Annotated in this window: 110 protein-coding genes, 2 pseudogenes and 1 riboswitch (2 of these 113 only partly in view); of the genes and pseudogenes, 50 read left to right on the plus strand and 62 right to left on the minus strand. The window is 73.1% G+C overall.

What is annotated here, in order from left to right; genetic code table 11:
- The 3 genes in view from IE258_RS13795 to IE258_RS13805 are tightly spaced (each overlapping or abutting the next) and all read right to left on the minus strand, a layout consistent with a single transcriptional unit that may run on beyond the window.
- Positions 1-957, minus strand: partial view of an ACP S-malonyltransferase gene (locus IE258_RS13795; protein ID WP_189743244.1) — the 5' portion only. Its footprint begins 45 nt before the window's first position; 957 of the gene's 1,002 nt are visible here — the first part of the coding sequence; the start codon lies at positions 955-957; the stop codon falls past the left edge of the window.
- The gene (locus IE258_RS13800) at positions 954-2,243 is read right to left on the minus strand and encodes a beta-ketoacyl-[acyl-carrier-protein] synthase family protein (RefSeq protein WP_189743247.1); all 1,290 of its coding nucleotides are present in this window, start codon (positions 2,241-2,243) and stop codon (positions 954-956) included. Before IE258_RS13800 ends, IE258_RS13795 begins: the two co-directional genes overlap by 4 nt.
- Positions 2,240-2,518 carry an acyl carrier protein gene (locus tag IE258_RS13805; RefSeq protein ID WP_159323730.1) on the minus strand — a complete coding sequence of 93 codons (279 nt, stop codon included), beginning with the start codon at positions 2,516-2,518 and terminating at the stop codon, positions 2,240-2,242. The genes IE258_RS13800 and IE258_RS13805 overlap by 4 nt, the downstream gene beginning before the upstream one ends.
- A 487-nt stretch (positions 2,519-3,005) precedes the next feature.
- Between IE258_RS13805 and IE258_RS13810 the strand changes: the two genes are divergently transcribed.
- The gene (locus IE258_RS13810) at positions 3,006-3,866 is read left to right on the plus strand and encodes a CAP domain-containing protein (protein WP_189743249.1); all 861 of its coding nucleotides are present in this window, start codon (positions 3,006-3,008) and stop codon (positions 3,864-3,866) included.
- Between the two features lie 88 nt (positions 3,867-3,954).
- Here IE258_RS13810 and IE258_RS13815 read toward each other — a convergent pair whose 3' ends face one another.
- Both IE258_RS13815 and IE258_RS13820 read right to left on the minus strand, forming a co-directional pair.
- The gene (locus IE258_RS13815) at positions 3,955-5,283 is read right to left on the minus strand and encodes a sensor histidine kinase (RefSeq protein ID WP_189743251.1); all 1,329 of its coding nucleotides are present in this window, start codon (positions 5,281-5,283) and stop codon (positions 3,955-3,957) included.
- Positions 5,280-5,969 carry a response regulator transcription factor gene (locus IE258_RS13820; protein ID WP_189743253.1) on the minus strand — a complete coding sequence of 230 codons (690 nt, stop codon included), beginning with the start codon at positions 5,967-5,969 and terminating at the stop codon, positions 5,280-5,282. The genes IE258_RS13815 and IE258_RS13820 overlap by 4 nt, the downstream gene beginning before the upstream one ends.
- A 36-nt stretch (positions 5,970-6,005) precedes the next feature.
- Here IE258_RS13820 and IE258_RS41205 point away from each other — a divergent pair, with 36 nt between their 5' ends.
- Positions 6,006-6,581: a hypothetical protein gene (locus tag IE258_RS41205; protein ID WP_229892100.1), complete on the plus strand. Its 576-nt coding sequence runs from the start codon at positions 6,006-6,008 to the stop codon at positions 6,579-6,581.
- Between the two features lie 15 nt (positions 6,582-6,596).
- Here IE258_RS41205 and IE258_RS13830 read toward each other — a convergent pair whose 3' ends face one another.
- The 3 genes from IE258_RS13830 to IE258_RS13840 form a co-directional block, all read right to left on the minus strand.
- Positions 6,597-8,303, minus strand: a complete 1,707-nt coding sequence (locus IE258_RS13830; protein WP_189743255.1) for a cellulase family glycosylhydrolase — start codon at positions 8,301-8,303, stop codon at positions 6,597-6,599.
- A 221-nt stretch (positions 8,304-8,524) separates the two neighbouring features.
- Positions 8,525-10,123, minus strand: coding sequence for a molybdopterin-dependent oxidoreductase (locus IE258_RS13835; RefSeq protein WP_189743257.1), 1,599 nt, complete (start codon positions 10,121-10,123; stop codon positions 8,525-8,527).
- A gap of 52 nt (positions 10,124-10,175) precedes the next feature.
- Positions 10,176-11,726: an alpha/beta hydrolase gene (locus IE258_RS13840; RefSeq protein ID WP_189743259.1), complete on the minus strand. Its 1,551-nt coding sequence runs from the start codon at positions 11,724-11,726 to the stop codon at positions 10,176-10,178.
- Between the two features lie 93 nt (positions 11,727-11,819).
- On the opposite strand from IE258_RS13840, the gene IE258_RS13845 reads away from it, so the two are divergent.
- On the plus strand, positions 11,820-12,851 hold the full coding sequence (locus IE258_RS13845) for a MerR family transcriptional regulator (RefSeq protein WP_189743260.1): 1,032 nt from the start codon (positions 11,820-11,822) through the stop codon (positions 12,849-12,851).
- Here IE258_RS13845 and IE258_RS13850 read toward each other — a convergent pair.
- The 4 genes from IE258_RS13850 to IE258_RS13865 form a co-directional block, all read right to left on the minus strand.
- Positions 12,794-13,060: a hypothetical protein gene (locus tag IE258_RS13850; RefSeq protein WP_189743262.1), complete on the minus strand. Its 267-nt coding sequence runs from the start codon at positions 13,058-13,060 to the stop codon at positions 12,794-12,796. The genes IE258_RS13845 and IE258_RS13850 overlap by 58 nt on opposite strands.
- Positions 13,061-13,143: 83 nt before the next feature.
- The gene (locus IE258_RS13855) at positions 13,144-14,145 is read right to left on the minus strand and encodes an aminoglycoside phosphotransferase family protein (RefSeq protein WP_189743264.1); all 1,002 of its coding nucleotides are present in this window, start codon (positions 14,143-14,145) and stop codon (positions 13,144-13,146) included.
- Positions 14,146-14,235: 90 nt separating this feature from the next.
- Positions 14,236-16,458, minus strand: coding sequence for a catalase/peroxidase HPI (gene katG / locus IE258_RS13860; RefSeq protein ID WP_189743266.1), 2,223 nt, complete (start codon positions 16,456-16,458; stop codon positions 14,236-14,238).
- 24 nt (positions 16,459-16,482) lie between these two features.
- A complete protein-coding gene (locus IE258_RS13865; RefSeq protein ID WP_159323742.1) occupies positions 16,483-16,938 on the minus strand; it encodes a Fur family transcriptional regulator in 456 nt (151 codons plus the stop codon).
- A 132-nt stretch (positions 16,939-17,070) separates the two neighbouring features.
- On the opposite strand from IE258_RS13865, the gene IE258_RS13870 reads away from it, so the two are divergent.
- Positions 17,071-18,174: a DUF475 domain-containing protein gene (locus IE258_RS13870; protein ID WP_159323743.1), complete on the plus strand. Its 1,104-nt coding sequence runs from the start codon at positions 17,071-17,073 to the stop codon at positions 18,172-18,174.
- A 36-nt stretch (positions 18,175-18,210) separates the two neighbouring features.
- On the opposite strand, the gene IE258_RS13875 is transcribed toward IE258_RS13870, so the two are convergent.
- From IE258_RS13875 to IE258_RS13895, 5 genes are all read right to left on the minus strand, one after another.
- Positions 18,211-19,644 carry a WGR domain-containing protein gene (locus tag IE258_RS13875; RefSeq protein ID WP_127895003.1) on the minus strand — a complete coding sequence of 478 codons (1,434 nt, stop codon included), beginning with the start codon at positions 19,642-19,644 and terminating at the stop codon, positions 18,211-18,213.
- A gap of 110 nt (positions 19,645-19,754) precedes the next feature.
- On the minus strand, positions 19,755-20,915 hold the full coding sequence (locus IE258_RS13880) for an oxygenase MpaB family protein (RefSeq protein WP_189743268.1): 1,161 nt from the start codon (positions 20,913-20,915) through the stop codon (positions 19,755-19,757).
- Between the two features lie 13 nt (positions 20,916-20,928).
- Positions 20,929-21,987, minus strand: a complete 1,059-nt coding sequence (locus tag IE258_RS13885) for a polyprenyl synthetase family protein (RefSeq protein ID WP_189743270.1) — start codon at positions 21,985-21,987, stop codon at positions 20,929-20,931.
- Complete coding sequence (locus tag IE258_RS13890; protein WP_189743272.1) at positions 21,980-22,264, minus strand: polyprenyl synthetase; 285 nt, start codon at positions 22,262-22,264, stop codon at positions 21,980-21,982. The genes IE258_RS13885 and IE258_RS13890 overlap by 8 nt, the downstream gene beginning before the upstream one ends.
- 126 nt (positions 22,265-22,390) lie before the next feature.
- Positions 22,391-23,464, minus strand: coding sequence for a polyprenyl synthetase family protein (locus IE258_RS13895; RefSeq protein WP_189743274.1), 1,074 nt, complete (start codon positions 23,462-23,464; stop codon positions 22,391-22,393).
- Positions 23,465-23,627: 163 nt separating this feature from the next.
- Here IE258_RS13895 and IE258_RS13900 point away from each other — a divergent pair, with 163 nt between their 5' ends.
- Entirely contained in the window at positions 23,628-25,514 is a 1,887-nt protein-coding gene (locus tag IE258_RS13900) for a TerD family protein (protein ID WP_189743276.1), read from the plus strand.
- A gap of 79 nt (positions 25,515-25,593) precedes the next feature.
- On the opposite strand, the gene ykgO is transcribed toward IE258_RS13900, so the two are convergent.
- The 5 genes from ykgO to IE258_RS13925 form a co-directional block, all read right to left on the minus strand.
- Positions 25,594-25,716 carry a type B 50S ribosomal protein L36 gene (gene ykgO, locus IE258_RS13905; protein ID WP_003978293.1) on the minus strand — a complete coding sequence of 41 codons (123 nt, stop codon included), beginning with the start codon at positions 25,714-25,716 and terminating at the stop codon, positions 25,594-25,596.
- Between the two features lie 37 nt (positions 25,717-25,753).
- Complete coding sequence (gene rpmG / locus IE258_RS13910; RefSeq protein WP_007389579.1) at positions 25,754-25,918, minus strand: 50S ribosomal protein L33; 165 nt, start codon at positions 25,916-25,918, stop codon at positions 25,754-25,756.
- A 105-nt stretch (positions 25,919-26,023) separates the two neighbouring features.
- The gene (locus IE258_RS13915) at positions 26,024-27,352 is read right to left on the minus strand and encodes a M20/M25/M40 family metallo-hydrolase (RefSeq protein WP_189743278.1); all 1,329 of its coding nucleotides are present in this window, start codon (positions 27,350-27,352) and stop codon (positions 26,024-26,026) included.
- Complete coding sequence (locus IE258_RS13920; protein ID WP_229892101.1) at positions 27,349-28,743, minus strand: cytosine permease; 1,395 nt, start codon at positions 28,741-28,743, stop codon at positions 27,349-27,351. The genes IE258_RS13915 and IE258_RS13920 overlap by 4 nt, the downstream gene beginning before the upstream one ends.
- A 2-nt stretch (positions 28,744-28,745) precedes the next feature.
- Positions 28,746-29,699 (minus strand): DUF1177 domain-containing protein, encoded by a 954-nt coding sequence (locus tag IE258_RS13925; protein WP_189743280.1) that lies wholly within the window; start codon positions 29,697-29,699, stop codon positions 28,746-28,748.
- A gap of 144 nt (positions 29,700-29,843) precedes the next feature.
- On the opposite strand from IE258_RS13925, the gene IE258_RS13930 reads away from it, so the two are divergent.
- Together IE258_RS13930 and pepE are read left to right on the plus strand one after the other, a co-directional pair.
- Positions 29,844-30,680, plus strand: coding sequence for an IclR family transcriptional regulator (locus IE258_RS13930; RefSeq protein ID WP_189743283.1), 837 nt, complete (start codon positions 29,844-29,846; stop codon positions 30,678-30,680).
- A gap of 37 nt (positions 30,681-30,717) precedes the next feature.
- On the plus strand, positions 30,718-31,449 hold the full coding sequence (gene pepE / locus IE258_RS13935; RefSeq protein WP_189743285.1) for a dipeptidase PepE: 732 nt from the start codon (positions 30,718-30,720) through the stop codon (positions 31,447-31,449).
- Between the two features lie 58 nt (positions 31,450-31,507).
- Here the strand turns inward: pepE and IE258_RS13940 are convergent, their stop codons facing one another.
- The 6 genes from IE258_RS13940 to IE258_RS13965 are packed head-to-tail and all read right to left on the minus strand — an operon-like array spanning position 31,508 to position 37,616.
- Positions 31,508-32,383, minus strand: a complete 876-nt coding sequence (locus IE258_RS13940) for a phosphogluconate dehydrogenase C-terminal domain-containing protein (protein ID WP_189743287.1) — start codon at positions 32,381-32,383, stop codon at positions 31,508-31,510.
- Positions 32,383-33,183 carry a sugar phosphate isomerase/epimerase family protein gene (locus IE258_RS13945; RefSeq protein WP_189743290.1) on the minus strand — a complete coding sequence of 267 codons (801 nt, stop codon included), beginning with the start codon at positions 33,181-33,183 and terminating at the stop codon, positions 32,383-32,385. The genes IE258_RS13940 and IE258_RS13945 overlap by 1 nt, the downstream gene beginning before the upstream one ends.
- A complete protein-coding gene (locus tag IE258_RS13950) occupies positions 33,183-33,962 on the minus strand; it encodes a triose-phosphate isomerase (RefSeq protein WP_189743292.1) in 780 nt (259 codons plus the stop codon). The genes IE258_RS13945 and IE258_RS13950 overlap by 1 nt, the downstream gene beginning before the upstream one ends.
- The gene (locus tag IE258_RS13955; protein ID WP_189743294.1) at positions 33,962-34,489 is read right to left on the minus strand and encodes a ribose-5-phosphate isomerase; all 528 of its coding nucleotides are present in this window, start codon (positions 34,487-34,489) and stop codon (positions 33,962-33,964) included. Before IE258_RS13955 ends, IE258_RS13950 begins: the two co-directional genes overlap by 1 nt.
- Before the next feature lie 11 nt (positions 34,490-34,500).
- The gene (locus tag IE258_RS13960; protein ID WP_189743296.1) at positions 34,501-36,252 is read right to left on the minus strand and encodes a dihydroxyacetone kinase family protein; all 1,752 of its coding nucleotides are present in this window, start codon (positions 36,250-36,252) and stop codon (positions 34,501-34,503) included.
- Positions 36,249-37,616 (minus strand): MFS transporter, encoded by a 1,368-nt coding sequence (locus IE258_RS13965; protein WP_189743298.1) that lies wholly within the window; start codon positions 37,614-37,616, stop codon positions 36,249-36,251. The genes IE258_RS13960 and IE258_RS13965 overlap by 4 nt, the downstream gene beginning before the upstream one ends.
- Before the next feature lie 236 nt (positions 37,617-37,852).
- Between IE258_RS13965 and IE258_RS13970 the strand changes: the two genes are divergently transcribed.
- Together IE258_RS13970 and IE258_RS13975 are read left to right on the plus strand one after the other, a co-directional pair.
- Positions 37,853-38,626 (plus strand): FadR/GntR family transcriptional regulator, encoded by a 774-nt coding sequence (locus IE258_RS13970; RefSeq protein ID WP_127895386.1) that lies wholly within the window; start codon positions 37,853-37,855, stop codon positions 38,624-38,626.
- Between the two features lie 89 nt (positions 38,627-38,715).
- The gene (locus IE258_RS13975; RefSeq protein ID WP_189743300.1) at positions 38,716-39,939 is read left to right on the plus strand and encodes a cytochrome P450; all 1,224 of its coding nucleotides are present in this window, start codon (positions 38,716-38,718) and stop codon (positions 39,937-39,939) included.
- A 20-nt stretch (positions 39,940-39,959) separates the two neighbouring features.
- Here IE258_RS13975 and IE258_RS13980 read toward each other — a convergent pair whose 3' ends face one another.
- From IE258_RS13980 to IE258_RS14000, 5 genes are all read right to left on the minus strand, one after another.
- The gene (locus IE258_RS13980; protein ID WP_189743302.1) at positions 39,960-41,222 is read right to left on the minus strand and encodes a cytochrome P450; all 1,263 of its coding nucleotides are present in this window, start codon (positions 41,220-41,222) and stop codon (positions 39,960-39,962) included.
- Entirely contained in the window at positions 41,219-41,875 is a 657-nt protein-coding gene (locus IE258_RS13985) for a GTP-binding protein (RefSeq protein WP_189743304.1), read from the minus strand. Before IE258_RS13985 ends, IE258_RS13980 begins: the two co-directional genes overlap by 4 nt.
- Positions 41,856-42,212: a DUF742 domain-containing protein gene (locus IE258_RS13990; protein WP_179235306.1), complete on the minus strand. Its 357-nt coding sequence runs from the start codon at positions 42,210-42,212 to the stop codon at positions 41,856-41,858. The genes IE258_RS13985 and IE258_RS13990 overlap by 20 nt, the downstream gene beginning before the upstream one ends.
- Complete coding sequence (locus IE258_RS13995; protein WP_161376658.1) at positions 42,209-42,628, minus strand: roadblock/LC7 domain-containing protein; 420 nt, start codon at positions 42,626-42,628, stop codon at positions 42,209-42,211. The genes IE258_RS13990 and IE258_RS13995 overlap by 4 nt, the downstream gene beginning before the upstream one ends.
- A 149-nt stretch (positions 42,629-42,777) precedes the next feature.
- Positions 42,778-44,529 (minus strand): sensor histidine kinase, encoded by a 1,752-nt coding sequence (locus IE258_RS14000; RefSeq protein WP_189743306.1) that lies wholly within the window; start codon positions 44,527-44,529, stop codon positions 42,778-42,780.
- Between the two features lie 361 nt (positions 44,530-44,890).
- On the opposite strand from IE258_RS14000, the gene IE258_RS14005 reads away from it, so the two are divergent.
- A complete protein-coding gene (locus tag IE258_RS14005; protein WP_159323765.1) occupies positions 44,891-45,736 on the plus strand; it encodes a lysozyme in 846 nt (281 codons plus the stop codon).
- Between the two features lie 27 nt (positions 45,737-45,763).
- Here IE258_RS14005 and IE258_RS14010 read toward each other — a convergent pair whose 3' ends face one another.
- The 3 genes from IE258_RS14010 to IE258_RS14020 form a co-directional block, all read right to left on the minus strand.
- The gene (locus IE258_RS14010; protein ID WP_189743308.1) at positions 45,764-46,486 is read right to left on the minus strand and encodes an FAD binding domain-containing protein; all 723 of its coding nucleotides are present in this window, start codon (positions 46,484-46,486) and stop codon (positions 45,764-45,766) included.
- 170 nt (positions 46,487-46,656) lie between these two features.
- The gene (locus IE258_RS14015) at positions 46,657-47,448 is read right to left on the minus strand and encodes a hypothetical protein (RefSeq protein ID WP_189743310.1); all 792 of its coding nucleotides are present in this window, start codon (positions 47,446-47,448) and stop codon (positions 46,657-46,659) included.
- 96 nt (positions 47,449-47,544) lie between these two features.
- The gene (locus tag IE258_RS14020; protein ID WP_189743313.1) at positions 47,545-48,285 is read right to left on the minus strand and encodes a class I SAM-dependent methyltransferase; all 741 of its coding nucleotides are present in this window, start codon (positions 48,283-48,285) and stop codon (positions 47,545-47,547) included.
- Between the two features lie 44 nt (positions 48,286-48,329).
- Here IE258_RS14020 and IE258_RS14025 point away from each other — a divergent pair, with 44 nt between their 5' ends.
- Together IE258_RS14025 and IE258_RS14030 are read left to right on the plus strand one after the other, a co-directional pair.
- Positions 48,330-48,935 carry a flavodoxin family protein gene (locus IE258_RS14025; protein ID WP_189743315.1) on the plus strand — a complete coding sequence of 202 codons (606 nt, stop codon included), beginning with the start codon at positions 48,330-48,332 and terminating at the stop codon, positions 48,933-48,935.
- A 94-nt stretch (positions 48,936-49,029) separates the two neighbouring features.
- Complete coding sequence (locus tag IE258_RS14030; protein WP_159323769.1) at positions 49,030-49,593, plus strand: Dps family protein; 564 nt, start codon at positions 49,030-49,032, stop codon at positions 49,591-49,593.
- Between the two features lie 64 nt (positions 49,594-49,657).
- Here the strand turns inward: IE258_RS14030 and IE258_RS14035 are convergent, their stop codons facing one another.
- On the minus strand, positions 49,658-50,014 hold the full coding sequence (locus tag IE258_RS14035) for a PRC-barrel domain-containing protein (protein WP_189743317.1): 357 nt from the start codon (positions 50,012-50,014) through the stop codon (positions 49,658-49,660).
- 172 nt (positions 50,015-50,186) lie between these two features.
- Here IE258_RS14035 and IE258_RS14040 point away from each other — a divergent pair, with 172 nt between their 5' ends.
- The 3 genes from IE258_RS14040 (at position 50,187) to IE258_RS14050 (ending at position 52,446) form a co-directional block, all read left to right on the plus strand.
- Complete coding sequence (locus tag IE258_RS14040; RefSeq protein WP_159323771.1) at positions 50,187-50,540, plus strand: STAS domain-containing protein; 354 nt, start codon at positions 50,187-50,189, stop codon at positions 50,538-50,540.
- The gene (locus IE258_RS14045) at positions 50,537-51,472 is read left to right on the plus strand and encodes an anti-sigma factor RsbA family regulatory protein (protein ID WP_189743319.1); all 936 of its coding nucleotides are present in this window, start codon (positions 50,537-50,539) and stop codon (positions 51,470-51,472) included. Before IE258_RS14040 ends, IE258_RS14045 begins: the two co-directional genes overlap by 4 nt.
- 128 nt (positions 51,473-51,600) lie before the next feature.
- A complete protein-coding gene (locus IE258_RS14050) occupies positions 51,601-52,446 on the plus strand; it encodes an RNA polymerase sigma factor SigF (protein WP_189743321.1) in 846 nt (281 codons plus the stop codon).
- 11 nt (positions 52,447-52,457) lie between these two features.
- Here the strand turns inward: IE258_RS14050 and ku are convergent, their stop codons facing one another.
- Entirely contained in the window at positions 52,458-53,519 is a 1,062-nt protein-coding gene (gene ku / locus IE258_RS14055) for a non-homologous end joining protein Ku (RefSeq protein WP_189743323.1), read from the minus strand.
- A 232-nt stretch (positions 53,520-53,751) separates the two neighbouring features.
- Between ku and IE258_RS14060 the strand changes: the two genes are divergently transcribed.
- Positions 53,752-54,873: a lipid II:glycine glycyltransferase FemX gene (locus IE258_RS14060; protein WP_189743325.1), complete on the plus strand. Its 1,122-nt coding sequence runs from the start codon at positions 53,752-53,754 to the stop codon at positions 54,871-54,873.
- A gap of 25 nt (positions 54,874-54,898) precedes the next feature.
- The gene (locus tag IE258_RS14065; RefSeq protein WP_189743328.1) at positions 54,899-55,600 is read left to right on the plus strand and encodes a type 1 glutamine amidotransferase; all 702 of its coding nucleotides are present in this window, start codon (positions 54,899-54,901) and stop codon (positions 55,598-55,600) included.
- Positions 55,601-55,618: 18 nt separating this feature from the next.
- On the opposite strand, the gene IE258_RS14070 is transcribed toward IE258_RS14065, so the two are convergent.
- Positions 55,619-56,785, minus strand: a complete 1,167-nt coding sequence (locus tag IE258_RS14070) for a GDSL-type esterase/lipase family protein (protein ID WP_189743330.1) — start codon at positions 56,783-56,785, stop codon at positions 55,619-55,621.
- Positions 56,786-56,978: 193 nt separating this feature from the next.
- Here IE258_RS14070 and IE258_RS14075 point away from each other — a divergent pair, with 193 nt between their 5' ends.
- The 10 genes from IE258_RS14075 (at position 56,979) to IE258_RS14120 (ending at position 66,531) form a co-directional block, all read left to right on the plus strand.
- Entirely contained in the window at positions 56,979-57,917 is a 939-nt protein-coding gene (locus tag IE258_RS14075; RefSeq protein ID WP_189743331.1) for a GlxA family transcriptional regulator, read from the plus strand.
- Between the two features lie 78 nt (positions 57,918-57,995).
- Positions 57,996-58,571, plus strand: a complete 576-nt coding sequence (locus IE258_RS14080; protein ID WP_373309751.1) for a DUF488 domain-containing protein — start codon at positions 57,996-57,998, stop codon at positions 58,569-58,571.
- Between the two features lie 95 nt (positions 58,572-58,666).
- Positions 58,667-59,620, plus strand: a complete 954-nt coding sequence (locus IE258_RS14085; RefSeq protein ID WP_189743333.1) for a hypothetical protein — start codon at positions 58,667-58,669, stop codon at positions 59,618-59,620.
- A 95-nt stretch (positions 59,621-59,715) separates the two neighbouring features.
- Positions 59,716-60,054: an SCO0607 family lipoprotein gene (locus tag IE258_RS14090; RefSeq protein WP_189743335.1), complete on the plus strand. Its 339-nt coding sequence runs from the start codon at positions 59,716-59,718 to the stop codon at positions 60,052-60,054.
- Between the two features lie 154 nt (positions 60,055-60,208).
- Positions 60,209-61,063: a hypothetical protein gene (locus tag IE258_RS14095; RefSeq protein ID WP_189743337.1), complete on the plus strand. Its 855-nt coding sequence runs from the start codon at positions 60,209-60,211 to the stop codon at positions 61,061-61,063.
- Between the two features lie 66 nt (positions 61,064-61,129).
- Complete coding sequence (locus IE258_RS14100; protein WP_189743339.1) at positions 61,130-61,993, plus strand: DMT family transporter; 864 nt, start codon at positions 61,130-61,132, stop codon at positions 61,991-61,993.
- A gap of 101 nt (positions 61,994-62,094) precedes the next feature.
- Positions 62,095-62,865: a GntR family transcriptional regulator gene (locus IE258_RS14105; RefSeq protein WP_189743341.1), complete on the plus strand. Its 771-nt coding sequence runs from the start codon at positions 62,095-62,097 to the stop codon at positions 62,863-62,865.
- A gap of 13 nt (positions 62,866-62,878) precedes the next feature.
- Positions 62,879-63,643: a sulfite exporter TauE/SafE family protein gene (locus IE258_RS14110; RefSeq protein WP_189743343.1), complete on the plus strand. Its 765-nt coding sequence runs from the start codon at positions 62,879-62,881 to the stop codon at positions 63,641-63,643.
- Positions 63,644-63,755: 112 nt separating this feature from the next.
- On the plus strand, positions 63,756-65,210 hold the full coding sequence (locus tag IE258_RS14115) for a basic amino acid/polyamine antiporter (protein ID WP_189743345.1): 1,455 nt from the start codon (positions 63,756-63,758) through the stop codon (positions 65,208-65,210).
- 58 nt (positions 65,211-65,268) lie between these two features.
- Entirely contained in the window at positions 65,269-66,531 is a 1,263-nt protein-coding gene (locus tag IE258_RS14120) for an arginine deiminase (protein WP_189743347.1), read from the plus strand.
- Between the two features lie 11 nt (positions 66,532-66,542).
- Here the strand turns inward: IE258_RS14120 and IE258_RS14125 are convergent, their stop codons facing one another.
- Entirely contained in the window at positions 66,543-66,827 is a 285-nt protein-coding gene (locus IE258_RS14125) for a hypothetical protein (protein ID WP_127894124.1), read from the minus strand.
- 285 nt (positions 66,828-67,112) lie between these two features.
- On the opposite strand from IE258_RS14125, the gene IE258_RS14130 reads away from it, so the two are divergent.
- A complete protein-coding gene (locus IE258_RS14130) occupies positions 67,113-67,571 on the plus strand; it encodes a hypothetical protein (RefSeq protein WP_189743349.1) in 459 nt (152 codons plus the stop codon).
- Positions 67,572-67,592: 21 nt separating this feature from the next.
- Here the strand turns inward: IE258_RS14130 and IE258_RS14135 are convergent, their stop codons facing one another.
- Together IE258_RS14135 and IE258_RS14140 are read right to left on the minus strand one after the other, a co-directional pair.
- The gene (locus tag IE258_RS14135) at positions 67,593-69,968 is read right to left on the minus strand and encodes a glycoside hydrolase family 65 protein (protein ID WP_189743351.1); all 2,376 of its coding nucleotides are present in this window, start codon (positions 69,966-69,968) and stop codon (positions 67,593-67,595) included.
- Positions 69,965-72,355, minus strand: coding sequence for a phosphoketolase family protein (locus IE258_RS14140; protein ID WP_189743353.1), 2,391 nt, complete (start codon positions 72,353-72,355; stop codon positions 69,965-69,967). The genes IE258_RS14135 and IE258_RS14140 overlap by 4 nt, the downstream gene beginning before the upstream one ends.
- A 430-nt stretch (positions 72,356-72,785) precedes the next feature.
- On the opposite strand from IE258_RS14140, the gene IE258_RS14145 reads away from it, so the two are divergent.
- Positions 72,786-74,168 (plus strand): MBL fold metallo-hydrolase, encoded by a 1,383-nt coding sequence (locus tag IE258_RS14145; RefSeq protein WP_189743355.1) that lies wholly within the window; start codon positions 72,786-72,788, stop codon positions 74,166-74,168.
- Entirely contained in the window at positions 74,165-74,908 is a 744-nt protein-coding gene (locus IE258_RS14150) for a sulfite exporter TauE/SafE family protein (protein WP_189743357.1), read from the plus strand. Before IE258_RS14145 ends, IE258_RS14150 begins: the two co-directional genes overlap by 4 nt.
- 56 nt (positions 74,909-74,964) lie before the next feature.
- Here IE258_RS14150 and IE258_RS14155 read toward each other — a convergent pair whose 3' ends face one another.
- Positions 74,965-75,243, minus strand: coding sequence for a metal-sensitive transcriptional regulator (locus tag IE258_RS14155; protein ID WP_003978241.1), 279 nt, complete (start codon positions 75,241-75,243; stop codon positions 74,965-74,967).
- Positions 75,244-75,340: 97 nt separating this feature from the next.
- On the opposite strand from IE258_RS14155, the gene IE258_RS14160 reads away from it, so the two are divergent.
- From IE258_RS14160 to IE258_RS14170, 3 genes are all read left to right on the plus strand, one after another.
- On the plus strand, positions 75,341-75,925 hold the full coding sequence (locus IE258_RS14160) for a rhodanese-like domain-containing protein (RefSeq protein ID WP_189743358.1): 585 nt from the start codon (positions 75,341-75,343) through the stop codon (positions 75,923-75,925).
- An 81-nt stretch (positions 75,926-76,006) separates the two neighbouring features.
- The gene (locus IE258_RS14165) at positions 76,007-76,648 is read left to right on the plus strand and encodes a TetR/AcrR family transcriptional regulator (protein ID WP_189743360.1); all 642 of its coding nucleotides are present in this window, start codon (positions 76,007-76,009) and stop codon (positions 76,646-76,648) included.
- Between the two features lie 94 nt (positions 76,649-76,742).
- Positions 76,743-78,314, plus strand: coding sequence for an MDR family MFS transporter (locus IE258_RS14170; RefSeq protein WP_229892107.1), 1,572 nt, complete (start codon positions 76,743-76,745; stop codon positions 78,312-78,314).
- Between the two features lie 86 nt (positions 78,315-78,400).
- Here IE258_RS14170 and IE258_RS14175 read toward each other — a convergent pair whose 3' ends face one another.
- From IE258_RS14175 to IE258_RS14205, 7 genes are all read right to left on the minus strand, one after another.
- On the minus strand, positions 78,401-79,405 hold the full coding sequence (locus tag IE258_RS14175) for a twin-arginine translocation signal domain-containing protein (protein WP_189743364.1): 1,005 nt from the start codon (positions 79,403-79,405) through the stop codon (positions 78,401-78,403).
- Positions 79,406-79,447: 42 nt separating this feature from the next.
- Entirely contained in the window at positions 79,448-80,728 is a 1,281-nt protein-coding gene (locus IE258_RS14180) for a TRAP transporter large permease subunit (protein ID WP_189743366.1), read from the minus strand.
- A 3-nt stretch (positions 80,729-80,731) separates the two neighbouring features.
- Positions 80,732-81,364: a hypothetical protein gene (locus tag IE258_RS14185; protein WP_189743368.1), complete on the minus strand. Its 633-nt coding sequence runs from the start codon at positions 81,362-81,364 to the stop codon at positions 80,732-80,734.
- Entirely contained in the window at positions 81,361-83,490 is a 2,130-nt protein-coding gene (locus IE258_RS14190; RefSeq protein ID WP_189743370.1) for a hydantoinase/oxoprolinase family protein, read from the minus strand. The genes IE258_RS14185 and IE258_RS14190 overlap by 4 nt, the downstream gene beginning before the upstream one ends.
- Before the next feature lie 100 nt (positions 83,491-83,590).
- Positions 83,591-85,189: an FAD-dependent oxidoreductase gene (locus tag IE258_RS14195; RefSeq protein ID WP_189743372.1), complete on the minus strand. Its 1,599-nt coding sequence runs from the start codon at positions 85,187-85,189 to the stop codon at positions 83,591-83,593.
- A gap of 59 nt (positions 85,190-85,248) precedes the next feature.
- Positions 85,249-86,358: a LacI family DNA-binding transcriptional regulator gene (locus tag IE258_RS14200; protein ID WP_189743374.1), complete on the minus strand. Its 1,110-nt coding sequence runs from the start codon at positions 86,356-86,358 to the stop codon at positions 85,249-85,251.
- A gap of 166 nt (positions 86,359-86,524) precedes the next feature.
- Entirely contained in the window at positions 86,525-87,058 is a 534-nt protein-coding gene (locus IE258_RS14205) for a GNAT family N-acetyltransferase (protein WP_189743376.1), read from the minus strand.
- Positions 87,059-87,385: 327 nt separating this feature from the next.
- On the opposite strand from IE258_RS14205, the gene IE258_RS14210 reads away from it, so the two are divergent.
- Together IE258_RS14210 and IE258_RS14215 are read left to right on the plus strand one after the other, a co-directional pair.
- Positions 87,386-87,970: a sigma-70 family RNA polymerase sigma factor gene (locus IE258_RS14210; protein ID WP_159323802.1), complete on the plus strand. Its 585-nt coding sequence runs from the start codon at positions 87,386-87,388 to the stop codon at positions 87,968-87,970.
- On the plus strand, positions 87,970-88,722 hold the full coding sequence (locus IE258_RS14215; protein WP_189743378.1) for an anti-sigma factor: 753 nt from the start codon (positions 87,970-87,972) through the stop codon (positions 88,720-88,722). The genes IE258_RS14210 and IE258_RS14215 overlap by 1 nt, the downstream gene beginning before the upstream one ends.
- Before the next feature lie 50 nt (positions 88,723-88,772).
- Here the strand turns inward: IE258_RS14215 and IE258_RS14220 are convergent, their stop codons facing one another.
- Both IE258_RS14220 and IE258_RS14225 read right to left on the minus strand, forming a co-directional pair.
- Complete coding sequence (locus IE258_RS14220) at positions 88,773-89,588, minus strand: DUF1295 domain-containing protein (protein WP_189743380.1); 816 nt, start codon at positions 89,586-89,588, stop codon at positions 88,773-88,775.
- Positions 89,585-89,806 (minus strand): annotated as a pseudogene (locus IE258_RS14225) (class I SAM-dependent methyltransferase); the annotation flags it as partial. The gene IE258_RS14220 and the pseudogene IE258_RS14225, both read right to left, overlap by 4 nt.
- A 23-nt stretch (positions 89,807-89,829) precedes the next feature.
- On the opposite strand from IE258_RS14225, the gene IE258_RS14230 reads away from it, so the two are divergent.
- The 3 genes from IE258_RS14230 to IE258_RS14240 all read left to right on the plus strand — a co-directional run bounded on the left by IE258_RS14230 (position 89,830) and on the right by IE258_RS14240 (position 92,708).
- Complete coding sequence (locus IE258_RS14230; RefSeq protein WP_373309754.1) at positions 89,830-90,336, plus strand: alpha/beta family hydrolase; 507 nt, start codon at positions 89,830-89,832, stop codon at positions 90,334-90,336.
- Positions 90,337-90,540: 204 nt separating this feature from the next.
- On the plus strand, positions 90,541-92,175 hold the full coding sequence (gene abc-f / locus IE258_RS14235; RefSeq protein WP_189743382.1) for a ribosomal protection-like ABC-F family protein: 1,635 nt from the start codon (positions 90,541-90,543) through the stop codon (positions 92,173-92,175).
- A 77-nt stretch (positions 92,176-92,252) separates the two neighbouring features.
- Positions 92,253-92,708, plus strand: a complete 456-nt coding sequence (locus IE258_RS14240) for a flavodoxin family protein (RefSeq protein ID WP_189743385.1) — start codon at positions 92,253-92,255, stop codon at positions 92,706-92,708.
- A gap of 34 nt (positions 92,709-92,742) precedes the next feature.
- Here IE258_RS14240 and IE258_RS14245 read toward each other — a convergent pair whose 3' ends face one another.
- From IE258_RS14245 to IE258_RS14270, 6 genes are all read right to left on the minus strand, one after another.
- Positions 92,743-93,516, minus strand: coding sequence for an ABC transporter ATP-binding protein (locus IE258_RS14245; protein ID WP_189743387.1), 774 nt, complete (start codon positions 93,514-93,516; stop codon positions 92,743-92,745).
- A complete protein-coding gene (locus IE258_RS14250) occupies positions 93,513-94,541 on the minus strand; it encodes a FecCD family ABC transporter permease (RefSeq protein WP_189743616.1) in 1,029 nt (342 codons plus the stop codon). Before IE258_RS14250 ends, IE258_RS14245 begins: the two co-directional genes overlap by 4 nt.
- Before the next feature lie 44 nt (positions 94,542-94,585).
- Complete coding sequence (locus IE258_RS14255; RefSeq protein WP_229892103.1) at positions 94,586-95,662, minus strand: ABC transporter substrate-binding protein; 1,077 nt, start codon at positions 95,660-95,662, stop codon at positions 94,586-94,588.
- Between the two features lie 62 nt (positions 95,663-95,724).
- Positions 95,725-95,909: riboswitch (cobalamin riboswitch) on the minus strand.
- Between the two features lie 79 nt (positions 95,910-95,988).
- Positions 95,989-96,648 carry a fasciclin domain-containing protein gene (locus IE258_RS14260; protein WP_189743389.1) on the minus strand — a complete coding sequence of 220 codons (660 nt, stop codon included), beginning with the start codon at positions 96,646-96,648 and terminating at the stop codon, positions 95,989-95,991.
- Between the two features lie 263 nt (positions 96,649-96,911).
- On the minus strand, positions 96,912-97,844 hold the full coding sequence (locus IE258_RS14265) for a M56 family metallopeptidase (RefSeq protein WP_189743391.1): 933 nt from the start codon (positions 97,842-97,844) through the stop codon (positions 96,912-96,914).
- A 6-nt stretch (positions 97,845-97,850) separates the two neighbouring features.
- Positions 97,851-98,279, minus strand: a complete 429-nt coding sequence (locus tag IE258_RS14270; RefSeq protein WP_159323815.1) for a BlaI/MecI/CopY family transcriptional regulator — start codon at positions 98,277-98,279, stop codon at positions 97,851-97,853.
- Positions 98,280-98,360: 81 nt separating this feature from the next.
- Between IE258_RS14270 and IE258_RS14275 the strand changes: the two genes are divergently transcribed.
- Positions 98,361-98,936 (plus strand): TerD family protein, encoded by a 576-nt coding sequence (locus IE258_RS14275; RefSeq protein WP_189743393.1) that lies wholly within the window; start codon positions 98,361-98,363, stop codon positions 98,934-98,936.
- A gap of 45 nt (positions 98,937-98,981) precedes the next feature.
- Here the strand turns inward: IE258_RS14275 and IE258_RS14280 are convergent, their stop codons facing one another.
- From IE258_RS14280 to IE258_RS14295, 4 genes are all read right to left on the minus strand, one after another.
- Positions 98,982-100,670 carry a tetratricopeptide repeat protein gene (locus IE258_RS14280; protein ID WP_189743395.1) on the minus strand — a complete coding sequence of 563 codons (1,689 nt, stop codon included), beginning with the start codon at positions 100,668-100,670 and terminating at the stop codon, positions 98,982-98,984.
- A gap of 120 nt (positions 100,671-100,790) precedes the next feature.
- Entirely contained in the window at positions 100,791-101,492 is a 702-nt protein-coding gene (locus IE258_RS14285; RefSeq protein WP_189743397.1) for a lytic polysaccharide monooxygenase auxiliary activity family 9 protein, read from the minus strand.
- Between the two features lie 222 nt (positions 101,493-101,714).
- Positions 101,715-103,850 (minus strand): DUF1996 domain-containing protein, encoded by a 2,136-nt coding sequence (locus IE258_RS14290; RefSeq protein WP_189743398.1) that lies wholly within the window; start codon positions 103,848-103,850, stop codon positions 101,715-101,717.
- Positions 103,851-103,926: 76 nt separating this feature from the next.
- Entirely contained in the window at positions 103,927-104,913 is a 987-nt protein-coding gene (locus IE258_RS14295) for a zinc-binding dehydrogenase (RefSeq protein WP_189743620.1), read from the minus strand.
- Between IE258_RS14295 and IE258_RS14300 the strand changes: the two are divergent.
- The 11 genes and pseudogenes from IE258_RS14300 to IE258_RS14350 all read left to right on the plus strand — a co-directional run.
- A pseudogene (locus IE258_RS14300) lies at positions 104,897-105,088 on the plus strand (TetR-like C-terminal domain-containing protein); the annotation flags it as partial. The gene IE258_RS14295 and the pseudogene IE258_RS14300 overlap by 17 nt on opposite strands.
- Positions 105,089-105,182: 94 nt before the next feature.
- Positions 105,183-105,986, plus strand: a complete 804-nt coding sequence (locus IE258_RS14305; protein ID WP_189743401.1) for an SDR family NAD(P)-dependent oxidoreductase — start codon at positions 105,183-105,185, stop codon at positions 105,984-105,986.
- A 74-nt stretch (positions 105,987-106,060) separates the two neighbouring features.
- Positions 106,061-106,753, plus strand: a complete 693-nt coding sequence (locus IE258_RS14310; RefSeq protein WP_189743403.1) for a class I SAM-dependent methyltransferase — start codon at positions 106,061-106,063, stop codon at positions 106,751-106,753.
- A gap of 42 nt (positions 106,754-106,795) precedes the next feature.
- A complete protein-coding gene (locus IE258_RS14315; protein WP_159323824.1) occupies positions 106,796-107,113 on the plus strand; it encodes a gas vesicle protein GvpO in 318 nt (105 codons plus the stop codon).
- A gap of 36 nt (positions 107,114-107,149) precedes the next feature.
- A complete protein-coding gene (locus IE258_RS14320) occupies positions 107,150-107,665 on the plus strand; it encodes a gas vesicle structural protein GvpA (RefSeq protein ID WP_189743405.1) in 516 nt (171 codons plus the stop codon).
- Positions 107,662-108,447, plus strand: coding sequence for a GvpL/GvpF family gas vesicle protein (locus IE258_RS14325; protein WP_189743407.1), 786 nt, complete (start codon positions 107,662-107,664; stop codon positions 108,445-108,447). Before IE258_RS14320 ends, IE258_RS14325 begins: the two co-directional genes overlap by 4 nt.
- A gap of 4 nt (positions 108,448-108,451) precedes the next feature.
- Positions 108,452-108,730 carry a gas vesicle protein GvpG gene (locus IE258_RS14330; protein WP_189743409.1) on the plus strand — a complete coding sequence of 93 codons (279 nt, stop codon included), beginning with the start codon at positions 108,452-108,454 and terminating at the stop codon, positions 108,728-108,730.
- On the plus strand, positions 108,727-109,311 hold the full coding sequence (locus tag IE258_RS14335) for a hypothetical protein (protein ID WP_189743411.1): 585 nt from the start codon (positions 108,727-108,729) through the stop codon (positions 109,309-109,311). The genes IE258_RS14330 and IE258_RS14335 overlap by 4 nt, the downstream gene beginning before the upstream one ends.
- The gene (locus IE258_RS14340) at positions 109,308-110,258 is read left to right on the plus strand and encodes an SRPBCC family protein (RefSeq protein WP_189743412.1); all 951 of its coding nucleotides are present in this window, start codon (positions 109,308-109,310) and stop codon (positions 110,256-110,258) included. The genes IE258_RS14335 and IE258_RS14340 overlap by 4 nt, the downstream gene beginning before the upstream one ends.
- Before the next feature lie 21 nt (positions 110,259-110,279).
- Complete coding sequence (locus IE258_RS14345) at positions 110,280-110,624, plus strand: gas vesicle protein (RefSeq protein ID WP_189743414.1); 345 nt, start codon at positions 110,280-110,282, stop codon at positions 110,622-110,624.
- A protein-coding gene (locus tag IE258_RS14350) for a GvpL/GvpF family gas vesicle protein (protein ID WP_189743416.1) crosses the window boundary here: on the plus strand, positions 110,621-110,888 show its start. Its footprint extends 617 nt past the window's final position; the window shows 268 of its 885 coding nt (coding positions 1-268); the start codon lies at positions 110,621-110,623; the stop codon falls past the right edge of the window. The genes IE258_RS14345 and IE258_RS14350 overlap by 4 nt, the downstream gene beginning before the upstream one ends.

The following is a 110,888-nucleotide window of genomic DNA, read 5'->3' on the forward strand; positions in this document are numbered from 1 at the left end:
GACCGGGGTGCGGGAGGGGGCGGCGGTGGTGCAGCCGGGCAGCCCGGCCCTGGCCAGGGTGCTCAGCAGCGCCCGGGGGCCGCTGTCGAGGTAGGTGGTGAAGCCCGCCAGGCGCAGGGCGCTCAGGCTCCGGTGGAAGGCGAGCGGCTCGCAGAGGTGGGCGGCCGCGATCGTGCGCAGCTGGGCCGGGGTGCGGGCGGGCCCCGGCACGGTGGCCGTGTACACGGGCAGCGTGGGCGGGGCGACGGGCTGCGCGCGCAGGAGGCGGCGGAAGGCCCGGTGGACCTCGGTGAGCAGGGGGTGGTGGTAGGCGGTGCGGCTGGTCAGCGGGGTGGCGCGACGGCCGAGCGCCCGAGTGGTGCGCCCGAGGGCGGCCAACTGGTCCTCGGGCCCGGCCAGGACCGTCTGGCCGGGGGCGTTGCGGGCGGCGATCCGCACCTGCGGCAGGTCCTCGGCGCGCAGCAGGTCGGCCGCCAGCTCGGCGGTCAGGTCGGTGGCCAGCAGGCCCGCCGCCGGGAGCGCCGCGTCACGCAGCAGCCGGTCGCGGACGTGCAGCAGCCGGACGCCCTGTTCGAGGGTGACGACTCCGGCGACGGTGAGCGCGGCGAGGTCGCCCACGCTGTGACCGAGCACCGCGTGGACCGGGGTCGCCGCGAGGTCGAGCAGGACGGTGGCGGAGGCGACCACGGCGGCGTAGGTGGCCAGGTCGAAGGCGAGGGGGTCGGTGCGCACGAGGCGGTCGGGGTCGGGCGCCCCGGCGTCGGTGAGGAGGCGGCCGACGGAGGTTCGGGGGCCGCCGAGCGCGGTGCCGTGGGCGTCCACCGTCCGCAGCACCCGCTGGACGGCGGGGACCTGGCCGAGGTGGCGCAGGGCGCCGGGGAGGTAGGCCCCCTGGCCGGGGCACATCAGCACGGTGCGTGGTGTGCCGCCGGTGGGGGCCGGGTGATCGTTCCTCATGAGGCGTCGGCGAAGGCGAGCGCGACGTTGTGCCCGCCGAAGCCCATGCTCGTGGTGACGGCGGCGAGCGGCCCGGAGGGCAGTGCCGCAGGGTCGCGGCCGACGACGTTCAGGCCGATCTCGGGGTCGACCCGTTCCAGGCTGCACGCGGGCGGTGCCGTCCTGTCCCGCAGGGCGAGGACGGTGAGGACGGCCTCGATCGCTCCGGCGGCGCCGAGGGTGTGCCCGAAGGCGCCCTTGGTGGCGCTGACCGCCACGTCGTCCACGCCCTTGGCGAAGACGCTGTGCAGCGCCTGCGCCTCACCGAGGTCGCCGAGCGGTGTCGAGGTCGCGTGGGCGTTGATGTGCTGGATCTGCTCCGGCACGAGCCCCGCGTCGCGCAGCGCGGCGTCGACGGCCGCCGCACAGCCCGTACCACCGGGTGCGGGCTGTGCCACGTGGTGGCTGTCGTTGGTGATGCCCGCCCCGGTCAGCCGTCCGTGGACGCGGGCGCCGCGGGCGGCGGCGTGCGCGGCACTCTCGACGACGAGCATGCCCGCGCCCTCCCCCATCACGAAGCCGTCCCGGTCCGCGTCGAAGGGCCGGGAGGCGCCCTTGGGGTCGTCGTGGCGCAGGGAGAGGGCCTTCAGTCGCGCGAACCCGGCCAGGGCCAGCGGATGCAGCGCGGCCTCGGCGCCGCCCGCGACCACGACGTCCGCGCGGCCGTCCCGGATCAGGGCGAGGGCCTGGGCGAGTGCCTCGGCGCCGGCGGCGCAGGCACTGACGGGGGCGTGCACACCGGCCTTCGCGCCCACCATCAGCCCGACCTCGGCGGCCGCGTGGTTGGGCAGCATGACCGGGATGGCCCGCGGGCTCACCCGTGCCGCGCCCTGTGTCTGGAGGCGGTGGTTCTGCTCCAGGACGCTGGTGACACCGCCCAGCCCCACCCCGACGACCACGGCCACCCTCGAGCCGCCCGCGGCGAGCGCCGACACGTCGGGGAACCCGGCGTGGTGAACGGCCTCGCGGGCGGCGACGAGGGCGAACTGCGCCGTCCGGTCGCAGTGCGCCGCCTTGGCGGACGACAGGACCGTCCTGGGGTCGACCGCCGCCGGTGCCGCGAGATAGACCTGCGCGGGACCTTCCGGCTCTGCGAAGTCGACGCGTTCGACGCCGCACACGCCGTCCAGCAGGGACCGCCAGGTGGTGGGGACGTCGCCGCCCAGCGCGGTGGTCAGGCCCAGCCCCGTGACGACGGCGGACCGTTCCTCCGCGCGGCCCCGGGCGGCCGCGTGTCGTGGGCTCACGCGGTGCCGCCCGCGGGGGCGGCGACGGCCTCGGCGAGGTGGGCGGCGATCTCCCGCACCGTCGTGAGCCGGTCCGCCTGCTCCTGCGGCACCTCGATCTGCCAGCGGTCCTCGATCGCGGCGACCAGTTCCAGCCGGGCCAGCGAGTCGACCCCCAGGTCGTCCTGGAGCGAGGAGTCGGGCTGGATCTCCTCCACGGTGAGGTCCTCGACCGTGGCGGCCAGCAGGTCGCGCAGTTCGTCGAGCAGCTGTCGTTCGTCGGCGGCGGACGGCATGTCCGGTACCTCCTTGGTCCGTGCACGGCGCGCCCGGAGGCGGTGGGCGGGAGGACCCGGTCCCCTCGGGCGCGCCGGCGGTGTCCGGCGACCTGCCGGTTCACGCCGACAGACTGTCCGTCCGTCCGGCACGCCAAGCGCCGGGTACGGGGGGACGGCGGAGCATCGGGGGCACGGCACGGGCTCCTGCGAGCACCCGTGTCCGCCCTTCACCCTGAAGCGCCCCGGGGCGGACCGAGGGTGGTGGGCCGCGCGTGCGTAAGAGGGGCGGACGGGGACCGGTGCGGTGGCGCCGACGGTGGTGCCGCACTTCCTCAACGGACTTTGGCGGCTCTTTTAAGGCTTTCTGAAGATGACCTTCGAACGGGCGTTTCCACCCCGGTCGGGTCCTAGGCTCTCGAACACCCCCCACAGTCCCGGTGGGCGCGGTCGCGTCCACCGGGTACGGGGCTCCGTCAGCCGACCGACAAGCCGAGGTGTCCTGCGTATGGGTTCCCGCCGAGCCGCTCGCCCGTCCCGCTCCCACGCCCGCCCCCGCGGCGGGCTCAGGACCCGGGGTACCGCGCTGGCACTCGGCGCCGTCACCCTGACGGCGGGCGTCGGGATCACCCTGGCCGTCACCGACGGCGACGACGGCGGGTCCTCGGACCAGGTCACCGCGAACGCCGCCGACCGGGCGCCGAACGCCGAGGACGCGGCGGGCGGTGCCGCACCGCTCGCCTCCACCTCGGCGAGCCCGAGCGCCACGGCGAGCGCCTCGCCGAGTCCGAGCGCCGAGCCGAAGAAGAAGCCGAAGAAGACGGCCGACCCGACGACCAGCACCGCCAAGGCCCCCGCGCCGACCTCGAAGGCTCCCGTCAGGGCCACCGCGAAGAGCGGCGCCGACGGGTCCGGGAGCGACGGGTCCGGCGGCGGCAGCGACTCGGGGTCGGGCAGTGGATCAGGCTCGGGCTCCGGTGCGGCGGGCGGCACGGAGGCCCAGGTCCTCGCGCTGGTGAACGAGGAGCGCGCCGCGGCGGGCTGCTCGCCGGTCACCGCGAACGACAAGCTGACCCGGGCCGCGGACGACTACAGCGACGTCATGGCGAACAGCGGCGTGATGTCCCACACGGGTCCCGACGGCTCCACCATGGCGAGCCGGGTCGAGGCCGCCGGTTACCAGTGGTCGACCCTCGGGGAGAACATAGCCCGCGGCCAGGCGGACGCCGCCTCGGTGATGGACTCCTGGATGAACAGCCCCGGCCACCGGGCGAACATACTCAACTGCTCCTTCAAGGAGCTGGGCGTCGGCGTCCACTTCGGCGACGGCGGCCCCTGGTGGACCCAGGACTTCGGCACCGGCCGCTGACACCCTTCGCCGCCTGCCCGCACGTCGCCGCTCGCCGCCCGCACGTCCCTCGCTCGCCCTCCGCACGTCACCGTTCCGCGAGCGCGCGTCACCGTCCGGCGCCGCCGACCGCGCGTGCGTCCACCAGCGCGAACGACACCGTCACCCGTGCGCCCCCGAGCGGCGCGCGGGTGATCGTCAGTTCGCCGTCGGCCGTGCGGGCCGCCCGCGCCACGATGTCCAGGCCGAGCCCGGTGGAACCGCCGACGCTGACGCCCCGGGTGAGCGCCGCCTCGGGGTCCGCGACGCCCGGTCCGGCGTCGTCGACCGTGAGGTGCACGTGCCGGTCCCGGCGTTCCACGCGCACGACGAAGCGGGTGCCCTGCGGAGTGTGCCGGAAGACGTTGCCGATCAGGGCGTCGACGACGGCGGCGAGGTCGTCCTCGGGGAAGGCCACGGGGGTCGGACGCGGGGTGAGGGAGCGCTCGAACGGCCGCTCCTGCTGGGCGGCGAGGACCGACCAGAAGTCCAGGCGCATGGTGACCACCTCGGCGACGTCGCACGGTTTCGCGGTGCCCGGGCCGGACCCGGCGAGCTGTGCCGCCGCGAGCGGGGTGCGCGCCGCCGCGATGATCGAGTCCAGTTCGCGCTCCAGCTGGCCGGCCGCTTCCGTGACCCGCCGGGCGCTCGGTGTCGCGCCCATCCGGTCTGCCTCCAGGTAGAGGGCGGTCAGCGGGGTGCGCAGCCGGTGCGAGAGGTCGGCGACCAGTTCGCGTTCGACGGCGAGCAGGTCGACGACCCGGTCGGCCATGGTGTTGAACGCCACTCCGGCCTCCTGCAGCTCGGGCGGTCCGTCCGGCTCCACCCGTACGCCGAGGTCGCCGGAGCCGAGGGCGAGGGAGGCGCGCTTGAGGCCCCGGGAGGAGCGGACCACGCGGGCGCCGAGCCGGTCGGCGACCAGCACCGAGCCGCCCACCAGTCCGACGGCGAGCAGGGCCATCACGCCCCAGGAGGCCACGACGCCCCGGGTGAGGTCCGCGGCGGGCACGTACGCCTCGACGACCGCGACCCGCTCGCCCCGCAGCACGACGGGCTGGAGGTAGGCCCAGCCGTCCGAGGTGTCCACGGCGAGCGTCTCGCGTCCCCGTACGGCCCGGTCGAGCGCGGCCTCGGGAGCGTGCGGGGTGCCGACGAAACCGCCGTCGGGCAGCCGCACAACCAGCTGGTCGGCGGAGCCGAGTTCCGCGACGGCCTGCTGGACGTCGGCGCGCCGGGTGGTGAGGGCGAGCACCGGCGAGAGGGCCGCGGCGCGCTGCTCGGCGGCGGTGGTGACCCGGTCTCGGGCCTGTTCGCGCACGAGGAGGGCGAGCGGGATGAGGAACGACAGCGCCACCATGGAGGTGACGGCCAGGGCGATCCCGGCGAGGGCACGTCTCATGGCGCGCTGACCAGCTTGATGCCGATGCCGCGCACGGTGTGGAGATAGCGGGGCTTTCGCGCCTTCTCCCCCATCTTGCGGCGCAGTGCGGACAGGTGGACGTCCACCGTCTGGTCCTCCACGTACGGCTGCTGCCACACCTCGGCGAGTATCCGCTGTCGCGAGATGACCTGGTCGGCGTTGGCGGCCAGATAGGCGAGCAGGTCGAACTCGCGGCGGGTGAGGGGCAGTTCGCGGCCGGCGAGATGGGCGGTGCGCGCCGTGGGGTCGATGCGCAGGTCGGCGACCTGGAGGACGGGCAGCCGCGCGGCCCGGAGGTCGGCGGGAGCGGAGCGGCGCAGCACGGCGGCGAGCCGGGCGGCGAGCTGACCGCCGGAGAAGGGCTTGACCATGTAGTCGTCGGCCCCGGCGTTGAGCAGCCGGATGATCTCGGTCTCCTCGTCCCGGGCGGTGGCGACCAGCACCGGGACGCGGGATATGCCCCGGATCATCCGCAGGACGTCGAGTCCGTCGAGGTCGGGCAGGCCGAGGTCGAGCACGACGATGTCCGGCGGGCTCTGGGTGATGTCGCGCAGCGCCTCGAAACCCTGGTGTGCGGTCTTCACCGCGTAGCCGTGTCCGGTGAGGACCTCGATCAGCGCGGCCCGGATCACAGGGTCGTCCTCGACGACAAGTACGGAGGCCATGGGCAGGCACGTTAGCCGGTCCGTCACTATGGTGTCGTGTCCCGCCTCCTGCGCTACCTGATCATCTGGCTGTCCTGCACGGCGGCCAGTGTGACGGCTGTCATCATCACCATCCACTTCGTGGTGGGGTCGACCCGGCCGACCGCGCCGGTCGCGCAGACGGCGCCCAAGGAGCTCCCGGCCCCGCCCCGGCCGACCGTCTCCAAGACCGTGACGGCCACTCCCAGCCCGTCGCCCACCAGCCGCGCGCCCAGCGCGACGCCGTCGCGCACCAGCGCGCAGCCGCCCCAGCCGACACCGACCCCCACGCCGACGCCGAGCCCGCACACCACGGCCCCGCGACCTCCCGCGGGCGGGGGCGACCCGGGCTGCGAGGGGGGCGGGGCGGGCGTGTACACGGTGCCGTCCGAGGGCGGCAAGGCGACCGTTCGGTTCGGCGGCGGCGGGGTGTGCCTGGTCTCGGCGGTGCCGAACCAGGGCTTCACGGTGAGTACGCAGCAGAGTGCGCCGCAGACGCTGGAGGTGACGTTCTCGGCGAGCCGCCACCGCTCGGAGATCACCGCGACGACGCAGCCGCAGAGCCGGGCCGACGTCCGCGAGGTGTCGTGGTGACCGGCCCCTGCCCCGTCACGTCGTGGCGCAGGCGGCCCCGTTCAGGCTGAACGCGGCCGGGGCGGTGTTGGTGCCGCCCTTCTGGGCGGTGAAGCCCAGGGTGACCGTGCCGCCGGCCGGAATGGTGGCGGTGTAGGAGGCCGGGGCGACGCTCACCGCGCCCGCGTTCTGGGTGGCGGTGCCTCCCCACATGTTCGTGATCGTCTGGCCGTCCGGGAAGGCGAAGGCGAGCGTCCACGGACCCACGGCGGTGCCGCCGGTGTTGCGCACCGCGATCTCGCCCTGGAAGCCGCCCGGCCACTCGCCGACGACGCGGTAGCCGACCGAGCAGGCACCGCCCGGGGTGCCGCCGCCCTCGTCGGTGGTGACCTCCACGGCGGGCGAGGCGGCGGAGCGGTTGCCCGCCGCGTCGCGGGCGCGGACGGCGAAGGTGTACGCGGTGGCGGGGGTGAGGCCGGTCACGGTGGCGGTCGTGGTGATCGAGGAGGCGACCGTGGTCTCGGTGCCGTCGCCGAGGCGGACGACGTCGTAGCCGGTGACCGCGGTGTCGTCGGTGGCGGCGGTCCAGCCGAGGGTGACGGAACTGTCCGTGACGGCGGTGGCGGTCGGGCTTCCGGGTGCCGTCGGGGCCTGGGTGTCCGGGGCGCCGCCGCCGTAGACGGTGGCCTCCTTCGAGGTCTGGGCGATGCCGTCGACGCCGTGGAAGATCCGCTCGCCCCAGTCGCTGAGCCTGCTCGGGTCGAAGTCGAGCGCCAGGTCGAGGATCGGGTCGGTGTTGCCGCTCCACGACCAGGCGAGGTAGCCGAGGCGGAGCTGCTCGGCGGTGGCCATCATGGTGTCCTCGTCCGGGTCGCCGTACTGGTCGGCAGGCCCGCCGAACTCGCCGATGAGGATGGGCAGTTCCGCGTCGACGAACGCGTTCAGGTAGTCGGTGATCTCCTGCGCGGTGTCGTAGACGCTGTACATGTGGATGGAGAAGATCAGGTTGCCGGTGGGGTCGGCGTCGTAGACGGACTGCGCTTCGGCGCGCATGACACCCTGCCAGTCCTGGCCCCAGTTGGGGGCGTCCACCATGATCGTGTGCTGGAGTCCGGCGGCGCGGAGCTTCTTGACGGCCGCGACGGTGGGCTCGGTCCATCCGGCGGGATCGGTGTTGCCCCAGGGCTCGTTGCCGATGTTGACGACGACGTAGTCCTCCTGTCCGGCCAGGACGTCCTTGAGGCCGATCCAGTAGTCGGCGGCGTGGTCGAGGGTGCCGGCCGCGGCGTCCTCGCCGTATCCGGTGGTGTCGTGCACCTCGAGGACGCAGATGAGCCGGTTGACCTTGCATTGCTCGATGACGGCGGCGACGTCCTCGGGACTGTTCTCGCTCCAGCGGTACCCGTCCGAGAGGACGACACGGACGCTGTTGGCGCCCAGCGCCTTGACGTCCGCCAGCGACTGCGTCTCGCCGGGGTACCAGGTGTGGGCGTGGTTGACCCCGCGCATGACGAAGTCGTTGCCGTTGCCCTCGAGGAGCCGGCCCTCGGCGATGTGCAGGCCGGCCGCCCGCGCACCGGCCGAACGGCTCTGCGCCGGGGCCCGGTCCGCGGGCGACTGGGCCACGGCGGCGCCCGGGCAGAGGGCGCCGACGACGACCAGCCCGATCAGCGCGGCGAGGCCGGCCACCAGGCGGGCTGCGAGGGTCTTCGGTGCGGGGGTTCCACGTCTTGCTGTGCGCACGGCGACTCCAGGAGTGAGTAGTGCGGACACGGGGCGAGGGACGGTGAGGGTGGCGGAAGTCTTGTGGGAGCGCTCCCACAAGGCGCCTCCATGAAACTCATTACGCCGCGTACACGTCAAGCCTGTGGACAGAAAACGCTTGCCCCGCCCGGTGCGGGGGCGGGGCGGGTGCAAGTCCGGTCCGGGCGGGCGGGCGGGCGGGTGCAAGTCCGGTCCGGGCGTCATTCCACCGTCACCACGACCGAGTGCCGGCCGCTCGCCCCGTCCGGCACGGTGCCGGTGCGCTTGCCCGTCTGCACCTCGCCGGTCCGGTCGGTGGCCCGCACGGTGAGCGTGTGGCCGCCCTTGCCGGCTTGCCAGGCGTACGACCACTGCCGCCAGGTGTCGCGCGAGTCCTCGGCGGCCAGGGTGGCCTCCTGCCAGGGGCCGTCGTCGACGCGGATCTCGACCTTGTCGATGCCGCGGTGCTGGGCCCAGGCCACTCCGGCGACCATCACCGTGCCCGCCCGAGGCCGGGCGAACGGCTTCGGCGTGTCGATCCGGGACTGGGTCTTGATCGATGCCTCGCGGGCCCAGTCGCGCTTGACCCAGTACGCGTCGTAGGCGTCGAACGTGGTCAGCTCGATCTCCTCGATCCACTTGCAGGCCGAGACGTAGCCGTAGAGGCCGGGCACCAGCATGCGGACGGGGAATCCGTGGTCGAAGGGCAGGGGCTCGCCGTTCATGCCGAGGGCCAGCATCGCGTCCCGGCCGTCCATGACGTCCTCGACGGGGCTGCCGATGGTCATGCCGTCCACGGAGCGGGCCACGAGCTGGTCCGCCGGGCCGCCCTCCGAGGGGCGCCGGACGCCGCACTCCTCCAGCAGGTCGGCGAGCCGGACGCCGATCCAGCGGGCGTTGCCGACGTACGGGCCGCCGACCTCGTTGGACACGCAGGTGAGGGTGATGTCCCGCTCGATCAGTTCGCGGCGCAGGAGGTCGTCGAAGGTCAGCGTCCTCTCCCGGGCCACCCCCTCGCCGTGGAGGCGCAGCCGCCAGGTCGTGGCGTCCACCCTGGGGACCACCAGGGCGGTGTCGACCCGGTAGAAGTCACTGTTGGGGGTGACGAAGGGGCTGACCCCCGCCACCCGGACCTGTGCCCGCCGGGGCACCGCCGGGGCCGGTGAGCCGGGCGACGGAAGGGTGATCTTCCGCCGTGAGGCGGCCGCTTCCCGGCCGCCCGCGCCGCTCAGGGCCCGGCCCAGGACACCGGCCCCGGCGGAGGCCGCGGCGGCGGCCGTCGCCGCGAGCACGAAGCGACGCCGGTCCCAGCTCTCGCCCCGCTCCCCCGGCACCTCCCGGCGCAGCGCCGGGAGGAGGCCGACGAGGACGTACAGGAGTGCCGCGCCGGCGATCGCCCCCGCGACGGAGGGGAGGGCGTCCGTGACGCCGGTGGAGTCGGGCCTGCCGAGGGCCGCCGCGGCGCCGACGACTCCGAAGACGAGGACCCCCGCGGCACCGGTGCGCCGGTGGCGGACGGCGAACGCGCCGAGGGCCAGGGCGAACAGGGTCAGCACGGCGAGGATGCCCAGCTGGAGCACCAGCTTGTCGTTGGCGCCGAAGGAATGGATCGCCCAGTCCTTCACGGCGGTCGGTGTACGGTCGATGGCTGCTGCGCCGACCGCGACGACCGGCCCGGCCTGCGGGCGTACGGCCGCCGCCACCAGCTCGGCGACGGCCAGCGCGGCGCCGCCGGCCAGAAGACCGCTCAGTGCGCCCAGCCCGAGGCGTGCCCAAGTCCTGGCCGACGGATTCCGTGGTGTCTTGTCGTGGTCGCTCACGCGGGTAATCCGACACCGGGCGGAGGCCGGATTGGTAGGGCGCCGCCCACCGTCATCGTTCGCGCCCGTCGAAGGCGTGGTCCAGCACCGTGCGCAGTGCGTGCCGCACCGCCGCGCGCGACTCGTCGGTCACGTCGATGGTCTCGAAGCCGTGGTGGCCGTTCGGCACGTCGATCACCTCAACGTCGGCCCCGCAGTCCTTGGCCGCGGCCAGGAACTCCTCCACGGTGGCGGCGATCTCGGGCATCTCCCGTCCCACCCGGGTGAGGACGACGGGCAGGTCGCCCGCGTTCGCCACGGCGCGTGCCGGTCGCAGGCGGGTCTCGGACAGCCCCCAGTTCGGCAGGGGCGCGAGGACGGGGTAGGTGGCCGCCAGGCAGCGCAGCCACGCCGGGGGCGCGTCCAGCCAGTCGGCGGTGATCAGGCCACCGCCGGAGAAGAACCACAGCGCGATCCGGTCCTGGTCCACCCGCGGATCGGCCCGCGCCAGCTCCACGGCGGCGGCCACGTCCGCGGCGGCCCGCTCGTAGTCGCCGAGGTCGTGCAGGCGGTGGTCGAGGAGGACGCCCACGGCTCCGTCCCCGGCCACGCACCGTGCGTACCCCGTCAGACCGGGCCAGTCCCGGGGGGTCGGCCGGGCGTCGGCGGGGACCGGGCCGCCGTGCACGAACACCACCGCGGGGCGCGGCTCCTCGGCGTCCGGCAGGTAGAAGTCGACGTTCCCGTGCCGCTCCCTCGGGACGTCGGGCACGTCCATCAGGAACGGCTGCAGGTGGCCGGGCCCCGCGGTGTCGTCGACCGGCTCCAGCCGGTGCCCCTCGCCCGCCGCGGCCCGCAGCAGCACGTCCGTCAGCTCGGCGGGGCAGGACAGCATCGGCCAGTGGCCGGTGGGGAGTTCGAAGAAGCTCACCCGGGGGTCGGTCAGGGGGCGCAGCGCGGGATCTCCGAGGCGCACCAGCATCTGCACCAGCTCGATGCTGGTGCCGTTGCCCGTGCACAGCACGCCGGTGGTGGGCACCGGTTCGACCGCGCCGGTCAGCCGCAGCGGCTGGAGCAGGGTGCCCAGGGGCTGGGGCGCGGCGAGGGCGGTGAGCCGGTCCAGGGCCGCATCCGGTATGCCCGCGGTGCTGCCCCAGCGCGACCACTCGTCGAGCGCCGGGGGCGGCAGCACCCCGTCGGCCCCGTCGGCCCCGTCGGCCCCGTCGGCCCCGTCGGCCCCGGCGAGGCGCTCGCGCAGGGACTGGTCGGGCACGGCGGCCAGGGCCGGGACGCCGTCCCTCGGCAGACCCGAGTCCAGATAGACGATCCGCTCGATGCGCTCGGCACGCCGGTCGGCGGCACCGACCGCCGGGTGGATGCCGTAATCGTGGCCGACCAGGACGATCCGCCGGTCCCCGGCCGCGCCCACCGAGTCGATCACCGCGAGCACGTCCGCGATGTGGGTCTCCAGGTCCACGCGGGGCGCGGCGGCCGCGCGTGGTCCGTCGAGGCCGGTGAGGGCGACCGTGTGCACCTCGGCGCCCGCCGCGGTCAGGTGCGCGACGGTGTCCTGCCAGATGTGTGTGCCGGTGAACATGCCCGACACCAGGATGAACGCGGTCATGGTCTGCTCTCTCCTCCGTCCGTGGCGCGGCCCGGCCCGATCACCGGCCCGCTGTCGCCGGTACGGTAGGAACTCCCCCTGAGGGAGGTTCAAGTGTTCACGTCGAACGACGGTCTGTGCGGCATCGGCGAGCTGGCCGAGGGCGCGGGTGTCACCGTCAAGACGGTCCGCTTCTACTCGGACCGGGGTCTGCTGCCGGAGGCGTCCCGCAGCGCCGGAGGGCACCGGCGGTACGGTCCTGAGGCGCTCGACCGACTGCGGCTGATCCGTTCCCTGCGCGCCCTGGGTCTGGGCGTTCCCGAGGTGCGGGGGATTCTCGACGAGCGGCATGCGGAAGGCACGGCGGACGCCGGGAGCAGCGCGGGCGGAGCCCTGGAGGCCGCGGTGGCGGGCCGGCTGCGTGAGGTCGGCTCGGAGTTGAGGGCGTTGCGCTGGCGCGAGGCCGCGCTGCGGCTGGTGCAGGAGGCCCCGCCCGACGAGCAGGCCGACCGGCTGCGGTTGATCGGTGCCGTGTCCGTCCCGCCGAGCACGGCCCCGCTGGTGCGGTTCTGGCGGGGATGGCTTCCGGCGAGGATGCCGGCCCGGTCGGCCGGGGCGTTCCTGGACGTGGCGGTCCCGCAACCCCCGGACGAGCCCGCCCCTGCCCAGGTCCTGGCCTTCGCCCGCCTCAACGCCCTCACCCTCGCCCCGTGCCGCCCGGGCACCGTCCAGCCCCAGCCCGAGGCGCACCGGGCCGCCGGGGCACGGGGGGCCGCCCTGCTGTACACAGGGCTCGCGGAGGCGTACGAGCTGGCCGGGGTGCACATTCGCCGCGCCCGGGAACCGCACCCGGGTGAGGCCCTGGACGCGTTCGTCGCCTCGTACACGAGCACGTACGGGGTGCGGGACACCCCGGACTTCCGGCGCCGGCTGGCCGGGCAGCTCGCCGCCGATCCCCGGCTGGACGGCTACTGGGAGCTGGTGGCCGAGGTGAACACCGCTCCGGGCGGGCGGCCGGAACCGACCCCGGGGACGGCGCACGACTGGCTGCTGGCGGCGCTGACCGCGCAGACGGGGGCGGTGCCGGATCAGGGCACGTCGCCCCGCCAGTCGAAGCGGCGGGCGTCCCCCGGCCTCGGGGCATAGGCGGAGCGGCCGCCCGGGCCGTAGCGGCCTATCTCCGTCGCCAGTGCCACCGCGCGGCCGCGCTCCTGTTCCGTGAGGTCCGTGATGTCCAGCAGGAGGCCGTCCAGGGGGCCGCCCACCAGGTGGGCGTAGACGCGACCGGTGCGCGGCCCGGGGTTGTCGTGGTCGGCGCCGTAGACCCTGCCGCGCATGAACTCCACCTCATCCATGAGGTGAAGCCTCGCATCCACCACTGACAACGGCCCGGGCTCCGGCCCGGCGCCCGGGGAGCAGCCGCTGGAACCGGCCGCTGCTACAAGGGGGGTTCGTCCAGCAGTTCGAGGAGGCAGCGTGCGCCCGCCGCGGCCGTCGCGGCACCGGCGCCGCCGGACGCGGTGGGAAAGAGCCTGCCGTAGGCGGCGGCCCGGTTCAGGGCGCTGAGCCGCCAGGCGAGGCTCACCGCGCGCCGCAGTTGCGTGGGCGTACGGCCCTGGCCGGTCCAGGGTTCGAGGTAGGCGTCGCGCAGGCGCGGCAGTATGCCCGTCCCGTGGTGCTCGACCGCCCGGCGGGCGGGGACGGCGAGGCAGGCGAAGGGGTGGGCGACGACGGCGTCGCCCCAGTCGAAGAAGGTGAACCGCCCCGGCGCGGGGCGGAAGACCTGGCCGTCGTGCAGGTCCGCGTGGTCGAGGGAGTCGGGGACGCCCAGGGCCGCGAGTTCCGCGCACCAGTCCGAGAGGCGGGGACGCAGTCCCCGGAGCGCGGCCCGGTCCCGGGACGGCAGCGGCGTTTCGTCCAGCCGGTCGAGGATGCCGGGCAGCGCGTCGGCGGGTACGGCGGGCACACCCAGGCGTTCGATCTCACCGGCGCGAGGGGTCAGGGCGTGCTGCACGGCCCCGTACTGGCCGAGGAGATCCTCCCAGGCGCCGGCAGTGACCGTCTCCCGTGCCAGGACGTCCCGGAAGAGCGGTCCCCCGTCGGGCAGCAGCGACCAGCCGCGCCCGGTGTCCACCGCCAGCGGCTCCAGTACGTGCCCGGGGACCCAGCGGGCCAGCGCCGCGGTCAGCGCGCCCTCGAAGGCACTGGCCGGCGGGTTCGCCTTGAACCAGACGGCGTCGTCTCCCTCGACGCTCAGCCGCAGCAGGACGGACCAGGGCCGCAGCCGCACCCGCCGGCGTCCGGTCGGCCGCAGGCCGCGGGCGGCCAGCCGGGCCTCGATCCAGCCGATGGCCTCGGTGCGCCAGGCCGGTTCCTCCCAGGGGGTGACGGTGTCCTGGTACCTCCCCCGGTCCACGGTCACCTGCGCGTCACTGGGCATGACGCCATCCCAGCACCGTGCGCCGCGCCCGGCCACCGGATTTCGCCCCTCCCGGGGCCCTGGAACGGGCCCCGGCAGGGGTGAGGTGGATCAGGCCAGGTCGAAGCGGTCGAGGTTCATGACCTTGACCCAGGCGGCCACGAAGTCGTGCACGAACTTCTCCTTGGCGTCGTCGCTCGCGTAGACCTCGGCGAGCGCCCGCAGCTCGGAGTTGGAGCCGAACACCAGGTCGGCGCGGCTGCCGGCCCACTTGACCTCGCCCGTGGCGGCGTCGCGGCCCTCGAAGGTGGTCTGGTCCTCGGACGTCGACTTCCACTCCGTGCCCAGGTCGAGCAGGTTGACGAAGAAGTCGTTGGTCAGCGAGCCGGGCGTCCGGGTGAACACGCCGAGCTGGGACTGCTGGTGGCCCGCGCCCAGCACGCGCAGACCGCCGACCAGGACGGTCATCTCGGGTGCGCTCAGGGTGAGCAGGTTCGCCCGGTCGAGGAGCAGGAACTCGGCCGGCAGCCGGTTGCCCTTGCCGAGGTAGTTGCGGAAGCCGTCGGCGGTCGGCTCGAGGGCCTCGAACGACTCGGCGTCGGTGTGTTCCTCCGTCGCGTCCACGCGGCCCGCGGCGAAGGGGACCTGCACCTGGAAGCCGGCTTCCTTGGCGGCCTTCTCGACCGCGGCGGAGCCACCGAGGACGATCAGGTCGGCCAGGGAGACCTTCTTCGCGCCGGACCCGGAGTTGAACTCCCGCTGGACGCCCTCCAGGACGCGCAGCACCTGCGCCAGCTCGTCGGGCTCGTTGACCTCCCAGCCGCGCTGCGGCTGCAGGCGGATGCGGGCGCCGTTGGCGCCGCCGCGCTTGTCGCTGCCGCGGAAGGTGGACGCCGAGGCCCAGGCGGTGGTGACCAGCTGCGACACCGACAGGCCGGACTCGAGGAGCTTGGTCTTGAGGGTCGCGATGTCCTCGGCGTCGATGGCCTCGCCCTCGGGCTCGGGCAGCGGGTCCTGCCAGACCAGGGTCTCCGCGGGGACCTCCGGGCCGAGGTACAGGGACTTCGGGCCCATGTCGCGGTGGGTCAGCTTGAACCAGGCGCGGGCGAAGGCGTCGGCGAATTCCTCCGGGTTCTCGTAGAACCGGCGGGAGATCGGCCCGTAGATCGGGTCGAGGCGCAGCGACAGGTCGGTGGTGAGCATCCTCGGGCGGTGCTTCTTCGCCGGGTCGTGCGCGTCGGGGATGATCTCGGGGGCGTCCTTGGCCACCCACTGGTTGGCGCCGGCCGGGCTCTGCTCCAGCTCGTACTCGAACTCGAAGAGGTTCTTGAAGAAGCCGTTGCCCCACTGGGTCGGCGTGCTGGTCCAGGTGACCTCCAGGCCGGAGGTGATGGCGTCGCCGCCCTTGCCCGTGCCGTGGGTGCTCTTCCAGCCGAGGCCCTGCTGCTCCATGCCGGCGGCCTCGGGGTCGTCGCCGACCGCGTTGGCCGGACCGGCGCCGTGGGTCTTGCCGAAGGTGTGTCCGCCGGCGATGAGCGCGACGGTCTCCTCGTCGTTCATCGCCATGCGGCGGAACGTCTCGCGGATGTCGCGGGCGGCGGCGATCGGGTCCGGGTTGCCGTTCGGGCCTTCCGGGTTGACGTAGATCAGGCCCATCTGGACGGCGCCGAGCGGGTTCTCCAGCTCGCGGTCGCCGGTGTAGCGCCGGTCGTCGAGCCAGGTGGTCTCGGGGCCCCAGTAGACGTCCTCCTCGGCCTCCCAGACGTCGGCGCGGCCGCCGGCGAAGCCGAAGGTCTCGAAGCCCATCGTCTCCAGGGCGACGTTGCCGGTGAGGACGAGCAGGTCGGCCCAGGAGAGGTTCTGGCCGTACTTCTTCTTGACCGGCCACAGCAGGCGGCGGGCCTTGTCGAGGTTGCCGTTGTCGGGCCAGCTGTTGAGCGGGGCGAAGCGCTGCTGGCCGGCGCCCGCGCCGCCGCGGCCGTCGCTGATCCGGTAGGTGCCCGCGCTGTGCCAGGCCATCCGGATCATCAGCGGGCCGTAGTTGCCGAAGTCGGCGGGCCACCAGTCCTGCGAGGTGGTCAGCACCTCGGCGATGTCCCGTTTGACGGCCGCCAGGTCGAGGGCTTCGAAGGCCTGGGCGTAGTCGAACTCCTCACCCAGCGGGTTGGCGACGGCGGGGTTCTTGGCGAGGATCTTCAGGTTGAGCCGCTCCGGCCACCACTGACGGTTTCCGCCGCCCTGCGTGGGGTGCGGGGCGCGTCCGTGGGCGACCGGGCAACCACCCGTCTCCTCGGCCTTCGCGTCGGTCACGATGGCATCGTGGTTCTCGGACATGGGAATCCTTCCGGACGGGGCGGATCAAGGTGCTGGGGAACTGCTGGGAGTGGAGCAGTCGGGGCACAGGCCCCGGTAGATGACCTCGGCCTCGTCTATCACGAAGCCGCGGTCGTCTGAGGCGGTCAGGCACGGCGCGTCGCCGACGGCGCAGTCGACGTCGGCGAGGGCGCCGCAGGACCGGCACAGGACGTGGTGGTGGTTGTCACCGACCCGTCCCTCGAACCGCGCCGCGCCGCCGGGCGGTTCGATACGGCGCACGAGCCCCGCGGCGGTCAGGGCGTGCAGGGCGTCGTACACGGCTTGGAGGGAGACGTGCCCCACGCGCCGACGCACCCCGGAGGTGAGTGCCTCGGCGTCGAGGTGGTCCCCCGCCCTTACGGTCTCGAGCAGCGCGACACGGGCGGCGGTCACCCGCAGTCCCGCCAGGCGCAGTTCGTCGGCGGTGGCCGGATTCCGGGAGTGCCGGGATGCCGTCATGACGGCGAACCTACTCCCTGGGACACGAACGACTCAAGGAAACGAACGACTCCAGCGTGGTAAACAACGTGCGTGGCGGGCACTGGCAGGTGATGCCGCCCCGTACGGCACGACGACAGGAGTGAGTGGCCGGTGCTGGTGAAGACGTTCCGCTGGGCTTTCGCCGTGACGGCCGTCGGCCTGGCCGCGGGCGTGCTGTACGACGGCTGGACCGCCCTCGGCATCGTGGCGATCCTGTCCGTCCTGGAGATCTCGCTCTCCTTCGACAACGCGGTGATCAACGCCGGGATCCTGAAGAAGATGAACGCCTTCTGGCAGCGCATCTTCCTCACCGTGGGCATCGTGATCGCGGTGTTCGGGATGCGGCTGGTCTTCCCGGTGGTGATCGTGGCGATCAGTGCCCGGCTGAGTCCCTGGAGCGCGGTGCACCTGGCGCTCACCGACAAGGACCGCTACCAGGAGCTGGTGACGGACGCCCATCCGTCGATCGCGGCGTTCGGTGGCATGTTCCTGATGATGATCTTCCTCGACTTCATCTTCGAGGACCGCGACATCAAGTGGCTGGGGTGGCTGGAGCGCCCGCTGGCCAAGCTCGGCAGGGTGGACCTGCTGTCGGTCTGCATCGCCCTGGTCATGCTGCTCGTCTCCGCGACCACCTTCGGCGCCCACGCCCACCAGCACGGCGGCACCCACGCCGACAAGGCGGAGACGGTGCTGCTGGCGGGCGTCGCCGGTCTGATCACCTACATGGTGGTGGGCGGCCTCTCCGGTTTCTTCGAGCAACGCCTCGAGAACGAGGAGGAGCGCGAGCGGGAGGCGGAGCAGGACGCGGACCGGGCGGGGAGGTCCGCCGGATCGCCCGTGAAGCTGGCGGGCAAGGCGGCGTTCTTCATGTTCCTCTACCTGGAGGTCCTGGACGCGTCCTTCTCCTTCGACGGCGTCATCGGCGCCTTCGCCATCACCAACGACATCGTCCTGATGGCCCTCGGCCTCGGCATCGGCGCCATGTACGTGCGGTCCCTGACGGTCTACCTGGTCCGCCAGGGCACCCTCGACGACTACGTCTATTTGGAGCACGGCGCCCACTACGCCATCGGCGCCCTGTCACTGATCCTGCTGGTCACCATCCAGTACGAGATCAACGAGATCATCACCGGCCTTGTCGGCGTCGTCCTGATCGGCGCCTCGTTCTGGTCCTCGGTGCGCCGCAACCGGGCGCTGCGTAACGCCTCCTGAGGGGCGGCCCCGATCGCCCGACGCGGTCCCGCGCCGTCACTGCAGGCGCCTGATGTCACCGCGCACCCGGTAGAAACCGCCCGACGCGGCGTGCAGCGCATCGACCACGTAGCGCGCGCCCGGCTCCCTGATCGCCCTCGGGAACTGGACGTTCCACGAGTGGTCGTACCCCTCCGACACCACGTGGATCCGGGTACGGCCGTTCTCCCGGACGCACTCGACCACGACGGAGCCGGCGGGCGCCGCGGTCACGGTCGTCACGGCGGTGGCGGCGGTGGCGGGTGCGTACGTCGGCAGGGTGGCGGCGAGCTTCACGTCGCGCGCGACCGGCACCGAGCCCTGCTGCGCGGCCGTGACCGCCGCCTCGCTCGCGTCCACGCACACCAGGGAGCCGTCCGTGGTGACGAGGAACAGCCGCTCGTCGCGGTACTGCATGGACAGGGCCGAGCCGCCGCCCGTGCCCAGCTTCCACAGCCGGGTGCCGTCCCGGTCGAAGCAGTACACCGAGGAGGCGGAGTCGCCGGCGAAGACGAACCGGCCGCCGGGCGAGGTGGCGCACGAATAGACGGGGCTGTCGCAGTGGTACGTCGCCTCGATGGCGCCGGTGGCCTTGGACAGCCGCTGGACCGTGTGCCGTGCGGTGCCCGCGTAGACCGCGTCGTCCTCCTGCCAGCCGAAGAGCACGGCCCCCTGGGTGGGGGTGTGCCACAACTCGGCACCGCCGTCCGGGGAGTGGGCGGTCACGCCGCGGGTGTGCCCGTGGTAGACGGCGTGGTCGTCGGCGCGCACCATCCAGGCGTGCTCGCCGCGTCCGCCGCGCGACCACTGGTGCTCGTCCTCGTGGTCGATCACGGTGAGCCGTCCGGCGCGGTCCGCGACGTTCAGCACGCCCTCGTGGATGTCGAGCCAGAAGATGTCCACGTCGGCGGCGATGTCGTAGGCGGCGAAGGGCAGTTTGGACGACAGGTCGTAGACCCGGCCGTCGTCGCAGCCTGCGTAGATCCAGAAGTCGTCGGCGACCAGGCACTTGACGCCGTCGGGCAGTTGGTAGCGGGCGAGGACCTCGCCGCCGTGGGCGAGGGTGAAGACGTCACCCGCCTGGTTGCCCACCCAGCACCTGTCCTCGTCGATGTGGATGCCGAACGCCGCGGAGCCGGTGCGGAACCGCCACAGGACCGGTGCGACCGCGCGGGCCGTGGACGGCGCGGAGGCCACCTGCCGGCGGGTGACGGCGCGGGGCGCGCGCTGTCCCTGCACGGCGGGCTCGTAGCCCTTGCGCACCTTCTCGCCTATCTTCTTGGCGGCCGCGGCCTCGGCCTTCTGCACGGTGGGGAAGGTGGACGTCTGGGTCTGTCCGGCGGCGCCGATCCGGCCGTAGCGCACCGTCACGGACTGTCCCTGGACGGTGACTTCGTAGAACTTGTGCGCGCTCCCGTCGTCCTGCGACAGCTCCAGGTACGTCCTCGACATGGCAGACCTCTCCCCGGTCGGTCCCGCGGCGTGTTCCGCGGACTCCACTGACCACACCGTATGAGGTCCCACTGACAATCCGGTCCGGCGGCGGACGGGAGCGGGGTGGCTCAGGACACGGTCGCGGGCGGCGGGGTCCAGCGGCCGGCGCGGGCGGCGGTACCGAAGACGCCGTACTCCTTCCTCAGTTGCTCGGGGATGGCGTAGTGCATGACGCGCCCGCGGGTGAGGGAGGAGAGTTCGAGGGCCGTGGTGAGGTGGCCGAGCCGGTCCAGGGCCCAGGCGCCCAGGGGTGAGCGGTCCTCGATCGTCTCCAGGACGCCGAGCAGGTGCGGGGCGGCCTTGACCACGGTGTCCCAGGCGGAGCGGGGCACCTCCAGCCAGTCGGCGCAGGTGTCGCCGACGAGGTGGCGGATCAGCGCGGAGACGACCGGGTCGAAGAGGGTGCCCGGGACCACCTCCTCGTAGAGGTCGATCAGTTGCCGGGTGAGGTGGGCGCCCTCCTCGGAGGGGCCCATGTGGCGGAGCATGTACAGGTCGAGGAAACCGCGTGCCTCGTCGAGCGTCCTGGGGACGGCCGCCTGGTCGACGCCCAGGATGGCGCCGACGACGCGCCAGGCGTAGTAGTAGGCTTCCGCGCCCTCGGCGGACATGTGGATGCCGAGTCGGTGCAGGCTGTCCAGGACGAGCAGGGAGAAGAACATCTGCCCGCCGATCATGTCCTCCTGGCAGATCGGTACGCCGAGGGTGTCGGTGTCCCAGCGGTCCTCCCGCTTCAGGTGGTGCCGGATGGCGGCGTGCAGCAGGCGTACCTTCTGGGCGGCCGGCAGGAAGCGACCGCCGGCCTCGAACGCGTCGGGCCGCATGAGGTAGACGGTGAACTGGCCGGTCTCCGCCATCCGTTTGGACGGGTAGTTCAGGCCGTGGGTCGCCGACAGCAGCCGGGCCACGTGCGGCACGACGTAGCAGGCGGGCATGGAGGCGAACGACAGCGCGGTCGAGATGTGCACGTTGTTGTCGATGAAGAACAGGCGGGCCCGCTCCATCTCGTCCCAGTCCACCCAGTCCGGCGGGGTGCCGGTCACCCGGAGGTATTCCCGTGCGACGCCGGGGAGGCCGTCCGGGAGTTCCTGGCCGGTGGTGGAGACGTGCCGCATCAGGGCGTTGAACTTGCCGACCTCGCCGCGCTCGAACAGGGTGGCGACGACCGCGTCGGCCAGTTCGTCACCGCTGCGGCGCAGGGCGTCCATCGACGTCTCGGTGGGGGTCATCCCGGTCTCCTCGTCAGTGCGTGCGGTCGGTGGCCCGTAGGGCGAGTTCGCGCAGCGCCCGGCGCGCGTGCGGTGGCGTCCCGGCGGTGTCCAGGGCCCGGGTGGCCCTCTCCACACGGGTCGCGATCATCTGCTCCACCCGCTGGGGCGCCTTCAGCCGCAGCATGAGCCGGCGTACGTCGTGCAGGTGGGTCGCGTCCAGGTCGTCGCGGCCCAGCAGGTGCCGCAGCCGTTCCCGTTGGGACGTGTCGGCGGCCTTCCAGGTCTCGGCCAGCAGTGCGGTGGGCCGGCCGGCGCGCAGATCGTCCAGGGCCGCCTTGCCGGTGCGTTCCTCGTCGCCGAAGAGTCCGAGCAGGTCGTCGCGGAGTTGGAATGCCTCGCCGAGCGGCAGCCCGTAGGCCCGGTAGGTGTCCCGCAGGGCGGGGGCGGCGCCGGCGAGCAGGCCGCCGATGAGCAGGGGGTGCTCGACGGTGTACTTGGCGGTCTTGTAGCGGACGACCTTCAGGGAGGTCTCGGTGTCGGGCGGTCCGCCGGTGTGCAGGATCTCCAGGCACTCACCGGCGACGAGTTCACGGGCGAGCGCGGCCCACAGGTCCCGGGCGCGGGCGAGGTAGGCGGCCGGCAGGCCGCAGTCGGTGAACATGCGGCCCGCGAGGACCATCAGGTGGTCGCCCACCAGCATGGCCAGGGAGCGCGCCGCCCGCCGTGCCCCGGTACGGCCGTGCCGGGCGAGGACGGCTTCCAGGGCCACGTGGGCGGTGGGCAGGCCGTGGCGCAGGGCGCTGTCGTCGATGAGGTCGTCGTGGACGACCGCGGCGGCGTGCACCAGTTCCATGGAGGCCGCCGCCCGTACGAGTGCGTCGCTCTCGGGCTGCCCGGCGGCCCGCCAGCCCCAGTAGCAGAAGGCCGCCCGCAGTCGTTTGCCGTGCCCGGCCGAGCTGCGCACCTGCTCGGCCACGGGTGCGAGGGCTTCGTCGACGGCGACGAGCAGGCCGGCCTGCTCGGCCAGGAAGTCCCGCAGGACACCGTCGACGCGGTCCCTGAAGCCGGCCGGGTCCCAGAGGTCAGACATCACCGTCGGCCGCGGCCCGGCGCGTCTTCACGTGCTGGGCGAGCACCTCCAGGTGGGCGGGCGGTACGTGCGCGCAGCGGTCCAGGGCCAGCCTGCCGCGCGCCTGGAGGTCCGCTTCCGCCTCCCGCACCAGGTCGGCGGTGTCCGAACGGCCGAGGAGCCCGCGCAGTCCGCCCACCGCCGAGCCGATCGTGCTCACCGCCAGCTCGGCCAGCCCGGCGACCAGCAGCACGGCCCGGTCGCCCCCGTCCGGCTGCCGTCGTGTCGAACCAGTCATGCTTCTCCCCCAGGGGGTCACGTGGTCACGGACGTGCCTGGTCGACGGCGCGTCCGATCAGAGCATGACCGGGCGCGGCGGGCGGAAGATCCCGAATACCCCTTTGAGCGATGTGGGGAACAGGTGTCAGGCGGTCCGCTCGACGCTCCACCGCGGCAGCAGCTCGAAGAAGGCGACGGCGTCCTCGCGCCACCGGGGACGCCAGCCCGCCGCCACCAGCCGAGCCTGCTCGGCGTACTGCCGCATGTCGGCGCGCATCCGGTCGGCGACACCGGCGCGCTCGCCGATCGCGCGGATCTCGGCGACGGTCTCCGACGTGCAGCCGGGGTCGCCCAGGGCCCCGTTCACGAAGTCCCGCTCGGCGCCGCTCACGGCGGACAGCAGGCGGGCCACGGTGTACGTGTGCCGGCCCTCCCGGATGTCGGTACCGGTCGGCTTTCCCATCGCCTCAGCGTCGCCGAACAGGTCCAGGTAGTCGTCGCGCATCTGTCCGCAGATGCCGAGCAGACGGGCGTAGGCGCTCAACTCGGCCTCGTGGGCGCCGGGTTGTTCACCGGCGGCCAGGAGGCCGAGGCGCAGGGGGGCCAGGACGGAGTACCGGGCGGACTTGTGGTCGGCGACGGCGTGCAGGACGTCGTCGTCGAGGGCGGTGGTGGGGAAGTCCCGTTCCAGGTCGATGATCTGGCCCACGAACGTGTCGGCAGCGGCCCGGGTCTGCACCTCGACCATGGCCTGGCGCGCCTCGGCGGGAAGCGGGGCCTCCAGGAGCACGCGCAGCGAGAGGGCCAGCGCGAGGTCGCCCGCGAGCACGGTGAGGCCGAGCGCCGCCCGCGGGTGCTCGGGGAAGCGTTCCCGGTAGGCGTAGTACGTGGTGGGGCCGCCCCGGCGCGTGGCGCTGTCGTCGATCAGGTCGTCGTGCACCAGGCCGTGGGTCTGCAGGAGTTCGACGCTCAGCGCCGCGGCGTCCAGCCCGTCGACCGGCCCGGCGGTCACCAGCCGCGCGGCCTCGTGCAGCAGCACGACCCGCATCCGCTTGCCGCCGCGCAGCGACAGGTCGCGCAGCAGCCCGACGCAGTCCGGGGTGAAGCGGCTGAAGGACGGGGCGTCCAGGGTCGTGCCCAGCGTGTCGAAGTACTCCGCGAAGAGCGCGTTGAACCGGCGCTCGGTCCGGGCGACGCGGTCCAGCGGCTGCTCGGTCATGACGAAGTCCTCCTGGGGCATGGGCGGGTGGCGCGCCAGCAGTGTGTCAAAGGGCCCGGTGCGTCCGGCGACCTGCCCGGCAACGCGGTTCGAGGGAGCCGCAAAACGGGATCAATGGGCGTTCGAGTTGAAGGAGATGTGGAGATACCTCCATCATTCCTCCATGTCTCTCGCGTCTGCCGCCTCCGATCTGTCCGAACTGCGCGACTACGTCTTCGAATGGGCGCTGGTCGACGTGGAGACCTCGGGTCTCGTACCGCGCCGTGACCGGGTGCTGTCCGTGGCCGTGGTGACCCTGGGCGCCGACGGCGAGCAGACCGGCGAGTTCTCGACCCTGCTGAACCCCGGCTGTGATCCGGGCCCGGTGCACGTGCACGGGCTGACGGCCGAGCGGCTCCGCGGGGCGCCTGCCTTCGAGCAGGTGGCCGGGCGGATCGGCGCCCTGCTGGAGGGCCGGGTGCTGGTCGCCCACAACGCCCAGTTCGACTACGACTTCCTCGCCCACGAGTTCACCCGGGCGCGGCTTCGGCTGCCCGTGGCCAGGCGGCTGTGCACCCTGGCGCTGAACCGCCGCGTCGATCCGCCGACCGACGACCTGAAGCTCGGCACGCTCGCCGCGCACTACGGCGTGCCCCAGCTCAAGGCGCACGACGCGCTGGACGACACGCGGGTGCTGGCGGGGGTGCTGCGCGCCTCGCTGCGGGAGGCGGCCCAACTCGACCTGCCGCTGCCCCTGGTGGCGTGCCCGCCGCGGCAGGACGCGCAGTTCGCGCCCAAGCCGCCGAAGACGCCGTGCGCCTTCCGCAACCCGGGGCGGCTCACCGCGGGCGGGCCGCTGGTGCAGGGCATGAAGGTCGCCGTCACGGGGGAGACCCGGACCGCCCGGGCGGACCTGGTGCTGCGGGGCGTCGCGGCGGGACTCAACATGATGGGCTCGGTCAGCGGGCACACCAGTGCCCTGGTCACCAACGACCCGGCCGCGAACTCGGCCAAGGCCCGCCGGGCACGCACCGAGGGCGTCCCGGTGATCGACGAGTCGGCCTTCCTGCGGCTGCTCGGCGACGTCCGCCCCGGCACGGCCCACGAGGGGACGGCGGCCCCGGTACCGGCTCCGGGAGCGGCACCGGCCCCGGAGCCCGCCACCGCGCTGCCGGCCGTGCCGACGCCACGCGCGCCGGAGCCGGAACCGGAGCAGGACGAGGCCGCCGGTGCGCAGTCCGGCAGGAAGCGCACCGCGAAGCCGCGCGGGCCGCTGACCGGGCGGCGGGTCCTCGTGCTCGGCGGCACCCATCCCGAGGCGGTCGCCGCCCGCACCCGCGTCGTCGAACTCGGCGGCGCCGCTGCCATCAACCTCTCCGCCGGCGTCACCGACGTGGTCGTCCTCGACGGCGGCCGCACGGACCGCCGGCTGCCCCGGATCACCGCGCTGCTCCTGCCCACCCACGACGCCGCGTGGCTGGTGGCACCGGTGGTCACGGAGGCGCCCGGCGCCGCGGGCGGGCGGGCGGCCGCCCATGTGCTGCCGCGCGGTGGCGTCGTCGACCTGCCCCTGCCGAAGGGGCGGGGAGCGGAGCACCGCTGGACGGTCACCGCGTCCTGGGCACAGCAGACGGCGTGCGAGATCGACGTGGTCGCGTTCGTGCTGGACGAGGACGGACAGGTCTCCTTCGACGAGGACTTCGTCTTCTACGGCGCCCCGGAGAACCCGGGCGGCACGGTGCGGCTGCTGAGCGACGGCCCGACCGAACAGACCGTGAGCGTGGACCTCGCCACGCTGCCGCCCTCGGCCCGCAAGGTCGTCGTCGCCGCGGCGATCGACGGCTCCCCGGCCTTCGGGGAGGTGGGCGCCCTGCACATCGTCTCCGGCCCGGGCACGAGTGCGGCGGCCCTGGCGCAGGCCACGCTGGACGCCGCCACCACGGAACGCACGATGCTGCTCGCGGAGATCTACCGGCGTGGGCAGAGCTGGCGGCTGCGGGCCGTCGGCCAGGGATACGACCACGGCCTGGGCGCCCTCGCCCGGGGCTACGGCGTCGACGTGGACGACTGATCCCGGCCGCGTGCACGCGCGTACACGCCGCGGCCCGGCCCCGTGGATCGCGGGGCCGGGCCGTCAAGCGCGCGGGTGCTCAGCCCTGACGGGCCTTGAAGCGCGGGTCCTTCTTGTTGATCACGTACGTCACGCCCCGGCGGCGCACCACCTGGGCGCCGGGCCTGGCCTTGAGGGCGCGCAGGGAGTTGCGGACCTTCACGACTGCCTCCTCACTTCTCGGCACTTCTCGGTGCCGCTCAGCGCTCCTCGCGGAACGGCACGTGCTCCCCCGCCACCGGGTCGTACTTGCGCAGGACGAGCCGGTCGGGGTCGTTGAGGCGGTTCTTGCGGGTGACGTAGGTGACGCCGGTCCCGGCGGACGACTTCAGTCTGACGACCGGGCGTGCGGTGCTGCGTGCCATGGTGCTCCTTCCGACCGCGGCGCGGGCTGCCGTTCTGTCCCGCGCATGTCAGTCACGCCCCACAACGCCGGCGGCCGCCGGGGCATTCCCGTCGGCCGTGGCGCGTCAGCAGTCCTGCCAGAGCCGGGTCATCACCCGCACCCCGAACCGCAGTCCCTCCAGCGGCACCCGCTCGTCGACGCCGTGGAAGAGCCGCCCGTAGTCGAGGTCGTGGGGCAGCTTCAGGCCCTTGAAGCCGAAGCAGCGGATGTCCAGCTTGGTGAATGCCTTGGCGTCGGTGCCGCCCGGGTTGCAGTACGGCACGGGATGGCCGTCCGGGTCCTCGGCTCGTACGGCGGCGCACATGGCGTCGACGAGGGGGCCGTCGAAGGCGGTCTCCATCGCGATGTCGTGGTTGACCCACTCCCGGGACACCGAGGGCAGGAGCAGGGCGTCGATGGTGTCGATCAGCTCCTGCTCGTGCCCCGGCAGGAAGCGGCCGTCGACGCGGGCGGTGGCCCGGCCCGGGATGACGTTGGTCTGGTAGCCCGCGGTGAACATGGTCGGGTTGGCCGAGTTGCGCAGCACGACCTGCATGAAGTCGGCCACGTGTCCGAGCTTGGCCAGTTCGGCGTCCAGGTCCTCGGCGTCGAGGTCGAGGTCGACCCCCTGGAGGCGGGCCGCCTCGGCGAGCAGGGCGCGCACCGGCTCGATCAGCCGGACGGGGAAGGTGTGGCGCCCGATGCGGGTGAGCGACTCGGCCAGGTCGGTGACCGCGTTCTCGTCGTTCGGGGAGGACCCGTGCCCGGCGCGCCCTGCGGCCGTCAGCTCCATCCAGGCCATGCCGCGCTGGGCGTTCTCGATCGGGTAGAGGCGCCGGGTGTCGTCCAGCGCGTAGCTGAAGCCGCCGCCCTCGCCGATCGCCTCGGTGACGCCCGCGAACAGCTCGGGCCGGTGCTCCACCAGCCAGTGGGCACCGAACTTGCCGCCCGCCTCCTCGTCGGCGAGGAAGGCGAGGACGATCTCGCGGGCGGGCCGGGTGCCGGTGCGGGCGAAGTGCCTGGCGGTGGCCAGCATGACGGCCACCGTGTCCTTCATGTCGATCGCGCCGCGGCCCCACAGGTACCCGTCCCGGATCTCCCCGGAGAACGGCGGCACCCGCCACTCGGCCGCGTCGGCCGGTACGACGTCCAGGTGGCCGTGGACCAGCAGGGCGCCGCGGGAGGTGTCGGCGCCGGGGATGCGGGCGACGACGTTGGCGCGGCCCGGGGCGCTCTCCACCAGCTCGGAGGGGATTCCGGCCTCGGCGAGGCGGGCCACGACCCAGTCGGCGCAGGCCCGCTCGTCGCTGGTGGGGTTGGAGGTGTCGAAGCGGATCAGCTCCGCGCACAGGTCGACGACCTCCCGCTGCGCCTCCTCGGAGGCCGGGACGGTTGCGGGTGCGGTGGTGCTCACGGTGCTCCTACGGTGGCCGTGCCGGAGGCGGCCGGGGTGGGTTCGGTGGTGTCGTCCAGGGCCGTGGTGCCGTACGTCCTGATCCAGCCGGCGAGGCCGAGGACGCAGTAGAGGACGAAGGCGGTCAGCAGCGAGTTCAGGGCGGGGATGCCGCCGTCGTAGAACTTGCCGACGCAGAAGGCGGCCGCCCAGATGACCAGGGACATGGGCACCCAGGTCGGTGACGTGGCGGGCAGGGTCTCCGCGTCGCGGGTGGCGTCCAGGGGTGCCCGCATGCGGCGCACCACCCAGTACTCGGCGACGATGATGCCGCCCACCGGCGGGATGGCGACGCCCAGCACGGACAGGAAGTCGGTGAAGTGGGTCATGATGCCGACGGCGGAGAGCAGGGTGCCCGCGATGCCGAGGACGATGGTGACCGCGCCGCGGTGCACGCGCTTGCCGAAGACGACCTGGAAGAAGTTGACGACGCCGAGCGAGGAGCCGTACAGGTTCCAGTCGTTGATCTTCGCGGTGGACATCAGGACCACGAGCACGCCGAAGACGCCTGAGGTGGAGAGCACGATCTGGGAGACCTGCCCGCTGCCGACCATGTGGCCGAGCAGGACGCCGGTCAGGCCGACGATGTACTCGGAGAGGATCATCGACGAGGCGCTCTGCAGGAAGACGTGGCTGCCCTTGCGGTTGTACCGGGTCATCTCCGGGGAGACGATCGCGCCGGTCATGAAGCCGCCCGCGATGGCGGTCGCGGCGACGGCGAGCGGGATGGTCTCGCCGGGCGCCGGGGAGTGGATCAGCTCGGAGAACGAGTGGTCGCTCAGCGCGTCGGTGACCGACCAGGCGACCATGGCGAAGAACAGCGGCGTGACGATCTTCGCGAAGACGGCCATGTACTTGAAGCCGAAAATGACCAGCACGGTGATGGCGACGCCGGCGGCCGTGCACCACAGCCAGGAGGGGCCGCCGACGAGCGCGGACACGCTGTCGCCGAAGATCGTGTTCTGTACGCCGAACCAGCCGACGAGGCTGACCGAGATGACCAGGCTGACCAGCGCGGAGCCGTTGCGGCCGAAGCCCGCCCAACGGGTGAGCAGCGGGGTCGCCAGACCCTCGCGCATGCCCGCGAGGCCGATCGCGAAGATCACGACTTCCAGGATCACCGCGCCGAGGGTGAAGGCGAGGAAGGCGTCACCGAAGGTCATGCCGACGCCGATGGTGGCGCCGAGGGTGAACTGCGAGATGGAGCCGGACTGGGCGAGCCACTGCAGCAGCATCGTCCAGAAGCCGAGCCGCTTGTCGCGCGGGACGCGGGAGAGGGCGTAGTCGTCACTGCCCACGGCTCCCGTGGCCGCTTGCGCCGATTGCGCGGCGGTGTTCTTGTCCATGGCCATGATCACGACCCCTCGGGTTCGCGGCCGAGGGTCTGCAGCCGGGTCAGCGAGCCGTAACGGGACACGAGGGCGTCGAACTCCTGGTCGTCGTGGAAGTCGAGCTGTCCGCCGCCGTAGGCCTTCGCGGTCTCGACGGCGAACCGGGCGGCGGCCGCGATGTCGGTCTCGTGGCTGGCGCCCGTCTGGCAGCCGGGCACCGCCGCCGCGGAGGTGATCGCGAGACCGACCACCGGTGCGGCCGTCGCCGTGGCGGGCTGCAGGATCGAATTGATGTGGTGTACACCGTTACCGTACGGGGTGATGTCCTGGGTGGTCACGGGGTACGTGACCAAGGGCTCACCGGTGACCACGGCCAGCAGCTCGCCGAGCCGCTCGCTCACCCTGAGCACCCAGCCCTCCTTGACGGTGGGCGACAGGGCGAGGCCCTTGTGGTTGATGATGCGGTTGCCCTTGGTGGTGTCGACGGAGAGCACGGCCTCCATCTCGCCGGTGACCTCGTGCCGGTTCATGGTCGCGATGTCGACGGGCGAGTCCATGAAGGGCACCGGGTCGTGCGGTGCGGTCGGGGCGTCCGGGCAGATGTGCGTGGCCACGATCACGTCGCCGTCGAGCACGTCGCCCCGGCGCCGCATGTCGAGCAGCTTGGCGGCGGTGGCGAGCGCCGCGACCGCGCCGTCCGCGTCGGAGACCAGGCCGACGGCCTCCGGGCGCGCCCCGACGCCGCCGAGCCGCCCCACCACGCCGAGCGTCCGCGCGGAACCACCCCGGGTACGGCCGGCCCGGCCCGGTATCCGTACGAGCACGAAGTCCGTCGAGCCGCGCTCGCCGGTGACGGTGGTGACCTCGGCGCCGGAGCCCTCGGGGCCCGCCACGGAGTCGAGGTGGGCGGCGACACGCTTGCCGTCGACGTCGGGATCGTCGAGCAGATCCACGAGGTCCAGGACGTACTTCAACATGGGCAGTTCTCCTGATCCGCACCGGGGGCGGTGCTCCCAGCAGGTTCGGGATGGACTAGCGTTGTCCGCAACTGTTTCCCGTTATCTGCAATACGGGTCTGCATGGTGAGATGCGAGGGTGAGAAGTGGCTGAGAGGAGCTGTCATGGCCGGTCGCCCGGTTGAACCCGTGGACCGCAGGACGCCGGCCGGGGCGCTGCAGACCGTCGACCGCGCCCTGCTGGTGCTGCTGGCGTTCGAGCGCACCCGCCCGGACTGGGGCGTCACCGAGATCGCCGCCGAGTTCGGCTGGGACACCTCGGTCGCGCAGCGGCTGCTGTCCACCCTCGCGGGCCGCGGTTTCCTGGTCTCCGACCCCGCGACCCGCCGCTACCGGATCGGCCCGGCCGCCCTGCGCCTGGGCCGCCTGTGGGAGCGTTCGGGCTCACTGGAGCTGCTCGCGGAACCGGTGCTGCAGGAGCTGCGGGCGGCGACCGGCGACACGGTGCTCTTCTGCCTGCCCGACAGCTTCCACATGCGCTGTGTCGCGGCCGTCGAGGGCGAGGAGGGGCCGCTGCGCTACTACCCGCTGGTCGGCGAGCTGTACCCGGCGCACGCGGGCGCCACCAGCAAGTCCTTCTACGCCTTCCTGCCCGACGAGCAGCGCCACCGGCTCTTCCGCGGGCGTCCGATGGCGCGCTTCACCGAGCGCACGGTCACCGACCCCGATCAGCTGGAGCGCGAGTTCCGCACCGTCCGCGCTCAGGGCTACGCGTGGACGGTCGGCGAGTACGACGCCGGCATCGGCACGGTCGCCATGCCGGTGTTCCTCGGCTCGGAGCCCTACGGCAGCCTCAGCCTCGGCGCCGCCAAGGAGCGCTTCCCCGAGGGACCCGAGGACCGTCTCGAGACGCTGCGCCGCGCCGCCCGGCTGCTGGAGCAGCGCCTGACCCACCCGCCCCAGCACCACCGGCGCCCGCGCGCGCCCCGTAGTACGTCCTGACGCACCACCGATCCACCCCGTCGACGAGGAAGAACCCGTGAACCTCCTGCTCCTGTCCAACTCCACCCAGCACGGCCGCGGCTACCTGGAACACGCCCTCGACACCGTGACCGGCTTCCTGCCCGCCGGCGCCCGGCTGGCCTTCGTCCCGTACGCGCTGGCCGACCACGACACCTACACCGCGCGGGTCCGGGGCGCGCTCGCCGACGCCGGGATCGACGTACGGGGGGTGCACGAGGGCGGCGACCCGCTCGCCCGGCTCGACGAGGCGGACGCCGTGTTCGTGGGCGGCGGCAACTCCTTCCGGCTGCTCTCCGCGCTGTACCGGACGGGGCTGCGAGAGGCGCTGATCAAGGCCGTGCGCGGTGGGCTGCCGTACATGGGGGCCAGCGCCGGGACCAACATGGCGGCGCCCTCACTGCGCACCACCAACGACATGCCGATCGTCGAGCCGCCGTCCTTCGAGACGCTGGGCCTGGTGCCGTTCCAGATCAACCCGCACTACCTGGACCCGGACCCCGGCTCGACGCACAAGGGTGAGACCCGCGAGGAGCGGCTGCGGGAGTTCCTGGAGGAGAACGACGTGCCCGTGCTGGGCCTGCGGGAGGGTTCCTGGCTGCGGGTCGAGGGCGACCGGGCGGTGCTCGGCGGCGAGCGGGACGCCCGGCTGTTCCGGCGGGGCACGGCCCCGCGCGAGCTGGCGGTGGGCTCGGACCTGTCGGAACTGCTGGACGTACGGGGCGAGTTCGACACCAGCACCCGCTCCTGAGCGCACGCGGCGACGCCGGAGGCCCGTGCGGGTCTCCGGCGTCGCCCGTAGGAGTGGGTCAGCGCTTGATCTCCTTGATCTTCAGCATGCGCGTGATGACCTTGTCCAGCTCCTCGTCGTCGAAGACCTTCTTCCAGTCCTCGCGCACGATGGACTCACGGCCGTAGTCCATCGCGATCAGGCAGGCGTCCGAGAAGGGGTTGGAGCCCTTCAGGGTGTTGGCGAGGGCCACCTGGGTGTGGCCGAGCAGCATCGCGCGGGCCGCCTTCTCGGGGACGCCGACGGTGTGGACGGTCTCGTGCAGGGCCTCGGTCAGCAGGGCGCCGACCATGCAGGCGATGGTCTCGACGAGGGTCGGCTCCAGCACGGCGAGCTGCTTCACGGTGACCCAGTGGACGTCGACGACCGGGGCGTACATGACGCGGATGACGGAGTCGGCGAGTTCCTGCTTGGCCGCGTCCCCGCCCTCGTAGGCGGCGACGACCTCCTGCGGGGCGGCGATGCCGCCGAAGGTGTCCTGCCACTCCTCCTTGGTGGTGCGCTCCAGGAACACCGAGGGGTGGCAGGGGTGGGCGCAGGCGTAGTAGATGTCCTCGCGGGCGAAGAGCAGACCGGCGTAGGCGGCGGCCGGGTCGAGGGTGAGGACGACGGTGCCCGGCTTCATGAGCGGCACGAGTTCCTCGGAGACCTTGCCGAGGACCACGTCGGGCACGGCGAGGATGACGACGTCCGCCTCGGCCGCGGCGGCGGCGGACTCGGTCAGTTCGCGGCCGAGGCCGCGGATCAGCTCCTGGCCCCTGGGCGACGCCTCGCTGAAGAGGACCCGGAAGTCGCTGTCGACCAGGTTGTTGGAGACACGCTGGCCCATCTTGCCGGCGGCCCCGATGACGGCGACGGTCTGCACGTCGGCGCGGGTCTGGATCTCGGTGGCCATTACTTGCTCCTCAGGAGGGTGTTGATGCTGTGCTGCGTCCACTGGTGTTCGAGCCGGGCGGTGGCGTCGTAGCCCTCGTCCTGCCACGGGAGCCAGTGCTCCACGATCTCGTTGATGCCGCGGTCCCCCGGACCCACTGCGGCGATCATGGCGTCGTAGTCCAGGAGGCCCTCGCCGAGCGGGCAGCCCGCGTAGGTGAAGCCGACCCAGCCGTCGCGGCGGGTGAAGGCGAAGTCCTTGACGTGGATGTTGACCACGTACGGCGCGGTGGCGGCCACCACGTCGGCGGGGCGTTCCAGCCGGGCGACGCTGTTGCCGGGGTCGAGGACGATGCCGAGGTGCGGGTCGTCGACGGCGCGTACGACGCTCACCAGGTCGTCGGTGGCGACCTGCTCGTAGGTCTCCAGGCCGAGGGTGACGCCCGCGGCGGCGTAGCGGGGCACGGCCTCCTTCAGGAGGGTCACGGCCTCGGTGGTGTCCGGGCGGTGATCGGCCGTGTTGAGCATGGAGCGGACCAGGGTCACGCCCAGCTCGCCCGCCAGGTCGAGGTACGTGAGCAGGTGGTCGGGGCGGATGCCGCGGGTGCCGAGTTCGAGGGCCAGGCCGAGGTCGGCGGCGGTGTCGCGGAGGTCGGCGAGCCGCGCGCGGTCGTAGCTCTCGATCGGCGCGTAGTCGCAGATCTGGAAGACCTGGCCGCCCAGCTCCGCCGTGTCGCGGAGCATGTCCGGCAGCCCCATCGGCTCGGGGGCGCGGGCCGAGAGACGCCAGAAGTAGGCGTAGGTGCTGATGCCGTACGCCATCACGCCACCGCCGCCGGGGCCGGGGAGCGGATCTCGTCGAGGATCGCCTCGACGTTCGCCGGGTCGTGGGCGAAGCGGCCGAGGAACAGGCCCTCGGCGGTGCCGGCCAGGCGGGTCAGCAGGCCGGGGCCCGCGCTGCCGCCGTAGATGACGGTGGAACCGGCGTGCCGGGGGTGGGAGTCGAGCCAGCCGCGCAGGGCGGTGCAGACGGTGGCGATGTGGTCGGCGGAGGCGGGCTCGGGGGCGCCGATGGCCCACTGCGGCTCGTAGGCGAGGACGACCGCGCCCGAAAGGCCGCCGAGCAGCCGTTCCGCCTCGGCGACCGTGCGGGATGCTGCGTCGGCCGGGTCGGCCGCGTCGCGTTCGCCGACGCACAGGACGGGGGTGAGGCCGTTGCGCAGGGCGGCGGCGGTCTTGGCGGCGACGACGGTGTCGCCCTCGCCGTACAGGCGGCGGCGCTCGGCGTGGCCGACCTCGGCGTAGCGGCAGCCGATCTCCTTGAGGACCGGGCCGCCGACCTCGCCGGTGTAGGGGCCGCTGTCCTCGGTGGCGATGTCCTGGGCGCCCAGCGCCACGCCGTAGGGGGCGAGGATCCCGGTGGTGGGGACCAGGGCCGGGAAGGTGGGCAGGACGAAGAGGCGGGCGGAGCCGGAGGTGACGGCGGGGTGCCGTTCGGCGAGGGCGGCGATCCGGCGGGACCAGTTGAGCGTCTGGTGGTGGCCGAAGTACATCTTGAGGCTCACCCCCAGCAGCACGGGGGACGGTGCGGGCGCGGGCATCAGGCTGCCGCCCCGCCGTCGGCCGCGCTCGCGTCGGCGGTGCCAGGGTTCACCGCGGCCACGTCGTCGGCGGTCTCGTAGTCGCTCATCAGCTGGACCTTGGCGGCCGACGCCGAGCTCTCGTCGAAGCGGTAGGTGAGCCACTCGGCGGCCAGGCGGCGGGCGAGTTCGAGGCCGACGACGCGCTGGCCGAAGGTGAGGACCTGGGCGTTGTTGGAGAGGATCGCCCGCTCGACGGAGAAGGAGTCGTGGGCGGTGACGGCCCGGATGCCCCTGACCTTGTTGGCGGCGATGGCGACGCCGAGGCCGGTGCCGCACACCAGCAGGGCGCGGTCGGCTTCACCCCTGGCCACCATCTCGGCGGCGGCGATGGCCACCTTGGGGTAGGCGGTGTGGCCGTCCGCGTCGACGCCGACGTCGGTGACCTCGGCGACCAGGGCGCTGCCGCGCAGGTCCTGCTTGAGGGCTTCCTTGTACTGGTGGCCGGCGTCGTCGGAGCCGACGACGATGCGGAGCTTGTCGGTCATGGCGGGTTTCCTCAGTGGTGGTCGAGCAGTGCGCCGTGGACGGCGCGGGTGATCAGGGCGAGTGAGTGGGCGCCCGCGTCCGGGGTGCCGAGGGACTTCTCGGCGTGCGGGCGGGCCCGGCCCCGGCGGGGCAGCAGGTCGGCGGTGCCGGCGGCGGCCGCGGTGGCGGTGGTGGCGGCGCGGTCCCAGGCGTCGGCGAGGGGCAGGTCCTCGGCCGTGGCGGCGGCCAGCGCGTCGGCGAAGGGAACCAGAACGTCGACCATGGTCTTGTCGCCGACCTCGGCCCCGCCCAGCCTGCGTACGGCGGCGGATGCCTCCGTGACCCCTTCGGCGACGCGGGCGGCGTCGGGGGCGTCCCGGTCACCGAGGGCCGCGCCGAGCGAGCGCAGGATCGTGCCCCACAGGGCGCCGGAGGTGCCGCCCGCCTTGTCGGCCCAGGCGTCGGCGGCGCGGGTGAGGACGGTTCCGGCGCCCGCGCCGAGTCCGTGGGCGTCGGCGGCGGCGCGGTGGGCGGCCGTGGAGCCGCGCCGCATGCCGATGCCGTGGTCGCCGTCTCCGGCCACGGCGTCGATACGGCCGAGTTCGTCGGCGTGGGCGTCGACGACCCGGGCCACCGCGTCCAGCGCGGCCAGGACGGTGTCGGCGGCCCGGCGGGAGGCGTCCGAGGCGGCGGGGACGACGGGGGCCGCTGGTACGGCGGTGTCCTGGGCGGCGGCGGTCGCGGACGCCCGGTCCGGGTCCGGCTCCGCCGCGTCGAGGGCGCCCTTGCGGTAGGCGGGCGTGTCGGCCGGGGCCCGCCACAGCTCCTCCAGGCGGTCGTCGAGCCAGGTCAGGGTCAGCGAGATGCCGGCCATGTCGAAGCTGGTGACCAGTTCGCCGACCTCGGGATCGACGATCTCCACACCGGCGTCGCCGAGGAGGGCCGCGACCCTGCGGTAGACGACGAACAGCTCCTCGTACTTGACCGAGCCGAGGCCGTTGAGGATCACCGCGGCGCGCTGTCCCGCCGGGTCGGCGACGTCCTCGGGGAGCTCCTTCAGCAGCGTCTCGACCAGCAGCCGGGCCGCCTCGTCGGCGGTGGGCAGTGCCTCCTCGCCGATGCCGGGCTCGCCGTGGATGCCGAGGCCCACGGCCATCCGGGCCTCGGGCACGGTGAACAGGGGGTGGTCGGCGCCGGGCAGGGTGCAGCCGGAGAAGGCGATCCCGAAGGAGCGGGTGCGGGCGCCCGCCCGTTCGGCGACGCGCAGCACCTCCTCCAGGGGCAGACCCTGCTCGGCCGCGGCGGCCGCCGCCTTAAAGACGGGCAGGTCACCGGCTATGCCGCGGCGCTTGGCGGACTCCTCGGGCCCCGCGCTGGAGATGTCGTCGGCGACGGCGAACGTCCGGGTCTCGACGCCGTCGGCGGCGAGTCGCTCGGCGGCCTGGCCGAAGTGCAGGACGTCACCGGCGTAGTTGCCGTACATCAGCAGGACTCCCCCACCCGCGTGCGCGGCCGTGGCCACGGAGTGGATCTGCCGGGCGGAGGGTGAGGCGAAGACGTTCCCGACGGCGGCGCCGTGGGCCAGACCGCGGCCCACCAGGCCGGAGAACGCGGGGTAGTGGCCCGAGCCGCCGCCGATCACCACGGCGACCTGGCCGACCGGGGTGGCGGTGGCCCGGACGACGCCGCCGGTGACCGGCCGGACCCAGCGCCGGTGCGCGGCGGTGAACCCCTCCAGCGCCTCGTCGGCGAAGGCGGCCGGGTCGTTGAACAGGCGGGTCATCGCAGGGCCTCCTCGGCCTGGGATTCGACGGCGGGGGCGGGTTCGTCGGTGCGGCTGCGGGAGGCCAGCCAGATCATCAGCGCGGCGGACAGCAGCATGAAGAAGCCGACGAGGTAGAGCGGTACGTAGTAGGCGCCGCTCCAGTCCTTGAGCCAGCCGGTGATGTAGCTGGAGGCGAATCCGGCGACGTTGCCCGCGGTGTTGATCAGGGCGATGCCGGCCGCGGCGGCGGCTCCGGTCAGGAAGCGCGAGGGCACCGACCAGAAGACGGGCAGCGCGGCGAAGATGGCGCAGGCGGTCACGGTGATCACCGCGACGGTGGCGGTCGGAGAGCCCATGTAGAGCGCGAGGGGGATGGACACGCCGCCGACGACGGCCGGGCCTGCCACGTGCCAGGTGCGGGTGCCGTGGCGGGTGGCGTGCCGGGTCCAGAAGAAGAGGACGACGGCGGCGGGCAGGTACGGGATGGCGGTGATCCATGCCTTGTCCATGACGCTGAACGTGGTGTCGTACTGGTCCTGGAAGCCGTTGATGATGGTCGGCAGGAAGAACGCCAAGGCGTAGAGGCCGTAGACGAAGCCGAAGTAGACGGCGGCCAGGGTCCACACGCGTCCGCTGCCGAAGGCCTTCTTGAGGTCGCCCTTGGCGTGCTGGCCCTCGCTGCCGGTCTTCTGCGCGTTCTCGGCGGCGAGTTCCGAGGTCAGCCAGTCGCGCTCGGCGGGGGTGAGCCACTTGGCGTCGGCGGGCTTGTCGATCAGGTAGAACCAGGCGATGACGCCCAGGACGATCGCGGGCAGCGAGACGAACAGGAACATCACCCGCCAGCCCTCCAGGCCGAACAGTCCGTGCCGGCCGATCAGCCAGCCCGCCAGCGGGGCACCGAAGACGGTGGTCAGCGGCTGGGCGAGGTAGAACAGGCCGAGGATCTTGGTGCGGTGGCGGGAGGGCACCCACTGGCTCAGGAAGAGGATGGCGCCGGGGAAGAAACCCGCCTCGGCGACACCGAGCAGGAAGCGCAGCGTGTAGAGCTGGCCGCTGCTGCTGACCCAGGTGAACAGCAGGGAGACGATGCCCCAGGTCACCATGATCCTGGCCAGCCAGCGGCGGGCCCCGAAGCGGTGCAGGGCCATGTTGCTGGGGACCTCGAGCACGATGTAGCCGAGGAAGAAGATTCCGGACGCGAAGCCGAACTGGGCGGCGGTCAGGGCGAGGTCCTGGCCCATGCCGTTCGGCTCGGCGAACGAGACGGCCGTGCGGTCCAGGTAGTTCACGAAGAACATCAGCGCCACGAACGGCACGAGGCGGACTGAGACCTTCTTGATGGCAGTTCTCTCGACTGCCGTGGATGGCGCTTGGGCACCCATGGGCGACTCCTCGGCTCGCCCGGACAGCTCCGTCCGGGTCGGGTCACTCCGGGTGGGCCGCCACGGGGGCGGCCGACCGGTTCGCTTTCACGCTAAGCCTCCGATCCAAATTGGTCACCAATTTACCAGTGTGGTGAGCGCCACAGATCGTCCAGCGGCTCAACTCTTGACAAACCTCAGCCGAGGGAGCGATGAACTGCCTGGTCAGCGAGGCGAGCGCGGCATCTGGTTGACTGGTGACCGTGACCAGTCAGCCTGATCAGCACAGCTCCGCCGGCGCGCCCGACCTCGCGCAGCTGCTGCGCCCCGTGGTGCGCGAGTCGTCCGTCAGCGAGGTCGCCAAGCGGCTCCTCGACCACCTCTCGGCCGGCGACATCCGGCCCGGCACCCGGCTGCCCGCCGAGCGGCAGCTGGCCGAGGCCCTGGGCGTCGCCCGGTCCAGCGTGCGCGGCGCCCTGTCGGCGCTGGACGTGCTCGGGATCATCGAGATCCGCCCCGGCTCCGGGTCCTACGTGCGCGAGGGCACCTCGGAGTTCCTGCCCCGGGCGATCAACTGGGGCCTGATGCTGGGCCAGCGGCGCACCCAGGACCTGGTCGAGGTCCGCACCTACATGGAGGGCGTCTCGGCCCGGCTCGCCGCGGAGCGCGCCACCGACGCGGACGTGGCCAGGCTGGAGGAGCACCTCCAGCACATGCGCGACGCGGGCGGGGACGTCACGGCGTTCATCGACGCCGACATCGCCTTCCACCTGGAGACGGCCCGGATCGCCCGCAACACCGTGCTCAGCGACATCCTGCACAGCATCCGGGCGCTGCTCCAGGTCTGGATGGAGCGCGTCAGCGACATCGAGGGCACCGTCAGCGGCACGCTGTGCGAGCACGACGCGGTGCTGCAGGCCGTCCGGGCCCGCGACCCGGAGGCCGCGGACCGGGCGATGGCCGAGCACATGCGGATGGCGAGCGCACGACTGCGCGCCTCGGTGGACGGCTCCGGGGACGGCGAGGGCTGAGGGGGCGTTCACCCCGTCGCGCGGTCTGTCGGAGGCGTCGCGTCGTCAATAGCCTGGTGGGACAAGGCCGTTGTCGACCGAGGAGCCTCATGTCCACCGCGCAGCAGGTCCCCGACATCCTCTCTCCCGAGTTCGCGGCGAACCCGTACCCGGCCTACCGGACGATGCGGGACAGCGCGCCTCTCATCCGGCACGAGGCCACCCAGAGCTGGATCGTCTCGCGCTACGAGGACGTGGAACGCGTCTTCAAGGACCGCGGCGGTCAGTTCACCACCGAGAACTACGACTGGCAGATCGAGCCCGTGCACGGCCGGACGATCCTCCAGCTGAGCGGCCGGGAGCACGCGGTCCGGCGCGCCCTGGTCGCTCCGGCGTTCCGCGGGGCCGACCTCCAGGAGCGGTTCCTGCCGGTCATCGAGCGCAACTCCCGTGAGCTGATCGACGCGTTCCGGCACACCGGCCGCGCCGACCTGGTCGCCGACTACGCGACCCGGTTCCCCGTCAACGTCATCGCGGACATGCTGGGCCTGGACAAGGCCGACCACGACCGCTTCCACGGCTGGTACACGTCGGTCATCGCCTTCCTCGGCAACCTCTCCGGCGACCAGGAGGTCGCGGCGGCCGGTGCGCGCACCCGGACGGAGTTCGCCGAGTACATGTTCCCGATCATCCGGGAGCGCCGCGAGAACCCCGGCGACGACCTGCTGTCCACGCTGTGCGCCGCCGAGGTGGACGGGGTGCGGATGAGCGACGAGGACATCAAGGCGTTCTGCAGCCTGCTGCTCGCGGCGGGCGGCGAGACCACCGACAAGGCGATCGCGGGCATCTTCGCCAACCTGCTGGCCCATCCCGAGCAGTTGGCGGCCGTGCGCGAGGACCGGAGCCTGATCCCCCGCGCCTTCGCCGAGACCCTGCGCTACACCCCGCCGGTCCACATGATCATGCGTCAGACGGCGACGGACGTCACGCTCAGCGGCGGCACGATACCCGCCGGCGCCACCGTCACCTGCCTGATAGGAGCGGCCAACCGGGACGAGACGCGCTACCGCGACCCGGACCGCTTCGACATCATGCGCGACGACCTGACCACGACCACCGCCTTCTCGGCCGCCGCCGACCACCTCGCCTTCGCGCTCGGCCGGCACTTCTGCGTCGGCGCCCTGCTGGCGAAGGCCGAGGTCGAGACCGGAGTCGGGCAGCTCCTGGACGCGCTGCCCGGCCTGCGGACGCAGGAGGGCTTCGAGGTGGTGGAGCGGGGCGTGTTCACCCGGGGCCCGCAGTCGCTGCCGGTGCGCTTCACTCCCGTGGCCTGAGGCAGCCGCGCGCCCGGGCGTCAGGCCACGACGGGCGTGAAGAGCGCGGGCAGGGCGGTCAGGCCCCGCATCCAGATGGACGGACGCCAGGTCAGCTCCTCGGGCTCGACCGCGAGTACGAGGTCGGGCAGGCGTTCCAGCAGGGTCTCGACCGCGGTGCGGGCGATGACGTCGGCGAGCAGCGGCGCCGGGTACGGACACCGGTGCTCGCCGTTGCTGAAGGACAGGTGCGCGGAGTTCTCGGCGCCGACGTGTGCCTCGGGCCAGAGCTGGGGGTCGGTGTTGGCCGCGGCGAGGCCGAGCACGAGGCAGTCGCCGGCCCGGATCTGCCGGCCGCCCAGCTGGGTGTCGTTGACCGCCCAGCGCCCGATGAAGTTCTGCGTGGGGGTGTCCAGCCACAGCACCTCGTTCAGGGCCTCCCCCACGCTGAGGCGGCCGCCGGAGACGTTCAGCGCGAAGCGTTCGTCGGTGAGCAGCAGGCGCAGCGTGTTGCCGATCCAGTTGGCGGTGGGCTGCTGGGCGGCGGCGATGACGGAGATCAGGTCCTGGACGATCTCCTCGTCGGTCAGTCCCGCCGGGTGGGTCAGCATCCGGGAGGTGACGTCGGGTCCGGGCCGCTCGCGCTTGTGGCGGACCAGTTGGTGGATGCGCTCGCCCACGCGCGTGTACGCGGCGACCGGGTCGTCGCCCTCGGCGGCGTCCAGGGAAATGCGCAGGTCCTCGACGAGCTGCCGGGTCTCGGCGCCGCTGTGCGGCATCCCGCACATCCGTACGGCGGCGATCATCGGCAGGGGGTGCGCGTAGCCGCTCATCAGCTCGGCCCGCCCGCTGCCGGCGAAGGCGGCGATGAGGCGGTCGGCGAGCTGTCGGCAGTCGCGGGCCAGTTCGAACTGGTCGATGCCGGCCAGCGCCTGGGTGATGACCCCGGCCCGCCGCCGGTGCTCCTCGCCCTCGGCGAACAGGACGGACGGCTGATGCCCCACGTAGGGCAGCAGGGGCCAGTCGGGCGGGATGCTGCCCCACTGGTTCCAGCGGCGCGAGTCCCGGGCGAACAGCTCGTCGTGACTGGTCACATAGCTGACCTCGGGATAGCCGAGGACCAGCCAGGCGGGGATGCCGCCGTCGAGGAGCACGGGTGCGACGGCGCCGTGCTCGCCCCGCAGCCCTCGGTACAGCTCCGACGGGGTCTGCTGGTACTCCAGTCCGGCCAGCGGTACGGCGTCCGGGTGCGCGGGGCAGCCCGGTGCGGCGACGGGGTGGGGTGCCGGGTCGATGTCGGTCACGATGCGCTCTCCTGGGCCAGGGCCAGTTGGTAGAGGTGGTCCACGAGGGTGACCAGCACGTTCTTGCCCGAGGTCCGCACCCGTGCGTCGCAGTCGATCAGCGGCACGTGGTCGGGCAGCGCGAGGGCCAGCCGGATCTCGTCCAGGGAGTGCCGGGCGGTGTCGTCGTCGAAACGGTTCACGGCCACCACGAAGGGGGTGCGGTGGTGCTCCAGCCGGTCTATCGCGTACCAGGAGTCGTCCATCCGGCGGGTGTCGACCAGGACGACCGCGCCGAGGGTGCCGGAGAACAGCCGGTCCCACAGGAACCAGAAGCGTTCCTGGCCGGGGGCGCCGAACAGGTACAGCACCATGCGGTCGTTCAGGCTGATCCGGCCGAAGTCGAAGGCCACGGTCGTGGTGGTCTTCGACACGACCCCGCCGGTCTCGTCGACGCCGACTCCGGCCTGGGTCATGACCTCCTCGGTGTTGAGCGGCCGGATCTCGCTCACCGATCGGACCAGGGTGGTCTTGCCGACCCCGAAGCCGCCCACGACGACGATCTTCAGCCCGGTCTCGGCGGCGTCGGTGAGGGGCTTGCGTCCGGAGACGGCCGTCGCTCCGGGGGGCGTGGCGGAGTCGGAGGCCGTCGGGTCAGAGGTTGCGGAGCCCATGGAGCACCTCCTGGAGAAGGGCGGTATCGGGGTGCGACGCGGCGGTCTGCCCGAGGCGCGGGTGGCGGGCGGTGATGCTTCCGGTGGCGAGCAGGTCGCCGAGCAGGATGCGGACCACCGTGATCGGCAGGGTCAGCTCGGCGGCGATCTCGACCACGGCGGTGGGGTGCCGGCACAGGTCGAGGATGCGGACGTGCTCCGACTGCATACCGGCCGACGGCCCGCACTCGGTGACCACCAGGGTGACGAGGTCGAACGAGTCGTCGGCACGGCTGCGCCCGCCCGTGACCGTGTAGAGCCGGTCGGGTGCGCCGGTGTCCACGGGCCTGCGGGTCACGACGAGCTGCCCCCGGGGACGGCGTGGCGCGGCTCGGCCCTCAGGTGCTCACCGATCTGTTCGACCATCTCGGTCATCTGGTGGCCCACCACGCCGGGGTCGGCGTCCTCCACGGCGACGACGGCCAGGTGGGCGCCCTCGCCCGCCTCCACGATGAACAGCAGGCCCCCGTGGAACTCGGTCATGGAGTGCCGGACGCCGCCGGTCCCGTTGCCGAACTCGACGGAGGCGCCCTGGGCGAGGGCCTGGATGCCGGAGCAGATCGCGGCGAGCTGGTCGGCCCGGTCCAGGGTGAGGTGTTCGGTCCAGCAGAGCTTGAGGCCGTCGCGCGAGAGGACGAGGGCGTGGCGGGTGCCGGGGGTGCGGTCCAGGAGGTTCTGCAGGAGCCAGGTGAGGCTGTTGTCGGTGGTCTGCATGATGGGTGCGGGGACGGTGGTTCCCGGTACTGCGGTCACCGGCCCGTTCCTCCAATCTCACGAGCGACACGGGCAATGGGGGGCGAGGGCACCGGTGCGGGGGCCGTGCGGCGCGGCGCGGTGCGGGGTGGGGGCCGCGGGCCGGCCGCCTAGCCCGGGACGTGCGGTTCGGAGCCCGGGGCGTCCGGTTCGGCCTCCGGTGCCCCGCCGGCCGCCCCGGACCGGCGTCCGCGGTGGAAGGCGCCGAAGCTGGCCCCGGCGTCGCGCGAGGCGGAGGCGGCCGGGTCGACGGGCGGCCGGTGGTGGTCGCGGCGTTCCCGCTCGGCATCCGCCTCGGCCATCGTGCGGCCCGGGGAGCGCATGGGCAGGCCGCCCGGCGTGGCGGTCGCCGGTCCGGGCCGCGCCGCCTGTTCGGGCGGGCCGGTCCGCTCCGCCGGCCGGACGTCCGGGACGCGGCGGGCGAACGCCGGTACCTCCGCCGCCGGTGCCGGGCCGGGGACGGTGGGGGTGCCGCCACCGCCGAAGGTACGGCCGGTCAGTACGGGTCCCGGGTCCCGCTGCTGGGCGAGCAGTTGGGGCGGCACCAGGACGACGACGCCCGTGCCGCCACGCGACGAGGGCCGGTAGCTCACGCCGACGCCGTACTTGGCGGCCAGCCGTCCCACCACGGCGAGGCCGAGGCGGGTGCCCTGCAGCGAGGCCAGGTCGTTCGTGCGCCCCGACACCGCCTGCTCGGCGTGGCGCATGGCCGCGTCGGCCATCTTCAGTCCGCTGTCCTCGATGGTGATGACGATTCCGGCGGTACGTTCCTCCACGTAGACGTGCACCTCGTCGATGGGCGGCGAGAAGTTGGCGGCGTTGTCCATGAGTTCGGCCAGCAGGTGCATGACCCCCTCGGCCGCGTAGCCGGAGATGGCGGCGCCGGTGGAGCAGTGCATCCGCACCCGCTGGTAGGCGGCGATCCGGCCGACCGCGCCGCGCAGGATGCTCTCCATCACGATGGGTCTGTTCCAGGCCCGGCTGGAGCGTCCGCCCATCAGGAGGGCCAGCCGGTCGGTGATGAGGCCGAGCTGGGAGGTGCTGTGGTCCAGGCGCAGCAGATCGCCGAGGACCTCCTCGCCGTGACGATCCTGCATGTCCCTCAGATCGGCGAGCATGCTGACGGCCTTGGCCTGGACGCGGCTGAGGGACTTGGCGGAGGCGGCCTGCGCGGCGGCGGTGCGCCGTTCGCTGTGGGCCAGTTCCCGGACGAACAGTTCCGCGCAGGCCCGTGCCGGTGCTCCCCGTGGCCATTCCAGCTCGGCGAGGACGTTCTCCGCCGAGGTGCCGTCCCGCAGTTTCTCCACCGCGGCGGGCAGGGTGCTGTGCGTCAGGTGTTCCAGCTCGGCGGTGCCCCGGCGGGCCTCCTGCACCGCGTGCTGCCGCCGTGACTCGGCGTCCGCGGCATGCCGTACGGCGTCCTCCACCAGGACGGCGAAGCTCTGCACGACCTGACGCAGGTGGGACCCCGAGGCGGGCGCGGTGTTGGCGACGGCCTCGTCCGCGCCGGTGCCGTCGCGCACCTGCTGCGCGATGCCCGGCAGCGCGACGTTGACCAGGTGCACGAGGCCGGCGTTCTCCTGCGCGAGCTGGGCCTTGAGGGAGCTGATCTCCGTGCGCCGGACGGCCGCGGTCCTGCGGGCCCGGCCGACCAGGTGGGAGCCGAGGACGACGGACACGGCGACGCACAGCCAGGACGTCACGGCGAGGGTGGCGGTCCAGCTGCGGGCGGTCTCGGGAGCAGCGGCCCAGGCGGCACCGGCGGCCGCGGCGGCGGCCGGCAGTACGAGCAGGGGGACGGCTGGGGTGGAGCGGTGAGGTTTCTGCGTCCTGGGTGGGGTGGGGGGTGCAGACACTGACATTCCGCGGTCCCTCGGGTCCTTGAGAGCGGGGAAAGGGCCGGTCGACCTGGGTCGGCCGCGGGCCGGAGCCGTGCCACCGGCACGTGGTGATCACTCCGGCGGGCTTGCGGCTCATGCTAGTCACCGGGTTGACCGCGCATGCCGCACCGGCGACAGACCCCACCGAGGAGCGAACTTCGCCGACATCCCGCCAATCGAACTCACCCATGTGGTACAGGCGTTCTGCCTGGGACGGATGCGGCGACCGCGGGTCAGGGGCCGGGCCGGACCCGGGCCAGGCGCCCCGGCCGGGGACCGCCGGCGACTCCGTCTGGGCGAGCGTGGGATGCGGTGCGGCCCGACACCGGTTCGGATGGGTGCCATGCGCAGACCCATAGCCGTGGCAGCTCGCCACTCACGCCTGCTCACGTCAGGCGTCATCCTCGCCGCCCAGTCACTCCTCCTGACCCTCGCCGCGGTCCCGGCCTCGGCCTCCGCACAGGCCGACGGCACCGCGACGCCCGTGCGCGGTTCGGCCTACATGGGCCGGGGCGTCCTGGCCCACGAAGGAGTCCAGGGCCGCCCCGTCGGGACCCGCGTCGCCCAGACCGAGGGGGTGGACGTCTCCAGCCACCAGGGCAACGTCGCCTGGTCGACCCTCTGGAAGAGCGGCGTGAAGTGGGCCTATGTGAAGGCCACCGAGGGGACCTCCTACCGGAACCCGTACTTCGCCCAGCAGTACGGCGGTTCGTACGACGTCGGCATGATCCGCGGCGCGTACCACTTCGCGACCCCGGACACCTCCGGGGGCGCCGCCCAGGCCGACTACTTCGTCGACCACGGCGGCGCCTGGTCCAAGGACGGCAAGACGCTGCCGGGTGTCCTCGACATCGAGTACAACCCGTACGGGGCGACCTGCTACGGACGGACGCACAGTCAGATGGTCAGCTGGATCCGGGCCTTCCTGGACCGGTACGAGCAGCGCACCGGCCGTCACGCCGCCGTCTACACCTCCACCAACTGGTGGACGCAGTGCACCGGGAACTACAGCGGTTTCGGCGCGGACAACCCGCTGTGGGTCGCCCGGTACGCCTCGTCGGTGGGGACGCTCCCGGCCGGCTGGGACTTCCACACGATGTGGCAGTACACCTCGTCCGGGCCGACCGTCGGGGACCACGACAAGTTCAACGGGACGCTGGACCGCGTCAAGGCCCTGGCCAAGGGCTGACGCGGACCGCCCGGCCCCCTCGCCGGTTCAGCGGGTGGCGAGGGGGCCCAGGGTGTCGGCGACCTGTTCGCGCACCACGTCCAGGGCTCCGGCCGGCAGGCCGCCGATGTCCGTCCGTTCCAGGGCGTCGAGGGCCTCGTCGGGGCCCGCGTCGCAGCCGGCGGTCTCGCTGAGCACGTCGTAGCCGTCGCGTACGGCGACGCGCAACCGGTGCCGGCCCTCGCCGTCGGCGTGCACGGCGGTGGCGACCACCAGGGGCGGCGGGCCGCCGGCTTCGGCGGGCTGCTTGCGGTAGCCGCTGGCCACCGGCGTGCGCCAGCGCAGGCCGAGCAGCAGGTGACGCTTCGCCATCACCTCGGCCAGATCGGTCTCGTAGGGGCGGTCCGGGCCCAGCACCTCGGCGCGGGCGTCCAGCACCAGGGCCGCGGGCAGCAGGCAGCGCAGGCTGCTGCCGACGAGGTTGCCGCCGACCGTGGCCGTGCGGCGCACGGCTCCGGTGCCGACCGAGCCCGCCGCCCTGCGCAGTACCTCCGGCACCCGGTCGTCTATGCGGTGCAGCACCACGGCCGCTCCCAGCGACTCGGGTCCGACGGCGGTCGCCTCCGGCAGTTCACGCAGCGACATGGCCAGTTCCGGGAAGCCGTCGCGTTGCCAGGTGGCCCACACGAGAGTGGCCCCGCCGATGGGCACCGCGCCCTGCGCCATGCACTCCTGCGCTTCGGTCACGGTCCTGGGCTGACGCAACAGCATGGCGATCGACCTGCTTCCCGGAAGTCGGCGGCCGGACGACACCGCGTCTTCCGCCGGGCAATCACAGTCACTGGATTGTCCGCACCGCGAAGGGGGCGCGTACAGGGCTCACTCGTTTTCCGTGTGCGCCTTCCGCGCGCCGGTGCGCCTCCGGGGGCTCGGCTGCCGTGTCACGGCCCGAGAAGCGCGTCGGCCAGTTCGGCGCCCAGTCGTTCGCCGTCCTTGCGGACCAGTTCGGGGACCTGGGTGTTCCAGGCCGCCGCCGCGCGTTCCAGGGCCTCGGCACAGGCCCGCCGGGCGCGGCGCCCCAGCACCGCCGTGGCGAGGGGCAGGAGCGGACGGGCCACGGAGCGGCCGCTGAGCCGTGCCCGCACGGTCACCCGCCAGCGTGCGTCGGGGGCGGGGCGCGGTACGACCGTCACCGAGACGCGGGCGAGCGGGTGCGTCAGGGTCCCGCTCAGCGGGGCGCGGGACGGGTGGCGGCCGTGGCCCGTCGCCTGCCACCACCTGCCGAGGTCGAGGTGCAGACGTCCGGTGCCGCCGAGGTACTCGGCCCGCCTGCCGCCGCTCGGGCGCAGCGTCGCCGACAGCCACGCCTCCCGGGGCCGTTCGGCGCTCGTGAGCCCGAGTGCGCAGACCAGACGGGCGGGATGAGCCGGGTCGCCGTCGAGGGTGACGACCTCCAGCGCCGTCTCCCGGCGGCGGTCCCAGGAGACGACGGTGAGGCACTGGTCGGCGTCCGGTTCACCGTCCTGATCGCGCACGGGCCGGTACTGCGCGCCGGGCCCCAGGTGCCTCCCCCGCACCAGCACCAGGCCCGGCACCGGACGTCCGTCGGGCAGCCGCAGGCGTGCTCCGTCGGCGTCCGTGCCCTCGGCCAGGTCGTGCAGCGCGACGACGCACGACTCCAGCCAGCGGCGGGGTACGGGGGCGAGGGTCACGGTGTGCCGGAAGCGGGCCATGCGGCGAGGATGGCCGCTCGCCGGGCGCCACGTCACGGGTGCGTCCGGGCAGTGAGCGGGCGCCGTTGGTTGCCGGTTCCCGGAGTGCGGGCGGCGTCAGCCGCCGTCCTCTCCCGGACGCCGCGCGACGAAGACGAACTCCCGTCCCTCGCGGTCGGGTGCCCCGCGCACCTCCCGTACCTGGTATCCCTGTTCGACCAGGTCGGCCGCCACCTCGTCGCGCTCGCGGAAGCGCAGCGTCGAGTCGGAGGTCAGCACGTCGCCGTCCGCGCCGAAGACGTAGGTCCACCGGAAGGTGACCAGGGGGCCGCTCACGTCCAGCAGCCGGCACCAGCTCTCGACGGTGCCCGTACCGGGGACCTCCGTGACCTGGTGCGTGTGCTCACGGGTCCACTCCCGCCAGGCGCGCCGGGCCGGGTCCCGGGTCTCGAACACCAGGTGTCCGCCGGGCCGCAGTGCCTCGTGGGCGCCGCGCAGCGTCCCGTGCCAGGAGCGCCGGTCGGTGATCGCCTGGGCGACGTTCGCCGTCATGGTCGCGAGGTCCACGCTCAGCGCGGGGAGCGAGGCGGCGTCGCCCTCGATCCAGCGCACCCGGTCGGCGCCCGTCCTCGCACGGGCCACGTCGAGACTCGCCCCGGCGGGGTCGACGCCGACGACCTCGAGGCCGCGGTCGGCCAGCAGCAAGGCGAACACCCCGGTTCCGCAGCCGATGTCCAGCACGCTCCGCGCGCCGAACTCGTCGGCCATGCGCAGGTACGGGACCAGGTCGCCGCGGTCGGTGTCGAGCACGTCGTAGAGCGCGGCGAGCCGCGGATGCCGGAAGCACTCGTCAGCCATACGGCCGACGATAGCCCCCCTCCCGCCGGGGAACACGGGTAGGCATGCGCGCACTCGTGATCAACTGCACTCTCAAGCCCTCCCCCCAGCCGTCGAACACCGAGGCGCTCGCCGCCACGGTCGTCGCGGCGCTCAAGGGCCACGGGGCGGAGGTGGACGTCGTGCGGGCCGTCGACCTGAACCTGAAACCGGGGGTCGAGACCGACATGGGCGACGGGGACGACTGGCCGGGCGTGCACGAGAAGCTGCTGGCCGCCCGGATCCTGGTCATCGCTTCCCCGACCTGGCTCGGCCGCCCCTCCTCCGTCGCCCAGCGGGTCCTGGAACGCATGGACGCCATGCTCTCCGAGACCGACGACGAGGACCGCCCGGTCGCCTACAACCGCGTCGCCGGAGTCCTGGTCACCGGGAACGAGGACGGCGCCCACCACGTCATCAGCGAGATCAGCGGCGGGCTCGCGGACATCGGCTACACCATCCCCGGCCAGGCCTGGACCTACTGGCACCTCGGTCCGGGACCCGGGCCGGACTTCCTCGACGATGACCGCGGCCACGACTGGTCGATCTCCACCGGCCGGGCCATGGCGTCCAACCTGGTGCACGCGGCGCGTGCGCTCGACGCGATGCCGCTGCCCGCCCCGCCGTCCTGATCGGCGGGCCGCCCGGGCATGTCTGCCGGAGCCGATACGGGGCATTCGTGCACGAGCAACGACGTACGAAACGCATGAGGAGCTGAGGTCCGCCATGACGCACGACCTGACCCCGAAGTACACGGTCCCCGGCATCGAGCGCGAGGCCGCCGGACGGCTGATCGGTGTGCTGCGGCTGCGCCTGCACGCCCTCAACGACCTGCACCTGACCCTCAAGCACGTGCACTGGAACGTGGTGGGTCCGCACTTCATCGCGGTCCACGAGATGATCGACCCCCAGGTCGACCAGGTGCGCGACATGGCCGACGACGTCGCGGAGCGCATCGCCGCGCTCGGCGGGGTCGCCCAGGGCACGCCCGGGGCGCTGGTGGCCGAGCGCAAGTGGGACGACTACTCCATCGGCCGGGCGGACGCCATCGCCCATCTCGGCGCGCTCGACGTGGTCTACACCGGCGTGGTCGAGGGCATGCGCGCGGCGGTCGAGGAGGCCGGCAAGATCGACACGGCCACGGAGGACCTGCTGATCGGCCAGCTGAGGGACCTGGAGCAGTTCCAGTGGTTCGTGCGGGCGCACCTGGAGAGCGCCGGCGGCACCCTTGCGACGGGCAGCGCGACGTCCGAGACCGAGGCGGCGGCCCGCGGAGCGGAAGTCGCGTAGCCGGCCGGTACGGGCGCAGGAGGACGGTGTCCGGCCCGCGCGGCCGGACACCGTCCCGCGGGGTTCAGCGCCGGCCGAGGCGGCGTTCGCCGCGACTGCCCTGCTCGTAGGGCAGGTGGTAGTGGGCGAAGACCGCGCCCTCGTCCTCGGCGGCCAGCTCACCGTCCGGGTCGATCCCCGGCGCGTCCTTGACCAGCGACTTGTCGTAGGTCACCTTCAGGTAGGACGGCCCGACGGTGGCCTTGTCCACCGGCACGAAGACGAGTCGCCTGCGGGTCGGCATCCCGATGGTGACCGTGGCGAACGCGGGCCGGTCGGTGAGGGTGTCGAAGTAGATGGACTCCAGGGTTCCGATCTTGCGGCCGTCGTAGTCCACGACGTCGAGGCCGCGCCAGTCACGAATGTTTTCGGCTTCAAACATGCCCAGTCTTCCCTTCCGAGGACGCGCTCACTGTCTAGTTCCCCGCTTCGCCCGACTGTCGCCCGTTTGTCCCCTCACCGGCGTAGGGCGCCCGATCCGGGATAGGCTGCCTGGCCGGGAGAAGCGCCCGGGTACCGCCAGGTGCCCGGCGGAGATCCGAAGGGGATCGAGTGTGGATGGCACAGGCGCCACAGGCGGCCCGCCCCGCATCCGGAGCGGCGCCCTGCTGGACGTGGGCCCACTGCCCGGCCGGCCCGGCATCCGGGCCAGCGGTGAGATCAACGTGAGCACCCGGCTCTCCTGGGAGAACGCCCTGACCGAACTGTCCCGGCGGCACACGGACGTGTCCTACGTGGAACTGTCGGGGGTGCGGTTCGTCGACGTGGCCGGAGTGACGGCGCTGGCCGTCACGGCCATGAACCTGCCCGTCGGCCGGGTCGTGGTGGAACGGCCGCCGCCGCAACTGCCCCGGGTACTGGACCTGTTCTGGCCGTCCCTGCACCGGATCGAGGTGGCGCCACGATGAGTACGGCGACCACCGACGCGACCTTCACCCATCCGGCGCTGTTCTACCGCTCCGAGGCGGAGTACACCGACCGGACGGTGGCGTTCGTACGGGAGGGCCTGGCCGCGGGCGAGCCGGTCGCGGTGGCCGTGCCCGGACCCAACCTGGAGCTGGTCCGGGCCGGGCTCGGCACGGACGCCCGGGACGTCACCTTCCTGGACATGACCGAGGCCGGGCGCAACCCGGGGCGGATCATCCCGGGCGTGCTGAGGGCGTTCGCCGACGGGCACGCGCGGGCCGGGGTGCGGGTGCGGATCATCGGCGAGCCGGTCTGGGCGGGGCGCAGCGCCGCGGAGTACCCGGCGTGCGCCCAGCACGAGGCGCTGATCAACGCGGCCTTCGCGGGCCGCGCCGCGACGATCCTGTGCCCGTACGACGAGGCCCGGCTGGCCGCGGACGTCCTCGCCGACGCCCTGATCACCCACCCGACGGTCGTCACGGCGGGCGGTGAGCGGGTCAGCGAGGAGTACGACTGGCGCGCGGTCGTCGCCCGCTACAACGAGCCGCTCGGGCGCGCTCCCGACGCCGACGTCCTGGTCTTCGGGCCCGGGGAGCTGCCCGAGGCGCGCCGCTTCGCGGTCGAGCGGGCCGCCTCGCTCGGGCTGACCGGCCGGCGGCTGCAGGACGCGGAGCTGGCGGTGGCCGAGCTGACCACCAACAGCGTGGTCCACGGCGGCGGCAGCGGCACGGTCGCGGTCTGGTCCGAGGCGGGACAGGTGGTGTGCGAGGTCCGCGACGCGGGTCGGCTCACGGATCCACTTGCCGGCCGGCGGCCTGCGGAGCACGGGCAGATCGGTGGCCGCGGTCTCCTGCTCGTCCACTACGTGGCCGATCTGGTGCGGATCCACACGGCGGACGAGGGCACCGCGGTCCGCTTCTACCTGGGCTTGTGATGCACCGTCCGGGACTCCTCTCCGACGTCGTGGCACTCCGCCAGGTGTGCGCGGCCTGACCCGGGGTAGGCGATCGGTCGTCGGCCGACAAGGTGACAACGACGACCGATCCACCGGGAGGGCACATCATGACGACGACGACCGCACAGACCACCGAGCACGCCACTACGGACATGCCGGAGATCGCGGACCCGTCCAAGGTGGCGCCCAAGGACGCGCGGGAGTTGTCGAAGCTGTTCTTCGAGCAGCTGTCGGTGCTGGAGGAGGGCACTCCCGAGCACCAGTACGCCCGCAACACGCTGATCGAGATGAACATGTCCCTGGTCCGCTTCGCGGCCGGCCGGTTCCGCAGCCGCGGCCCGGAGGAGATGGAGGACATCGTCCAGGTCGGCATGATCGGTCTGATCAAGGCCATCGACCGGTTCGAACTGACCCGCGAGGTCGAGTTCACCTCCTTCGCCGTGCCGTACATCGTCGGGGAGATCAAGCGGTTCTTCCGGGACACCTCGTGGGCGGTGCATGTGCCCCGGCGTCTCCAGGAGGCCCGCGTCCAGCTGGCCCGGGCCACCGAGGAGCTGCGCAGCCGGCTGGGCCGCAACCCCACCACCCAGGAGCTGTCGGAGCTGATGAGCCTCCCGGAGGACGAGGTCGTCGAGGCCCGGCTGGCGGCCAACGGCTACAACTCCGCCTCCCTGGACGCGGCCATCAACGGCAGTGAGGACGGCGAGTCGGCGCTCGCGGACTTCATCGGTGCCGACGACGCCGCCCTGGCGCTGGTGGACGACTTCCACGCCCTGGCCCCGATGATCGCCGAGCTGGACGAACGCGACCGGCAGATCATCCACTGGCGGTTCGTGGAGGAGCTCACCCAGAAGGACATCGGCGAGCGCCTCGGTGTCTCCCAGATGCACGTGTCCCGGCTGATCTCGCGGCTGCTGACCCGACTGCGGGAGGGCATGCTCAGCACCGCCTGAGCGGTGGCCCCTCAGGCCGCGGTCGTCTTCTTCTTCCGGCGACCGCGGCTGCCGCTGCCACTGCCACTGCCACTGAGGGCGTCGACGAGTTGCTGGCGGCTCATCTTCGAGCGGCCCGCGATGTCCTGTTCGGTGGCCCGCTGATAGAGCTCTGCCTTGCTCAGCTCCCGCAGCTCCGCCCGCGTGGAGGCGGTCGGGCGGGCGGACCCGGCGGCCTTCCGCCGCGACCCGGCGGCCTTCTTCCGCTGCGCGGACGGCTTCTTGTCGGCCGAGCCCTCGCCCGCGTCGCCCGCCCCCTTGGCCTGTTCCAGGCTGCCGCGCAGGACCTCCATCAGGTCGACGACGTTGGTGGCCTCGGGCGCCTCCTCGGCGACGGCGACCTCCTCGCCCTCGGCCTTGGCCCGGACCAGCTCGCGGACCTTCTCCTGGTAGGTGTCGCGGTAGCGGTCGGGCTCCCAGTCGCCGCTGAGGGCGTCGACGAGACGCAACGCCATGTCGAGCTCCTTGCCCCGGCCCACCCGGTCGGACGGCAGTTCCGGCAGCTCCTCGACGGGGTCGCGGACCTCGTCGGCCCAGTGCAGCGTCTGGAGCAGCAGGACGCGGTCCTCGGCGCGCAGCGCGGTCAGGTACTGCCGGTTGCGCATGACGAAGGTGGCGACGCCCGCCTTGCCGGTCTCGGCGAGGGCGGTGCGCAGGAGTTCGTAGACCTTGAGGTACTCCTTGCCACGCGGGGCGAGGTAGTAGGTGCGGCCGAAGTAGACCGGCTCGATCCGGTCCAGGTCAACGAAGTCGGTGATCTCCAGGGTGCGGGAGCGTCCCGGCGCGATCTCGTCGAGTTCGCCGGGCTCCACGACGACGTACTCGCCCTCGCTCACCTCGTAGCCCTTGACGATGTCGTCGGCGTCGACCTCCTTGCCGGTGCGCTCGTTGACCCGACGGTTGCGGATCCGGTCCGAGGTGCCGCGCTGCAACTGGTGGAAGTGGACCGTGTGGTCCTCGGTCGCCGTGAACAGACCGACGGGCACCGAGACCAGCCCGAAGGTGATCACGCCTGTCCAGATCGCCCGCGCCATGACCGTGTGCTCCGTCCGTCCCGTTCGCACCGCCCGGTCCTGCCACGCTGCCATCCGGTCCACGGCCCCGCGCGCCGGACGGAGCACACGGGTGGGCGGCCGGGTGACAGCGCGCGGATCGGCGGCCGCCGTTGTTCCCTGTGAGGTGTGCGGGACGGCAGACCCGCCCGCGGGTCCGGCCGTCCGAGCCGAACCGCCCCACCGTCGAACGAAGCCGAACAGAGGGACGCCCATGAGCTGTCGTGTGCAGCCGATCACCCGCGAGGAGCATCTTCGCTTCGTCACGGCCCGGCCTTCCGTGAGTCACCTCCAAGTCCCCTCCTGGGGGGACGTGAAGCCCGACTGGCGGGCCGAGAGCCTGGGGTGGTTCGACGAGGGCGGACAGCTGGTGGGCGCCGGACTGGTGCTGCTGCGGCCGCTGCCGCGGCTCAGGCGGTACCTGGCCTACCTGCCCGAGGGTCCGGTCATCGACTGGACGGCGGACGGTCTGGAGCGGTGGCTGGAGCCGATGCTCGCCCACCTGAGGGAACGCGGTGCCTTCACGGTGCGGATGGGGCCGCCGGTGGTGACCAGGCGCTGGAGCGCCGACGCGGTCAAGGCGGCGATCGCCGACCCGGAGGCCCGGCGGCTGGACGACGTGGAGGCGACGGAGCGCGAGCCCGGGGCCGACGACATCGCCGAGCGGCTGCGCCGGATGGGCTGGCGGCGCACCGAGCCGGGCGGTGCGGACGGCTTCGCCGCGGGCCAGCCGCGCCACGTGTGCCAGGTACCGCTCGCCGGGCGGTCGCTGGAGCAGCTGCAGAACGGCTTCAACCAGCAGTGGCGGCGCAACATCAAGAAGGCCGAGAAGGCCGGCGTCAAGGTCGTCCGGGGCGACGCGGAGGATCTGCCCGCGTTCTACGAGCTGTACGTGGAGACCGCGCGACGGGACCGGTTCGTGCCGCGCCCCCTCGCCTACTTCCAGCGCATGTGGCAGGCGCTGACGGCCGAGGACCCGGACCGCATGCGCCTGTACCTCGCCCACCACGACGGGGAGGTGCTCGCCGCGGCCACGATGCTGACGGTCGGCGAACACGTCTGGTACTCCTACGGCGCGTCCACCGGCCGACGCCGCGAGGTGCAGCCCAACAACGCCCTGCAGTGGCGGATGATGTGCGACGCCCGGGAACTGGGCGCTGCCGTCTACGACTTCCGCGGCATCACCGACACCCTGGACGAGGACAACCACCTGCTGGGGCTGCTGCGGTTCAAGGTCGGCGCCGGCGGACAGGCAGTCGAGTACCTGGGCGAGTGGGACTATGCACTGAACAGGGTGCTGCACAAGGCTGTGTCCCTGTACATGGCGCGCCGCTGAAGGGCGTGCGGCGAGGGGGTGGGAGATGGCACGGCTCCTGGTGGTGCAGAACCATCGGGGCGGCGGACCGGGCCGGTTCGGCGACTGGCTGGTCGCGGGCGGGGTGTCGCTGGACGTGGTGCACGCGTATGCCGGTGCGGCTCTCCCCCGGCGTGCGGCGCACGACGGCGTGCTGGTGCTCGGCGGCGGCTATCTGCCCGACGACGACGCACGTGCTCCCTGGCTCGCGCAGACCCGGGTCCTGGTCGCCGAGGCGGTGGAGCGGGGCGCCCCGGTCTTCGGGATCTGTCTCGGCGGGCAGCTCCTCGCCCAGGTCGCCGGCGGCACGGTGCGCGGTCGGCACGGCGAACCGGAGTTCGGCAGCACCCCGTTGGCCCTGCGGTCCGAGGCCGGTGACGATCCGCTCTTCGCAGGGCTGCCGGAGCGGGTGACGGCGATCGAGCACCACCAGGACGCCGTCACCGCCCTGCCGCCCGGCGCGGCGTGGCTCATGTCGAGTGAGCGGTGCCCGTACCAGGCGTTCCGGGTCGGTGAGCGGGCGTGGGGCGTGCAGTTCCACCCCGAGGCGGGGGCGGACCGGGTCGGGTCGTGGGACGCCGACCGGCTCCGGGCCCGGGGGCTGGACCCGGTGGAGCTCGCCCGCCGGGCGGAACGGGACGAGCCCGCGGCCGAGGCGGTCTGGCGCGAGGTGGCCGGTCGTTTCGCGGCGCTCGTCGTCGGGTCGTGAGCCCGGCCCCCATGGGTTTCAGCCCGCGAAGGCGCGCCGGTCGGCGAAGGCCAGCTTGGCGAAGCGTTCGCCGATGAGGCGGTGGGTGGCGGCGTCCGGGTGGATGCCGTCCGGCAGGGGCAGGTCCGCCGCGTCGGTCTCTCCGTAGAGTTCGCGGCCGTCGAGGTGGTACAGGTTCTCGTCGTCGGCGGCCCGCTGGGTGACGATCCGGGACAGCTCGTCCCGGATGACGTTCAGGGTCAGCTTCCCGCTCGCGCGTTCCGCCGGGTCGCCCGTGGCGACGAAGCGTACGCCGCCGTCCGTGAAGTCGGGGGCGAGGGGGCCCGGGGTGTCCTCGTGCACGGGGCACAGGATGGGCGAGACGACCAGCAGCGGGGCGGTGGGGTGGCCCTCTCGGATGGTGTCCAGGAAGCCGTGCACGGCGGGGCCGAAGGCGCGCAGGCGCATGAGGTCGGCGTTGACCACGTTGATGCCGATCTTGACGCTGATCAGGTCGGCGGGGGTGTCGCGCATGGCCCGTGCGGTGAACGGGTCGAGCAGGGCGCCGCCGCCCAGGCCCAGGTTGACCAGTTCGACGCCGCCGAGGGAGGCGGCGAGGGCGGGCCAGGTGGTGGTGGGGCTCGCGGCGTCGGAGCCGTGGCTGATCGAGCTGCCGTGGTGCAGCCAGACCCGACGGCCGGGGTCCGGGGCGGGCTCGACGGGGGCGTCGGTGCGCAGGGCGACGAGTTCGGTGGTCTCGTTGTGCGGCAGCCAGATCTCGATGTCCTTGTCGCCCTCGGGCAGGTCCGCGAAGCGCAGGGTGCCGACCGGGCCGGGCTCGACGCCCGCCGTGCCGGTGGTCATGTCGATGGTCAGGGTGTTGCCGCCCGCGACACTGCCCCGGCCCGCCGGGCGGCCGTCGACGAGCAGGTCGTACACACCGTCCGGGCGCGGCGGGGCACCGACGTAGGCCCGCTTGGTGGGCAGGGTGTCCAGTTCGAGGGCGGTGGCGCGGGTGCGCAGGGTCAGGCGTACGCCGGAGGGCTGGGACTCGGCCATGGCCAGCTGTCCGTCGTTGTTCTGTGCCCGGGCCGAGGCGGGGAGCCGGTGGGGCAGCAGGCCGTGCTCGGTGCGCTCCAGGTCGAGGGCGCCCCGCAGCAGGTCCCGGGTGATGGGCGTGGTGATCCAGTCGTCCGTGGTGCGCATGTCGCCTCCGGCGGTGGTGCGGCTGCCTGTGCGGCATCTTCCGTTACGCATTATGCAGTCACCTAATACACTTAGGCAAATTGCTTACCAGAGCAGGAAGTCTCGCCCGTCTTCCTGTGGCAGGAGTGACGGGTTTCAACGGGAAAACGCCACAGCCGCCGGTCGCCCGCACGTGTGGAGGTACGTTCCGGCCATGCACACCGTCGCCGTTCTCGCGCTGGACCGGGTGATCCCGTTCGACCTGTCCACGCCGATCGAGGTCTTCACCCGTACCCGGCTCCCCGACGGCCGTCCCGGCTACCGGATCCGGGTGTGCGCCGAGCACCCCGAGATCGACGCCGGCGTGTTCACGCTGCGCGCGCCCTGGGGACTGGACGGGCTGCGGGAGGCGGACACCGTCATCGTGCCGGGTACGGCCACCCCCGCCGACCCGCTCTCCCCCGCCGTCCGCGACGCGCTGCGCACGGCCGCCCGGAACGGCGCACGGATCGCCTCCATCTGCTCCGGCACCTTCCCGCTGGCCGCCACCGGACTGCTGGACGGGCTGCGTGCCACCACCCACTGGCTCGCCGCCGAGGCCCTGGCCGACGCCCATCCGGACATCGATGTCGACCCGGACGTCCTGTACGTCGACAACGGCCAGGTCCTCACCTCGGCCGGAGCCGCCGCGGGCCTGGACCTGTGCCTGCACATGATCCGGCGCGACTACGGCTCGGCGGTCGCCGCACACGCCGCCCGGCTGTCGGTGATGCCGCTGGAACGCGAGGGCGGCCAGGCGCAGTTCATCGTCCACGACTGTCCGCCCGTGCCCCGCGGTTCCGCCCTCGAACCCCTGCTCACCTGGCTGCGGGAGGACCTGGCCCGCGACCTCTCCCTCGCCGACATCGCCGCGCACGCCGGGATGAGCACGCGGACGCTGATCCGCCGCTTCCGGGAGCAGACCGGCAGCACTCCGCTGCAGTGGCTGCACCGTGCCCGGGTCCGGCAGGCGCAGCACCTGCTGGAGACGACGGAGCACTCCGTGGAGCGCATCGCCGCCCAGGTCGGCTTCGGCTCGCCGACGGCCTTCCGCGACCGCTTCAAGCGCACCACCGGAGTCAGCCCCCACGCCTACCGGCGCAGCTTCGGCTGACGCCGATGCCCCGGCGCAGTGCCCCGGGTGGGCCCGCTCCGGGTCGCGGGGCCGCCCGGGTGACCGTAGACAGAAGGCATGGGCGCAGGCAGCGAGGGAACCGGTGACGACATGTCGCGGCCTCACCTGGTCACGTTCGGGCACGGCACCGCGAGCCGCGCGGAACTGGCCGGACTGCTGCGTGGTGCCGGTGTCGCCTCCGTGGTCGACGTCAGGACCGCCCCCGGCAGCCGCCGCGACCCCGACCTGCTGCGGGAGCGACTGGCCCGGTGGTTGCCCGAGGAGGGCCTGGCCTACCGGTGGGAGCGGCGTCTGGGCGGTTTCCGCAAGCCGGCGCCCGACTCGCCCGACGTCGTCTGGCGCAACGCCTCCTTCCGGGCGTACGCGGGGCACACCCGGTCGCCGGAGTTCGTCGCCGCCATGGACGAGTTGCTGGCCCGGGCGGCACACGAGCGCACCGCGGTCATGTGCGGCGAGGCGGTGTGGTGGCGGTGCCACCGGCGCCTCATCGCCGACTTCGCCGTGCTGGCCCGCGGCATCCCCGCGGACCACCTCATGCACGACGGCCGTCTGACGGCCCACTCCCCCACCCCGGGTGCCCGGCTGCGGACGGACGGCCTGCTCGTCTACGACGACGTGGCGGCGGCGAAGTAGGCCGCCAGCCGCATTGACGCCGGGGCGGTCCCGGCGGGCGGCGGGCACGACGGCGAAGGACGACGAAGGACGGCGAAGGACGGAGGCCGGAGGCCATGCAGCGCAAGGGCGGGCGTCGCCGGGACACGGACGGCCAGGACTCGGGAGCGGTCGAGCAGGTCCTGGACGAGCTCTACGCCACGCCTCCGTCCGCCTTCGTCTCCCGCCGTGAGGAACGCGCCGCGGCCGCCAGAACGGCCGGCCGCAAGGAGGACGCCCGCCGCATCCACGCCGCCCGCCGGCCCACGCTCGCCGCGTGGGCGGCCAATCTGCTGACGCGCTCCCGGGCGGAGGAGACCCGGCGGTTCCTGGAGTTGGGACAGGCACTGCGCGAGGCACACCGCACCCTGGACACCGCCGGACTCAAGGAGCTCTCGGCGCAACGCCGGCGCATCGTCGCCGCTCTCTCCCGGCAGGCCGCCCAACTCGCCGGCGAGGCCGGGCAGCGGCTCTCCCCGGCGGCGCAGCGGGAGGTCGAGTCGACCCTGCGCGCGGTCCTCGCGGACCCCGGCGCGGCCGACCGGTGGGCCGAAGGACGCCTGGAGGTCGCCCTGACACCGCCCTCGGACTTTCCCTCGGGCACCGCTCCGGCGGAACCCGCCCGGACCGAACCCGGGCCGCGGCCACGACCGAAGTCCCGCGGCACCGCTACCGGCACCCGGGCGAAGGACGAACTCGCCGAGCGGCGCCGCAAACGGCGGGAGGAGTTGCAGCGGGCCGAGCAGGAGGCCGAGCGGGCCGCACGGCAGCTGCGGGACGCACGCGCCGAAGAGGCCGACGCGCAGGAGTCACTGCGCCGGTCCGACGACGAACTGGGCCGGGTACGCGAGACGGTGGCCACCGCCGAGGAGCGGCTGCGCGCGGCACACGAGGACCTCGACCGGGCCGAACGGGAACGGCGGGAGGCCGAGCAGCGGGGCCGTACGGCAGCGGACGCCCTCGCCGGTGCCGAGCGGGACGCACGGGCGAGCGCGCGCCGGGTGGACCGTTTGACCGGCCGGGGCAGGTAATACGGCTCGTCCGATTGAGTACTCGTACTCATGAGGTGCTTCCCCCCACCGGGGGACGCTTGCCGCACCAGTCACCCCCCCCCAGGGAGTCAACCGTGCGCACCACTCACCTTTCTCACCGGCCGTCAGTCGTGTCCGCCGCCCGCGTCGGGCGGTCCGTCAGCGGTCTCGTCCTGGCCTGTGCGGCCGCCTCGGCGGTCCTGACCGGCTGTTCCATGGAGGAGGCCAGCTGCGGCGGCGGCGAGTACCCGGTCATGACCATCGGAGACACGGGCAGCGCCTGTGTGCCCAACGGCGAGGAGCCGCCCAAGGGTTACACCCGCTACCCCGAGGGCAAGGTCCCCGAACACGTCGGCGACGAGTGGGACACCTACTGGCAGACACACACCGTCGACGAGCACGGGAAGGTCGTGGAGGTGCCCGCGGGCGGGTGACCACCGCTGTCCGCGGCCGAACACACGCACGGGATTGCGGCGGCACATACCACGATGGCGGCCATACGTGGTATACCGACTCGGCAGCGAACAGGTCAACAACTGAGGGCTGCGCGTCAGCCTTCACGGCCGCGAACCAAGGAGAGTCCACACCATGTCCGAGAGCACGATGCAGTCCGCCACGGAACTGGCGTCGCAGTACAGCGTCCAGGTGACCGACGACCTGGAGCGCAACGTCAAGGAGCAGGAACGTGTCAGCGCGGAGATCACGGCTCTCCAGCAGCAACTGGCCGCGCTGCAGCACGACCACGCCCTGCTGGTGAACATGCAGCAGGCCCTCGGCATCACCTCGCCGCCCACCCCGTCCGCGCCGGAGCCCGCCGCCGCACCCGAGTCGGCCGCGGTTCCGGCGCCGCGCGGCGGTGCGGCCCCGCGGTCGACCGCGGGCAAGTCGACGCGGAGCAAGAAGGCCACCACCGCGCCCAAGCGCGCCGCGGCTCCGAAGCCGAGTGCCAAGGCGGTCTCGAAGCCTGCGGCGAAGAAGGCCACGAAGCCGGCAGCCACGACGACCACCGAGACGGCCGCCAAGACCGCCGAGAAGACGGCCCCCAAGACGACCGCCAAGGCTGCCGACAAGGCACCGGCCAAGACCGCCGAGAAGACGGCCGGGAAGTCGGCCGCCAAGACCGCGGGCAAGCCCGCGGCGAAGAAGGCGGCGGCGCGCGAGGCCGGCCGGCCCACCCTGGTGGAGCTGGTGCGCGAGCACCTCGCCGGGCAGCGGGAACCGCGCTCCGCCGCCGAGGTCACCACGGCGCTGGGCGAGGCCCACTCCGGACGCACCGTCAAGACCACGGTCGTGCGCACCACGCTCGAAGGACTCGTCGCCAAGAACCAGGCCCAGCGCACCAAGCAGGGCACCTCGGTCTACTACACCGCCACCGAGGCCGCCGCACCCGGGCGTGAGCAGCGCCCCGCGGCCGAGGCTCCCTCCGCCCGGAGCGGCAACTGAGCGACTCCCGGCACCCCGGACGTGACGCGGCGCGCGGCCGGGGGAGATCGGGGTGAGTATCGGTGGATGGCTTTCGTCCTGCCGGTGCTCTTCGCACTCCTCGCCGCGTTCAGCAACGCGCTGGCCACCGTGCTGCAGCGGCGCGCCGCGCTGAGCGTGCCCCAGTCCCAGGGATTCCGCCCCGGACTCGTCCTCGACCTGTTGCGGCGCCCCGTGTGGCTCGGCGGGATGCTGGCCGTGGTGGTGGCCGGCGTGGGGCAGGCGGTGGCGCTGGCGACGGGGCCGCTGTCACTCGTACAGCCCCTGTTCGTGCTGGAGCTTCCGCTGGCCCTGCTGCTGGCCTCGCTGCTCACCGGCAACCGGCTGCCCGAGATCCTGTGGCTCGCCGTCGGCGGAGTGGTCGTGGGGCTGGGGGTCGCGCTGGCCTCGGCCGCGCCGGACGGCGGTGAGGCCGACGTGCCCCTGGACCGGTGGGTGCCGGCGCTGGCGGCCTGCGCGGGGGCGGCCGTACTGCTGGCCGCCGCGGGCCTGAAGCGCCCCGTCGGCAAGGCCCGTGCCGGTTGCCTCGGCGCGGCCACCGCGGTGTGCTACGCCCTGACGGCCGGTCTGATGAAGGACTCCATGCGCGTCCTGGACACCGACGGTGCGGTCGGCTTCTTCACCGCCTGGCAGACCTACGGCTTCGCGGTGGCCGGGGTGTGTGCCGTGCTCCTGCTGGAGCACGCCATGCAGGGCGGCCCGCTCGTCGCCTCCCAGCCCGCCCTCACGCTGGGCGACGCGACGGTGAGCCTGCTGCTCGGCGTGGTGCTGTACCGGGAGGACGTACGGGGCGACTGGTGGATCGTGCCGCAGCTGATCGGGGTGGCGCTGGTCGTCGTGGGGGTGCTGAACCTGGCACGGCTCGGCGCGGATCTGCGCACCGCGCGGTGAGCGTCCCGCCGGCCGGGTGGCGAAGCGCACCGCAGTACCCGGCGAACCTGCAGGTCAGACGTTTCCGCAGGTCAGCAGGGGTGGCGTAACTTCGGCGAAACATGGTTCGGGTTACCGTGGCCGGCATGGACCACCACGGGGGACGGCCGCGCGCCGAGCGGGCCCGGCAGCTGGCCGACGTACTGCGGCAGCAGATCACGGACGGTGCCTTCGCCGACGGCACGCTGCCCGACGAGCGGGATCTGGGCCGCCGGTTCGACGCCTCGCGCAACGCCGTGCGGGACGCCCTGGCGCTGCTGCGCGAGGAGGGTCTGATCACCCGGCGGCGCGGGGTCGGGACGAGGGTGCTGCTGCCGAAGTACGGGCACGGTCTCGACCGGCTGACCGGGCTGGCCGAGGAGCTGACCGGGCGCGGCACCGTGACCAACGAGGTGCGGGTCGCCGCGGAGGTGCCGGTGCTGCCGGCCGCGATCGCCGCCCGTCTGGAGGTACCGGCCGGGGCGGGCGGGGTGTACGTGGAGCGGCTGCGGTGGCTGGACGGGCTGCCGCTGTCGCTGGACACCAGTTACCTGACCGCCGGCATCGGCCGTGCCGTGCTCGCCGGCGATCTGCGCGGCCGGGACGTGTTCCACCTGATCGAGGAGGCCGCGGGCGTCCCGCTCGGGCGGGCCGAGGTGGCCGTGCACGCGGTCAACGCCGCCCCGGGCACGGCACGGCTGCTGGGGATCGAGCCCGGGGCGGCGGTGTTCGCCCTGGAGCGGCTGACCCGGTTGGCGGACGGTCGGCCGGTGGACACGGAGTCGATCCGGATCCGCGCGGACCGGATGACGCTGCGCGCCACGCTCGGTCGTGGTGGACCGCGGACCACGTGAGGGGAGGCCGGTGATGTTCGGTGCGAGTGTGCCCGTGCTGGTGGCGCTGGGGCTGCTGGGTCTGGTCGGCGGGGTGGGCATCACCGCCGTCGGACCGGGCGGGGTGCTGCCCACCATCGGTCTGTTCGCCCTCACCGGTCTGACGCCGGCGGAGGTGGCCGGGACGGCCATCGTCACCCATGTCGCCACCGGCGTGCTCGCGACCGCCGCCTACACCCGCTCGGGGCAGCTGCGCGAGCCGGCGACGCGGCGCACGGCACTGGTCCTCGCGGTGAGCGCGGTCGTCGGTACCCCGCTCGGCGTCCTGGTCAACTCCTATGTGTCGAAGCGGATGTTCGGGCTGGTGCTCGGTGTGTTCGTGGCGGGTGTGGCGGGTCTGGTGTGGTTCCGCGAGCGTCGCCGTCCGGCCGCCCCGCGGGCGCACCCGTCGACGGCGGTGGTTGCGGGGCTGGGCTGCGGGGTGGCCGTCGCGGCCGGAATCGTCGGCATCGGCGGACCGATGCTCACCGTGCCCTTGCTGGTGGCCCTGGGTGTGCCCGTGCTGGAGTCCCTCGCCGCGGCGCAGGCCCAGTCCGTCGTCATCGCGGGGGTGGGGACGCTGGGTTACGTGGCCCAGGGGGCCGTCGACTGGCCGCTGGCGGTGCTGGTCGGTGTACCCGAGCTGGCGGGGGTGCTGCTGGGCTGGCGGATCGCGCACGCGCTGCCCTCGCGGCAGCTGAAGTACGCCCTCATCGTGACGCTGTTCGCGCTCGCCCCGTACCTCGCCCTGCACGGTTGACCGGCCGCACCGGCCCCGCGCTCCCCGGCCGAGCGTCGAAAACGAACAAGATGCCCGAAGCCACCACATGTTGCACAGTGGTCACAATCGATCGGCCATCCGGAGGGACGGCATGTCGCAGGCCGCTGCTTCCGACGTCGACAGCGCAGCCCCGCACACGGCGAAGGTGGGACTGTTCACCCTGACCGCCATGGTCGTCGGGTCGATGGTGGGCGCCGGTGTGTTCTCGCTGCCGGGACGCTTCGCCGAGGAGACGGGCGTGGCGGGCGCGCTGATCGCCTGGGCGATCGCGGGCACCGGCATGCTGATGCTGGCCTTCGTCTTCCAGTCCCTCGCCGTGCGCAGGCCCGACCTCGACGCCGGCGTGTACGCGTACGCCAAGGCGGGCTTCGGCGAGTACCTGGGCTTCTTCGCCGCCTTCGGCTACTGGGCCAGCTCGTGTGTGGGCAACGTGACCTACTGGGTCCTGATCATGTCGACCGTCGGCTCGATCTGGCCGGAGCTGGGCGACGGGGACACCGCGGTGGCGGTGGTGCTCTCCTCCGCCGGACTGTGGGCGTTCTTCTGGCTGATCCGGCGCGGGGTGAAGGAAGCGACGGCCATCAACAGGATCGTCACGGTGGCCAAGCTCGTGCCCATCGTGTTCTTCGTCGTCCTGGCCCTGCTGTACTTCGACCCCGGGGTGTTCGCGGACAACTTCGGCGGCGCGGACTACGCCGGCTCCCTGTTCTCGCAGGTGCGCGGCACCATGCTGGCGACCGTCTTCGTGTTCCTGGGCGTCGAGGGCGCCAGCGTCTACTCCCGGCACGCCCGTCGCCGGTCCGACGTGGGCAGGGCGACGGTGCTGGGCTTCCTCAGCGTGTTCGCCGTCTTCGCGTCGGTGACCATCGTGTCGTACGGCGTCATGCCGATGGCCGAGATCGCCGACCTGCGCCAGCCGTCCATGGCGGGTGTCCTGGAGGCGGCCGTGGGCACCTGGGGGCGGGTGTTCATCAGCGTGGGTCTGATCGTGTCGGTCCTGGGCGCCTATCTGGCCTGGACGCTGATGGCGGCGGAGGTGCTCTTCGTCGCGGCCAAGGACGACGACATGCCGCGCTTCCTGCGCCGTGCCAACGCCGCCGACGTGCCGGTGCCGGCCCTGCTGATGACGTCGCTGCTCACCCAGGTGGTGCTGGTCGCCACCAGCTTCTCCAACGACGCCTTCGACTTCGCGCTCAACCTGACCAGCGCCCTCTCCCTGATCCCGTACCTGCTGGCGGCGGCCTTCGCGGTGCGGATCGGCAGCCGGGACGACCCGCGCACCGAGGGCGGCCGCACCTCGCGGCGCGAGCTGGTCGTCGGGGTCGTCGCCACGCTGTACACCGCGTTCCTGCTGTACGCGGCGGGCCTGAAGTTCGTACTCGTGTCCTTCATCGTCTACGCCCCGGCGACCGTCCTGTTCGTGATGGCCCGCGGGGAGCAGGGCCGTCGGCTGTTCTCGCCCGGGGAACTGGTCGTCCTGGCCGTGTCCGTGACCGGCGCGGCGGTCGGCCTCCTCGCCCTGGTGGCCGGGTGGATCAGCCTGTGACCCCCGGCCCCGTACGTCTCCCTTCCCCGCCCCGTACCGCATCCCTCAAGGAGGCCCTGTGACCAGCAACGACAACGCCGTGAGACCCGCGCTCGGCGTCCATTCCGAGGTCGGCAGGCTGCGCAAGGTCCTGGTGTGCTCCCCCGGCCTCGCACACCGGCGGCTGACCCCCACCAACTCCGACGAGTTGCTCTTCGACGACGTCATGTGGGTGGAGAACGCCCAGCGCGACCACGCCGCCTTCGTCGGTGAACTGCGCCGGCGCGGGGTGGAGGTGGTGGAGCTGCACGACCTGCTGGCGCAGATCATGGCGATCCCGGAGGCCAAGGCGTGGCTCCTGGACCGCAAGATCACCGCGAACCAGGTCGGCATCGGCCTCATCGACGCCACCCGCGCCTACCTGGAGACCCTCTCGCCGAGGGAACTCGCCGAGTACCTCGTCGGCGGCCTCGCCACCACCGACCTGCCCGAGGACTTCCGCTCCCCGCATCTCGCGCTGGCCCGCGAGTCCACCGGCGCCCGCGAGTACCTGATGCCGCCGCTGCCCAACACCCTGTACACGCGGGACACCACCTGCTGGCTGTACGGGGGTCTCACCCTCAACCCGCTGTACTGGTCCGCGCGGCACGACGAGACGCTGCTGATGAAGGCGATCTACACCTTCCACCCCGACTTCAAGGGCTCGAAGGTGTGGTGGGGCGACCCCGAGCAGGACTGGGGGCAGGCCACCTTCGAGGGCGGCGACATCATGCCGGTGGGCCACGGGGTCGTCCTCATGGGCATGAGCGAGCGCACCTCCCGGCAGGCCGTCACCCAGGTCGCCGCCGCGCTGTTCCGCAACGGCGCCGCCGAGCACGTCGTCGTCGCCGGGATGCCGAAGCTGCGGTCCGCCATGCACCTGGACACGGTCTTCACCTTCGCCGACCGCGACGTGGTGACCCTCTATCCCCGCATCATGGACGGGGTGCACACCTTCTCGCTGCGCCCCGGCGACCGGGCCCCCGGTTTCGACGTGGTCGACGAGGGGTCGACACCCTTCGTCGACGTCGTCGCCAAGGCTCTCGGGCTGCCGAAGCTGCGGGTGGTGGAGACGGGCGGCGACGCCTACGCCTCCGAGCGCCAGCAGTGGGACAGCGGCAACAACGCCGTAGCGGTGGAGCCCGGCGTGGTGTTCACCTACGACCGCAACACCCTGACCAACGCGCTGCTGCGCGAGGCCCGGGTGGAGGTCGTCACCATCGTGGGCGCGGAACTGGGCCGGGGGCGCGGTGGAGGGCACTGCATGACGTGCCCGCTGGTGCGTGACCCCGTCGACTTCTGACCTCCGCGCACTCAGCGGCAGAACCCGTACGCCTGCTCCAGCCACCGGTGCAGTGCCGTGTGCACGCTGCCGGGGAGCACGCTGAGCTGCTCGATGGCGGCCCGGTCCCCGGCGGAGGGCGCGATGCCGGCGGCGGTCAGCAGGGCGAGCAGGTCGAGGCGGCGCAGGTCGACGGGGTCGACGCGGCAGGGGACGCGCCGGGCGGGGTCGGGCGGCTGGAGCAGGAAGTCGCCCCGCGTGTCGCGGGAGCGCGAGTGCGTCGGGGCGGCGGCGGTCTCAGCTGTCGTCGGGTGCATACCGCGGTCCTCCACGTGAGGGGGCGCCCGGTCGGGTCGCCGTTCTTGACGGCATGAGACACCGGGGCGCGGACGGCGGTTGCGGGCCGTCGCGAGGACCACACGGGGGATGCAATCGGCGTCTTGTCGCACGAACCGGACGGCCCGGCCGACGCGCAGGTCGGCGCCCTCGGGGGCCCGGCCGCTGCTCCGTACGAGTGGTGCGTTCACGAACACGGTCGTACCGTCGGAACGGAGAAAAAGGGGCAAGCGGAGACAAGCGACCCCGAGACGGCGGGAGCAGACATGGGCAGGAACCCGATGAGGGCAGCGGTCACACTCTGTGCCGCCGCCGCGCTCGCAGTACCGCTGGGCACGGCCTCCGCCGCGCCGTCGGCGCAGCCCGCGGCACGCACCCAGCAGACGCAGGACCCGGTGCTGCTCGACTGCTCCGGACAGCCGCAGATCGGGCCCGAGGCGTACGTGCTCGCCTGCGGGGACGGCAACAGCCGCCTGGTCTCCGTGCGCTGGTTCCGCTGGGACGCGCAGGCGGCGGTGGGCCGGGGCACGAACGCCGTGAACGACTGCGACCCGTACTGCGCCGCGGGCGCCTTCCACTCCTACCCGGTGACCGTGCGGCTCGACATGCCGACGGGCGGGGAGCAGGGGACGGGACAGGCGCACTTCACCCGGATCACCCTGACCTACACCGACGGCAGGCCGGACGGCTCCCCCCGCACCGTGACCTACCCCCTGCCCGGCTGACCGGCCGACGGGCGGGCCCGGTCAGTCCGGCAGCACCAGTCGGCAGGTGTCGCCCGGCTGGAGGCGCACCTCGCGGTCCGGCAGCCGGACGTCGATCGGCAGCGGTCCGGCCGCGGGCACGGCGATCTCCAGCCGGCCGTGCTCCAGCCGGAACCGCACACCCCAGTGGCCCTGGTACCGCACGGAGAACCCGTACGACGACAGCTCCGGCAGCGGCACCGGATCGAGCCACAGGGCACCCGCGCGGGTCTCCAGGCCGGTCAGGCCGCGCTGGACGAGGTCGAGGGTGCCGGCCATGGCGCCGAGGTGGATGCCCTCGCCCGTGGTGCCTCCCTGAAGGTCGGCGACGTCGCCCTTGAGCGCCTCCTGGAAGTACGTCCATGCCTCGGCGCGGCGGGCGCGGGCCAGGATCCAGCCGTGGACGAGTCCGCTGAGGGTGGACCCGTGGCTGGTGCGGGCCAGGTAGTGGTCGACGGTGCGCTGCCAGGTCCGCTCGTCGAGGGTGTAGCCCAACCGCCGGAACAGCGACCGGAGTTCGGCCGGTGAGAACAGGTAGCCCAGCATGAGGACGTCGGCCTGCTTGGACGCCTGGTAGTTGTTGACGCTGTCGTTCTCGGCCTCCAGGACGCGGTCCAGGCGCCGGATGTCGCCGTACCGCTCGCGGTAGCCCTCCCAGTCCAGTTCGGCGAGGTCGCCGTACCCCTCGAACTGGCTGACGACGCCCTCGTGGAAGGGGACGTGCAGGGTGCGGGAGACGCTGTCCCACTGCTCCAGTTCCGCGTCGTCCAGCGCGGTGCGTTCGACGAGTTCGCGGCGGCGGGGTTCGGGCAGGTCGTCGAGGACCTCGAGGGTGCGGGACAGCACCCAGGCGGCGGTGACGTTGGTGTACGCGTTGTCGTCCAGGCCCGGGCGGTCGGCGCCGGGGTAGGCCTCGTGGTACTCGTCGGGGCCGACGACGCCCCGGATGCGGTGCCGCCCGAGCCGCTCGTCCCAGGTGGCGGAGTCGGCCCAGAAGCGGGCGATCTGCAGCAGCATCTCGGCGCCCTTGGTGTGCAGGAACTCGGCGTCGCCGCTGACCTCGCAGTACTGCCACACGTTGTACGCGATGGCGGAGCCCACGTGGTGCTGGAGGTGCGAGTGGTCGGGGAGCCAGCGGCCCGAGCGCGGGTTGAGGTGCAGCTGCTGGGTCTCCTCGCGGCCGTCGCTGCCGCTCTGCCAGGGGTAGAGCGCGCCGCGCCTGCCGATCGCGCGGGCCGCGGTCCCCGCCTTCTCCAGGCGGCGGTGCCGGTAGTGCAGCAGGGCCCGGGACACCTCGGGGAAGTGCAGGTTCAGGTAGGGCAGGACGAACAGCTCGTCCCAGAAGACGTGGCCGCGGTATGCCTCTCCGTGCAGTCCGCGCGCCGGTACGCCCACGTCGAGGTCGGCGGTGTGCGGGGAGAGCGTCTGCAGGACGTGGAAGAGGTGCAGGCGCAGGATGCTGCCCGCCTCGCCGGGGACGTCCAGTTCGGCGCGGCGCCACAACTGGCCCCAGGCGGTGCGGTGACTGACCAGCAGGTCGTCGAAGCCGGGGGCTCGGGCCACCCGGTCGACGGCGGCCTGGAGCGGGTCGCTGATCGCCGGGTCGCGCGAGGTGTGCAGGGCGACGACCTTGTCGACGGTGGCGGTGCGGCCCGGTTCGGCGCGCAGGGCGGCCCGCTGGGTGACGCACAGGTGCTCGCGGGCCGCGGTGACCGGCGCGTCCGCGCTGGTGCGGGCGGCCATGCCGATCCGGATGTCCGAGGTGCGGGTCCGGCAGCGCAGCCACACCGTGTCGTGGTCGGCGCTGTCGGTGTGCACGTGGGTGAGGTGGTTTCCGTCCAGGTCCCGGTAGCGCGGCACCCCGGAGTTGGTGACACCGCCGTCGAGGGCCGCCTCCACCTCCAGGTCCACCGGACCGCCCTCGACGGTGAACTCCGTGCGCAGGGCGGCGAGGTGGGGATCGGCCATGTGCACCATGCGCAGCTGGCGCACGGACAGCACGCGCTCCCCGTCGAGCCCGAAGCGGGTGAGGCGCTCCAGGACGCCGGAGTCCAGGTGCACGGTCTGGCGGTGGTCGAGCACCTCGGCGGTGTCCGGTGTGAGCCAGTCCCCGTCGGCGGGCCTGAAGCGCAGCGGCAGCCAGTTGGGGAGGTTGACCATGTCCTCGTTCTCGACCTCGCGCCCGGATACGGCGGAGGTGAGGCGGTTGTAGCAGCCGGCCACGTAGGTGCCCGGGTAGTGCGTGTCGTCGGAGCCGCACTCGGGCAGCGCGCCGCGGGTGGCGAAGTAGCCGTTGCCGAGGGTGCACAGGGACTCGCGCAGCCGCTCCTCCGCGGCGTCGTAGTGGTCGTAGTCCCAGGTCGACGGGGTCGCCGTCACCGCGAGTCCTCCCAGGTCCAGTCGGCGACCTCGGGCAGGTCCACGCCGTGCTCGCGGATCCAGTCGTGGTGCCGCAGCCGGGCGTCCTCCATCCGCTGCCGTACGGCGGCGGCGCGGACGGCGAGGCCGGGCACGCGGTCGATGACGTCCATGACCAGGCGGTAGCGGTCCAGGTCGTTGCCGACCACCATGTCGAACGGGGTGGTGGTGGTCCCGATCTCCTTGTAGCCGCGCACGTGCAGATGGGCGTGCCCGGTGCGGCGGTAGGCGAGCCGGTGGATCAGCCAGGGGTAGCCGTGGTAGGCGAAGATCACCGGTTTGTCGGCGGTGAACAGGCCGTCGTACTCGAAGTCGCTCATGCCGTGCGGGTGTTCGCCGCTGGGCAGCAGGCGGGCGATGTCGACGACGTTGACCACGCGCACGGCGAGTTCCGGCAGGTGGTGGCGGATCAGCTGGGCGGCGGCCAGGATCTCCTGGGTCGGCACGTCGCCGGCGCAGGCGAGCACCACGTCGGGTTCCCGGGTGCCGTCCTCGGTGCCCGCCCAGTCCCAGATCCCGGCGCCGCGAGCGCAGTGCGTCTTCGCCTGTTCCATGGTCAGCCAGTCGAAGCAGGGCTGTTTGCCGGCCACGATCACGTTGACGTAGTCGCGGCTGCGCAGGGCGTGGTCGGCGACGGAGAGCAGGGTGTTGGCGTCCGGCGGGAAGTAGACGCGTACGGCCTCGGGGCTCTTGTTGAGGATGTGGTCGACGAAGCCGGGGTCCTGGTGGGAGAAGCCGTTGTGGTCCTGACGCCACACGTGGGAGGTGAGCAGGTAGTTGAGGGACGCGATGGGCGCGCGCCAGGGCAGGCGGCGGGTCACCCGGAGCCACTTGATGTGCTGGTTGACCATCGAGTCGACGATGTGGACGAACGCCTCGTAGCAGGAGAACAGTCCGTGCCGGCCGGTGAGTAGGTAGCCCTCCAGCCAGCCCTGGCAGGTGTGTTCGGACAGGATCTCCATCACCCGGCCGTGCCGGTCCAGGTCCTCGTCGACGGGCAGTGTCCGCTCCTGCCACGCCTTGCCGCTGGCGGCGTAGACGGCCTGGAGGCGGTTGGAGGCGGTCTCGTCGGGGCCGACGAGGCGGAAGTCGCGCCGGTCGGTGGTGGCGTCCATGACGTCCCGGAGCAGGTCGCCGAGGACCCGGGTGGGCTCGTGCATGCTCGCGCCGGGTTCCTCGACGGGCACGGCGTACCTCTCCAGCGGGGGCACCGGCAGTTCGCGCAGCAGGAGGCCGCCGTTGGCGTACGGGGTGGCGCCGAGCCGGCGGGGCCCCTCGGGGATCGCGGCGAGGACGGCGGGCCGCGGCGCTCCGGCGTCGTCGAACAGTTCCTCGGGGCGGTAGGAGCGCAGCCACCGTTCCAGCTGCGCGAGGTGCTCGGGGTTGGTGCGTACGGCCGACAGGGGCACCTGGTGGGCGCGCCAGGTGTTCTCCACGGGCAGTCCGTCCACCTCGGCGGGGCCGGTCCAGCCCTTGGGGGTGCGCAGGACGATCATCGGCCAGCGGGGGCGTCCGGTGGCGCCCTCCTCGCGGGCCGCCCGCTGGATGGCGGCGATGCGGTCGAGGGCGGTGTCCATGGCGCGGGCCGTCGCGCGGTGGACGGCGGCCGGGTCGTCGCCGGTGACGTGGATCGGATCGTGACCGTAGCCGCGCAGGAGTTCGTCCAGCTCGCCCTCGGGGAGGCGGGCGAGCACCGTCGGGTTGGCGATCTTGTAGCCGTTGAGGTGCAGGATCGGCAGGACGGCGCCGTCGTGCACCGGGTCGAGGAACTTGTTGGAGTGCCAGGACGTTGCCAGCGGTCCGGTCTCCGCCTCGCCGTCGCCGATCACGCAGGCGACCACCAGGTCCGGGTGGTCGAAGGCGGCGCCGTAGGCGTGCGACAGCGCGTAGCCCAGCTCGCCGCCCTCGTGGATGGAGCCCGGCGTCTCGGGCGCCACGTGGCTCGGTACGCCGCCGGGGAAGGAGAACTGCTTGAACAGCCGGGCCATGCCGGCCGCGTCCCGGGTGATGTCCGGGTAGGTCTCGGTGTACGAGCCCTCCAGCCACGCGTTGGCCAGTACGGCGGGTCCTCCGTGGCCGGGGCCCCAGACGCACAGGGCGTCGAGGTCGCGGGCCTTGATCACCCGGTTGAGGTGGGTGTGGACCAGGTTGAGGCCGGGTGAGGTGCCCCAGTGGCCGAGCAGGCGCGGTTTGACGTGCTCGGGGCGCAGGGGTTCGGCCAGCAGGGGGTTGGCCATCAGGTAGATCTGGCCGACGGCGAGGTAGTTCGCGGCGCGCCAGTGGGCGTCCAGGCCGGCGAGCTCCTCGTCCGTGGGCTCGGGGGGCGCCTGCTGCGTGTCGACGGACATCGGTGGTCCTTCCGTGTCGGGACAGCCGGTCGGGGCGCGCGGGCACGGGGTGCCCGTGCACATCCCAACCCTGCGCCGACCGGGCGGGTACCCGAGAGGGCCGTTCGGGTCACGTGGTGTTCCGAACGGGTCACGGAGCGCCGGGGCCGCCGGGCGGCGGAGAGGAGGTGCCCGCCGGGCGGCGGTGCGTGACGAGAACAGCACGGCCGTCACCGGCGCCGACCCCGGTGTCGACCGTGCTGGTGCTGCGGATACCCCAACTTCGGCTTCGCACACCGCAGTTGCCGAGCCCCTGCGGAACGGTTCCCGGACGGTGCCCCGACGGGCCCACGGCACCTCGGGCACGGAGCCCAGCAATACCCCCCTGGGTATATCTGTTACGGTGGCCCGAGAGATACCCCGGGGGGTAATTCCGGAAGGAGAGCGTGTCGTGTTCTTTGTCGACGTCCTGGAGACCCGGTCACTGGGCAACCGCAGCTACCTGGCGGGCGGGCCGCACACGGCCGTGGTCGTGGATCCGCCGCGGGACATCGACCGCGTCATCGCCGCGGCCGCCCGGCGCGGGGTGCGGATCACCGCCGTCGCCGAGACCCACGTGCACAACGACTACATCACCGGCGGTCTGGAGCTGGCCCGCCTCACCGGCGCGCGCTACCTGGTGCCGGCCGGGGCGGAGGTGGCGTACGCGCGCGTGGCGGTGGCCGACGGCGACGTGGAGCCGGTCGACGCGGGGCTGGAGCTGCGCGCGGTGGCCACGCCTGGCCACACCCCGCACCACACCTCCTACGTGCTCCAGGAGGCGGGGCGGGCCGTGGCCGCCTTCACCGGCGGTTCGCTGCTGATCGGCACCGTGGGCCGGCCGGACCTCGTGGAGCCCCGGCTGACCGAGGAGCTGGCCCGCGCGCAGCACGCCTCCGCGCACCGTCTCGCGGACCAGCTCGAGGACGGGGTGAGCCTGCTGCCCACGCACGGCTTCGGCAGCTTCTGCTCCGCCACGTCCTCCGGCGGCGAGCAGAGCACCGTCGGCGCCGAGCGGGCCGCCAACCCGGCACTCGTCCAGGACGTGGAGACCTTCGTCCGCGAGCTGCTGTCCGGGCTGGACGACGTGCCCGCCTACTACGCCCACATGGCGCCGGTGAACAGCGAGGGGCCCGCTACCCTGGACCTGACCGAGCCCCGGCGCGCGGACGCGGACGAGATATCCCGGCGCCTGGCCGCGGGCGAGTGGGTCGTGGACCTGCGCTCCCGGGTGGCCTTCGCCGCCGGTCACGTCGCCGGGTCGGTCAACTTCGAGGTCGACGGACAGCTCGCGACCTATCTGGCCTGGCTGATCCCGTGGGGCAGGCCGGTGACGCTGCTCGCGCACAGCGCCGACGACCTGGCCCGCGCCCAGCGCGAGCTGGCCCGGGTGGGCATCGACCGCCCGGCCGCGGCGGCGGTGGGCTCCCCGGCCGACTGGGTCGCGCAGGGGGAGCGGCCGGCCTCGCTGCGGCGTGCCACGTTCGCGGAGCTGGCCACGGCCCGGCGGGACGACGCCGACGTGGTGGTCGTGGACGTGCGCCGGGACGCCGAACGCGCCCAGGGGTGGGTCAGGGGCAGCGTGCACCTGCCGGTCCACGAGATCCACCGGCGCCTCGACGAGGTGCCGCCGGGCACGGTGTGGGTGCACTGCGCGGGCGGGATGCGCGCGGGCATCGCGGCCTCCGTGCTGGACGCCGCGGGCCGCGAGGTGGTCGCGGTCGACGACGGCTTCGCCGCGGCCGCCGCGGCCGGACTCCCGGTCGTGACCTCCCCGGACGCCGGCGCCGCATGACGCCGCTGATCCTGGCCCTGCTCGCGGGTGCCGTGGCCGGTGTGTCCCTGGGCGCGCTGGGGGCGGGCGGCAGCATCCTCACCGTGCCCGCGCTCGTCTACCTGCTCGGCTTCACCCCGGCGGCGGCGACCACCGCGAGCCTCGTGGTGGTGGTCGTCATGTCGGTCACCGCGCTGGTCGCGCACGCGCGGGCGGGGAACGTGCGGTGGCGGGCCGGGCTGCTGTTCGCGGCGGCGGGTCTGCTGCCCGCCGCCGGGGCGGGCGCACTGTCCGCGCGGGTCCCGGCGGCGGTGCTGACGCTGCTGTTCGCGGCCGTGGCCGCCCTGGCCGGACTGCACATGCTGCACCGGCGCACACCGCGCGGGAACGGCACCGCCTCCAGGGCCCGGGCGGTCGGGGCCGGGGCGGGGCTCGGCGCGGTGACCGGGTTCCTCGGGGTCGGCGGCGGCTTCCTCGCGGTACCGGCGCTGGTGACCGTCCTCGCGGTGCCGATGAGCGCGGCGGTGGGCACGAGTCTGCTGGTGGTCGGGGCGAACGCACTGGTGGCCCTCGCGGGCCGGGCGTACACCGCCGTACACCTGGACCTCACCCTGCTCCTGCCGTTCCTGGCAGCCGCGGCCCTCGGGGCGTGGGACGGCAGGCGGCTGGCCGCCAAGGTCTCCGCCGGGACGCTGCGGCGCGTCTTCGGTGCCGTGCTGCTCGCCGTGGCCGTGGCGATGGGCGCGACGGCGGTGCTGTGACCCGGCGTGCGGGCCCGGTGCGCACCGCGCCTGGGGCGTGTCAGGCCGGGGACCTGTCAGGCCAGGGAGAGAAAGAGCTTCTCCAGCCGGGCCCGCATCTGCGCCGAGTCGCGCACCTCGGGGTCGTCACTGGTCATGCACTGCTGCAGTCCCGTGGCGATGATCGAGAACCCGGCCCGGTCCAGGGCGCGGGAGACGGCGGCGAGCTGGGTGACCACGTCCTCGCAGTCCCGGCCCTCCTCGATCATCCGGATGACTCCCGCGAGCTGGCCCTGGGCGCGCCGCAGCCGGTTCAGCGCCGACTTCAGTTCGTCGGCCGACATGTCGAGCTCCACGCTTCTCCCTCTCCTCCACCCGATACCTCACCGATCCCCACATACCCCCGCGGGTATCCTACCGCGGGGGGACGAACAACGAGAAAGGTTTCACTCCGTGATCACCCCCGCAGCAACCGCCACCACCCTGACCACCGGCCAGGCGGCGGCCCGCCTGGCCGAGTTCACCGTCGTCGACGTCCGCTCCCCCGGCGAGTACTCCGGCGGCCATCTGCCCGGCGCCCACAACGTCCCGCTGGAGCGCCTCGACGAAGCCGCCGACGCCCTGGCCGCGGCCGCCGCGCGCGGGCCGCTGCTGCTCGTGTGTGCCTCCGGGAACCGGTCCGCCAAGGGCTGCGCCCAACTGGCGGCGCGGAACGTGGCGGCGGCCACGCTCGACGGCGGCACGAGCGCCTGGGCGGCGGCCGGTCATCCCGTCGAGCGTCCGGCCGGGGCACGTACGCCGTGGCCCATGGACCGGCAGGTGCGCCTCGCTGCCGGGTCGCTCGTCGCCGCCGGCTTCGTGGCCGGACGCTTCTGGCGGCCCGCGCACTGGCTGTCCGGCGCGATAGGCGCGGGACTGGTCTTCTCCGGACTGACCAACACCTGCGGCATGGCCGCGGCACTGGCCCGGCTGCCCCACAACCGGCCCACCGGGGACGCCGCCTCCTTCGAGGAGACGCTGGCCCGACTGGCCGCCTGAGCCGCACCGACGACGGCGGGCGCCGATCCCTTCCGGGGGTCGGCGCCCGCCAATTTTGCATGTCGTGCATCTTTGCATACCATGCAACTTATGTCGGAGAAGGGTGCCGCGGGGGGCGGTCTGCGGGAGCGGAAGAAGCGGGCCACGCGTGCCGCTCTGTCCGAGGCCGCAGTGCGTCTCGCCGCCGAACACGGGGCGGAGAAGGTCACCGTCGAGGCGATCAGCGCCACGGCCGGGGTGTCCGTGCGTACCTTCTTCAACTACTTCGACAGCCGCGACGACGCCTTCGTCGTCATCGACGCGGACGCGGGCGCACGCATGCGGCGTGCCGTCCTCGACGCACCGGCCGATCTCTCCCCGCTGGCAGCCCTGCGCGAGGCCATGGCGGCGGAGCTGGCCGAGGCGGAACAGCAGCACGAGTTGTGGCGGCTGCACGCCGAGGTCCTGCACGCCTCGCCGCACCTCCTGGCGCGCGGCGTCGGGGCCCACATGGCGGCCGAGGCGGACCTGGCCGAAGCCATCGCCCTGCGCCTGCGCGGGGACGGCGGCACGGGCGGGGACGGGCCCGGGCTCTACCCGCGCCTGCTGGCCGCGGTGGCGGGCGCCGCGGTGCGCACCAGCATGGACCACTGGTCCGCCCACCAGGAGGAAGCCGCCTTCCTCGACGTCTTCCACGAGGTGTTCACCCTCCTCGCCGCCGGTCTCCCGGCACCCTCCGCGTAGCCTCCGCGCCGGGCTCGCGACCCACCAGGACCCACCACACGAAAGAGATGCCGTGACCGCTACCCAGGCGCCCGCCGACGCGCCTCCCACCTCGATGACCCACCGGCAGATACTCCAGGCCATGTCGGGCCTGATGGCCGGCATGTTCGTCGCGATCCTGGCCGGCACCGTCGTGGCCAACGCGCTGCCCACGATCATCGCCGACCTGGGCGCCAGCCAGTCGTCCTACACGTGGGTCGTCACCTCCGAACTCCTGGCGATGACCGCGACGGTGCCCTTGTGGGGCAAGCTGTCCGACCTCTTCAACAAGAAGCTGCTGCTCCAGCTGTCGCTGAGCATGTTCGTGATCGGCTCGCTGCTCGCCGGCTTCTCGCACGGAGTCGGACTGCTGATCTTCAGCCGGGTCGTGCAGGGCATCGGCGCGGGCGGTCTGACCGCGCTCGCCCAGGTCGTGATGGCCTCCGTCATCCCGCCGCGCCAACTGGGCAAGTACGCCGGCATCTTCGGCGCCGTCTTCGCCGTGGGCACCGTGGCCGGACCCCTGGTCGGCGGCGTCCTGGTGGACACCTCGTGGCTGGGCTGGCGCTGGTGCTTCTTCATCGGCGTGCCGTTCGCGCTGCTCGCCATCGCCCTGCTGCAGCGGACCCTGCGTCTGCCCACGATCAAGCGCGAGGCGCGCATCGACTGGCTCGGCGCCTTCCTGATCGTCGCCGGTGTCTGCGCCCTGCTCATCTGGGTGTCGCTGGCCGGCAACGAGTTCGACTGGGCGTCCTGGCAGACCGGTGCCCTCACGGTCGGCGGCGTGCTGCTGCTGGTCGCGGCGGTGTTCGTCGAGGCCCGCACGCCCGAGCCGGTCATCCCGCTCGGCATCTTCAAGAACCGCACGGTCACCCTGACCACCGTCGCCAGCCTGCTGGTCGGTGTCGCCATGTTCGGCGGGACGGTCTTCCTCTCGCAGTACTTCCAGATCTCCCTGGGCAAGTCGCCGACCGTCGCGGGTCTGATGAGCCTGCCGATGATCCTCGGCCTGCTGGTGTCCTCCACCGTCGCCGGACAGGTGATCAGCCGGACCGGCAAGTGGAAGCGGTACCTGGTGGCGGGCGCGTTGATCATGGCCGTCGGCCTCGCGCTGCTGGCCACGATCGACGCGAAGACCAACTTCGGCCTGCTCAGCCTCTACATGGCGATCCTGGGTGTCGGCGTCGGCATGCTGATGCAGAACCTGGTGCTGGCCGCCCAGAACGACGTGCCCGCCGCCGACCTGGGCGCCGCGACCTCGGTGCTGTCGTTCTTCCGCAGCATGGGCGGCACCATCGGCGTCAGCGTCCTCGGCGCCATCCTCGCCAACCGGGTCGCCAGTGAGACGGCCAAGGGACTCAGCGACGCGGGCGTCACCGTCCCCGGTGGTGGCGGCTCGGGCGAGGGCAGCGTCCCGGACATGTCCGCGCTGCCCGGACCGATGCGGACGATCGTCGAGCACGCCTACGCCGTCGCCACGGCCGACCTGTTCCTGATCGCCACGCCGTTCGCGGTGCTCGCGCTGGTCGCCGTCGTGTTCATCAAGGAGAAGCCGCTGAAGACCACCAGCGGCATGGAGCGCCTGGCCGAGGAGTCCGGCGAGGGCCCCACGGCGCCGACCGACAAGGACCCGGCGCCGGTCGCCTGAGGCAGGCACCCGGCGGAAAGACAGCGGGGCCGTACGTCCGATCCGGACGTACGGCCCCGCTGCCGTGTGCGGCGGCGTACCGGGGGTCAGCCGCGGGCCATGGCGATCGAACCCGCCAGCCGCTCCCCCGCCTCGTAGATCATGTACGGGACGCCGCGGTCGGTGCCGAAGGACGGGGAGGCCGCACGGCCGTTCTCCGGCGCCGAGGAGCGGGAGTTGTAGAAGACCCCGAGGTGGTCGCGTCGGGAGAAGTCGTTGCCGACCTCGGTGATCATCAGGTCGCCGCCGCTCTCCTTGTCCTTGTTGTAGACGACGTACGTGCTGTTGTTCCGGTGCAGCAGGTGCGGGCCGCCGACGTTGACCGCGCCGACGTCGCCGTGGCGCACCAGGGGCTCCTGGGCGAACGTCCAGGTGCGGCCGTCGGCGGACCAGCCCCAGCCGATGTCACGGTGGTTGGTGGTGTTGTTGACCATGAAGACCATGACGTAGTGCGCGCCGCGCGAGGGCAGTTCGTGCGGGAAGACCCGCGCGTAGGAGGTCTCGGTGGTGCCGGACGGCAGCATCGAGGTGTTCAGCACGACCTTGTCGTAGGTGAAGTGGATGCCGTCGGCGGAACGGGCGAGCCTGGTCGTGGTGTTCTCGCCGTGGAAGTACAGCCACATCTCCTTCCGGCCGGCGTGCCACATCACGTGCGGCGAGGAGACGTGGCTGACGGAGTAGTGCGGCGACCACTTGTTGGCGACGATCGGGTTGTGCGGGTACTCCGTGAAGGGGCCCTCCAGCGAGTCGCCGTAGGCCAGGCAGATGCCGCCGGGGGCGTCGTGCGGGGCGTAGTAGAGGTAGTAGCGGCCCAGCCGGCCGCTCGCGGGCAGCCGGTCGTAGACGCCCCGGACGGTCGGGAAGATGATCTCGCCGGTGGGGTTGTAGGCCAGCTTGGACGGCGTCAGCAGGGTGCGGACGTAGGTGTAGTCGGGGAAGCCGCCGGGTGCGGCGGAGGCGGTGGGCGCGGCGGTGGCGCCCAGTGCGAGGGCGGCGCCGGTGACGGCCGTGCCCTTCAGGAACAGACGGCGGTCGAGGTGCGGCTCGTGCATGTCGTCTCCTGGGTGAGGGGGGATGTCACACGTACGGATGTGTCACAGGTACAGGGCGGCGGTGACGCACATGCCGCCGAGGGCGACCAGCCACACGTAGGGCAGGGTGCGGACCATGACCTGCTGCGGGCTGACACCCGCGTACTGCGCGGCCCACACGGTCTGGGTGCTGGTGGGATCGGCGACGCCGAAGACCTGGTTGTACGAGGTGGCCATGCCGAGGACGGCGACGGCCGGGTAGATGCCGGTGGCGATGAGGACGCCCGCGATGCCCGCGCCGAGCCCGAACACGTTGAGCGGGCCGCGGTACAGGCACAGCGGCACCAGCACGGTGAAGACGATGACGAACAGCACCGGGTTCTGCGGGCTGACCGCCTTCATCAGCGGCTCCAGCGCGTCCACCGCGCCGGGGAGTTTGACGGCCGCGAGCAGGATGCCGATCGCCACGAACAGGGCGAGCGGCGGCGCGGCCACCTCGAAGCCGCCGTACAGGGTGCGCAGCAGCCGCTTGTTCATCTCGCCGGGCCGGGTGGTGGTGACCAGCGCGTAGAGCACACCGGCCAGCATCGAGGGGATGATGGCCACTTCCAGGCCGAGGGCCAGGACCAGCGGGATCACGGGGGCGAGCAGCGCGTACCAGGGCGCGTCCCCGAGCCGTTCGCGGCGCGAGGGCGGGCGCGCGGAGACCGACTTGAGCGACCAGGCGTGCTCGGTGCCGCGCCGCCGGTTCTCGATGACGACGTAGGCGACCGCGGCGACCAGGGCGAAGGGGAACAGCTTCACCATGAAGCCGCGGACGGTGTCGACCGGCAGGTCGAGCGCGGTGGAGAAGAACTGCCAGACGGGCAGCTCGAAGGGGACGCCGACCGCGATGCCCATCAGCACGGTGCCCGCGGCGGTCACCTTGGGCACGCCGACCGCGACCATCGCGGGGATGCCGATGATGCCGGCCAGCATCGCGGCCGGCGCGGAGCCGGTGACGGTGCCGACGAGTGCGGAGACGGCGAGGACTCCGAGGGCGACGACGGTGGGCCGGTCGCCGCCGAACTCGACGATCTTGCGGACGAGGGTGCCGGCGATGCCGGTCTCGTCGAGCAGCTTGCCGAGCCAGGAGCCGAGGATGATGGCGACCATCGTCGCCGCGAGCGCCGGAGCGCCCTCCTGGAGCACCGTGTCCAGGACGCTGTTCTTGCCCGTCAGGGGCGCGCCGGAGAGGAAGGCGATGACCACGGCCAGCAGCACCAGCGCGAAGGCGGTGGGGAGCTTGCGGGTGAGCATCGCGGCGACGCCGGCCGCCATGACGAGGAGGATGACGACACCCATGGGTCAGTTCTCTCTTCTTGCGTCACGTGCGGGTGGTGGGTTGCTCCCGTTCGCGGAGCCGGACCGGGCCTCGGCCTCGGCGGCCAGGGCGGCGGTCAGCAGCAGGGGGCTGCGGCCGAGTCCGCAGACGGTGCGGGCGTAGGCGTGCGCGGCCACCTCCTCGGCCCCGGCGACGTGGCCGGAAACGCGCAGCCGGCCCAGGTGCAGGGCGCTGTGGCCGAGGGCGCGCTTCAGGGCGGCCTTCGCGGGCCCGTGGTGGAGGTGGACGTGCACCGCCTCATGGGCGAGGGCGGCCGCCCGCACGGAGCCGGGCGGGTACCAGTCGCGCCAGCCGCGGACGTCGACGACCCGTTCGGCGAGGTCGATCGTGTCGGTGTACAGCTCGACGGTGGGCGGTCTGGAGGTGTACCGGGCGAGCAGCCCGAGTTCCAGTCCGCCGTCGCGCTCCACGATCCGCGCATCGCACGCGACGGGTGCGAGGGCGGAGCCGAACGCGTCGGCCGCCCGCGCCCACCGGCGCAGCAGCTCCGGGTCGCGGTGCTCGTGGGTCGGGGTGGCGGCCAGCAGCCGCACCGCCCACCCGATGTCGTCGGTGGCGGCGAGATCCGCCCGCGCGGGGGCGTCCTTGACGGTCATTCGCGCACCTCCAGTACGGCGACCACCGGTTCGTCGGCGGCGCGGGAGCGCAGTTCGCTGCGGGCGAGGGCGAGCAGCGGCTGCGGGTCCAGGACGCCGGAGAGGTCGGCGATGCGGGAGCCGAGCAGCAGCCGTACGGCGGGGGCGCGGACGCCTCCGTCGCCGTAGGAGGTGTTCTCGGTGACCAGCTTGGCGAGTACCTCGGGGGCGGCGGCGACGGTGGTCGCCTCGACCCGGGCGTCCGGCGCGTGGTGGCGGACGACCCCGTCGGCGTCGACCACCCGCACCGGGTGGCGGACGGGCCGGAAGCGTCGGTGGACCTCGGTGCCGTACACGGTGTGGGCCGGGGTGCCCGCGAGGACGTGCACCTTCGACGGGTCGGTCTTGAGGCTGGTGGCGGCCAGTCGCAGGCGTTCGGCGTCGTCGGCGCGGTGGGCCCGGTCCTGGGTGCGCAGTTCGGTGGCGCCGGTGGCGATGGCGCGTACGACGTTGGTCTGCGGGTCGACGGTGACCTCGACCTCGACGCCGTCGGCGGCGGCGCCCTGTTCGACCACGGCGCGCTCGGCCTCGGCGCGGACGGCGAGGATCTGCTCCTGGGTGGCGCCCGGCACGATCCGCTCGACCTGCTCGCGGACCAGCGCGAGGGCGACGCCGATGGGGCTGATGACCTCGTTGTGCTGTGCGATGCGGCCGGTCATGTCGGTGCGGGCGGCCAGGTGCGGGGTGACCGAGGCGGCACCGCCGCCTCCGCCGACCAGGACGGCGGTGTCGGTGTCGAGGCGGTACTCGCGTACGAGGTCGTCCACGACGGACTTCACCTGGTCGGTGCCCGCGTCCAGGAGCCGGGCGGCGGCGGTGTCCACGTCGGTGCCGAGGGCGGCGGCGAGCGGGGCCAGCGCGGCGCGGGCGGTGTCGGGGTCGGCGTGGGCGAAGTCGCCCTCGGGGACCCGGCCGAGCGCGTTGGCGGCGCAGGTCATGGTGAGGGCGAACCGGCCGCCGGCCGCGTCGAGGACGGCGTAGTCGGCGGGGTCGCCGGGCAGCGGGCTGATGGTGGTCAGCCTGGCGTCCCGCAGGTCGGCAGGGTCGGCGTAACAGGCGTACGGCAGCCCGGCGATGTGCGCGCTGCGCGGTCCGGTGCCGGTGACCCGGCCGCCGGAGACCCGCACCATGGAGCCGCCGCCGACGCCGACGGTGCGCACGTCCAGGGCGTTGAGGTAGGAGGTCCGGCCGAGCAGCACGGCGTGCCGTACCGCGACCTTGCCGCGCTTGACGACGCTGATGTCGGTCGAGGTGCCACCGGTCTCCAGGAACACACCCTCGCTGACGCGTTCCTGCATGAGCGCGCCGGCGACCCCGGCGGCCGGCCCGGACAGCACGGTCAGCAGGGGCCTGCGCCGCATCTCGTCCAGGGACATCACTCCCCCGTCGCAGCGCATCACCATCAGCGGCGCGGTGACGCCCGCCTTGGTGATGGAGGCGTCGACGAGGTCGGCGGTGGCCAGCATGCGCGGCAGGATCGCCGCGTTGACGACGGCGGTGCGGGTGCGCTTGCGCAGCCCGTACAGAGAGGTGATCTCGTGCGCGGCGGTGGTCGGCAGCCCGGTGGCGCGGGCCGCGTCGGCGACCGCCTCCTCGCCCTCGGGCCGGTCGACGCCGAAGGGCTCGCTGGCGACCAGCGCCTGGGCGCCCGCCGCCGTGAGCTGTTCGACGGCGGCCCGTACGGCGGGGGCGTCCTCGGGGTCGGGCACGTGGGCGTAGTGCAGCGGGAGCCGTTTGCCGGGGGTGAGTTCGAGTTTGGCGAGGGTGGCGAGCCTGCGGGTGAAGTAGGTCCCGCCGCCGGTGCCGATGCCGAGCAGGCCGACGGTGGCGACGTCGCCCTCCAGCAGGGCGTTGGTAGCCTGGGTCGTGCCGTGTGCCAGGAAGGCCACGTCGGCGGGTGCGTGTCCGGTCTGCGTCAGCAGCCGGTCGAGTGCCTCGACGATGCCGTGCGCGACACCGTCCTCGTGGTGGTGGCTCGTAGGGACCTTCACCTGGCCCACGAGCCGGAGCGTCGTGGCGTCGACCGCCACGGCGTCGGTGAAGGTTCCGCCCACGTCGATGCCGACGCGGATGCGGTGGGTTGTCATGTCCGGGCACCTCCTTGTGCTGGGTCGGTCCACGCGCGGGCGGTCACCGGGCGGGGCAGGTGGTGCTGCCCCGCCCGACTCCCGTCCCGCGCGGGGTCGTTCAGTAGCCCCTGACGTCGGGCCAGTGACGCTGTACGCCGTCGCGGTCGAGCACCCCGGCGAACTCCTCGAACCGCTTGTCCTCGGCCTGCACCTGGTGCGGCTCGACGTCCTCGGCGAGGCAGTGGGCGGCGAGGGCTCCGGCGACCTCGCCGATGTTCCACTCCACCGGGTGCAGGCGGTAGCAGCCGTTGGTGATGTGGGTGGTGCCCAGGTTCTTTCCGGCCGGCAGCAGGTTGCGCACCCGGCGCGGCACGAGCGCGCCGAGCGGTATCTCGAAGGGGACGGAGCCGATGTCGACGTAGCCGTCGCCGCCGGTGGAGGGGTGCAGGTCGATGCGGTAGTTGCCGACGCCCACGGAGTCGCGGTGGCGGGTGCGGCCGTAGGGCCCGAGCAGGTCGATGGAGACGTCGTGCTCGGTGACGGTGGTGACGGCCTTGATCCGGCGGGACTCGCGGACGTAGGCCGCCTTGGCGAGGCCGTCGGCGGTGCCCGTCACGTCGGGGCGCGGGCGCAGTCCGGGGAAGCCGGTGCCTCCGTCGGTGCGGGGCGCCTCGGTCTGCAGCCAGTACAGCACCGACAGGGACAACTGCCGTGCCTCGCGCAGGGCTTCGGCCTCCTGACCGATGTAGGGCTTGAGCCAGTAGTCGTTGAGCGGCCAGTTGACGAGGGTGATGTCGGAGTCGAAGGCGCCGTCGGTGTGCAGCTTGCGGGCGAGGATGCGGCGGAAGCCCCACAGTTCCTTGTCGCCCGCGTCCGCGCTCTGGTCGGCGCTGACGGCCAACGGGTCGAGGTCGGGGTTGGGCTCGAAGGTGCGCGGCACCGGTTCCAGGGTGCGCGGGTCGGGGGCCTCGAAGCCGAGCAGCGGTCCCGGCCAGAAGTCGGGCTTGTAGTCGCGCCAGAAGTCGTAGTCGGCGGGGCGGTCGATGGTGTGGTCCTCGCCCTTGTGGTGGGAGAGGGCGAAGCAGACCGTGATGCCCTGCTGGTTGCCCGGCTGGGCCTGGTCGGGGGCGTGCGGTTCGTCGAACTCGGCCCGGGACTCGGCACCGTTGACGTGCTCGACGCCCGCGAGGTGGAGCAGTTCGCCGGTCTCGGTGGCGTCCAGGACGTAGCGGGCGGGGACGGTGCGGCGGGTACCGTCGCGGAGGTCCTCCAGGGTGACGGCGCGCACGACATCGTTGTCGGCCTCGGCGGCCACCGGCCGGTGCTCGGTGAGGACGGTGAGCCGTCCGGCGGCCCGGTGCGGCGCGAGCATGCCCTCCAGCACGGCGAGGGCGACGCGGGGCTCGTGGCAGAGCTTGCTGACACGGCCGGCGCCGGGGTTGAGGTCGGTGAGGGCGGCGGCCTCGGCGCGCAGGGGGTACCACTGGCGGTAGTACTGGCGGATGCCCTCGCGCAGGCGGCGGTAGGTGGCGGTGGTGCCGAACTGTTCGACCCACGGGTGCTCGTCGGGCGGCACGGCCTGGCTGGTGAGCTGGCCGCCGATCCAGTCCGTCTCCTCGGTCAGGACGACACTGCGGCCGGCCCGGCAGGCGGCGAGGGCCGCGGCGACGCCGCCGAGGCCGCCGCCGACGACGAGGATGTCGGCTTCCGGTATCACGCTGCTGCTCCTTAGGTGGTGCGGTCGGTGCTGTGGGGGCGGTCGGTTCAGGGGGCGGTTCAGGGGGCGGGCGGTGGCCCCGCGGTGGCGCCGGGTCTGAAGGCGCAGGCGACGAGGGTGCCCTCGGCGGGTCCGCCCGCGATACGGGCGGCGAGCAGCCGTACGGCCTCGGCGCCCAGCGCGGGACGCGGGATGTCGAAGCCCATCGGGGCCGGTTCGTCCGCCAGGTCGGCGGGCGGGCTGCCGAGCAGCGCGAGCGACACCTGGCCGGGGCAGTCCAGACCGGCTTCGTCCACGGCGGCGCGCAGCGCCCGCCAGGCGGCGCCGGTGTCGGTCTCCTCGGCGACGAAGGCGGTGACGCCCTCGGCCACCCAGGCACGCACCCGGTCGGCGGTGAGGTCGTGGCGCGGGTCCCCGGATCGGAACACGGCGTCGGAGCCCGCGGGCAGTCCGCTGTCCACGAGCCCGTCGAGGAAGCCGCGTTCACGGTCGGTGGAGGCGGGTGCGTCGTCGTCCTCGCGGACGAGGAGGACGCGCCGGTGACCGAGTCCGGCGAGCGCGGTGACGACCTCGCGGCTGGCGCTGACGTAGTCGGCACCCACCCAGGCGAGGCCCTCGGGCTCGTCGCGCCGGCCGACGTGGACGACGGGGAAGTCGTCGGCGACCAGTCGGCGCAGCTCGTCCGCGGGGGCGTGGCGGCCCAGGAAGAGGCAGCCGTCCGCCAGCCGAACGCGGTTGAGCGCGCCCGCACCGCCGGCGCCCGCTCCCCCGGTGCTCGAACCGGTGAACAGCACCAGGTCGTAGCCCTGCGCGGCGGCTTCCTGCTCCACGCCGACGAGGAACGGGTAGTACGAGTGCCGGACGTCGGTCGGGAAGGTCGCGGTGAAGCTGAAGACGCCGAGCAGGTTGTTGCGGGCGGCGGCGAGCCGGCTGGCGGCCGGGTCGGGGACGTAGCCGAGGCTGTGGGCGGCGTCCAGGACCTTGGCCCGGGTCTCCGCCGAGATCGGGCGGCCCGTCGCGAGGTCGCGTCCGGACAGCACCAGGGACACCGTCGCCTGCGAGACACCGGCGAGCCTGGCCACCTCCGCCTGCCTCGGCCGGGCCCGGCGGCCGGCCGGCGCGGGGGCCCTCCCCGGCCTGGCCCGCCCTGCGGCTTCCTTCGCCACCACCACTCCTCTCCGTCGCTCCGTCGCTCCGTCGGGAGCTGTTAATGCGCATTACCTAATGCGCATTAACGAGTAATGTGAAGGACCGCGGGCCTCGGGTCAAGGGGTTGCGTCGAGGAAATGCCGGGTGGCGGCGGAAGAGGCTCCCGCCGCCACCCGGCGTGACGGATCAGATGCCGAACGGGGCCGCGTACCGGACGGTGCCGGCGGGCAGCGGGTGGGCGGCGTCCAGGGTGAGTGCCATCAGGGCCTCGTCCGGGACGTCGATGCTCAGCCCGATGCCGTGGGCGGAGGCCCTGCCGAAGCCGAACCGGGGGTAGTACTCCGGGTGCCCGAGGACGACGAGGTGGTGCTCGCCGAGGCGCTCGGCGTCGACCAGCGCGGCGCGGACGGCGGCCGTGCCGGCGCCGCTGTTCTGCTGCGCGGGCCGGACGGCGACGGGCGCCAGGCACAGTGCCGGGCTGTCCCCGATGTGGCAGCGGGTCAGCAGGGCGTGCCCCACGGGCCGGTCGGTGTCGTCCACCGCGACGAGGGACAGGCCCTCGATCCACGCCCCGGCGTCGGCGCGCAGCGCGTCGACGAGGGCGGCTTCCTCCGCTGTGGGGAAGGCGGCCCGGACGATGTCACGGATGACGGGGACGTCGGCGCCGGTCTCGGCGCGGGTGTTCCAGGAAGAACGGGAAGAAGAACTGGAAGAGGACATGGCGGATGAGAATCCGTTTCTCGGGTTGCGTTCGTGGGAGGCGGGGTCAGGCCGCCGCTCGGGACGCGAGGGAGACCACGAGGGACATCCGGGCATCGCGAAGGACGGCGTCGAGCACGGTCATCAACCTCACCTCCCTGTCTTCCCGCTCCTGTGGAGCACGATCGAACGCGAACGCGGCCACTCTACCCCTGCCGCCCGTGGGAGGGTGTGCTTTTGACGAGATCACCGCGGCTTCGCGCGGCCCGCGACCAATCCGCAGGCCGCGCGGCTCCGGATTACGCGGGGACATCCCCCGCCCGTCGCACATCCTTTGGAGCACCCGTCGTGAAGGAAGCCGTACACATCGGCAGAAATCCATCGTCCCAACCAGATCTGCAACAGCTGATCCGGGAGGTGGCCCTGGGCGATCAGGACTCCTTCGCCGCCGTGTACGACGCGGTGGCCGGGTCCGTGCTCGGGGTCGCCCGGGCGGTGCTGCGCGACCAGGCGCAGTCGGAGGAGGTCGCGCAGGAGGTGCTGGTGGAGGTGTGGCGCACGGCGCCCCGCTACCGGCCGGAGCGCGGCACGGTCGTCAACTGGATCCTGACCCTGGCCCACCGGCGGGCCGTGGACAGGGTGCGGTCGGTGGAGGCCGCCGCGGCCCGTGACCACAAGGCCGCGCTGCTCGAGAGGACGCCGGAGTACGACGAGGTGACCGAGCAGGTCGAGACCCGGCTGGAGCGGGAGCAGGTGCGGCGCTGCCTGCGCACCCTGACCGAGATCCAGCGCCAGTCCGTGACCCTCGCCTACTACCGCGGGCTGACCTACCGGCAGGTGGCCGAGGCACTGGCGGTGCCGCTGGGCACGGTCAAGACGCGGCTGCGTGACGGTCTCATCCGGCTCCGCGACTGCCTGGGGGTGAGCGCGTGATGCGCACCGAGGACCTGCACAGCCTGACGGGCGCCTACGCCCTGCACGCGCTGCCCGACGACGAGCGGGACGCCTTCGAACGCCATCTGGCGCACTGCGCCGCCTGCGAGCAGGAGACCCAGGAGTTCGCCGCCGCGACGGCCCGGCTGGGGCTGGCCGCAACCGTCGTCCCCGGTCCCGCGCTCAGGGACCGGGTGCTGCACCGCGTCGCCACGGTGCGCCAGGTTCCGCCGGGCGGAGGCACGGCGGCGAAGGCCCGCCGTGCCGTGCCCCGGGGGCGCGGCCTGGCCCGGTGGGCGCTGGCGGCCTGCGTGGCAGCCGCGGCGGGGCTCGGCGGTACGGCGGTGTGGCAGTACGAGCGGGCCCAGGACGCCGGGCAGCGGGCCGCGCAGGCCGAGCGACGGGCCGAGACCCTCGCCGGGGTGCTGGCCGCGCCGGACGCCGAGTCCCGTACGGCACGACTGGCCGACGGGGCGAGCGGGACGCTGGTCGTCTCGCAGAGGCAGGACCGGGCGGTGTTCCTGGCCTCGGGCATGGCCGAGCCGCCGAGCGGCAAGGTGTACCAGCTCTGGTTCGACGACCACGGCACGATGCGCTCGGCGGGCCTGATGGATCCCGGCAGCACCAGTCAGGCGGTGCTGATGGACGGCGCCGTCGACGGGGCGGCGGGTGTGGGCATCACGGTCGAGCCGGCCGGCGGGTCGAAGCAGCCGACCTCCGACCCGATCGCGCTGCTGAGCATGCCGGCCTGACGGGGGTGAGGGCCGCCGCCCTCACCCCTTCCCTTCCCCCGCGTCGAGTCCTACGGGGACCGACGCGGCGGACGCGGGAAGAAGCCGCTGGTGCGCGCCGCGTACTCGGCCCAGCCCGGCCGGTCCGCCATGTGCCGCTCGAGGAGTCGCTTCCCGCTGCCGCCGATCAGCAGGTACGTCATCACCAGCGGGGAGACGACGGACACGGCGGCGGCGTCGAGGCCCGCGTCGCAGGCGACCAGGAACAGGCCCCACCAGACGCAGAAGTCACCGAAGTAGTTGGGGTGCCGGGTCCAGCTCCACAGTCCGCGGTCCATGATGCGCCCCCGGTTGCCCGGGTCGGCCTTGAACCGGGCCAACTGGGCGTCCCCCACGGCCTCGAAGGCCAGCCCCACCACCCATACGACCACTCCGGCCCAGGCCGGGACCGACAGCGGCCCCGGCCCGTACGCGGCGGCCTGCACCGGCAGCGCCACCAGCCACACCAGGGCGCCCTGGAGCAGGTAGACCATGCGCAGGGCGTAGAGGTTCCGGTTGCCGCGGGCCTTGGCGAGCATCGCGTCGTAGCGCGGGTCCTCGCCGTGGCCCCGGCCGCGCCGGGCGATGTGCGCGGCCAGCCGCAGACCCCATACGACGGTCAGGGCCGCCACCAGCGTCCGGCGTCCCGGGTCGCCCTGCCCGGCCGCCGCCGCGACCGCACAGGTCACGACGGCGACGGCGGCGAAGCCGAGGCCCCAGGCCACGTCCACCACCCGGTGCACGCCCTTGCGCACGGCGACGGCGAAGGTGACCGGCATGACGGCGAGCGCGGCCGCCGCGGCCCAGCCGAGACCGATGGCGAACGCGCCCCACGGAAAGCCGTTCACGGGCGCTCCAGCCGCTCGTACCACTCCCCCGGCGTGGCGGGCATGCCGCTGACGCCCTCGGCGGTGGGCCTCACGCCCAGGATCTGGTCGACGCCCATGCGACGCTGCTCGAAGGCGAGCGCGCCGCCCACCAGGTAGAGCCGCCACACCCGGGCGGTCTCCTCGCCGACCAGCGCGACGAACTCGTCCCAGCGGTCCTCGAGGGTGTGCTCCCACGCGGAACGGCGCCGCCGAGGACCCCCTGCGGGATGCCCGGCGGGCCCTCGCCGAGTTGCACGGCCTCGTCGGTGACGTACCGGTGGTGCTGCTCGGCCACTCCATGGGCGGCCGGGCGGCCCTGCGCGCGGCGGAGGCCGACGGGGTACGCGGTGCGGTGGCGCTGGCGCCCTGGTGCCCGCCGGGTGAGCCCGTCGGCCGGCTCCGGGACCGGGTGCTTCTCGTGCTGCACGGCAGCCGGGACCGCGTCACCGATCCCGGCGAGTCGGCCGCGTACGTCTCGCGCGCCCGTGCTGCCGGGGCCCGGGCGGGCATGCTGCTGCTGGAGAACGGCGACCACGCCATGCTCCGCCACCACGCCCGCTGGCACCGCACCGCGACCGCGGCGGTGGCCCACCTGCTCGCACCGGAAGCGGCGCCCTGCGAGCTGTTCGCCCGGGCCTTCGCGGCGGAGGGGCCAACGGTGCTGCGCCCGGCGCCGCCCGCCTCGTCCGAGGCGCCACTCGGGCCGGTGCGGGAGCCCGGCTGTTAGTCTGGTGGAGACGTTGATCGTGCAGCGAGGGAGTCGCGGACATGGTGGGTGACGACGACATCTCCGGGTGAGACCCGGTTCAGGTAGGCCGCAGCGGGCGTTTTCGAGCGCCGTCGCAGTGGCCGTCGCGTCGTTCCCTTTTCCCTGTGTTCCCTCCCGGGCAGAGGTCTCTTTCCTGCCCCTCACCGCCACGAGGTCGTCTCCATGTCCGACGCCGTCCTGCGCTGCTCCAACCTGTCCTTCTCCTGGCCCGACGACACCCCCGTCTTCCAGGACCTGTCGTTCACCGTGGGCGTGGGCCGTACCGGCCTGGTGGCTCCCAACGGTGCCGGGAAGTCCACCCTGCTCAAGCTGATCGCCGGTGAGCTGCGGCCCACCGGCGGCTCCGTCACGGTCTCCGGCGTCCTCGGCCACCTGCCGCAGACCCTCCCACTGACCGGCGGCCTCACCGTGGCCGAGGTCCTCGGTGTGGACGCCGTGATCCGGGCCATCGACGCCGTGGAGTCCGGTGACGTGGCCGACGAGCACTTCGCCACCATCGGTGACGACTGGGACGTCGAGGAGCGCACCCGCGCCCAGCTCGACCGCCTGGGCCTGGACGACCTCGCCCTGGACCGACGGCTGAGCACGCTCAGCGGTGGCCAGATCGTCTCCCTCGGACTCGCCGCGCAACTGCTGAAGCGACCCGACGTGCTCCTCCTCGACGAGCCCACCAACAACCTCGACGTGGAGGCCCGCGACAGGCTCCAGGACGTGCTGATGGACTACAACGGCTGCCTGCTGCTGGTCAGCCACGACCGCGAACTGCTCGACCGCATGGAGCGCATCGCCGAACTCGACAGCGGCGAACTGCGCCTTTACGGCGGCAACTTCACCGCCTACGAGGAAGCCGTCCGGGCCGAGCAGGAGGTCGCCGAGAAGAACGTCCGCAACGCCGAGCAGGAGCTGAAGCGGGAGAAGCGGGAGCTGCAGCAGGCCCGCGAGCGTGCCGACCGCCGGGCGAGCAACGCGGCCCGCAACCTCAAGAACGCCGGGCTGCCCCGGATCTTCGCGGGCAACATGAAGCGCGGGGCGCAGGAGTCCGCGGGGCGGGCGGGCCAGACCCACGCCAACCGGGTCGGTGAGGCGAAGGCACGGCTGGACGAGGCGGAGCGGTCGCTGCGCGAGGAGCAGCGCATCACGCTGGACCTGCCGGAGACCCGGGTGCCCGCCGGACGCACCCTCTTCCTCGGTGAGCGGCTGCGGATCCGGCTCGGCGACAGGGACGTCTTCGGGGACCGGGGCGTCGACCTGACGGTCCGCGGCCCCGAGCGGATCGCGCTGACCGGGGCCAACGGCACGGGCAAGAGCACGCTCCTGCGCCTGGTCGACGGCGACCTGGATCCGCAGGACGGCGACATCAGGCGCGCCGACGGGCGGGTCGCCTACCTCTCCCAGCGGCTGGACCTGCTGGACGAGGGGCGCACCGTCGCCGAGAACTTCGCCGCCTGGGCCCCGCACCGGCCGGAGTCCGAGCGGATGAACCTCCTGGCCCGCTTCCTCTTCCGGGGCGCCCGCGCCCACCTGCCCGTCGGCCTGCTCTCCGGCGGCGAGCGGCTGCGGGCCACGCTGGCCTGCGTGCTGTGCGCGGAACCGGCGCCGCACCTGCTGCTCCTGGACGAGCCGACGAACAACCTCGACCTGGTCGGCGTGGGCCAGTTGGAGAGCGCCCTGCACTCCTACCGGGGTGCGTTCGTGGTCGTCAGCCACGACCGGCGGTTCCTGCGCGAGATCGGCGTCGAGCGCTGGCTGCGGCTGGCCGACGGGGAGCTGACGGAGACGGGGGCGCCCGAGGAGTAGGCCGCCGACGGGGCGGGCTTCCCGGGTGGCGTGGTGTCCGTTTGCGGTCGGCGGGTGCCGGGCGGCAGGCTGCCCGTGTGGCCACTTTGCTGATCGTGCATCACACGCCGTCGCCGAACTGCCAAGCGATGCTGGAGTCCGTCGTCTCCGGGGCGACCGCGCCCGAGATCGAAGGGGTGCGGGTCGTCCGGCGGGCGGCGCTGGCGGCCACGGCCGTCGACGTACTGGAGGCCGACGGGTACCTGCTGGGCACCCCCGCCAACCTGGGGTACATGTCCGGTGCGCTCAAGCACTTCTTCGACCAGGTCTACTACCCGTGCCTGGACGAGACGCGCGGCCGCCCCTTCGGTTACTACGTGCACGGGGGCAACGACACCACGGGCGCGGTACGCGCCATCGAGTCGGTCACGACCGGGCTCGGCTGGCAGCGTGCGGCGCCCGCGGTGAACGTGACCGGTGAGCCCGGCAAGGCAGATCTGGCGTCCTGCTGGGAGCTGGGGGCGACGCTCGCCGCCGGTCTGATGGACGACTGAGCACGCACCGGCGGCCGCTGGGGCGGGCGGGTTCCTAGCCCGGCAGTGTGCCCAGGAAGCGCACGTGCGGGCGGCCGGCCGGGCCGGTGGGTGTGATCTCGGCGTCGACCCGGTAGACCTTCGCGACCAGGTCGGTGGTCAGGACCTCCGTGGGTTCGCCGCGGGCCACGACCCGTCCCTCCGCGAGGACGACGAGGTGGTCGCAGTACATCGCGGCGAGGTTGAGGTCGTGCAGGGCGACGACGCTGGTGACCGGCAGGGCGGCGACAAGGGCCAGCACGTCCAGCTGGTGCTGGATGTCGAGGTGGTTGGTCGGCTCGTCGAGCAGCAGTTCGCGCGGCTCCTGGGCGAGGGCGCGGGCGATCTGGACGCGCTGGCGTTCGCCGCCGGAGAGCGTGTGCCACAGCCGGCCGGCCTGCCCGGTCAGTCCGGTGCGCTCCAGTGCGGCCGCGACCGCCGCCTCGTCGGCCGCCGACGCCGGTGTCCAGGCGCGGCGGTGCGGGATGCGGCCGAGCCGCACGACGTCCCGGACCGTCAGTTCCACCTGGGTGTCCGTCTGCTGCTCGACCACCGCCACGCGCCGGGCGACGTCCCGGCGGCCCAACCGGTCCAGCGGGCTTCCGTCGAGGCTGACCAGGCCCGAGGTGGGGGCGAGTACGCCGGCGAGCAGCCGCAACAGGGTCGACTTGCCGGAGCCGTTGGGGCCGAGCAGGCCCGTCGTGGCGCCGGTCCGCGGGCTCAGGTCGACGCCGTCCAGGATCAGCCGGCCACCGGCGGTGCGGGAGACCCGCTCGGCGTTCAGGGTCACCGTGCCCTCCGGGTGCGGTACAGCACGAGCACGAAGGCCGGTACCCCGATCAGCGAGGTCACCACGCCCACCGGGACCTCCTGGGGTGCGAGGACGGTACGGGCCAGGGTGTCGACCCACACCAGGAACACGGCGCCGGCGAGTGCGCAGACCGGCAGCAGCCGGGCGTGGCCGGGGCCGGTGAGTGCCCGCACGGCGTGCGGCAGCACCAGCCCGACGAAGCCGATCGCGCCGGCCGAGGCGACCAGGGCGGCGGTGAGCAGGGCGGTGGCGCACAGCAGCACCAGCCGGGTACGGGCCACCCGGACGCCGAGCGCGGCCGCCGCGTCCTGGCCGAAGGCGAAGGCGTCCAGCGTCCTGGCGTGAGCGAGGCACACGGCCAGGACCAGCACCAGGACGGCCGTGCCGGTCCGTACGTCGCCCCAGCCCGCGCCGCCGAGCGAGCCGAGCAGCCAGAACAGCACGCCGCGGGTGGTCTCGGCGTCGGCGGCGGTCATGACCACGAACGAGGTGAGCGCGGAGAACAGCTGCATCGCCGCCACGCCCGCGAGCACCACCCGGTCCGTGGTGCCGCCGAGGCTGTGGCTGAGCAGCATCACCAGCGCGAACGAGCAGACCGCGCCGATGAACGCCCCGCCGGGGACGGACAGCGCACCGCCGCCCACGCCGAGCACGACGACCAAGACGGCGCCGGTCGATGCGCCGGAGGAGACGCCGAGGACGAAGGGGTCGGCGAGTGGGTTGCGCAGCAGTGACTGCAGGACGGCCCCGCACACGGCGAGTCCGGCACCGCACACCGCCGCGAGCAGGGTGCGGGGCAGGCGCAGGTCCCAGACGATGCCGTCACGGATCGGCGAGACGCCCTCGGCGCCGGTGCCGACACCGAGGTGGGCGGCTATCACGGACCACACGTCGGCGACGCCGATGTCCGCCGGGCCGATCGTCACGGCGACGGCCACGGAGGCGCACAGGGCGACGATTCCGGCCGCCGCCCACACGAGGGGGGCGCGGCGGGACGCCCGTATGCCGGAGACGGACGCCTGGGCCGCGGCCGTCCGGCTCGCGGACGTCACTTGGCGAGCCCGAACTCGCGCAGCGCCGCCGCCACCTGTTCCACGCCCTCGACGGTACGGATGGTGGGGTTCATGGCCTGCCCGCTGAGCAGCACGTAGCGCTTCTTCCGGACGGCGGTCATGTTCCTGGTCACGGGATTGGACTCCAGGAACTCGATCTTCTTCGCCGCCGTCTCGGCCGTCTGCGACTTGCGGGTGAGGTCGCCGAGGACCAGGACGTCGGGGTTCCGGTCGGCGACGGTCTCCCAGCCGACCTGCGGCCATTCCTCGTGGGTGTCGTCCATGGCGTTCTCGGCGCCGACCGCGCGGGTGATGACGCCGGGGGCGCCGCAGCAGCCCGCCAGGTAGGGCGAGGTGGAGTTGGCGAACCAGTACATGAGGGTGACGCCGGAGGCGTCGAGGCCGGACGTCGCCCTGTCGACCCTGGACTCGAGGTCGGCGACGAGCTTCTCGCCGCGCTGCTCGACGTCGAAGAGGCGGGCCAGGTCGCGGACTTCGCCGTAGACGGTGTCCATGGTGAAGGGCTCGCTGCGGACGCCGTCGCCGTCGCCGCTGTTGTCCTTGCCCGCGCAGTCGGAGGGGGACAGGTAGGCCGGCACACCGAGTTCCGTGAACCGTTCGCGGGTGGCCACGCCGCCGGTGCCGAGCGTGGAGGCGAAGGAGGCGGCGACGAAGTCGGGTTCGGCGTCCAGCACCGTCTCGAAGGACGGCATGTCGTCGGCGAGGCGGGGGACCGCGGAGTTCGCCTTCTCCAGTCCCTTCATGACCGGGTCGGTCCAGGTGGCGGTGCCCGCCATGCGGTCGGCGAGGCCGAGCGAGAGCAGGATCTCCGTGGTGCCCTGGTTGAGGGAGACGGCCCGGCGCGGCGGCGCGGTGACCCGGACGTCGTGCCCGCAGTCCCGGACCGTGCGTGGGTAACCGGCCGCACCGGCCGGCGCTGCCGCGTCGTCGGTGGCCGCCCCGGACCCGCAACCGGAGGCCAGCAGGGCGCCGGACAGGAGCAGGACGGGACCGCGCAGGGCGCGGCGGGAAAGGAAGGGGCGTCGGGGGCCGACCGGACCTGCTGCGGACAAGGGGATCCTCTGGCGTCGAGGGCTCATGCGCGAAGCCCGTCCGTACGATGCGGCCCGCGCCGCACGCGGCACGGGTGCCAGCAGGTCTTCGGACTCGGGTTCGACCGGACGGAACGCCTTCCCGGACGTCTTACGCCGCCCAGTGGCCGTGTTCCGCCCGTCCCCCTCACCGCTGCGCGTCAGTTCCGGATTCGCACCGGATTCCCTGACCCACCAGGTGGGTTCGACTGGCTTGCGCAAGCTACCACAGGGCCACCGCCCCGCCGGGGGGCGGGCCGCCACCGCCCCGCTCCCCCGGCCCTCGGGCCGCCACTTCCACTCGCGCCTCAGCTCTTCGGCATGAGGACGGTGTCGATGATGTAGACGTTGGCGTTGGCGGTCTTCACGTTGCCGCAGACGACCTTGGCGGAGTCGTTGACCTCGTAGGACTCGTCCGAGCCCGAAGTGGTCAGCTTCGACTTCTGCAGCGTGTCGAAGGAGCCGTTCTCCAGGTCCTTGGGCGCGAGCTTCTGGCCCACGACGTGGTAGGTCAGGATGTCGGTGAGCATCGCCTTGTCGGCCAGGACCTTGTCCAGGTCGGCCTTCGGGATCTTGGCGAAGGCGTCGTTGGTCGGCGCGAAGACAGTAATGTTCTCGGCGTTGTTGAGCGTGTCGACCAGACCGGCCTTCTTCACCGCCGACACCAGCGTGGACAGGGCCGGGTTGTTCGAGGCGGCCGTGGCGACGGGGTCCTTGGCCATGCCGTCGAACGAACCGGCGCCCTCCTTCGGCACCGTGGAGCAGGCCGGGCCGAACGGCTCGTCGGAGCCCGCCATGCCGCCGGAACTGTCGGCCGACTGGTCGTCGGTCGCCGCGGGCGCCGAGGAGGCGGCCTGCGCGGAGTCCGAGGAGCCGCTGTCGCCGTCGTCGGAACAGGCGGCCAGGGACAGGGGCAGGACGGCGGCCGCGACGACGGCGACGACGGAGCGGCGGATACGGGCGTTCATGGAGAATCTCCCTGAAAACGGGCAGCACGAAGGCTGCGTCGGTACGGAGTCGTGGTGCGCGTGATGCGCGATGGTCGTGCTGGGTCGATGTGCTGTGCGGCGGTCCGCCGAGTACCCGGCGCCGTCGCGTGGCGGCCGGCCGACCCGGGTCCGGAGTCAGCCGCCGGTTCGCGCTCGGCGTGGTCTCGGTTCTTCCCTCACACGGGGAATCCGGAGCCGCCCCGGCCCCGGATTGGTGACTCAGCCGATCGGGTGAGGGAGTCTCACAGCGGCGTCGCGGTCCGGAGGATGAGGAACATCGTCACGGCGGCGTTCGCGGACGACATCGCCGAGACGGCGGTCCCCGCCGCCGCGGCCCACGCGGCCAGGCCCACCGAGGTGAACACCGGGGGCCAGGTGCGGACCACCGGGGCGGGGCCGAGCAGGGCGGCCACCCGGCGCGGCACCGGACCGGGCGCCGCGAGTCCGGCGAGGGTGGCGACGGGAGTACCGCGGGAGACCAGGGCCGCCTTGCCGATCGCCGTCGCGACCGTCCGCCGGTCACCGACGGTGCGGGCGGCGGTCTCGTCCGCCCACCGCTCCGCCGTGTAGGCGACGGCGGTCCTCAGCGGCCGCAGGAACGGGTTGGCCAGCGCGGCGAGGCGTACGGCGAGCAGGAAGCGGTGGTGCCCGGCGGCGAGGTGGGCGCGCTCATGGGCGAACAGGGCGCGCCGCTCACCCGGTTCGAGGCAGTCCAGCAGGGCCGTACTCACCACCACGCGGTCCCGGCGACCACCGGGCAGCGCGTACGCGTAGGGCACGTCGTCCGGCAGTACGGCCACCCCGGTGCCGGGCAGCCCGGCCAGTGCCCGGTGGGCGCGGCGGCGCACCCTGCCGTGCCGCCACAGGGCCCGCGCCGAGGCCGCGACCACCGCGCAGAGCGCGGGGATGGCCGCCTTGCCGACCACCTCGTCGTAGGGCACCGCCGCCCGGACCTCGGGGTCCGACCAGCCGTCGGGGAGCGGGTTGCCCGGCAGTTGGGCGGTGCCGACCACCATCACCAGGGCCAGGCACACGGTGCTGCACAGGGCCATCACGGCGGCGACGGCGGTGAGCAGCCTGGTCGCGGTCCGCGGGTGCAGGTGCTGCTCTGCGAGCCGGGCGATCGGCCAGGCCGTCAGGGGCAGGACCAGGGGCAGGAAGACGAAGACCCCCATGCGGTGTCAGCCGTCCTCCGCGGCGCGCGCGTGCCCGAGCAGTTCGCGCAGCAGCCGCTCGTCGTCGGGGTCGAGGCCGGTGACGAAGCTGGCCAGGACCGCTTCCCGGTCGCTCTCGGCGTCCAGCACCTTGCGCATCTTGCGCGCGGCCAGGCCCGCCTGGTCCGAGGCCGGCGTCCAGGCGAAGGACCGGCCCGCACGCTCACGGCTGACGGCGCCCTTCTCGAGGAGCCGGGTCAGGATCGTGATCACCGTGGTGTAGGCGAGGTCGCCGCCGAGGCGCTCCTGCACCCAGCCGGCCGTCGCGGGGCCGTCCGCCTCGCGCAGCGCGGACAGCACCAGCGCCTCCAGCTCGCCCTGGCCCCGCCGCCGCGGACGCCGGTCATCCGTCACGGCCCGCCTCCTTCCGCCGCCGATCGTCTTCCGGTGCGCCATCGTATAGAAGGCTTTCTTCTACAGTGCTGTAGATTATCGGTGACCGCACGGAACACAGCGAACGCGACGAAGGAGAACACAGTGGGAGTTTCCCTGGCCAAGGGCGGCAACGTCTCGCTCAGCAAGGAGGCGCCCGGCCTGACCGCCGTGCTGGTCGGTCTGGGCTGGGACGTGCGCACCACGACCGGCACCGACTACGACCTCGACGCCTCCGCGCTGCTCCTCGACACGTCGGGCAAGGTGCTCTCGGACGGGCACTTCGTCTTCTACAACAACCTCACCAGCCCGGACGGCTCGGTCGAGCACACCGGCGACAACCTCACCGGCGAGGGCGAGGGCGACGACGAGGCGGTCAAGGTGAACCTGGCCTCGGTCCCGGCCGAGGTGGACCGGATCGTCTTCCCGGTGTCCATCCACGACGCGGAGAACCGGGGGCAGAGCTTCGGCCAGGTCCGCAACGCCTTCATCCGTGTCGTCAACCAGGCGAACAACCAGGAACTCGCCCGCTACGACCTGTCCGAGGACGCCTCGACCGAGACCGCGATGGTCTTCGGCGAGCTGTACCGGCACGGCACCGAGTGGAAGTTCCGCGCCGTCGGTCAGGGGTACGCCTCGGGTCTCGCGGGCATCGCCGCGGACTTCGGCGTCAACGTCTGACACCCGCCCGCCTTCCCCGGTCCTCGCGCGGCGGGCCGGGTGGAGTCAGTGGTCCGTGGTGCAGCAGCCGGGCCCGCCGCCGGTGGCCGCGGTGGTGTCGAGACGGCAGAAACAGGACGCCTCGACCGGCACGTCCGCCAGCGCGGTGGCGAGCTTGAGCTGCCGCGCCACGATCGCCGCCTCCCCCGCCCTGCCCAGCCGCACCAGGCACTCGTGCAGTCCGTGCAGGGCCCAGACGTTGTTCGGGTGCTGGAGCGGGCGGGGCAGGGTGTCGTCCAGGCCCAGGTCGGCCCGGTAGACCGCCTCGGCCTCGGCGATCCGGCCCTGTTCCAGGAGCAGGGCACCGTAGGCGTGCCGGGTGGGCTGCATCCAGCCCCAGGGTTCGTCGTAGGGGAGGCTGTCGTCCAGCTCGATCGAACGCTCCAGGGCGGCGAAGGCGGCGGCGTGGTCGCCCCTGCGGTACTCCAGTTCGCCGTCGAGCATGGCCGAGGCGATGGCGAGGATGTCGGCGCAGGTGTTGTTGAAGAGCGTGCGGGACTCGGGCACCCGCTCGACCGCCGACCGGAACAGCTCGCGTTCGGCCTCCGCCTCCGGGACCCGGCCGGTGGCCGAGAGGGCGACGCCGCGGGCGTAGTGCAGCATCGCGGTCGTCACGCAGTACAGACGGGGGTCGGCCGGCCGGGGCAGGGCGAGGATCTCCGCCCAGCGGCCGAACCGGATCAGGACGTGCACCCGCATGGCCGGGAAAGCCTCCAGCCAGTCGGCCATCGGCGGGCTCTCCACCCGCAGCAGCTCCTCGGGAACGGACGCCTCCAGGCGGGCCGCGGTGTCGAGGGCGACCTCGTACTGCCCCAGGAACATCGCCCCGTAGATCCTGAAGTGGTAGTTGTGGCAGCGGTAGAGGGTGTAGAAGTTCATCGCCCCCGACCGGGCGCGGTACTTCTCGTCGGCGGCGATCGCGGCCTCGTTGTCCGACACCACACGGCGGTAGTCGCCGCACAGCACTTCGAGGTGCGACGGCATGTGCAGGAGGTGCCCGGCGTCCGGGACCAGGCCGCGCAGCCGGTCGGCGACCGTGAGGGCGGCCTCGGGAGTGGGCGACATCTCCAGCAGGTGGACGTAGAGGTGCAGGACGCCGGGGTGGTCGCGGCCCCCGTCGGCGGCCAGGGCGCGGTCCAGCACCTCCTTCGCCGCCAGGGTGCGCGCACCCTTGGCGGGCAGCCCTGAGCGCAGGTCCCAGAGCTGCCAGGGGGTCAGGTTCATCAGGGCGTCCGCGTAGAGGGCGGCCACGTCCAGGTCGTCGCGGGCCAGTTCGTACACGGAGCGCATGCTGTCGGCGTACGGCGCGTTCCACACCGAGCAGTCCTCGACGGCGCTCGCCTGCGGGTAGCGGGCGCGCAGGGCGCCGATGAGGGCGCGTTCGACCGGGGTGGCCCGGCCGGCCAGGCCGTGGGCGCGTTCGACGGCTGCGTGGGTGCGGTCGACGGTCCGGGTCAGCTCCTCGGCGTCGAATGCCTCCCACGGCTTGTTGTAGTTGGGGCCGAGGGCGTGGGCGATGCCCCAGTGGGCCATGGCGCAGTCCGGGTCCGCCGCGGCGGCGGCCTCGAAACAGGCGACCGCCTCCTCGTGGTGGAAGGCGTACGTCCACACCAGCCCACGGTCGAACCACCGCTGGGCCTCGGGCGAAGAGGTCGTCACCGGGCGCCCGTGGCCGCCCAGGTCGTAGTAGTCCATGAGGGGACGTATACCGCACCCGGGAACGGGCGCGGAGCACTTCGGCGGACGGTCGCCCGACCGGTGTCCCCGCCGGACGCGGCGCGCCCGGCGGGGGTGGGGGGACGGGAGTGGCGCGGGTCAGCCGAAGTCGACGTCGCTGCACAGGAAGTACGTCTGGTCCATGTGCGAGGCCTGCCAGATCGTGTAGACGACGTGCCGGCCGCTCAGCCCCGAGGTGCTCACCGGGATCTCGTAGTTCTGGCTGGGCGCGTAGCTGCCGGTCCGCGCGACCTGCTGGAGGGAGTCCCAGGTCAGTGCCTGCGTGGCGGGGTCGAAGCCCTGCTCGGTGACGTAGACCAGGAAGTAGTCGGCACCGTGGCTGGCCTGGTCGTGGAGCTTGACGGTGAAGTCGTCGGCGACGTCCGTGGTCTGCCACGGGCCCACGGTGTCGAGGGAGTTGTAGCGTCCGCTCTCGGTCCGGCCCCCGCTGCAGAGCTGGCCGTCGGGGACGACCGCCCGGAAGTCACCGGCCGAGCCGTTGCGGTACAGACCGTTCCAGTTCCACATGGCGTTGGGGTTGTCCTGCCACGCCTGCCAGCACATGGGGTCCTCGTCGGCCATGGCCGGGTTCTGGAAGTCGTCGCCCCAGCGGTCCCAGCAGCCGTAGTTGCGGGAGGCGGGGTCGACGACCGAACCGTGGGCGACGGCGGTGCCGCTCCAGGGGATCAGGGTGAGCAGGACCGCGGTCAGGGTGCTGAGGGCGAGGGTCGCCGCCCGACGGGCACCTCTGATCGGGGTGGAGACTCGCTTGTCATCCTTGTCGCGATCATGACAACTCATGAAGCCCTTCTTTCGTGTGGGGGGACGGCAGGAAGCACGGGCCCGGAACACCAATGGGAGCGCTCCCAAGGCCCTTTCGAAGAACAGGCTGCGCCCGGGTGACGGGATTGGCAACATCCGAATGAGCCACTTCCCGCCCCGCGATGGCGTGTTCGCTGCGCTCGAAAATGCGGTGGGCGGGGAAGGTCCCCGCCCACCGCCGTCATACCGGTGACACAGTCGTCACAGCGCACGTCGCCTGGATCGGAGCAGCAGCACGCATCCGCCGGCGAAGAGCACGCCGCCGACCGCCGCGGGCCACAGGCCGAGCCCGGAGCCCGTCTCGGCGAGTCCGCCCTGGGCCTGCGGCTCGGGCGCCGCCCCGGCGCCGCCACCGTTCCCGCCGACGTTCTCGTTGCCGTTGCCGCCGTTGCCGGCCGCCTCGGGTGTGGCCGGTGCGCCGCTCACCTCGTCCGGGGTGTCGGCGGGTGTCGTGGCGGACCTGGGCTCGGCGCTCGCGGAGGCGTCGGCGTCCCGTCCCCCGGCCGGGGGCACGGACTCGTTCCCGCCTGCCTGCTGGTCCTGGTCGCCCTGGCCGTCCTGGCCGTCCTGGCCGTCCTGGCCGTCCTGGCCGTCCTGGCCGTCCTGGCCGGTGTCCGCGGGTGCCGAGGCCGTGGCGGTCTGCTCGGCAGGGGGATCGGTGTTCGCGCCGTCGTTGCCGGGCTGCTCCTGGTCGTCGCCGCCCGGTTGTTCCTGGTCGTTGCCGCCGGGCTGCTCCTGGTCGTCGCCGCCGGGCTGCTCCTCCCCCTGGCCCGGCTCGGACCCCGGGGGTGTGTCAGGACCGCACTCACGACCGGAGTTGATGCACTCGACCATCTCGCGCATCAGGCCCTCGTCGAAGACGTTGATGAAGTCGCTGTGGTCGGTGACCGGCTTGTGCAGCTGCTCGGGGAAGGAGTCCACGGCGAACAGCGGCACGGTCTTGCCCCCGTCCTCCAGACTGGGTGCGGCCACGTCGTAGACGACCCGCTGGACCAGCCGCGGAACGGCCCGGAACCCCTCCGGGCAGCTGCCGTCGGCGGCGGCGAAGGCCATGTGGGTACGGTGGTTGGCGCTGTCGATGTTGCGGCCGTCCCAGCAGCTCTGGAAGGTGAAGGTGCGCACCACGTCGCTGCCCGAGGGGCAGAGCGGATACTTGTCCTTCAGCTGCCGGTCCTCGAAGCCGGTGCAGCTCCAGGAGGCGTTCGCGTTGGTGTTGCCGTTGACGAACGCCTTGGCGTCGCCGGTGATGATGCGCAGCAGCCGCGGCATCTCCGTGACCCTGCCGCGCTCGTTGCCCTCGAACGTGAGGGTGACCTCGGCCGGTGTGACGATCTCGCCCGCGTTGCCCTCGATGCCGCCGCCCGGTGACTGCGCGTCCTGTTCGGCGGTGCCGTTCTGGAGCCTCAGCACGGGCCAGTAGTACGAGGACTTGTCGCCCTGGTCGGCGCAGCTCGTGTCGCCCGCGGCCAGGTCCTCGTCACTGGCCAGGGCGTTGTTGGCCTGGTTGCCGACGTAGTCGTGGAAGTGGTGGGCGCCGTTGCCGACGCCGGGGGCGGCGATCAGGTTGTCCGAGTTGAACAGGCCCTCGGCGTTGACGCCGCAACTGGTCGCGAAGGAAGCGGTCGAGGCTTTCTTCTGCCGGGGTGCCCGCACGACGTTGGGCTGGACGGACTCGATGTCGGCGTAGTCCGCCGCCACGGGGCCGTTGCCCGCCTGTCCCCCGTTGCCGGGCTGCTGTTGCCCGTCCTGCTGCCCCTGTCCCTCTTGCTGCTCCTGCTCCTGCTGCTGGCCCTGTTCTTCTCCCCGCTGGTCCGGGCTGGCGCTTCCCGCGTCCGCCGACGCGATCTCGGTACGGCGCAGGGCGCACTCGGCGAGGGCGTCCAGGCCCTCGGGGCGGTCTCCGGCCTTGTCGACGGCGGCGGCGATGCGTTCGATCGTCGCCGCGCGTTCGCGCTTCAGCGGGTCGAGGATCGCGCCCTCGTCGAGGGTGCCGTCGTCCGCGGTGCGGGCGGCGTCCTGGAGACCGCGGTAGGCGGCGGCGATCTGCTCGTCGAGGTGGGCGAGTTCGGTGTCGACCTCCGGCCTGGCCTGCTCGGGAACGGCCGTGAGCCGTTCGGTCAGGTCGGGGCAGTCGACGGTGGCCGCGACTCCGGAACTGCCCAGGGGGACGGCGGTGTTGCCGGACTCCGTCGCGGAGGCGAAGACGTTGACGGCCACCAGGCCGCTGCCCCCCAGTATCAGCGCGACCGCTCCGAAGGTCGCGCGCCGCGCCCCGGTCGGGCGTCTGCGCCTGTTGTGTCCCAAGGCGTGCTCCTGTGTCGTGACGGACTCGGACATGAAATGCCCCCGGCTCCATACGGAACCGGGGGCCGGAGCGTTCAACCGCCGCTGGAATTCTCAGCTTTCCCTCACGTCACGGGCGCAGGACCAGCCGGATCGGGTCGCCCTCCTTCCTCTCCAGCCGGGCGACCGCTTCGGCGGCCTCGGCCAGCGGCAGCACCCCGCTGACGGAACCGGAGAAGTCCAGCCGCCCGCCCTGGATCAGCCGCAGCAGCTGCGGCAGGGCCACCGGCATGTCGGAGCCGTAGTGGCCGAGGATGCGCTGCTGGAGGTAGCTGAAGCGGGTCCCGTCCGTGACGGTGAGCGGCTTGTCGGTCAGGCCCACCAGGACCAGCCGTCCCTTGGGCGCGAGGACGGAGACCGCCTGCTCCCGTACGGGCGGCACGCCCGCGAAGTCGAACGCGGCGGCGAGGCCGGGGCCGCCGGTCGCCGCGCGGACCGTCTGCCGCAGCTCGGGGTCGGCGGAGTCCAGGGCGAGGTCGGCACCGGCGGCCAGGGCGCGTTCGCGGGCCACGGGGTTCGGGTCGACGGCGACGACCGGGCAGGCGCCGATCGCCCGGAGCAGTTGGACGGCGTGCACGCCGAGGCCGCCGACGCCCCACACGCCGACCGCCTCTGCGGGCCGGACCGCCGCGCTCTCGGTGATGGCGCCCCACGGGGTGGACACGGCGTCCGGAATGATCGCGCCCTGCTCGAAGGGGATGGCATCGGGCAGCGGTGTCATGGCGTCGGCGGCGGAGAGGGCGTACTCGGCCCAGCCGCCGTCGTAGTCGACCCCGCGGGTGTAGGTGACGCCGTCCCGCGACTCGCCCGCGTGCAGCACGACCCGCTGCCCGGGCGACCAGGCGGTGACGCCCGCCCCGGTCTCGGCGACGGTGCCGGAGACCTCGTGGCCGAGGGTGACCGTGTCGCCCCGGAGGAGCAGCGGGGTGAGTGTGCCGTCGACGAGGTGGACGTCGGAGAGGCACACGCCGGCCGCCTCGACCTTGACCAGCACCTCCCCCGGGCCGGGCTGCGGGCGGGGCACCTCTTCGAGCCGCAGGGTGCGGCTCGTCGTGATGGTCCGGCGGGGAGTCGAGCGGGGCGAGCTGGCCGCGGACACGGATCCCGGGCTGCTGATCGAGGCGGTCAGCGGTCCGCTGTTCGTGCGGGTGCTGCTCAGCGGGGCGCCGCTGGACGACGTGCTCGTCCACGGCCTGGTCGACCTGGCACTGGAGGGGGCCCGCCCGCGGTGAGCCGTCCGGCCGCTGCCGGACCGCGAGGTGAAGGTCCGGATCCGGGGAACCCGGCGGTCGTCAGGTGCGCGGGTGCGCCCGGGACGGAGGAACCATGGACGGCAGCAGGCCGCTCGCCCTGGTCACCGGGGCGTCCAGTGGGATCGGGTACGAACTCGCCGCGCTGTTCGCGGAGCACGGCCACGACCTCGTGGTCAACGCCGAGGACGAACGGCTGGAGCACGCCGCCCAGCGGCTGCGGGAGACCGGCGTGGCGGTACGGGCGGTGCGCGCGGATCTGCGGACCGCGGAGGGCGTGGACCAGCTGGTCGCCGCCCTGACCGGGCTCGCGGTGGACGTGGCGGCCATCAACGCCGGGGTGGGGCAGGGCGGCGCCTTCGTCGACACCGACCTCGCGGACGACCAGTCCGTCATCGACCTCAACGTGACGTCGACCGTGCGGCTCACCAAGCCCCTGCTGCGGGACATGGTGGCGCGCGGGGTCGGGCGGCTCATGTTCACGTCCTCGGTCGCGGCGACGATGCCGGGCTCCTTCCAGTCGGTCTACAACGCCTCGAAGTCGTTCGTCCAGTCCTTCGCGCAGGCCCTCCAGGAGGAGGTCTCGGACACCGGCGTCACGGTCACCTCCTTCATGCCGGGGCCGACGGAGACCGACTTCTTCCGGCGGGCCGGCATGGCCGACACCAGGGTCGGCACCATGCCGAAGGACGACCCCGCGCAGGTGGCCCGGCAGGCGTTCGACGCCGTCATGAAGGGCCGCGGCAAGCTCGTCACCGGCTCGGCGAAGACCAAGGCCCAGGGAGTGGCGGACAAGGTGCTGCCGGACCGCGTCAAGGCCGCCGTACACCGCCGGATGGCGGAGCCGGGCACGGCGCGGGACGCCGCCACCGACCGCTGAGACGCCCGGTCGGGCCGCTCGCCGACCCCGTCGCCCGAAGGGCCCCTTGTGGGTGACTCACTCCCGGTGGAACGATGCCCGGGCACCGGCTCACCGCATCGAAGGGACCCGCTGTGACCGACGACCGGGAACGCCCGCGGGCCGCCGCCGCGTTCGACGCGCTGGGCGCCGAGTACGAGAAGGCGTTCGCCGGGTCGAAGACGCACCGCCGCTCACTGGAGTGGCTGCTGGACCGGCTCGCGCCGCGCAGCCGGGTGCTGGACGTGGGCAGCGGCACCGGTCGGCCCACCGCCGAGACCCTCGCGGACGCCGGGCACGAGGTGCTGGGCGTCGACATCTCCCCGGTCATGGTGGAGCTGGCCGCGCGGCAGGTGCCGACCGCCGAGTTCCGGTGCGCCGACATCCGCGACGTGCCGCTGGCGGACGCCTCGTTCGACGCCGTCTGCGTGTACTTCTCGCTGCTCCAGCTGGACCGGGCGGAGCAGGCGGACCTCGTACGGCACCTGGTGCGGTTGCTGAAGCCGGGCGGCTACCTGGTCCTGGCCACCGTGCCGCTGGACGTGCAGGACGTCGACGCCACCTTCATGGGTCAGCCGGTGCGCGTGACCAGCTTCCCCGCACAGGACCTGATCGCCCTGGCGGAGGAGTCCGGCCTGGAGGTGCTGGCGCAGGAGGCGTCGATGTTCACCCCGGCCCACCCGGACGCCCGGCCCGAGCCGCACCTCTTCCTGCACTGCCGGCGCACGGGGCAGCCCCGGATGGGGTAACTGCGCACGCGCGGACCGGGGTCCCGCGGTCACAGTGGGCACATGACAGAACCTGGCGAGCGACGGCGCCGCACCACTTCCACGACCACGCGCGAGCGTGACGTGCGCGACGCCCGGGACGCCGCCCGGCGCGCCGCCGACGCCCTGTCGGAGCTGATCCGGCACCACCTCGAAGGGGTCTCCGCGGTGTGCCGCAGCGAGGACGGCGGCTGGATCGTCAACGTGGACGTGCTGGAGGTGGCACGCATCCCCGACACGACCAGTCTGCTCGCCACCTACGAGGTCGAGTTGGACCCGGCGGGCGACCTGGTCCAGTACCGCAGGATCGCACGCTACCGGCGTGGTGCCCAGGACCAGTGAGCGGACCGTGCGGCCCGCACCCGGAAGGACCCCCGCATGATCACCTACGACGACGAGGTCGTCTGCGCGCCCCGCGCCGGAACCCTCTACGACGTCCTCGAACTCATCCTCGACCGCGGCATGGTGATCGACGTCTTCGTGCGCGTCTCCCTGGTCGGTATCGAGATCCTCAAGGTGGACGCACGCATCGTGGTCGCGAGCGTCGACACCTATCTCCGGTTCGCCGAGGCCTGCAACCGGCTGGACCTGGAGCACGACGTGCGGTCCAAGACCGTGCCCGAGATGTTCGGCAGCCCGGTGGCCAAGACCGTGGGCAAGGCCGGTGCGCGGCGGACGGCACGCTCCCTCACCGACAAGGTGCGCGACGTCCTCGCGCCCGAGCACGACCGCGAGGAGGAGGCGGAGGAGGAGTCCGAAGGCCGTCCCCGCGAACGCGCGGAACGCGGCAGGAGCCCGCAGCGGCCCCGCGGCAGGACCGCCGCTCGCCCCCGCGACGACGACGATCGCCCCCGTTCCCGCCCCCGCCGGCGCACCGACGAGGAGGACCGATGACCGCGCCCGCCACCACCGGCACCGCCGTCGACGCCGACGCGGCGGCGCCCGCCCGCAAGGCCCTGTACGTGTACGGCATCGCCCCCGCCGAGGTCCGCACCCCCCGCTCCCCGGGCGTCGACGGCGCCCCGGTGCGGCTGCTGACCGAGTCGGGACTGTGCGCCGCGGTCTCCGACGCGCCCCCGCGGTTGCGGCCCCGGCGCCGTGACCTGCTCGCCCACCAGGCCGTCCTGGACGAACTGGCGGCGCAGGGTCCTGTGCTGCCCATGCGGTTCGCGGTCCTCAGCCCGCGGCCCGACACCCTGCTCGCCCAACTGCGCTCGGACTGCGCCCACTTGACGGAGCAGCTCGACGGCGTACGCGGCTGCGTGGAACTCAACGTCAAGGGGACGGTGGTACCCGGCCACTTCGCCGATCTGGTGCGCCGGGACGACAAGTTGCGGAGCCTGGCCCTGCGGACCCGGCGCCGGCCGGACTACGAGGCCAACGTCCGGCTCGGGGAGGCGATCGCCCTCGGTGTGCGCCGCGAGGCGCGGCGTGCGGCCCGGGAGGTCGTCGACCAGCTGGCACCGCTCGCCGTGCGGACGGTCCGGGGCACGACCGACGACGAGCAGGTGCTCAGCGCGTCGTTCCTGCTGCGCTCGGCCGACGAGACGCGGTTCCGGGAGGCGGTGGCGGCCCGGGCCCGGGCGTGCGGGGACCGGCTGACCCTCAGTGTGACCGGGCCGCTGCCCTGCTACAGCTTCGTCGACCCGCGCCCCGCGGCGTCGGCCGGCCGGTGACGGCGTGGGCATCGTGAGCGGTCTCCTCCTGCTGCCCCTCGCCCCGGTACGCGGTACGGCCTGGGTCGCCGACCACCTGCTTCAGGAGGCCCGGCGCCAGGCCCACGACCCGCGCGCCGTACAGGCGCGGCTGGCCGCACTCAACCGGGCCCTGGACGAGGGCGCCGTCGACGAGGCGGCCTTCGAACGGGAGGAGGAGCGGCTGCTCACGCTCCTCGAACACCCGGCTCGGCCCACCGGTCCTACCACCACCACGAAACCAGCGCGGAGACGACACCTATGAACGACAGCAGGACGGCCATGGCGGCCGCCGTGGCGGGCGGCTACCTCCTGGGACGCACGAAGAAGGCCAAGCTCGCCTTCGCGGTCGGCTCCTACCTGGTGGGCCGACGCGTCGGCCTCTCCCCCGGCCAGGTACTCGGCCAGGGACTGGGCAGCCTGCAACGGGCGCCCCAGTTCCAGGAGTTGAGCGAACAGCTCCGGGGCGAGCTGCTGACCGCCTCACGCGCGGCCGTCACCGCCGCGGCGAACCGCCGTCTCACCGGCCTCGCGGACAGCCTCCGCGACCGCACCGACGCGCTCACCGGCGAGGGCCGACGGGACGACGGCCGCGACGACCACGGCGACCAGGACGGCTCCTGGGACGAGGAGGCTCCGGACGAGGACGCCTACTTCGACGAGGAGGACCGGGAGGAGGACCGGCGGCCCGCACCGGCACCGCCCCGGAAGACGGCCAAGAAGGCAGTGCCGCGCAAGGCCGCGCCACCGGCGAAGAAGACGGCGAAGAAGGAGGCCTCGAAGGAGGCCGTACCGGCGAAGCGGGCGACGGGCCCGGGCGGCAGGCGGGGAGGTGGACGCGCATGACCCCGGACCGGCAGGGCGACGGCGGACCGTCGCCCCTCGGCGACCTCAAGGACGCACTGGGCGGGTACCTCTCCGCCGCCGGGCACGGGCTCGTCGGCAGGGCAGGGGATCGGATCGGGTCCCTGACCGACCGCCTGACCGAGTCCGCCGACAACGGTGGCTCCGAGGGAGGAGGTGACTCCGGGCGAGGCGGCGGCTCCAAGGACGGCGGTTCCAAGGGAGGCGGCGGCTCCAAGAGCGGCGGCGGCAGCATCAAGGCGACGCACATCATGGAGACCGTCGACATCGGCGTCCCCCTGCGCACCGTCTACGACCAGTGGACGCAGCTGCAGGACTTCAGCGGCTTCACCAAGGGCGTCCAGAGCGTCAGTCCCCACGACGAGGTGACCTCGGACTGGACCGCCAAGATCGCTTTCTCCAGCCGAAGCTGGAAGGCGACGGTCCAGGAGCAGATCCCCGACCGGCGGATCGCCTGGACCTCCGAGGGCGCCAAGGGCAGTGCCAACGGGGTGGTGACCTTCCACGAACTGGCGCCCCGGCTGACCCGGGTCGTCGTGGTCGTCGAGTACTACCCGGCGGGCTTCTTCGAGAAGACCGCCAACCTCTGGCGCGCCCAGGGACGCCGGCTGCGGCTGGACCTGAAGCACTTCGCGCGGCACGTGACCCTGCTGGACGGCGAGGAGGTCGAGGGCTGGCGCGGCGAGATCCGCGACGGCGAGGTCGTCAAGAGCCACGAGGACGCGCTGGACGAGGAGGACGCCGAAACCGCCTCCGACGACACCGAGGACGACGAGGACACCGAGGACGACGACCGGTACGACGACGAAGACGACGAAGAGGACGAAGAGGAAGGTGAGTACGACGACGAGGAGGAGCCCTATGACGACGAGGAGTACGAAGGCGACGAAGAGGGCGCACGCGACGAACGTCGCCGCCCGCGTCGCTGACGCCGCCGCCGGGAGCCGGCCGTGACCGACCTCGACCACCGGTACGCGGGCCCGGGTACCGAGCCTTACGGGCCCCCCTCCGGCAGCCTCGCCGACCTACTCGAACGCGTCCTCGACAAGGGCATCGTCATCGCCGGCGACATCAAGATCGACCTCCTCGACATCGAACTGCTGACGATCCGGCTGCGGCTGTTCATCGCCTCCGTGGACACCGCGCGGAAGGCGGGCATCGACTGGTGGGAGACGGATCCCGCCCTCTCGTCCCGGGCCGCGCGGGACGCGCTCGCCGAGGAGAACGCGCGGCTGCGGGAGCGCCTCGACGCCCTGGAGCGCGGCGCCGAGGAGACGACGGGAGCCGTGCGATGAGCGCGTCCGCCGCCGGACCCGCGGCCACCGGCCTCTTGTGCGCCTTCGCCGTCACCCGCACCCCGCCCGACCCGGCCGGCCTGGCGGCGGCGCGGGGGCACGAGGAAGGCGGTCCGCTGCGCGTCCTGCGGGCGGACGGCCTGTGCCTGGTCGTGCAGGACGTCCCCGCGGACCTGTTCGGCGAGGAGGCACTGACCGAGCGCCTCAACCGGCCCGAGGACCTGGAACGCTGTGCCCGCGCCCATCACCGGGGCGTCGAGGCCG

This window comes from Streptomyces tendae (assembly GCF_014650435.1).
Classification (GTDB): Bacteria; Actinomycetota; Actinomycetes; order Streptomycetales; family Streptomycetaceae; genus Streptomyces; species Streptomyces tendae.

Coding starts and splice junctions, on each gene's coding strand:
- IE258_RS13805 (WP_159323730.1), bottom strand. CDS start 2,518: ATGCCGTCCGCCGCCGACGAACGACAGCTGCTCGACGAACTGCGCGAC.
- IE258_RS13810 (WP_189743249.1), top strand. CDS start 3,006: ATGGGTTCCCGCCGAGCCGCTCGCCCGTCCCGCTCCCACGCCCGCCCC.
- IE258_RS13815 (WP_189743251.1), bottom strand. CDS start 5,283: ATGAGACGTGCCCTCGCCGGGATCGCCCTGGCCGTCACCTCCATGGTG.
- IE258_RS13820 (WP_189743253.1), bottom strand. CDS start 5,969: ATGGCCTCCGTACTTGTCGTCGAGGACGACCCTGTGATCCGGGCCGCG.
- IE258_RS13840 (WP_189743259.1), bottom strand. CDS start 11,726: ATGACCGCGTTCATCCTGGTGTCGGGCATGTTCACCGGCACACACATC.
- IE258_RS13850 (WP_189743262.1), bottom strand. CDS start 13,060: ATGGATGAGGTGGAGTTCATGCGCGGCAGGGTCTACGGCGCCGACCAC.
- IE258_RS13855 (WP_189743264.1), bottom strand. CDS start 14,145: ATGCCCAGTGACGCGCAGGTGACCGTGGACCGGGGGAGGTACCAGGAC.
- katG (WP_189743266.1), bottom strand. CDS start 16,458: ATGTCCGAGAACCACGATGCCATCGTGACCGACGCGAAGGCCGAGGAG.
- IE258_RS13865 (WP_159323742.1), bottom strand. CDS start 16,938: ATGACGGCATCCCGGCACTCCCGGAATCCGGCCACCGCCGACGAACTG.
- IE258_RS13875 (WP_127895003.1), bottom strand. CDS start 19,644: ATGTCGAGGACGTACCTGGAGCTGTCGCAGGACGACGGGAGCGCGCAC.
- IE258_RS13880 (WP_189743268.1), bottom strand. CDS start 20,915: ATGACCCCCACCGAGACGTCGATGGACGCCCTGCGCCGCAGCGGTGAC.
- IE258_RS13885 (WP_189743270.1), bottom strand. CDS start 21,987: ATGTCTGACCTCTGGGACCCGGCCGGCTTCAGGGACCGCGTCGACGGT.
- IE258_RS13890 (WP_189743272.1), bottom strand. CDS start 22,264: ATGACTGGTTCGACACGACGGCAGCCGGACGGGGGCGACCGGGCCGTG.
- IE258_RS13895 (WP_189743274.1), bottom strand. CDS start 23,464: ATGACCGAGCAGCCGCTGGACCGCGTCGCCCGGACCGAGCGCCGGTTC.
- IE258_RS13900 (WP_189743276.1), top strand. CDS start 23,628: ATGTCTCTCGCGTCTGCCGCCTCCGATCTGTCCGAACTGCGCGACTAC.
- rpmG (WP_007389579.1), bottom strand. CDS start 25,918: ATGGCACGCAGCACCGCACGCCCGGTCGTCAGACTGAAGTCGTCCGCC.
- IE258_RS13920 (WP_229892101.1), bottom strand. CDS start 28,743: ATGGCCATGGACAAGAACACCGCCGCGCAATCGGCGCAAGCGGCCACG.
- IE258_RS13925 (WP_189743280.1), bottom strand. CDS start 29,699: ATGTTGAAGTACGTCCTGGACCTCGTGGATCTGCTCGACGATCCCGAC.
- IE258_RS13930 (WP_189743283.1), top strand. CDS start 29,844: ATGGCCGGTCGCCCGGTTGAACCCGTGGACCGCAGGACGCCGGCCGGG.
- IE258_RS13940 (WP_189743287.1), bottom strand. CDS start 32,383: ATGGCCACCGAGATCCAGACCCGCGCCGACGTGCAGACCGTCGCCGTC.
- IE258_RS13945 (WP_189743290.1), bottom strand. CDS start 33,183: ATGGCGTACGGCATCAGCACCTACGCCTACTTCTGGCGTCTCTCGGCC.
- IE258_RS13950 (WP_189743292.1), bottom strand. CDS start 33,962: ATGCCCGCGCCCGCACCGTCCCCCGTGCTGCTGGGGGTGAGCCTCAAG.
- IE258_RS13955 (WP_189743294.1), bottom strand. CDS start 34,489: ATGACCGACAAGCTCCGCATCGTCGTCGGCTCCGACGACGCCGGCCAC.
- IE258_RS13960 (WP_189743296.1), bottom strand. CDS start 36,252: ATGACCCGCCTGTTCAACGACCCGGCCGCCTTCGCCGACGAGGCGCTG.
- IE258_RS13965 (WP_189743298.1), bottom strand. CDS start 37,616: ATGGGTGCCCAAGCGCCATCCACGGCAGTCGAGAGAACTGCCATCAAG.
- IE258_RS13975 (WP_189743300.1), top strand. CDS start 38,716: ATGTCCACCGCGCAGCAGGTCCCCGACATCCTCTCTCCCGAGTTCGCG.
- IE258_RS13985 (WP_189743304.1), bottom strand. CDS start 41,875: ATGGGCTCCGCAACCTCTGACCCGACGGCCTCCGACTCCGCCACGCCC.
- IE258_RS13995 (WP_161376658.1), bottom strand. CDS start 42,628: ATGCAGACCACCGACAACAGCCTCACCTGGCTCCTGCAGAACCTCCTG.
- IE258_RS14000 (WP_189743306.1), bottom strand. CDS start 44,529: ATGTCAGTGTCTGCACCCCCCACCCCACCCAGGACGCAGAAACCTCAC.
- IE258_RS14005 (WP_159323765.1), top strand. CDS start 44,891: ATGCGCAGACCCATAGCCGTGGCAGCTCGCCACTCACGCCTGCTCACG.
- IE258_RS14010 (WP_189743308.1), bottom strand. CDS start 46,486: ATGCTGTTGCGTCAGCCCAGGACCGTGACCGAAGCGCAGGAGTGCATG.
- IE258_RS14015 (WP_189743310.1), bottom strand. CDS start 47,448: ATGGCCCGCTTCCGGCACACCGTGACCCTCGCCCCCGTACCCCGCCGC.
- IE258_RS14020 (WP_189743313.1), bottom strand. CDS start 48,285: ATGGCTGACGAGTGCTTCCGGCATCCGCGGCTCGCCGCGCTCTACGAC.
- IE258_RS14025 (WP_189743315.1), top strand. CDS start 48,330: ATGCGCGCACTCGTGATCAACTGCACTCTCAAGCCCTCCCCCCAGCCG.
- IE258_RS14030 (WP_159323769.1), top strand. CDS start 49,030: ATGACGCACGACCTGACCCCGAAGTACACGGTCCCCGGCATCGAGCGC.
- IE258_RS14035 (WP_189743317.1), bottom strand. CDS start 50,014: ATGTTTGAAGCCGAAAACATTCGTGACTGGCGCGGCCTCGACGTCGTG.
- IE258_RS14045 (WP_189743319.1), top strand. CDS start 50,537: ATGAGTACGGCGACCACCGACGCGACCTTCACCCATCCGGCGCTGTTC.
- IE258_RS14050 (WP_189743321.1), top strand. CDS start 51,601: ATGACGACGACGACCGCACAGACCACCGAGCACGCCACTACGGACATG.
- ku (WP_189743323.1), bottom strand. CDS start 53,519: ATGGCGCGGGCGATCTGGACAGGCGTGATCACCTTCGGGCTGGTCTCG.
- IE258_RS14060 (WP_189743325.1), top strand. CDS start 53,752: ATGAGCTGTCGTGTGCAGCCGATCACCCGCGAGGAGCATCTTCGCTTC.
- IE258_RS14065 (WP_189743328.1), top strand. CDS start 54,899: ATGGCACGGCTCCTGGTGGTGCAGAACCATCGGGGCGGCGGACCGGGC.
- IE258_RS14070 (WP_189743330.1), bottom strand. CDS start 56,785: ATGCGCACCACGGACGACTGGATCACCACGCCCATCACCCGGGACCTG.
- IE258_RS14075 (WP_189743331.1), top strand. CDS start 56,979: ATGCACACCGTCGCCGTTCTCGCGCTGGACCGGGTGATCCCGTTCGAC.
- IE258_RS14080 (WP_373309751.1), top strand. CDS start 57,996: ATGGGCGCAGGCAGCGAGGGAACCGGTGACGACATGTCGCGGCCTCAC.
- IE258_RS14085 (WP_189743333.1), top strand. CDS start 58,667: ATGCAGCGCAAGGGCGGGCGTCGCCGGGACACGGACGGCCAGGACTCG.
- IE258_RS14095 (WP_189743337.1), top strand. CDS start 60,209: ATGTCCGAGAGCACGATGCAGTCCGCCACGGAACTGGCGTCGCAGTAC.
- IE258_RS14100 (WP_189743339.1), top strand. CDS start 61,130: ATGGCTTTCGTCCTGCCGGTGCTCTTCGCACTCCTCGCCGCGTTCAGC.
- IE258_RS14105 (WP_189743341.1), top strand. CDS start 62,095: ATGGTTCGGGTTACCGTGGCCGGCATGGACCACCACGGGGGACGGCCG.
- IE258_RS14110 (WP_189743343.1), top strand. CDS start 62,879: ATGTTCGGTGCGAGTGTGCCCGTGCTGGTGGCGCTGGGGCTGCTGGGT.
- IE258_RS14115 (WP_189743345.1), top strand. CDS start 63,756: ATGTCGCAGGCCGCTGCTTCCGACGTCGACAGCGCAGCCCCGCACACG.
- IE258_RS14125 (WP_127894124.1), bottom strand. CDS start 66,827: ATGCACCCGACGACAGCTGAGACCGCCGCCGCCCCGACGCACTCGCGC.
- IE258_RS14130 (WP_189743349.1), top strand. CDS start 67,113: ATGGGCAGGAACCCGATGAGGGCAGCGGTCACACTCTGTGCCGCCGCC.
- IE258_RS14140 (WP_189743353.1), bottom strand. CDS start 72,355: ATGTCCGTCGACACGCAGCAGGCGCCCCCCGAGCCCACGGACGAGGAG.
- IE258_RS14150 (WP_189743357.1), top strand. CDS start 74,165: ATGACGCCGCTGATCCTGGCCCTGCTCGCGGGTGCCGTGGCCGGTGTG.
- IE258_RS14165 (WP_189743360.1), top strand. CDS start 76,007: ATGCAACTTATGTCGGAGAAGGGTGCCGCGGGGGGCGGTCTGCGGGAG.
- IE258_RS14170 (WP_229892107.1), top strand. CDS start 76,743: ATGACCCACCGGCAGATACTCCAGGCCATGTCGGGCCTGATGGCCGGC.
- IE258_RS14175 (WP_189743364.1), bottom strand. CDS start 79,405: ATGCACGAGCCGCACCTCGACCGCCGTCTGTTCCTGAAGGGCACGGCC.
- IE258_RS14180 (WP_189743366.1), bottom strand. CDS start 80,728: ATGGGTGTCGTCATCCTCCTCGTCATGGCGGCCGGCGTCGCCGCGATG.
- IE258_RS14185 (WP_189743368.1), bottom strand. CDS start 81,364: ATGACCGTCAAGGACGCCCCCGCGCGGGCGGATCTCGCCGCCACCGAC.
- IE258_RS14190 (WP_189743370.1), bottom strand. CDS start 83,490: ATGACAACCCACCGCATCCGCGTCGGCATCGACGTGGGCGGAACCTTC.
- IE258_RS14205 (WP_189743376.1), bottom strand. CDS start 87,058: ATGTCCTCTTCCAGTTCTTCTTCCCGTTCTTCCTGGAACACCCGCGCC.
- IE258_RS14215 (WP_189743378.1), top strand. CDS start 87,970: ATGCGCACCGAGGACCTGCACAGCCTGACGGGCGCCTACGCCCTGCAC.
- abc-f (WP_189743382.1), top strand. CDS start 90,541: ATGTCCGACGCCGTCCTGCGCTGCTCCAACCTGTCCTTCTCCTGGCCC.
- IE258_RS14260 (WP_189743389.1), bottom strand. CDS start 96,648: ATGAACGCCCGTATCCGCCGCTCCGTCGTCGCCGTCGTCGCGGCCGCC.
- IE258_RS14265 (WP_189743391.1), bottom strand. CDS start 97,844: ATGGGGGTCTTCGTCTTCCTGCCCCTGGTCCTGCCCCTGACGGCCTGG.
- IE258_RS14270 (WP_159323815.1), bottom strand. CDS start 98,279: ATGGCGCACCGGAAGACGATCGGCGGCGGAAGGAGGCGGGCCGTGACG.
- IE258_RS14280 (WP_189743395.1), bottom strand. CDS start 100,670: ATGGACTACTACGACCTGGGCGGCCACGGGCGCCCGGTGACGACCTCT.
- IE258_RS14285 (WP_189743397.1), bottom strand. CDS start 101,492: ATGAGTTGTCATGATCGCGACAAGGATGACAAGCGAGTCTCCACCCCG.
- IE258_RS14290 (WP_189743398.1), bottom strand. CDS start 103,850: ATGTCCGAGTCCGTCACGACACAGGAGCACGCCTTGGGACACAACAGG.
- IE258_RS14305 (WP_189743401.1), top strand. CDS start 105,183: ATGGACGGCAGCAGGCCGCTCGCCCTGGTCACCGGGGCGTCCAGTGGG.
- IE258_RS14310 (WP_189743403.1), top strand. CDS start 106,061: ATGCCCGGGCACCGGCTCACCGCATCGAAGGGACCCGCTGTGACCGAC.
- IE258_RS14315 (WP_159323824.1), top strand. CDS start 106,796: ATGACAGAACCTGGCGAGCGACGGCGCCGCACCACTTCCACGACCACG.
- IE258_RS14320 (WP_189743405.1), top strand. CDS start 107,150: ATGATCACCTACGACGACGAGGTCGTCTGCGCGCCCCGCGCCGGAACC.
- IE258_RS14325 (WP_189743407.1), top strand. CDS start 107,662: ATGACCGCGCCCGCCACCACCGGCACCGCCGTCGACGCCGACGCGGCG.
- IE258_RS14335 (WP_189743411.1), top strand. CDS start 108,727: ATGAACGACAGCAGGACGGCCATGGCGGCCGCCGTGGCGGGCGGCTAC.
- IE258_RS14340 (WP_189743412.1), top strand. CDS start 109,308: ATGACCCCGGACCGGCAGGGCGACGGCGGACCGTCGCCCCTCGGCGAC.